The 81,123-nt window shown below is 38.0% G+C and carries 69 protein-coding genes and 1 pseudogene (1 of these 70 only partly in view); 42 read left to right on the top strand and 28 right to left on the bottom strand.

The genetic code is table 11. The features are described 5' to 3' along the window. Positions 1-375, bottom strand: a 375-nt coding sequence (locus PGN18_RS09050) for a hypothetical protein (RefSeq protein ID WP_335319125.1), incomplete at its 3' end; no start/stop codon positions are given. An 874-nt stretch (positions 376-1,249) separates the two neighbouring features. Here PGN18_RS09050 and PGN18_RS22390 point away from each other — a divergent pair. The 4 genes and pseudogenes from PGN18_RS22390 to PGN18_RS09020 all read left to right on the top strand — a co-directional run bounded on the left by PGN18_RS22390 (position 1,250) and on the right by PGN18_RS09020 (position 6,684). Continuing rightward, positions 1,250-2,132: pseudogene (locus PGN18_RS22390) on the top strand (IS982 family transposase). Positions 2,133-2,388: 256 nt separating this feature from the next. Beyond that, positions 2,389-2,541, top strand: coding sequence for a hypothetical protein (locus PGN18_RS09030; RefSeq protein ID WP_335319123.1), 153 nt, complete (start codon positions 2,389-2,391; stop codon positions 2,539-2,541). Between the two features lie 368 nt (positions 2,542-2,909). Then, on the top strand, positions 2,910-3,809 hold the full coding sequence (locus tag PGN18_RS09025; protein WP_335319122.1) for an AraC family transcriptional regulator: 900 nt from the start codon (positions 2,910-2,912) through the stop codon (positions 3,807-3,809). Between the two features lie 709 nt (positions 3,810-4,518). Next, the gene (locus PGN18_RS09020) at positions 4,519-6,684 is read left to right on the top strand and encodes a family 43 glycosylhydrolase (protein ID WP_335319121.1); all 2,166 of its coding nucleotides are present in this window, start codon (positions 4,519-4,521) and stop codon (positions 6,682-6,684) included. A 764-nt stretch (positions 6,685-7,448) separates the two neighbouring features. Here the strand turns inward: PGN18_RS09020 and PGN18_RS09015 are convergent. The 7 genes from PGN18_RS09015 to PGN18_RS08985 all read right to left on the bottom strand — a co-directional run bounded on the left by PGN18_RS09015 (position 7,449) and on the right by PGN18_RS08985 (position 17,795). Next, a complete protein-coding gene (locus tag PGN18_RS09015) occupies positions 7,449-8,402 on the bottom strand; it encodes a hypothetical protein (protein WP_335319120.1) in 954 nt (317 codons plus the stop codon). A 24-nt stretch (positions 8,403-8,426) separates the two neighbouring features. Next, on the bottom strand, positions 8,427-9,098 hold the full coding sequence (locus PGN18_RS09010) for a hypothetical protein (protein ID WP_335319119.1): 672 nt from the start codon (positions 9,096-9,098) through the stop codon (positions 8,427-8,429). A 1-nt stretch (position 9,099) separates the two neighbouring features. Continuing rightward, positions 9,100-10,569, bottom strand: a complete 1,470-nt coding sequence (locus tag PGN18_RS09005) for a RagB/SusD family nutrient uptake outer membrane protein (RefSeq protein ID WP_335319118.1) — start codon at positions 10,567-10,569, stop codon at positions 9,100-9,102. 11 nt (positions 10,570-10,580) lie between these two features. Further along, entirely contained in the window at positions 10,581-13,718 is a 3,138-nt protein-coding gene (locus tag PGN18_RS09000) for a SusC/RagA family TonB-linked outer membrane protein (protein WP_335319117.1), read from the bottom strand. A 253-nt stretch (positions 13,719-13,971) separates the two neighbouring features. After that, positions 13,972-16,374: a glycoside hydrolase family 127 protein gene (locus PGN18_RS08995; RefSeq protein WP_335319116.1), complete on the bottom strand. Its 2,403-nt coding sequence runs from the start codon at positions 16,372-16,374 to the stop codon at positions 13,972-13,974. Positions 16,375-17,117: 743 nt separating this feature from the next. Further along, complete coding sequence (locus PGN18_RS08990; RefSeq protein WP_335319115.1) at positions 17,118-17,522, bottom strand: integrase core domain-containing protein; 405 nt, start codon at positions 17,520-17,522, stop codon at positions 17,118-17,120. Positions 17,523-17,537: 15 nt separating this feature from the next. Further along, positions 17,538-17,795, bottom strand: a complete 258-nt coding sequence (locus PGN18_RS08985) for a hypothetical protein (RefSeq protein WP_335319114.1) — start codon at positions 17,793-17,795, stop codon at positions 17,538-17,540. 34 nt (positions 17,796-17,829) lie between these two features. On the opposite strand from PGN18_RS08985, the gene PGN18_RS08980 reads away from it, so the two are divergent. Next, a complete protein-coding gene (locus PGN18_RS08980) occupies positions 17,830-18,177 on the top strand; it encodes a DNA alkylation repair protein (protein WP_335319113.1) in 348 nt (115 codons plus the stop codon). A 114-nt stretch (positions 18,178-18,291) separates the two neighbouring features. Next, positions 18,292-20,289: a conjugal transfer protein MobC gene (gene mobC / locus PGN18_RS08975; protein ID WP_442955345.1), complete on the top strand. Its 1,998-nt coding sequence runs from the start codon at positions 18,292-18,294 to the stop codon at positions 20,287-20,289. A 114-nt stretch (positions 20,290-20,403) separates the two neighbouring features. Here mobC and PGN18_RS08970 read toward each other — a convergent pair whose 3' ends face one another. Further along, positions 20,404-20,694, bottom strand: a complete 291-nt coding sequence (locus PGN18_RS08970) for a winged helix-turn-helix transcriptional regulator (RefSeq protein ID WP_335319112.1) — start codon at positions 20,692-20,694, stop codon at positions 20,404-20,406. Between the two features lie 182 nt (positions 20,695-20,876). Here PGN18_RS08970 and PGN18_RS08965 point away from each other — a divergent pair, with 182 nt between their 5' ends. The 9 genes from PGN18_RS08965 (at position 20,877) to PGN18_RS08935 (ending at position 24,632) form a co-directional block, all read left to right on the top strand. Next, complete coding sequence (locus PGN18_RS08965; RefSeq protein WP_335319111.1) at positions 20,877-21,383, top strand: serine hydrolase domain-containing protein; 507 nt, start codon at positions 20,877-20,879, stop codon at positions 21,381-21,383. A gap of 12 nt (positions 21,384-21,395) precedes the next feature. Next, on the top strand, positions 21,396-21,593 hold the full coding sequence (locus PGN18_RS08960) for a hypothetical protein (RefSeq protein WP_335319110.1): 198 nt from the start codon (positions 21,396-21,398) through the stop codon (positions 21,591-21,593). Between the two features lie 9 nt (positions 21,594-21,602). Beyond that, complete coding sequence (locus tag PGN18_RS08955; protein ID WP_335319132.1) at positions 21,603-21,989, top strand: NAD(P)H-dependent oxidoreductase; 387 nt, start codon at positions 21,603-21,605, stop codon at positions 21,987-21,989. After that, positions 21,986-22,534 carry an MFS transporter gene (locus PGN18_RS08950; RefSeq protein WP_335319109.1) on the top strand — a complete coding sequence of 183 codons (549 nt, stop codon included), beginning with the start codon at positions 21,986-21,988 and terminating at the stop codon, positions 22,532-22,534. The genes PGN18_RS08955 and PGN18_RS08950 overlap by 4 nt, the downstream gene beginning before the upstream one ends. 142 nt (positions 22,535-22,676) lie before the next feature. Next, the gene (locus PGN18_RS08945; protein ID WP_335319108.1) at positions 22,677-23,021 is read left to right on the top strand and encodes a hypothetical protein; all 345 of its coding nucleotides are present in this window, start codon (positions 22,677-22,679) and stop codon (positions 23,019-23,021) included. Positions 23,022-23,251: 230 nt separating this feature from the next. Continuing rightward, positions 23,252-23,419 (top strand): hypothetical protein, encoded by a 168-nt coding sequence (locus PGN18_RS22385; RefSeq protein ID WP_442955344.1) that lies wholly within the window; start codon positions 23,252-23,254, stop codon positions 23,417-23,419. Between the two features lie 8 nt (positions 23,420-23,427). After that, positions 23,428-23,691, top strand: a complete 264-nt coding sequence (locus tag PGN18_RS22380; protein WP_442955348.1) for an RteC domain-containing protein — start codon at positions 23,428-23,430, stop codon at positions 23,689-23,691. A gap of 59 nt (positions 23,692-23,750) precedes the next feature. Beyond that, positions 23,751-23,930, top strand: a complete 180-nt coding sequence (locus PGN18_RS22375) for an RteC domain-containing protein (protein WP_442955343.1) — start codon at positions 23,751-23,753, stop codon at positions 23,928-23,930. 339 nt (positions 23,931-24,269) lie between these two features. Further along, positions 24,270-24,632 carry a hypothetical protein gene (locus tag PGN18_RS08935; protein ID WP_335319107.1) on the top strand — a complete coding sequence of 121 codons (363 nt, stop codon included), beginning with the start codon at positions 24,270-24,272 and terminating at the stop codon, positions 24,630-24,632. Between the two features lie 146 nt (positions 24,633-24,778). Here the strand turns inward: PGN18_RS08935 and PGN18_RS08930 are convergent, their stop codons facing one another. From PGN18_RS08930 to PGN18_RS08905, 6 genes are all read right to left on the bottom strand, one after another. Next, positions 24,779-25,426 carry a hypothetical protein gene (locus PGN18_RS08930; protein ID WP_335319106.1) on the bottom strand — a complete coding sequence of 216 codons (648 nt, stop codon included), beginning with the start codon at positions 25,424-25,426 and terminating at the stop codon, positions 24,779-24,781. A gap of 61 nt (positions 25,427-25,487) precedes the next feature. Continuing rightward, positions 25,488-26,066, bottom strand: a complete 579-nt coding sequence (locus PGN18_RS08925) for a helicase C-terminal domain-containing protein (protein ID WP_335319104.1) — start codon at positions 26,064-26,066, stop codon at positions 25,488-25,490. Between the two features lie 85 nt (positions 26,067-26,151). Continuing rightward, positions 26,152-28,854, bottom strand: coding sequence for a hypothetical protein (locus tag PGN18_RS08920; protein WP_335319103.1), 2,703 nt, complete (start codon positions 28,852-28,854; stop codon positions 26,152-26,154). A 35-nt stretch (positions 28,855-28,889) separates the two neighbouring features. Next, positions 28,890-30,182: an N-6 DNA methylase gene (locus PGN18_RS08915; RefSeq protein ID WP_335319102.1), complete on the bottom strand. Its 1,293-nt coding sequence runs from the start codon at positions 30,180-30,182 to the stop codon at positions 28,890-28,892. Then, the gene (locus tag PGN18_RS08910) at positions 30,169-30,606 is read right to left on the bottom strand and encodes a DUF1896 domain-containing protein (protein WP_335319101.1); all 438 of its coding nucleotides are present in this window, start codon (positions 30,604-30,606) and stop codon (positions 30,169-30,171) included. The genes PGN18_RS08915 and PGN18_RS08910 overlap by 14 nt, the downstream gene beginning before the upstream one ends. 400 nt (positions 30,607-31,006) lie before the next feature. Beyond that, complete coding sequence (locus tag PGN18_RS08905; protein WP_335319100.1) at positions 31,007-32,542, bottom strand: IS1182 family transposase; 1,536 nt, start codon at positions 32,540-32,542, stop codon at positions 31,007-31,009. 475 nt (positions 32,543-33,017) lie between these two features. On the opposite strand from PGN18_RS08905, the gene PGN18_RS08900 reads away from it, so the two are divergent. The 3 genes from PGN18_RS08900 to PGN18_RS08890 all read left to right on the top strand — a co-directional run bounded on the left by PGN18_RS08900 (position 33,018) and on the right by PGN18_RS08890 (position 41,001). After that, positions 33,018-34,304, top strand: coding sequence for a reverse transcriptase domain-containing protein (locus tag PGN18_RS08900; RefSeq protein WP_335319099.1), 1,287 nt, complete (start codon positions 33,018-33,020; stop codon positions 34,302-34,304). Between the two features lie 139 nt (positions 34,305-34,443). After that, positions 34,444-37,806 carry a helicase-related protein gene (locus tag PGN18_RS08895; protein ID WP_335319098.1) on the top strand — a complete coding sequence of 1,121 codons (3,363 nt, stop codon included), beginning with the start codon at positions 34,444-34,446 and terminating at the stop codon, positions 37,804-37,806. Further along, positions 37,807-41,001 (top strand): Eco57I restriction-modification methylase domain-containing protein, encoded by a 3,195-nt coding sequence (locus PGN18_RS08890; RefSeq protein ID WP_335319097.1) that lies wholly within the window; start codon positions 37,807-37,809, stop codon positions 40,999-41,001. A 28-nt stretch (positions 41,002-41,029) separates the two neighbouring features. Here the strand turns inward: PGN18_RS08890 and PGN18_RS08885 are convergent, their stop codons facing one another. After that, the gene (locus PGN18_RS08885) at positions 41,030-42,286 is read right to left on the bottom strand and encodes an Eco57I restriction-modification methylase domain-containing protein (protein ID WP_442955347.1); all 1,257 of its coding nucleotides are present in this window, start codon (positions 42,284-42,286) and stop codon (positions 41,030-41,032) included. Positions 42,287-42,356: 70 nt separating this feature from the next. Here PGN18_RS08885 and PGN18_RS08880 point away from each other — a divergent pair, with 70 nt between their 5' ends. The 6 genes from PGN18_RS08880 to PGN18_RS08855 all read left to right on the top strand — a co-directional run bounded on the left by PGN18_RS08880 (position 42,357) and on the right by PGN18_RS08855 (position 46,136). Then, a complete protein-coding gene (locus tag PGN18_RS08880; RefSeq protein ID WP_335319094.1) occupies positions 42,357-42,956 on the top strand; it encodes a master DNA invertase Mpi family serine-type recombinase in 600 nt (199 codons plus the stop codon). Positions 42,957-42,962: 6 nt separating this feature from the next. Beyond that, positions 42,963-43,721, top strand: coding sequence for a hypothetical protein (locus tag PGN18_RS08875; protein ID WP_335319093.1), 759 nt, complete (start codon positions 42,963-42,965; stop codon positions 43,719-43,721). A 103-nt stretch (positions 43,722-43,824) separates the two neighbouring features. Beyond that, positions 43,825-44,094, top strand: coding sequence for a helix-turn-helix domain-containing protein (locus tag PGN18_RS08870; RefSeq protein WP_335319092.1), 270 nt, complete (start codon positions 43,825-43,827; stop codon positions 44,092-44,094). Further along, a complete protein-coding gene (locus tag PGN18_RS08865) occupies positions 44,094-44,393 on the top strand; it encodes a hypothetical protein (protein WP_335319091.1) in 300 nt (99 codons plus the stop codon). Before PGN18_RS08870 ends, PGN18_RS08865 begins: the two co-directional genes overlap by 1 nt. 212 nt (positions 44,394-44,605) lie before the next feature. Beyond that, positions 44,606-45,160, top strand: coding sequence for a BfmA/BtgA family mobilization protein (locus PGN18_RS08860; RefSeq protein ID WP_335319090.1), 555 nt, complete (start codon positions 44,606-44,608; stop codon positions 45,158-45,160). Position 45,161: 1 nt separating this feature from the next. Further along, positions 45,162-46,136, top strand: a complete 975-nt coding sequence (locus PGN18_RS08855; protein ID WP_335319089.1) for a DUF5712 family protein — start codon at positions 45,162-45,164, stop codon at positions 46,134-46,136. A 1,069-nt stretch (positions 46,137-47,205) separates the two neighbouring features. Here PGN18_RS08855 and PGN18_RS08850 read toward each other — a convergent pair. After that, a complete protein-coding gene (locus tag PGN18_RS08850; protein WP_335319088.1) occupies positions 47,206-48,303 on the bottom strand; it encodes a hypothetical protein in 1,098 nt (365 codons plus the stop codon). 1 nt (position 48,304) lies between these two features. Then, the gene (locus PGN18_RS08845; RefSeq protein WP_335319087.1) at positions 48,305-49,120 is read right to left on the bottom strand and encodes a hypothetical protein; all 816 of its coding nucleotides are present in this window, start codon (positions 49,118-49,120) and stop codon (positions 48,305-48,307) included. 357 nt (positions 49,121-49,477) lie between these two features. On the opposite strand from PGN18_RS08845, the gene PGN18_RS22370 reads away from it, so the two are divergent. Next, on the top strand, positions 49,478-49,720 hold the full coding sequence (locus PGN18_RS22370) for a helix-turn-helix domain-containing protein (RefSeq protein ID WP_442955342.1): 243 nt from the start codon (positions 49,478-49,480) through the stop codon (positions 49,718-49,720). A gap of 108 nt (positions 49,721-49,828) precedes the next feature. On the opposite strand, the gene PGN18_RS08840 is transcribed toward PGN18_RS22370, so the two are convergent. From PGN18_RS08840 to PGN18_RS08825, 4 genes are all read right to left on the bottom strand, one after another. Next, complete coding sequence (locus tag PGN18_RS08840; RefSeq protein WP_335319086.1) at positions 49,829-50,026, bottom strand: hypothetical protein; 198 nt, start codon at positions 50,024-50,026, stop codon at positions 49,829-49,831. 857 nt (positions 50,027-50,883) lie between these two features. After that, on the bottom strand, positions 50,884-51,261 hold the full coding sequence (locus PGN18_RS08835; RefSeq protein WP_335319085.1) for a response regulator: 378 nt from the start codon (positions 51,259-51,261) through the stop codon (positions 50,884-50,886). After that, positions 51,258-52,511 (bottom strand): hypothetical protein, encoded by a 1,254-nt coding sequence (locus PGN18_RS08830; protein ID WP_335319084.1) that lies wholly within the window; start codon positions 52,509-52,511, stop codon positions 51,258-51,260. Before PGN18_RS08830 ends, PGN18_RS08835 begins: the two co-directional genes overlap by 4 nt. A 410-nt stretch (positions 52,512-52,921) precedes the next feature. Continuing rightward, positions 52,922-53,671, bottom strand: coding sequence for a hypothetical protein (locus tag PGN18_RS08825; protein WP_335319083.1), 750 nt, complete (start codon positions 53,669-53,671; stop codon positions 52,922-52,924). 887 nt (positions 53,672-54,558) lie between these two features. Here PGN18_RS08825 and PGN18_RS08820 point away from each other — a divergent pair. Both PGN18_RS08820 and PGN18_RS08815 read left to right on the top strand, forming a co-directional pair. Beyond that, positions 54,559-56,940, top strand: a complete 2,382-nt coding sequence (locus tag PGN18_RS08820; protein WP_335319082.1) for a TonB-dependent receptor domain-containing protein — start codon at positions 54,559-54,561, stop codon at positions 56,938-56,940. Between the two features lie 3 nt (positions 56,941-56,943). Continuing rightward, positions 56,944-58,083 (top strand): PepSY-associated TM helix domain-containing protein, encoded by a 1,140-nt coding sequence (locus PGN18_RS08815; RefSeq protein ID WP_335319081.1) that lies wholly within the window; start codon positions 56,944-56,946, stop codon positions 58,081-58,083. Between the two features lie 19 nt (positions 58,084-58,102). Here the strand turns inward: PGN18_RS08815 and PGN18_RS08810 are convergent, their stop codons facing one another. From PGN18_RS08810 to PGN18_RS08785, 6 genes are all read right to left on the bottom strand, one after another. Next, positions 58,103-59,332, bottom strand: coding sequence for an AMP-binding protein (locus tag PGN18_RS08810; RefSeq protein WP_335319080.1), 1,230 nt, complete (start codon positions 59,330-59,332; stop codon positions 58,103-58,105). Next, positions 59,275-60,192, bottom strand: coding sequence for a glycosyltransferase family 2 protein (locus PGN18_RS08805; protein ID WP_335319079.1), 918 nt, complete (start codon positions 60,190-60,192; stop codon positions 59,275-59,277). The genes PGN18_RS08810 and PGN18_RS08805 overlap by 58 nt, the downstream gene beginning before the upstream one ends. A 2-nt stretch (positions 60,193-60,194) precedes the next feature. Next, complete coding sequence (locus PGN18_RS08800) at positions 60,195-61,430, bottom strand: hypothetical protein (RefSeq protein ID WP_335319078.1); 1,236 nt, start codon at positions 61,428-61,430, stop codon at positions 60,195-60,197. After that, positions 61,431-62,261: a hypothetical protein gene (locus PGN18_RS08795; protein ID WP_335319077.1), complete on the bottom strand. Its 831-nt coding sequence runs from the start codon at positions 62,259-62,261 to the stop codon at positions 61,431-61,433. 680 nt (positions 62,262-62,941) lie between these two features. Continuing rightward, positions 62,942-63,688 carry a LytR/AlgR family response regulator transcription factor gene (locus PGN18_RS08790; protein ID WP_335319076.1) on the bottom strand — a complete coding sequence of 249 codons (747 nt, stop codon included), beginning with the start codon at positions 63,686-63,688 and terminating at the stop codon, positions 62,942-62,944. A 12-nt stretch (positions 63,689-63,700) separates the two neighbouring features. Further along, positions 63,701-65,626, bottom strand: a complete 1,926-nt coding sequence (locus PGN18_RS08785) for a tetratricopeptide repeat-containing sensor histidine kinase (protein ID WP_335319075.1) — start codon at positions 65,624-65,626, stop codon at positions 63,701-63,703. Between the two features lie 520 nt (positions 65,627-66,146). Between PGN18_RS08785 and PGN18_RS08780 the strand changes: the two genes are divergently transcribed. The 15 genes from PGN18_RS08780 to PGN18_RS08710 all read left to right on the top strand — a co-directional run. Then, positions 66,147-66,773: an RNA polymerase sigma factor gene (locus PGN18_RS08780; RefSeq protein WP_335319074.1), complete on the top strand. Its 627-nt coding sequence runs from the start codon at positions 66,147-66,149 to the stop codon at positions 66,771-66,773. Between the two features lie 73 nt (positions 66,774-66,846). Further along, positions 66,847-67,998, top strand: a complete 1,152-nt coding sequence (locus PGN18_RS08775; protein ID WP_335319073.1) for a FecR family protein — start codon at positions 66,847-66,849, stop codon at positions 67,996-67,998. A 102-nt stretch (positions 67,999-68,100) separates the two neighbouring features. Then, the gene (locus PGN18_RS08770) at positions 68,101-71,775 is read left to right on the top strand and encodes a SusC/RagA family TonB-linked outer membrane protein (protein ID WP_335319072.1); all 3,675 of its coding nucleotides are present in this window, start codon (positions 68,101-68,103) and stop codon (positions 71,773-71,775) included. 13 nt (positions 71,776-71,788) lie between these two features. Beyond that, positions 71,789-73,372, top strand: coding sequence for a RagB/SusD family nutrient uptake outer membrane protein (locus tag PGN18_RS08765; protein WP_335319071.1), 1,584 nt, complete (start codon positions 71,789-71,791; stop codon positions 73,370-73,372). A gap of 10 nt (positions 73,373-73,382) precedes the next feature. Beyond that, the gene (locus PGN18_RS08760) at positions 73,383-74,303 is read left to right on the top strand and encodes a hypothetical protein (protein WP_335319070.1); all 921 of its coding nucleotides are present in this window, start codon (positions 73,383-73,385) and stop codon (positions 74,301-74,303) included. A gap of 70 nt (positions 74,304-74,373) precedes the next feature. After that, positions 74,374-75,744 carry a TlpA family protein disulfide reductase gene (locus tag PGN18_RS08755; RefSeq protein ID WP_335319069.1) on the top strand — a complete coding sequence of 457 codons (1,371 nt, stop codon included), beginning with the start codon at positions 74,374-74,376 and terminating at the stop codon, positions 75,742-75,744. Beyond that, positions 75,741-76,847 (top strand): thioredoxin family protein, encoded by a 1,107-nt coding sequence (locus PGN18_RS08750; protein ID WP_335319068.1) that lies wholly within the window; start codon positions 75,741-75,743, stop codon positions 76,845-76,847. Before PGN18_RS08755 ends, PGN18_RS08750 begins: the two co-directional genes overlap by 4 nt. Before the next feature lie 65 nt (positions 76,848-76,912). Next, positions 76,913-77,821, top strand: coding sequence for a S1 family peptidase (locus PGN18_RS08745; RefSeq protein ID WP_335319067.1), 909 nt, complete (start codon positions 76,913-76,915; stop codon positions 77,819-77,821). Positions 77,822-77,958: 137 nt separating this feature from the next. Continuing rightward, a complete protein-coding gene (locus PGN18_RS08740; RefSeq protein WP_335319066.1) occupies positions 77,959-78,642 on the top strand; it encodes a GNAT family N-acetyltransferase in 684 nt (227 codons plus the stop codon). Between the two features lie 84 nt (positions 78,643-78,726). After that, positions 78,727-78,951: a CDGSH iron-sulfur domain-containing protein gene (locus tag PGN18_RS08735; RefSeq protein WP_293787416.1), complete on the top strand. Its 225-nt coding sequence runs from the start codon at positions 78,727-78,729 to the stop codon at positions 78,949-78,951. A 113-nt stretch (positions 78,952-79,064) separates the two neighbouring features. Beyond that, positions 79,065-79,259 carry a hypothetical protein gene (locus PGN18_RS08730; RefSeq protein ID WP_335319065.1) on the top strand — a complete coding sequence of 65 codons (195 nt, stop codon included), beginning with the start codon at positions 79,065-79,067 and terminating at the stop codon, positions 79,257-79,259. A gap of 108 nt (positions 79,260-79,367) precedes the next feature. Next, positions 79,368-79,766, top strand: a complete 399-nt coding sequence (locus tag PGN18_RS08725; protein WP_335319064.1) for a winged helix-turn-helix transcriptional regulator — start codon at positions 79,368-79,370, stop codon at positions 79,764-79,766. A gap of 94 nt (positions 79,767-79,860) precedes the next feature. Further along, positions 79,861-80,328, top strand: a complete 468-nt coding sequence (locus PGN18_RS08720; protein WP_335319063.1) for a hypothetical protein — start codon at positions 79,861-79,863, stop codon at positions 80,326-80,328. Between the two features lie 371 nt (positions 80,329-80,699). After that, positions 80,700-81,002, top strand: a complete 303-nt coding sequence (locus PGN18_RS08715; RefSeq protein WP_335319062.1) for an ArsR/SmtB family transcription factor — start codon at positions 80,700-80,702, stop codon at positions 81,000-81,002. A gap of 11 nt (positions 81,003-81,013) precedes the next feature. Then, positions 81,014-81,123: the start of an NADH:flavin oxidoreductase gene (locus PGN18_RS08710; protein WP_335319061.1), read on the top strand. The gene runs 991 nt beyond the window's last position; the window shows 110 of its 1,101 coding nt (coding positions 1-110); the start codon lies at positions 81,014-81,016; its stop codon lies off the right edge, out of view.

The following is an 81,123-nucleotide window of genomic DNA, read 5'->3' as shown; positions in this document are numbered from 1 at the left end:
AGCAGGCCAGCCCATAACATTCCTGAAATAACTGAATTCAGATTCAAAATAATTAAGCATTGGCTTGATAGCAGATGCTGTAACCAACTTATTTGCATTCGGACCCCATCTGAAACACCACCAATCTGAAGTTGTAGTACCTACTACATTTGCGCAATCTTCAAGCACTTTCGTTGGAGCTTGCAGTTGTGGATATTCTGATTTGAAATCATAACTGATCCCAGGGCTGTATGATGGCCAATTGTATGAAGTTTCCAAAATTTGCTTTTGTTCATTTAGTACCCCGGGAACATCTTTATTAATCTGGTTCTTGGAACACCCAAATAATAGGATAAGTGCACAAGCTTGAAGTGCGTTGACTTTACTGTTTTTCATAACATTGATATTTATTTTATAGGTTAAGTGATTAAATCTACATTAATCAAATTTTTAAAATACGCCAAATATTCACCGATTATAGTCAAATTATAACGACTTTAATCAGGAATCATGAGTTTAATCAACATGATTACGTCAGTATTCGATTGATATGATATGTCGAACTTTTAAAGTCCCATATTACTAATTCTGCCTATTGTAATACATCAGCATGGTAGAACATAGATAGTATGGCTAAACTTATAAAACACTTAGCTTAATCGATCATACCAAATCCATACGTATTAAATATTATGGACTATTACTTAATTATTCCCGAATCACTAAATAAATATCAGATTTTTACTGAGATTAAACTGCCTAGTATTTTAAAACGAATTATGTTTTAAGAAAGATGTATTCAAGATTTGTTATATGCCCGCAGAGTTAGAGCGTGATCTATTAAAAAAAAGCAATCGGCATATTCTCCAAGAGCGGTCGGTGAAATATAAAACATAAAAAACAATGATTCCATGTTCCCGATTAAAAAAGATGTGTCACGTTTTAAAATTAAGTCCTAAAGGGTTATTATAAATGGAAAACAGAACCAGGAGCCGGAGATTGCTTTTGAAAGAAGACATAAAAAGCAGATAACTTTGATTTATTTTTCGTCAAAACAACACTATGCAAACCACAGAATTAGGTTCGAAATAAATTCTTTAGGGTATGGAATATCACGAATCATCATTTCAAAATATATGAAATAGCTGGGTTAAGAAGTAAGTTGAAGTGAGTTCGGGGTGAATAAACGATAAAAAAAGAAGCAAAGAGTTTGTTTTTTTGTTTATAAATATCTGTAAATAAATTAATTAACAAAAAAAAATACAGCTCTATGCTCAAAGACAAAATTATAGAAATTTTCGTACAAGTTGATGATTTCTGCAAGGAAATAATGCCGGAAACTGAAAAACAGCTAATCGGTACCATACTCTGGGCAAACGCAACAGGAAAACCGGACTCTGCAACACTGAAATGATTACCCCCCCAATCATTGCCTTTTACTGTGGGCAGTTCAGCAATCTGAAGTCCTTCTACGTTCATTTTGCCCAACCACACTTGAAGGATATGTTTCCCGGACTGGTGTCCTATGACAGATTTGTCGAGCTTCAGCCAAGGTCCGCCCTACTGTTCATGTTATTGGTCAAGATGAATTGCTTGGGAAAATGGCCGGGGATTGAGCTTTATTGACTCCCCCACACCTCAAAGTATGCCATAAACCGCAGGATACATCAGCATAGGGCGTTTAAGGACATTGCAGAACGTGGACAATACTCTATTGGCTGGTTTTACCTGTTTAAATAGCACCTGATCATCAATGACAAAGGTGAGATATTATTGTTCAATTTCACAAAAGGAAATGTTGACGATCGGAATTGAAAGCATTTTGCTGAAATGAACAGGGATGTTTTAGGTAAGTTACTGGCGATAAGGGATATGTTTCCAAAGCGCTGCCCAAACCACTTTGGGGAAACGGAATTCAGATGATGGCAAAACCAAAGAAAAACATGAAGAACGTTAAACTAAGTCACCACGATAGGATCATGCTCCAGAAAAGAGCCATAATAGGATGCCTAAATGATGAACTTAAGAATATATGCAAGCTGCAGCATACATGGCACCGATCGGCAGGAAACTTCCTACACAATATTCTATGCGCGATAGTGGCATATTCCTTATTCCCTGAAAAACAATCACTCATTCAATTTGATAATTGAAGACAGTTATATCTAGCTGCTTAAACCGAACTCATGTTAGTTAAGCATGAAACTTAAAGTAACCAAGAACTTTAAGCACAATTATCTGGTAGAAAATGTGTTGAATCGGAATTTCACTATAGAGAAACCTTCTCAAGTTTGGGTTTCTGATGTCAACTATATTCAAACCAAAGGAAAATTTTATGCTTTACTACTGTTATTGATTTGTACGATCATAAAATAATTGGCTTGAATTTAAACAAAGTAATAAGTAACGATGAAACAAGTCTTACAGCTTGGAAAATGGCTGTCAGTAAACAGGAAAATAGCTGACAGATTAGTTTTCCACTCCAACCAAGGTGTTCAATATGCAAGTAAGAAATTTGTGAATACCAATGGATTTTATGGCGTTACAAGAAGTATGAGTTGAAGAGGAAATTGCTCCCATAATGCCGTAGCTTAAGGCTTTTTCAAATCAATAAAAAACAGAACTCATTTATGGAAACAAGCTGATTACAAAAAAACGGAACTGGAAATCTCTTATTACATTGAGATCTAGTATACTAAAAAAACATCATAGGCACTAAACTATAAGGCAAAAGAATAATTTAACAAGCAAAATAGAATCTATAAAAATGTAGCTTAACTTCTATTGGACTTTTTTTTGCATATCCGGTTCTTAAAAAAGAGCAAAATATTATCAAATAGTAGCAGGATTTAATCATATTTAACTGTATCTTTTTTTTGAGGTCTCAATGTCTTTATATTTATACTGTTAATTTGATATTCAAAAAATAAATGAAAATATTACCATTTACTATGGTTTTGCCGCAAGATAAGAGTATAATTTCTGAACATGTTCACATCCCTCATTTTTATCCATATCTTCACCGGCATGATGAGTGGCAGATAACATACATTGAACAAGGTGAAGGAACGCTTATTATTGACAATAGTATAAGAAGCTTTAACACAGGAGATATATTTGTTATCGGAGCTAAGTTACCTCATTTGTTTAAAAGTAATCCTGAATACTTTACTGATCAAGGAAAATCAGTTGTTGCATGTTCTATTTATTTCGATTTCAGAGGAATATTGGCGCCTTTTTTTGCTTTGCCTGAACTGATGTTGGCGAGCAACTACCTATCCAAGAATAAACATGGATTTAAAGTATCGGCTGGGTCAGCTAGTCAAATATCTTCCAAAATGTTTGACGTGCATAATTCATCTGGTCTCGATACTCTATTTACTTTCCTAAATCTGATTACAGGACTTCAAGAATTAGGAGGAGATATCGAGCAACTAGGCTCAGATTTACATTTTTCAAACGTTCCCAAAACTGAGAGCTCGCGATTAAATAGAATTTCAAGCTTTATTAAAGAAAATTACTATAAACAAATTACACTGGAAGATGTGGCTAAGGCTGCATTTATAACACCTAGGGCATTTTGCAGATACTTCAGAAAACACACTGGCCATACTTTCGTTTCCTTTTTAAATGAAGTTAGGATCACTAATGCTTGTAAAAGTCTCCTTTCAGACGACATCGATAATTGTCTATCTCGCGTGGCATACGCGGCAGGTTTTACCAGTGTTGCAAATTTTAATCGTGTGTTTAAGAATATTGTTGGTCAATCTCCAAAAGCATATATTGAGGCCTACAATGGAATAAGCAGCTCAATTTATACAATTGCTTAGAAAAAAGATCAAATCTTTTATTTAACCACTAAATGTGTTATCTATTAAATTAGTAAGGAGTTCGCTTAATTTAATTACCATTATAAGATGCAATAGAAATTGGTTTTATAAAACTGGAAAGCCATACAGTGAGTTTTTTAGAACTATCTTCTGGTTGCTGATTTGTATGATATTATCTATCTGGAAATAGCACTCCTAAGAAATTTTATGAAAAAATAATAGAGCATCATTTTGACTAAAATTTATATTCCCCACATAGGAGGCTGGAAGACAATATTTTAGACACTTCAATTCAGGCCATGTGGAAATTTCAAAATAACTCACAAGGCAGCGTAACCCATAATTGCTGCCCTTACTTAGGAAATACTCGAACTTCCCCAGAATATCCGAGATAACGTACGCTGCTTGGAATAAAGGAGATATGTATTTTTCTAAATGGTTAAGACCTGCGAGATGTTAGAAAATAAGTGAAATAACATGCTAAAGTTAATTTTACTAAAGTCTGGTAATTTGTTTCATCAATCCATGAAAAGGTTAATATAGTATTACTGTTAGCGAAAAATAGAAATGTATAAGAAGGATTGGGAATCTATATTTGTTCAAATTTTTGAAAATAATGTTGGATGGTACTAATGAACTTAATATTTATTCTCAATCTTTTATCCTGTTGCTAGTTGCTAAAAATTTCTTATTTTGAAAGCTAAACTCTATGAATAAAATATATTTATCATATTCGAAAATTTTGATATCATTGGTCTGTACGTGTGGTCTGTTCCAGACATGTGAAATGTCAGTGGCTCAGGGAGTCAAATCTATTGCGGCAACCAAAAAACTCAATCCACTATTGCCAGGATATTTTGCTGATCCCACTATTAAAAAATTTGGTAATACTTATTATATTTATTCGACCACAGATAATATCATGCTCGCTTCAGGTGCCCCTACCGTTTGGTACAGTACTGATTTTGAGAACTGGTATAATTACACAATGGATGTTCCATCATTTACGTCTATACCCCTGGTCAATTTTTGGGCACCTGATGTAGTTGAACGAAATGGGAAGTATTATCTATATTTTGGTAATTGTGAAATTGGGTGTAATATATATGGCTATGTATCTGACACTCCCGTTGGCCCATGGAAAAAGTTAAGTAATCTTGATAAACCAGTAATTACGCATAATTTCCCGAAAATTGGATTTCCCTCACTTGATGCGCAGTTTTACACTGACAATGACAATAAGATTTACGGCTACTGGGGAACTTGGGTGCATTATAATGGAGGCTATGCCGTTGGTGAGCTCAATTCTAAAACGATGAGTGACATGCAGTTGTCAAAAAATATTCCATTGATACAGACTCCTCAGCCTTTTGAAGCACCTTACATGATCAAGAAGGGTAAGAAATATATTTTGATGTATTCAGGTGGTTCTTGCCATGACGATACCTATAATGTTCGTTATAGTTATGCAGACACCCCCTATGGGCCCTTCACTCCTGGTAAGAACAATCCGATATTGAGTACCAACGGTGATAATACTGTTCACGGTCCTGGTCACCATTCCGTACTACAAGATGGTAATGATTATTATATAGTGTATCATAAGCATGATTATCCCATGACCCGGGGAGGTCTTTCCAGGCAGGTTTGCATTGACAAACTAGTTTTCGAAAATGACTCCACCTTAAAAAAGGTTGAACCCGAACATACCGGATTGATCAGTCTCAAAAAACAAGAACTTCCGGAGAATATTGCACTGAATATGGGAGTTACAGCATCATCGTTTTATTGTTTGAACAAATATGGTGGAAGCTATAACTATCAGCCTTCCTTTGCTACGGATGGAAACAATGCGACACTATGGAAAGCCGGCAGTAATATGTTCCCCCAAGATTTGACGATTGATCTGGGTAGAGAAAAAAGGGTAAAGCGTGTATTCACACAGTTTGAATTCCCAACATTCTATTATCAATACATATTGAAATATTCTATTGATGGAAGGAACTGGAGAGTATTTGCAGATAAGTCTGCTAACCGTACTCCAGGCAGCCCTATGATTGATGATAATGATGTGAAGGCCCGTTACGTTAAACTAATTGTTGTTGGAAGTGAAAAACAAGGTTTGTATGCAGCGGTATGGAATATGAAAATATTTGATTCACTTTTCGAAATCCCGCTGTCATTGCAAGGGAAAGTTTCCCTAAAAGTGCCTGCTGTTAATATTCGAAAGGGAATGATTTTAAATCTTGATATTGGAAAAACATCACCAAATAAGTCATTTACGACATTAAAAAATAAGGGTACACTTGGCGGCCTTTTTAAAGGTGTTGGAGATGTTCGTGTTCAGAACGACGAACTTGGTGTCAAGGCCATCAACTTTGTTAACGGATACATTATTTCTGATCGACCTGTTCCTCAGCAAATGGCTTGGAATGGTTCTTATTCGATCGCTACATGGGTTAAAAATCCAGTTATTGACAAATCAGGTGAATGCCTCATGTCATGGTGCAACAGAAAAATCTTCGGATTGGCAAATTCATATAATGCGATGTACTACAGCGATTCTGGGTATGGAGCAGCCGGACATCTGGACTATCATTTTGACATGAAATTTAATTTGTTGCCAAAGGCAAACGAATGGCATCATCTTGTGCTGACTTTTGACGGCATCGTGGAAAAAATCTTTGTGGATGGGAGACTTGATAATCAACAAAATATGACTTTAAGCTCAGCAATAGATAATGCACACTTTATAATCGGCTCTTCTGATGAAAAAGAAAATTATACCGGGCTTATAGCCTCACTTAAAATGTATGATTATGCGTTAAGCTACGCGGAAATCCTGAAGCAGTTTAGACAAACTGTCTTTAAATAGAGAGTTTTGTCGTTACTACGAGATTAATCGAGATATTCCATCTGAACAGATTTATCATAATAGTCCTTAAAATAATAATAATAATTAATATATCAATTCACTCTACGCAAAGCCGTTATTTTGTAAGTGTAACAGATACCATAGCGACTAAAGCTGTCCATAACAGATTGTAATGCTACAATAAAATTTTAATTATTTCAATTAACACAAGATGACCTTAAAGTTCAAAATCCTTTCCATTGTCCTTTTCAGGAAAACCAATCGAGATTAAATTTCCAAGCCATTAGGAACGGATAGGATGAGTATTTTTTTAATTTAACTAAGCGCCTTGTCGTTTTTTTCTGCCCTCGTAACCTAGTTAAGCCGAACGAGTGCTATACTAAAGGTAAGTAAAAACAGTCATATTTTCTTCCACCTATTATTCGTATTGGTGGACTTAGGTGGTACTAATTTAGATCATAGAACAGCAAGATAGTTTGATTTTGACTGGCCTGCTAAGAATTATCCACAACTCTCAGAATCCTAGCGATATTGCGGGATAACATAACATATTCTATTCCGACATAGCTGGTCTCTAAACATCCAGAAGTTCTGGTTAGATATCGCTGAAGATGAGTACCAACCTTCCTTTTAAGAAATAAAGGTAAACGAATCCTTTTCATAAAATTACCTAGGGAGGCATACATTAAAATGGTCAAGGTACCAAAGAAGAACCCAGAGCCGTTTTCAAGCGACCTGGGTTTTATCATTATTAATCTAACTAACTAAGGTTTTTTCGTAATTGAGGGGATTTGGATAGTAACCGTATAGCTGCCTGCTGATAAAGCCTTGAATCCGAAAAAAACTGGATTGGCATTTCTGTTTTCTACAGTAAATCTTGCGGGGATCCGGTAATAATTTCCTGTGCCGTTGGCGCCATCTTTAATCGGGAAGCCATTAGGAAGATCAATAAACTCCCATTCTAATGCAGATGATGTTCTAACAACCGGAAAATACGGGTTCATCTGCGAAAAGTTACCTCTATCCCCTCTGGTAATTACCTGTCCGGCAGAAGGATCAAAAGCTACACCATTTTTGTCCAAAAATATAAACCTGATCTTATTGGGTCCTTTATTGTCGTAAGTAACAGTTATAGGCAGGTTTATCCTGTCGCTAAAGCCTGTTTCCGAATTAGGATCGGAGGTGGTTATAAATGGTCCTGCATCAAGGGCAAAATATGCCTTTGGCAATAGCTGTATTCTACATGCATTTAAAATCTGGCGGGTACCTTTGATGTTGCTCACTTCTACATCAATCACATAATTACCTGTAGAAACAAATGCTGTTGCCTGTGAGAGTGATATTCTTCCCCCAATCTCGCTCACCTCCAGAGGTAAAGCCGGTTTAAGTACAATTTTTTTGTTTACTAAAGCAACGGTTGAATCGGCACTGGTAATCTGACCGAGGAACTGTTTAATTGTAAACTCTTTTGTCATTTCGGGTGCCGGCTGCCCGGTGTCTGCGTTTCTAACGGCAAGAAGTTTAACCTTTACCGGCCCGGTGGTTCCATCTAATTCAATTGAGTTTGAATTTGTTACATTTCCCTGGGTAGCAATTAAAGGGTTTGGACTGTAAAACATATAGTCGCTGATGAAACCCTTTTCTACCTTTTTGCAGCCGAAAAAAATGCCTGTCAAAGCCAGTGCTGCTATGGATGAAATTAATAATATTTTCTTCATGATTTTCCCTGTTATGATTCCGTGTTAGAATCTGATGAATGTATGATTATTGCTCAGCACATGCAGCATACCGCCAGATGATGGTTCTATATCGGTGGTCTGGCACTGGGCTTTAAGGTCTACGTTTGGATCATTGGGCTGGGCAGTTACATTAGGGGGATCCAGACCACCCCTAACTTTTACATAATAGAGATAATATATCGGTGCAGATGACCAGGATTCGGCTGGCTTGGGCTGCAAAATCCTTTGGATTGCTGTTTGCGTATTTGCTGCATTACTAACAATGGTAGCCTGTAAGGGTGTTGTCATTAACGTTACCCTTGACTTTACAATGTACATCCTTAGCGAATCTGCACTGATATCCTTATACATATCAGTCAGGGTGTAGTTATTGTTTTCGTTAATAAGTCTAACAGAATCTCTTTTTATTTTCAGGTAGCTGTTGATGGAATAGTTAGTGGGAGCAAAAAAAGTTGCTGCAGCATTCACTTCTGCCTTCATATTGTAATGATCAATCACCATAATCAGCGTGTCAAACAAGTGGTATTTGTGCTGCTTCAGGTAATCATATGTTGTTAGCGGGGTTTTAGCGATACTTAATCCACCATCTGTCAGGTATTCACTTTTCTTACAGCTTGTAAAATAGGCAAGCGCCAGACAGCATATTATGAAATAGAATATTTTATTTTTCATCATTTTACATCTTTGAGCTCCAGAATGGAGTTTGGGTTAACTTTTTGTTTATAACCATTAATGCCGGATCTATTGGCCAATAGTATTTGCCGGCATCGAAATCACTTTTGTTCATCTTATCATCTCCGAACTTAATAGTGCCTGTTTTTTTTCCGAGTCTAACCAAATCGTAAAAACGGTGTCCCTCCAGGAACAGTTCTCTTCCCCGCTCATTTATAACGGCTTCAAATAAGTTGGCATTATCCCCATTCCAGGCGCCTGCACCTGCTATGCCCCTTACTTCGTTGAGTATGGTCCTGGATTGATCAAACTGGTTTAATGCTGCAAGTGCTTCGGCCTTTAAAAGCTTTATATCGGCAAGCCTAAAAATGATGATGTTATTATGGGCTACCGGAATAATTACGTTTTGCCCGTTAACATAGGTGATATTCGAATACTTGATACAGATCGGATCTGTTGAATTGGTCAATGCAAAGGCTTTAGAATACCTTTTATCATTGAGATCATTGAAAAGATTCTTTAAAGTATTGGTATTGAGCGAAAAAACAGCATTTCCGGTATTAGTTGTTAAATAAGGGCTTTTTAAAGTATAATTTGCTATGTTACCTACATTTCCTTCATTTTCACCACTTTGGGCAATCTCGAAAATGCCCTCGGTAGATCTGCCTTTATATATGTCAAGGTAATTATCTCTGCTTACATACTCATAGAAGTTTTGGTCAATAATCTTATCGGTAGCCAGGTTACAATTTTGGTAATCGCCTTGCCAGGCATAAATATGAGCCAGAAGGGCATATGCAGAACCTTTATTTGCCCTTACGGCTCTATTTACAGGATTCGCATAATCCCAGCTCAACAGGCTTATTGCCGTGTTAACATCACTTAAGCACTGCGCCAAAACTTCAGCTGCCTTATTGCGCGGAATATCAACTGCATCTGCAATCGCTCCGGTTTGCGTAACCAGGGGAACATCTCCCCAGATTCTGGTCATGTAGAAATAATTGAATGCCCTTAAAAAATAGGCTTCGCCCAACAGGTTGTTTTTTGATGTAGCTGAAGAAAATTTATCATCTGGTATTGTGGGAATAAACTTAATACATCTATTAGCCTGGTCTATAGCACTGTAAAAGCTATCATATCTTCTCATTTGCATCATTGGATCTCCTGTTTCTGCCGTAGCAACAGCTATCGACCACTTGATTGTAGAAATATTGTCGAAACGGTAAGAATTCGCCGCAGAAAATTCATCGGTTGGCAGATCTCCGTAGGCATAAAATGCTAATCCGTTGGCCTTATTCAAAGTCTTTCTTAATAGTGCGTAACCTCCTGCTATACCCTTGTCTGCGTCATTTTCATTTTTCCAAAAGGTAATATCGGTAGAGGTGCTAATGGGTTTCTCATCAAGAAATTTCTTGCATGAAGTTGCCATGCATAATCCAATTGCAAAGTATATGTATATTGCTAATCTTTTCATTGTAGTAATGTTTAAAATGTTAAATCAATGCCAAAAGTGTACTTTTTTGGAATGGGATAGTCATTTCCGCCTGAATATCCATCTACGCCCACCGCTTCAGGATCGGGTACCGTGGATCTGGACCATACTTTTACATTGTCCATTACACCATAAAACCTAATCATGTTCATGCCTAGTTTTTTTGTGAGTTTTTGAGGCAAGGCATAGCCCAAACGGATATTTTTGATGCGTAAGAAACTCGCATCTTCTACATACATACTCTGACCAATGTGCCATTTGTCTACCGTATTGGTAATCAGTCCCGGGTATTTGGCAATATCTCCTGGTTTGGACCAGAAATCCGAAACATTAAAGTTTGATGCGGGTCCTGATCTTGGCCCCCAATAGAAGTATGGATTCGAAGTTCCTGCATCCTGAAACTTATCTGAGAGGTATCCATTACGCAGGCTGCGGCCAGAAATAAAAGTAACCAACACGTCAAGAGAAAAACCTTTATATGAAAATGAGTTGGTCATACCACCTGTGATATCCGGATTTGGATTTCCATATGTAACATAGTCATTATAATCGATGTTGTAGTCGCCATTCTGATCAGCCCTTGCCGGATCGCCTGCACTATATTGTGCACCCCCGAAATGCGTAATCCGTTTGCCTGTTTTCGGATCTACAGGAACATCTGCATCAGTTGAATAGATTCCTCTCACATCCCAAATCTTATAGGTAAACAATGGTTCACCAACACTTAAGGTTTGTTGTAGCCAAGGTTGTCCGAAAGTGAAATCTCTTCCCCCGTTTGGCAGTTTGGTAATATAATTATCATTATACGCGATGTTGAAATTAGTTGTCCACTGAAATTTTGACTTAGGCCCAAAATTTCTCGTGGTTAAAGTTAATTCTATACCTGAATTGCGCAGATCAACAAAATTGTTCGAGATCTGAGAATAACCAGTGGTAAGTGGTACAGCAACCTGAAATACCTTACTTTTAGAATCCCGTATATAGTAATCTGCTGTTAAGGTTATTCTGTCTTTTAATAAGCCCATGTCAATGCCTGCATTAAACTGCGGACTTCTTTCCCAGCTAATTGAACTTGCTGAAGCTGCTCCATAATAATCCGGGTACAATACCTGTGTACCGTTATAGGTAGTCTGAACCCCGCCTACACCATTTGCCAGTACTGATGTTGGATAACTTGCATCTCCTATTAGCGATTGGTATTGAGCATAATAAGCACCGGGGTCATTACCGGTTACGCCATAACTGGCTCTAAACTTTAAATAGGAAACAACATTCTTCACTGGCGAGAAAAAGCTTTCTTCAGATGCATTCCAGCCTGCTGATACTGAAGGGAATGAGCCCCAACGGCTATCTGCGCTATACCTTGAAGAGGCATCAGCGCGGTATACAGCCTGTAAAAGATATTTTCCCTTGTAATCATACACAAAACTTCCCATCCATGATAAACGAGAGCGTTCCTGGATATCGTTACTGACAAACAAATTTGGGCCTGCTGCAATTCCCGTAACAGTTTTTACTGCATCCGAATTTCCTATACTGGAACTATAGGTATTGTTGAGAACATTTTTCTCCATTCCCTGTAGCAGGACGATGTTGAAATTATGTCCACTCTTCAACGACTTATAATAGTTTAATGTATTCTCCAATTCCCAGCGGTTGGTTTGATAGATATATCCGTAAGCTTCATTCTGGCCGCTGGAACTTAAAAGATTTGGTTTAAAATAGCTTCTTGTATTGTTGTTTATATTATACGATATCGTGCTTTTTAAGTTTAAACCAGGTATAATGGTATATTGGGCCATTGTATTTCCGTTTAAACTCGTGGTTTTGTCATCGTCCCTTAGTTCATCATATCTGCCAGTATATAACGCCTGTTCGGCGGGGCCGATGCTCCAAAAAGATGATGGAAAACCCCAGGTAGTGAAAGGGTATTTGTTTTGGTCACCTTGGCCATGCTTGGCTTTGGTGAGGCCGACAAAGAGATTGGTTTGGATCAGCAATTTTTCGGTTGGAGATGCCTGTAAGAACAGGCTAGGGGTAACCCTGTTGATATCATAACCTTTCATTACTCCTTCCTCAAAATATCGGTTGAAAGAGAATCTATAGGAATATTTATCCGTTGCCGCCGCTATGCTTGCATCAATATTGCTGATATTTCCCGTTTGGAGAAATAACCCTTGCCAGTCTGTATTATTATTAAATGCAGTATTTAAACTATCAGTTAACATCATATTCAGATTTTTGAGCTGAGTATATGATGCATTACCTCCATAGAGTAAATCCATTTTCAGTCTTCGCTCTGCAGTACCGGTCTGCATGGGCTTTAGCGCCGGTTTGTTAGCAATACCGAAATAGCTTGATATTCTGATTTGTGGTGGGGCGCCAATAGCTGCACGCTTGGTTTTTACAATGATAACTCCGTTTGCCGCCCTGGCACCATAAACGGCTGAAGCAGATGCATCCTTAAGTACATCAACAGATTCGATGTCGTTAGGGTTGATTGCCTGTAAGGGACTGCTTCCATAGGCTGATCCTATATCATTGACATCATAAATCACCCCATCGATAACATATAAAGGTGAACTGCTCTGACCTAAGTTTACATTACTTGCTCCACGGATATTGACAATGTTATTTCCTCCAGGTTCGCCTGAAGTACTCAAAACCGTAAGGCCCGCAACCCTGCCCTGCAGCATGGCATCAAAGGTAGAGTAAGGCGTATTCTCAAAATCTTTTCCTTTTACAGAAGATATGGCGCCAGCTGTTTTTTTTCTCTGGATGTTCTGGTAACCTATGGCAACCACCTCATCTAAAGAGTTGTTGTCTTCCACAAGCTGAATATTGATGTTCGTTTGGCCAGCAACAGAAATTTCTTTCGATTTATAGCCAACAATGCTTACCGTCAATATTGAAGAGCCTTCTTTTAAGGTCAATGAGAAGTTTCCCTTGGTATCCGAAGAGGTACCGGTTGTTGTGCCCTTTTGTTTGATAGATGCCCCGGGTAAAGGCTGTTTTTTTCCATCGGTTACCGTCCCTGTAACTTTGGTTTGTGCGAAGCTGAGAAAGGGTATCATAAAGAATAGGATAATACCCAGAAACTTACTTCGCCTTAAAGTAAGATTTAATTTCATTGGTTTATTGGTTAGTTATAACGTTGTGGTAACGTTTATAAATTTACCCTTTAATGATTTGATTGTAATGAATATTTTACCCAATTCGAATCATTTTTTAACCAGTTTAAAGGAAAATAATCTTCTTGTGTTGTTATCTTATCATCCGATTTAAGCTTTTCTATTATTATTGAAACCAGATATTACCGAAAGTATTTCTAATAAAAAAACTCCCTAATCTATTGACGAATAGGGAGTTTGTGGTATTTTTTGATTATTCTACTGCCCACTCATGAACACCTGTTGACTGCTCTGCTGGAAGTTTTATTTCCATCCTTAAAGCAGAGGTACTTACCGGCTTAAATTTCATAACATTCCATTTATCCTTACTGATCTCATAAGGGGATACCAATTCTACAGGGAGCCATTGTTCGCCTTTTTTGTATAGAAGCCTGTAAGCGGCAGGAATTCTACAACCACCCCAAGGACCATCATCGTACCAGTATACTTTAGATTGACTAACAGTTTGCTCCGATTGAAAATCGTATTGAAGAAATTCATTGGTGTTTTTTGCAGGCCACCAGTGGAGGTAGGGAAAATTTGTATCTTTTGAGTCGGTAGGTTCATACTGATCTTTGATTGCGGAGAACATTCTCTTGTTTTTTAATGAGCTTGATACCTGACTTCTGCTTGCTATGGTCGGTGCAGGCTTTGGCATAGCTGCTGATTGCTCATAAGGTATCCATACCGTCATTTCACTTGGCCCCCTGTTTGCCCAGGCGTAATATGGAATGGCTTTAACATCTTGATCGGTAACCAAAAGGCTGTCGCTTTTTATTTGCCGTTTTGTGGTTTGACCTTTAATATCGATTACGCCTACGCCATCAAGAAGGTTTTGTTCGAAATGAGAAGAGGCAACCGCATTTTTACCGATCATAATATTTTGTACCAAACTGTCTTTATTGTCTGGGCCTTCAAGGCAGTAAACAACAGGTCCGCGTTGCAGTACAAACCTTGAAGCATCTTCTTTAACATTTTTGTTCGCAATCACTTTGTCGGTTTCGATGGGTAGATTTAAGAAAACTTTATCCCCTTTTTTCCATTTTCTTGTTAAGATAGCATACCCTTTTTCTGTAATGAACGAAGTGGCCACCCCATTGATTGAAATCTTTACGGGAGTTGTTTTTTTAACCATAAAAGAATAGAGACTTCCTGGTGATACCTCTTGAGATGCCCAACCCGGAATCCGGATTTTTACCGTGAAAGCAGCTGTTTTCTCCGGATTGATGTTGATAGTTACATCTCCTTTCCAGGGGTAGTCTGTGGCTTGAGCGATTTCTACATTCGTAATGTCAAGAGCAATTTTACTGGTGTTGCCCATAAATAAGTTAACATACAAGTCATTTTTATCCTGTGCATACACATAGCCTGGTAAAGAAGGTAAAAAGCGGGCCATATTACTGATGCAACATGCACAACTGATCCACGAGCTCCGCTGATGTTGAAACATGGATGCCAATGGGTTTGGATAAAAGAAACGATCGCCACTTAAAGAAACGCCCGATAATAATCCATTATACAAGGTTCTTTCCAGTACGTCAACATATTTGGAATCTCCGTGCAGCAAGAACATTCTTTCATTCCAGTAAACATTTCCAATGGCGGCACAGGTTTCTGCATAAGCAGACATATTTGGTAATTGGTAAGCTTCTCCGAAAGCCTCACCAGCGCCTGTAGCACCAATGCCACCTGTAATGTATAGTTTTTTATTTACTACGTCTCCCCATATATCGTCAATAGCAGAAAGGTATTTCGTATCTCCGGTAAGTGCGGCAATATCTGCCATTCCCGTATACATATAGGCTGCTCTCACGGCATGGCCAACAGCTGTATGCTGATCGGTAACCTTTTCATGCGCCTGATTATATTCATCTCCTTTCGGACCTCTCACATCCAGGAAGAATTTCGCAAGATCCAGGTATTTTTGATTACCGGTAACCCGGTACATTTTAGAAAGCCCGATCTCCACAATCTGGTGCCCCGGGTATTCTTCTATTTTTCCAGGACCGAAGGTATTTACCAATAGATTTGCATTTCTGATGGCAATATTTAGAAATGTCTTTTTGCCAGTTGCCTGATAATGGGCCACAGCTGCCTCATAAAGATGTCCGGAATTATAAAGTTCGTGGCTTAATATCTCTTCCTTTTCCCAGCGTTTAGCGCCGATCCATTCGTGTGGCTTTTTTGCATTTACCGTTCTGAAAGTAAATAAGTATCCATCCGGTTCCTGTGCATCGCCAATTATGCTAATAAGCGTATCTATATAAGCTTCAAGCTTTGGGTTTGCTTTATTCTGAATAGAATACGATGCGCCCTCAATAGCTTTATAAACATCTGTATCATCAAATGGAAATTCACTCATCTTATCCCCACTCATTTTTTTTCCAGCCCTTAAAAAGTTGTCCATCCTGCCATTTGCTTTACATTGCGCAATTACATAGGGGATAGTTACTTTTGCATTGATCTCCATTTTTGGCTGCCAAAAGTTATCTTCTACATGAACCTTTGTAAATGCCACGGGCTTGATCGGATAATCTTTTTTTTGTGCAAATGAATTGAATCCTAGCGAGATCAATAATGTACAAGATACAAGAAGCTGATTTATTTTATTCTTCATGCCTATTTGGTTATTTGTGAATTTCGTGTTCATTAATATAGACCTAACTATGGAAAATAGGATATAAACGGAATAGCAAAACTTTATGGTTATATTTTAAGCCTTACGAAGTTAGCGCATTTGAAGATAAAAGTATTAGTGTTTTTTTTGCAGATTGTAGCAAGATTTTACCTCAAACTGGGTGTGTAAGCAACATTTTACTGCTTTGATATACAAAGATTTGATCTCGAATTTTTGTCTCGATATGAGCTATTTTCTTTGCAAAATAACTTGGATTTTTTTGTTTATTTCAGGCCTTTTAGATTCACAGCATTTCATTTGTCAAACAATTTTGACATCTGTCGAATAGCAAAAAAAGGATTGAGTAAATAACTTTTAAATAAAATTAGTTTGTCTAAAAAGCAACTGTCAAGCAAAGTAATTTTGAATAAATTAAATAATTGGGACGAAAACATTGTATCGCCAGCCTGAAAAGCAAATCATTTTTTACAATGCCAACAGCATTCGGTACCTCATCGAAGATTTAAAATGCAAAACATTTTAATCTTGCTTGAAATATAAAGACTCACCAACTGGATGTATAAAAAGATGAGCAAATTAGACTTTATAGCATAATAGGATTTAATATATTATGCAAAATCGTAATCGAACCTATGATAACTCATAACTAAATTAACAGTAAGAATGAACAGCTGATGATGAGAGAAACTTTAAGTAAAATTGTGGGATTTACAGAGATCGTTTCACTTATATAGCTTAGAATCAAGCAAATAATTTTGCACCTTGATTCTTTCTTTCAAAGGATCATACATGTTACCAACTTCGTCCCATACAGGTGTTTTATCTGCCAGATCATTAACCACTTGCATGGGAGATTTTCCTTTTAAAGAGCTATGTGCCCTAAACCAGTTGTAGTGAAATTGCCATTGCGATAGCAGATTAGGCAAATCTGGGTCCTTAATATCAATAGTCGAATAAAATTCGTCTAAGTCGGTTCTTTGAGTCCTTTCTACTTTCCCGTTAAGGTGTGGAGAGCGCGACTTGATCGGCCGAAACTTAATGCCATACTCCATAAGCTTTTCTTGAAATGTATAGGCGAAAAACTCCTTACCTCTGTCCGTTTGAATGCGTTGTATAGGGAAAGGCATCTGTTCTATTACTGTTTAAAGGAATCTCAAAGTATTAGTTGCTGTTCGCCTGGTGAAGAGTTCAACAACTTTAAAATCAATTGCAGTATATTGATAAAGCTTGCCAGCTATCTTGCAAACATCCATTTGAACGCGGTCGCCAGGTATTGGCCTGTTGTACCGATCTAATCGTTTACGGTAATTTCGCCTAAGTTTTAAGTATTGCCTATTATTTCTGATCAGTAACTTATGGATAGTGGCGGTAGATAAGGTCCGGTCATATAAACGTTTCATTTAGTTGGCAATACTACGGTGGCCGAGCTTTCGGTTGTCTCTTAAATCGACCCAAAGCATTAAGATACTTTCTGATTGGACATCAAACGAAGATGAAAACATCAGAAGATTTACTACCGAAGCAACAAGACCACGTGGAGTATGGTGCGAACACATCGAAGAATTAAAGCAAAATCCCGATTTTGGACTGCCAATATTAGAAGCCCTAAAATCCGACAAATCAAAATATGTGCAAGATAGTGCAGGTAATTGGCTCAATGACGCAAGTAAAACCCGCCCCGATTTTGTAAAGGCACTTTGCAAGCGGTGGGAAAAAGAAAGTGAAACAAAGGAAACAATTTACATTTTAAAAAAAGCCTTGCGCACTATAAATAAGCCGTAAATATTATTAATTTGGTTAAGCCAAATGCTGCCACACAACGCCGCTGGCTGCCACTTTCTTATAGCCACTCCATAGAGCCTTTAAATTCACGCCCGAACATTAAAACTTAAAATAATGCAGGGAGAAGACGATTTAAGAGGGCTTGCCAAGATCATGGCATTTATGCGGGCAGTGAGTATTGTTTTGGTACTGATGCACCTTTATTGGTTTTGCTATGGTTTCTTTTTAGAACGTGGCTGGACGTTGGACGTAATCAACAAGATACTCGGAAATTTCGACCGGACAGCAGGTTTGTTTTCACATACCTTGTATACCAAAGCATTCGCTTTGGTTTTGTTAGCTTTGAGTTGCTTAGGGACGAAAGGCGTAAAGAATGAGAAGATAACCTGGTCTAAAATATACGTGGCTTTGGGCGTGGGTTTTGTGTTATTCTTTCTGAACACACCATTGTTGAAGCTATCCCCGGCAACAGGCACGTTTCTGTATATGCTGACTATCTCTTTAGGTTATATCGCTTTACTGATGGCAGGCGTATGGATGAGCCGCTTGCTCCATACCAACCTAATGGATGACGTTTTCAATAACGAAAACGAGAGCTTCCAACAGGAAACCAAACTGATGGAAAATGAATACTCCGTAAACTTACCCACCAAATTTTACTACAAGGGCAAATGGAATAACGGTTGGATAAATATCGTAAATCCTTTCAGGGCAACTATCGTGTTGGGTACTCCGGGTTCAGGTAAATCCTATGCCATTGTAAACAACTACATCAAGCAGCAGATAGAAAAAGGCTTTAGTATGTACATCTACGATTATAAGTTCGATGACCTTTCTACCATTGCCTACAATCATTTACTGAAGCACCGGGACAAGTATAAAATTCAGCCGAAATTCTATGTTATTAACTTTGACGACCCACGAAAAAGCCATCGTTGCAATCCACTCAATTCAGATTTTATGACGGACATTTCAGATGCTTACGAAGCGGCTTATACGATAATGTTAAACTTAAACCGAAGCTGGATACAAAAGCAAGGGGATTTCTTTGTGGAAAGCCCAATTATCTTACTTGCAGCTATCATTTGGTATCTGAAAATCTACGAGGACGGTAAGTATTGTACATTTCCACACGCTATTGAATTGCTGAATAAAAAGTATTCGGACGTGTTCACAATTTTAACTTCCTATCCTGATTTAGAAAATTATTTATCGCCCTTTATGGATGCTTGGCAAGGCGGTGCTCAAGATCAGCTTCAGGCACAAATAGCATCTGCCAAAATTCCCTTATCAAGAATGATAAGCCCGCAATTGTATTGGGTAATGACAGGAGATGATTTTTCCCTGGACATCAACAGCCCAAAAGAGCCCAAGATTTTATGCGTTGGCAATAACCCCGACCGTCAAAATATTTATTCTGCAGCATTGGGCTTGTACAATTCAAGGATTGTAAAGCTGATCAACAAGAAAGGACAATTAAAAAGTTCGGTTATTATTGATGAACTTCCTACTATTTACTTCAGAGGACTGGATAACCTCATTGCAACGGCGAGGAGTAATGAGGTGGCGGTTCGTTTGGGGTTTCAGGATTTTTCGCAATTAATACGGGATTATGGAGATAAGGAAGCAAAGGTTATTCAAAATACTGTTGGTAACATTTTCAGCGGTCAGGTAATAGGCGAAACTGCCAAAAGCCTTTCGGAACGTTTCGGAAAAGTATTGCAGAAACGCCAGAGCTTATCAATCAACAGGAATGATACTTCAACTTCTATATCGACACAGTTAGATAGTCTGGTACCAGCATCTAAAATTTCCACACTTACCCAAGGTATGTTTGTGGGTTCTATATCAGATAACTTTGATGAACGTATTGAACAAAAGATATTTCACGCCGAAATAGTCGTTGATAATGAAAAGGTCGCTTTGGAAACTAAAGGTTATCAAAAGATTCCGGAAATCCTGTCTTTTGTAGATGAACAGGGAGAGGATAAAATGAAGCAGGAAATTGATAGCAATTATAGACGTATAAAATCGGACATTCTGCATATTGTTGAAAGCGAAATAGAGCGTATCAAGAACGACCCGGATTTGCAGCATTTGATACAGAAATAATATGGAACTGAAAGCGCGTAAAATGAACCGAACCAAATTCCTTGACAGCCTGTGTGAAACACTGATAAAGAAAATTGGACGAGCAGGACGAAAAATGACGATTTACATTTAATATTATTTTGGCGTTTGTGTGTCCATCAATTTTCTATGTTTCCCGCCCCAGTCACTCAATTGTGACCAAATGGGTACTAATTCTTTAGCTATTTCAGTCAGCTCATAGTCCACCCTTGGCGGTACTTCCGGATAAACATTACGCTTCAGCAAGCCTTCCTTTTCAAGCTCTCTTAATTGTAGCGTAAGCATTCGTTCCGTAATGCCGTTAATCTGGTTACGGAGTTCACTAAAGCGTAACTTTCCATTTTCAAGTTTGCATAATATTAATAGTTTCCATCTACCTCCAATCATACAGACTGCATTAGGTTAGGTCACAACCACCGACTATGACCTTTTCGTTCTGCATATTAGTTGAATTTTCTTTTCTTTTTCCCATAACTGACAAATTTGTTCGTACCATACAAATAGGTGTATACTATGCAAACTTAGTGATTACTGAACAATTTTGTGTGTACAATTCAAATAATTTAAAGATGTACAAACAGATTTTTACTTTCATCGCCAGTCTGGTCATACTAAACAGTTCGGCACAAATCACTTTATTAGAAGAAAAATTAGACCACTTATCTAAACAGCTTATTGCTGACAAACAGTGTGGTGTCGGATTGAGTTCCACAACTGCCGATTACGCCAAATTCCTGCAAATGCTTTTAAATAAAGGGATTTACAATGGAAAGAAGTTATTAAGTGCAAAAACCATAGAATTGATGACCACGAACCAGCTTTCAAAAAGCGTCATCACGCAGGGAGACCCCGATTTTCGCTATGGTCTCGGTTTTTGGCTGGTAACAGAAAAAAACAAATTTATCCATTCTGCCAGTGTGGGAGCATTTTTTTGGGGCGGTGCATTCAACACGCATTATTGGGCGGCAGACCCAAAGGAAGATATCATCGGTCTGGTTTTTACACAGGAATATTTGCCGGCTTCCTATTGGGATTTGGGTACACTGTACAAGAACGTAATTTATTCTTCTTTCTAAAATCCCAATTTAATGAAGCACATATTTATTATTAATGGTGGGCAAATCTATGCACAGTCCAAAGGTAATTTCAATAAAGTGATAGCTCAACAATCTTACTTGTTTTTCAAAGAGCAAATGGAAACCATAGTCCAAACAACGGACATTAACGAGCCATATAACATCGACATTGAAATTCAAAAATTCATTGAAGCAGATTTTATTATCTAACATACTCCGATTTGGTGGATGCAACTTCCTCACGGACTGAAAAAATACTTGGATGAAGTATTGAATGCAGGCAGGAACAAAGGGATATGGACCGGGGATGGACGTTCTTCCGCAAATCCTAAAATCAAATACGGAACAGGAGGACTTCTGAATGGCAAACGATACATCGTTACGACAACTTGGAATGCTCCTGCAACGGCATTTACATTGCCTGACGAGTTTTTTAATCAGACTGCTGTAGATGACGGCATCCTTTACGGTTTTCATAGGATGAATGCTTTTATCGGGTTGGAACATATTGACAGTTTCCATTTCCACGACATTGTGAAAAATGGAGATTTTGACAGGGACATACAATCATATAGAGAATTTTTAAAACGGAATTTTAAGCAATGAAAAAGTACGCATACATAGGAGCATTGGGGTTTTTGGCGGTCATTACGACAGAGTTTGGTATCATCGGTATTTTGCCGCAGGTAGCAAAGCATTATCATATCAGCATTAACAAAGCAGGATATTTATTGGGTGCTTTTGCATTGATGATCGCTCTTACCGGACCATTTATGACTTTACTGGCATCGGGCTTCGACCGCAGGAAAGCGATGTTGACGGCTATCTTTATTTTTCTCATTACAGGCGTTGTATCTTCATTTTCGCCGCCCTTTTGGTTGTTGATGTGCGTTAGCATATTGCCAGCGTTTTTACAGCCTGTTTACATTGCAACGGCTTTATCAGTAGCAGTCTCGCAAGGCAATAAACAGAACGAGAACGAATTGATGAGCATCGTATTCAGTGGCGTTGCCATTGCAATGGTTACGACCGTTCCGTTCGCCACCTATATAGCCAGCCTTTTTCCTAGGAATATTCGTTTGTGGTACAGGCAACCATCAGTGTTGTGGCATTGCTGGCTATTTACTCTGTGTTGCCACCAATGCCTGTAAAAGAGAAAAAGTCCTACGGAAGCCAGTTGAAAATACTGACCAAACCAACGTTCATTGTTAGTACGGCAATGAATTTCTTTATGATTGCAGCTTGGTTTTCCACCTATAGTTATTTGCTGATTATCTGAATAAAGCCAAAGATATGAACAGCACAATGGTCAGTTATATGTTGTTTGTATTTGGCATTATCGGTGTGCTTGCCAGCTGGACAGCAGGTAAAATGCTGAATAAAAACATCACCTATACAGCAGCTTTTTTTCTTTCGGGGACTATAATAGTGCCTATACTCCTGCACTTTTCGGGAGGCAATACCATTGCAACTATTATCGTAATCGCCTTATGGGGCTTTCTGTATTCGCCAAGCTTTCTGAATGCCTCTACCTATATGATTTCTTCCGCACCCGAAGCAATGGAGTTTGCCAATAGTCTGGCTACCTCATTTGGTAATTTGGGTGTAACTGTGGGACGACCGTGGGCGGTTGGATAATCGTTACAAAAGGTGTACAATATACGCCGTGGTTAACACTGACTTTTGGTCTTTTAGCCTTTTCGATGATACTGTTAAGAAAATTTATCGAAAGAAAAAAGTCCATTACTAAAGGCTGACAAATTACAAGCTAAGACATCAATTATCGAAATCAAAAAAATGTATAAAGCCTAAATTTAACGGTTTAGGCTTTTTTATTAGCCAAACGTAAAGACTTTCAAAATAACCGAATGGATAAATTTTACAATGAAACATATCTTAAACTCAAAACTGCAATCGAAGAACTGGAGATTGAAACTGACAGCCTTGTAAAAAGAATTGAAGCGGTTATTCAGCTTATCATTCAAAGCATTTCGGATTTAAAGGAGTTTGTACTGAAAACGACTTTAAGAATGTAGAAGAGGAAATCCATTTTTTCAAATACCAAAAACCTGTTATTGTTTCAAAGCTCATCTACTATAATGCCGTCTATAAAATAGAAACGAGAAAGCCTTACGGAGCCAAACGTATCAGGAAATATTTTACCAAAGAACTCAAAAAGCTAAAAAGGTTCTTTGATAACAACCTTGATTTTTACAAATATTACCGTAGCAATAACTCTTTCCTCGATGAGAAATTTTTTGTGCGGGGAAAACACGATATAACGTTAAGGCTACGGAAAATTTGTTAAAATGGGCAGCAAACAAGACAGTAATGGCTGAACTCATTTATGAGCTGTATTCCTAAGATGTGTTTAACAATGGGAGTCCAGATATAAAATTGATTGCAAAAACCTTTGAAGATGCTTTTACTATTGACTTAGGGGATTTTTACCACACTTTCATTGAATTGAAGGCACGTAAGATGAATAGAACCAAATTCCTTGATAGCCTCTGTGAAGCACTGATAAAGAGCATGGACGAAATATAAAAGTTGCAAACCATTATAAGCAGATAAACAGCACATTATTCCGATAATCTGAATAGAACTGGATTGTATAGGAACCGCCTATATTATATTAGAGAAATTTAGAGCTAACTGAAATCTGAATTAAATTGATAGTAATGACTATCAAATAAAAATTTTAATCTTCAAATCATTCCATCTATTTATCGGATCAGCCTTGGTCTCTTTTATTAAATGACTAATAACGCCAATTATAATAAGACGCGAAGTCAATATATTTGGAACATTTATTGTGATAAATAATGTGGAATTTAAGCTTTTGTGGCATCTTTTTTGAAAACTAGTGATAAACATTTAAAAGATATGAACATCAAATCAGTTTTATTATCAGCCACTGTATGTGCTTTTTTAGGAGCATGCACTATGCAGAAAAATACTTCAGACCAAAGTATGAATGCCTGCAATACTTCCGCAGCAATTACAAAAACACTAACAGACCAGAAGGGAACAATTGTTAAAGACGAAAAAAGCGGCCGTTATGCGCTAAGGGTAGTAACTCCCGGAACTATTGACGAAGTTTCAATGTACCTGATCTGCAATCCAGACTCATCGTTGACGAAAGAAGGCAACATGGCAACGTTATCAGGTAATGTAAGAGCTTCTAAGCAAATGTCTAATATGGGCGGCTTGACCTATTACGATTTCGAGGTTACAAAGGGACAATAGGTAGATAGTAACTTTTAATAAAATAGCCTGATGCCATTTAGTTTTAGCATTAGGCTATTTGTAAAGGAAAAGTTGGTAATTGCCATAACTTTTAAAAGTCCAATAATGTAGCGATTTGAATTTTATTCCAAACTCTTGATACACATTTATAGACGGAAATTATTTCTAACTGATATATTTTGTGAATTTTTTGCTATATCTTCAACTGTTTCGTTTTTTTCTTGCTGTTGATTTTTCGGTGTAATGGATAGCTGTATTTTCCTTTCAACAGCAGCTAGTTCCGTTTTAAGTTCGCTTAACATGCTTTCCTTAGTCCAGGCTCCGTTAACCACATCCTGAAGAATAGGCAGGCCTTTACGTATTTCAGCAATCTTCTTTTGTTCCTGTTCGATATAGCCCGGTAATTTCTCCAATGCGTTAAGGAAATTCATAGCCGCCATCTTCTCTTCTTTGGCGATAATACCGTTATTGTAGGTGTATTTGATGTTTCCTTCTCCCTGTACCAAAAAACGGTTTATCCGAATATTCACACCCGCTTTTTCAGACACCTCGGTTTTAACCAACAAGGAAAATCCGTACAGGCTCCCAATTTCCTCATACTGACCTCCGGTGCGGGCTTTGTCCGCAAGCTGGTTGAGCTTTTTACCGATTTGTTTTACATCGGCATTAGGCGGTAAGCCCTCCAACTGCACAGGGTTGGCAACAGTGCCGTCTGGATGTTTTTGTATGCGACCTTGTAAATTATCCCAATCGAGGCTCAACCGGTTCAGACGGGACCCGGCACTTTCGAGCATTTCCGTACAGTCTTGCAACTTGTATTTGGCACTGAACTTGGAACGGTTGAACGCCTGCTTTTCACTTTCTAGTCCGGTAATCTGTTTCTCCCAGCTTGGCTTTATCCAACAGGTCGGTGTTTCCCGACAGGATAGCCACATATTCCGAAAAGTTCATTCCCGATTTTTCATCCATACTGCCTTCATCAATGGTGCGCTTGCCAAGGTTATTAGTTTTTAATTGATCTATAAATAGCTGCTTATTGTATAGCAGGTTAAATTTATAGCTATCCAGTGATTTTTCTACGGCGTAAATAATGACGTCCACTTTATTATTGGCAAAGAACTTGGCAATCTCATTGCCTTTGCGGATAGCCCGACCGTCCCTTTGGGCAAGGTCGCTCGGTCGCCAAGGCGTATCTAAGTGATGAACAGCCACAGCTCTTTTCTGTGCGTTCACTCCTGTACCGAGCATACTTGTTGAGCCAAACAGCACACGAATTTTCCCCTCATTCATCCCTATGCTCAATTCCTTACGCCCCTTATCATTTTTGGCTTCCTGTATAAAGCGGACTTCGTGCGCAGGGATGCCGTGATCTTCCACGAGCTTGCGTTTGATTTCGAAGTACACATTCCATTCGCCCGGCTTATAAGTTCCCAAATCGGAGAAAACGAACTGTGTTCCTTTCTGTGCATTGTACTCTTTGTAATATTTTGCAATGTTCGTTGCGCAATGTGAAGCTTTGTTATCGGGGATGGTCTTCGTACCTGCCGCTTACCATACGCATATCGAGGGACATTTTACGGGCATAGTCGGTAGCAATGAGCATCTTTGCCTTTTCTTCGCTTTGAGATAAGGGAGGTCTGCCCAATAATTCTGCATTCCCTGTTTTGGCAAAGTCCATCAGGTTTTTAATAAATACTTCCTGGTCAGGCGTAGGCGGTATCTTATACAATACCTCGTTCTTAACAGGACGGTCAATGCCTATATCTTTTGCCGTTCGGTAGTCCGTTATTTCAGAATAGAATTGAGCCAGTTCCGGCACTTTAATGAAGTAGCGGAAACGCTCTTTTGCCACAATATTGTTAGCCACTGAAAATTCATAATCGGTGATTTTCCTTGCGTAGATAGCTGCCCAGGCATCGAATGAATTGATACCTTGTTTTTCCATCGCTCTTGGTCGTAGGTATTTAAACAGCAGGTACAGCTCCGTTAAGGAATTGCTGATGGTGGTTCCCGAAAGAAAGGTGGCTCCCATATCCGCATTAATGCGCTCTTGTACGGTACGGATAGCAAACAGCAGGTTCATTGCCTTTTGGCTACCGTCCACGTTCCCCAATCCGGCAACCCGCGAGTGCCTTGTATTGAACATCAGGTTTTTGAATTGGTGGCTTTCATCAACAAACAAATGGTCTATGCCCATCATCTTGAAGTCCACCACATCATCCTTGCGGTTCTCAATGTCGTATTGCAGGGTTTTGAGTTTTACTTCAAGGTTCTCTTTATGCTTGATTACTCCGGCGAGCATTCCCCTGGTCACTTCTTTGCCTTGCGACTGCAGGGCATCAAGGTTACGCTCCACGCTCTCCAGTTCGAGTTCAAGAATTTCTGTTTGTATTTCGGGCGACTGCGGGATCATCCCGAATTGGTCGTGCGTGAGTATCACGCAATCCCATTCGTTGTTTTTAATATCGCCGAAAATGCGCAGGCGTTTTTGCGGCGTAAAATCTTCTTTGCCCGGAAAAAGAATTTTGGCGTGTGGGTAAGCGGTGCGGTAGGCTTCAGCAATTTCGTGAACGTTGCTCTTCAGCCCGATAATCATTGGCTTGTGCGCCAGTCCCAACCGCTTCATTTCCTGTGCGGCGGTACACATCACCAACGTTTTTCCTGCGCCTACTTCGTGGTCGCAGATAGCACCGTTATTCAGCTTTATCATCCAAACGGTGTCCTTTTGGCTAGAATACAGGTCTTGAATACCTAATGCCTTACGGTCAAGTCCCGGAAAGTCCTGATGCGTTCCGTTGTAATTTGGGCGCACGAAGCAGTTAAAGGTATCATTATATTGATCGGTTAGCCTTGTTTTAAACTCATCGTTTTGGGCATGAAGCCACTCACTAAAGGCGGTTCGAATTTCGTCAATCTTGGTATTAGCCATTTGTATAGCTTCCATATCACGCACCCTTACTTCCTGGTCGCCAGCCATTATTTTTTTGGTAATGTCGGGCGTGGTGTTGACGAGCGCGTGTTTGAGCAAGGCAATCCCGTCAAATGTCCGGCTTTCGGATTTGACGGCATATTTCTCCCATATATTCATATTGCCCTGATGACACTTTACGGAAAAGTCATCGGAGCTTTCGGAGTAATGTATTAATACGTCCGCATCGAATAAATGGGAAGCAAAGCAGACATAAATACCAGTGGGTATCCAACGTTCGCCGAGGTTGAAGTCCAGTTCTTCAAACTCGATACGTCTTGGTCGGGCTTCATCCAATACGGTAAGGCTTGCTTTAGCCTGGGCATCATCGGGATTGTTTTCGATGTAAGTTCTTACGCCCTCTGCTTTCTCCACGACGTTGCCTGCAATCCAGCGTTCGGATATTTCATATTCCTTTTGCAGAGGATTGTAGTAAATACGACCGTGTAAGGCTTCTATTAGAGCATCATCGGTCATACTGGTGAGTTCGGACATATAACCCAAATCCACACCACCGTATCTGTTTAGTGATGCCGCTAACGCTTCATCAGAATTGTTTGCTTTTATCGTTACGGTAGAGAAACTTACAGGGTGGCTGAAGTTATCCGCCTTGCGCACCACGCCGCCGACCACACGTTCCAGATAGGGGATTTCCTTACCGGAACTATCCGTTTTAATGAGCTTAATGTTATCGGCGCTATTGAGATTGCCGTATCTTTTGACAAAGGCATCATAAAGGCGGTTCAGCGTTTCCCTTTCTTCTTTGTGCTCGGTTTGAAGTTCTGTTTCTTTAATGTAAAGCTGTTGGTAAATATCCCGCACTTCAACATATGCTTCGGCTCTTGTCCGCTGTGCGGCAGACAATTTAAGCGGGTGGAATGTAGCCATACCATTAGTATCTAAATCTAAATCCTGCAAATGACCGACCCAACCTTTATGAACCACAAGGCAATCGTTTCGATGGAACGATTGCAGTTTGCCCTCATACGGAGCTGATTCGGGAATGGTATCGTAAACGGGTGGCCCGTCAGCCTGGCCATTCCCGTTTATACCTGAAAAAAGATCGCCGACGGCTTCTTGTTTTTGGCCATTCGGTGTCGTACTTTCCTTAGCAAACTTATTGGTAACGGGCGGTGAATAAGGCAGCTGCATCGCACTGAACAGGTCGGTTTGGAGACCTATCGCACGGCTGCTTTTATTGGTGCTTTGCCTTTTGGTTTGGGTAGCTCTTTTCGGTGGAGCAAGAACCGCCACGGGTTCTTCTATATTTTCAAACAGGTCGAAAATGCTTAATTGTTTTCCTGCGGGCTATTTCCATTGATTACCGGAGCGGATAAAGGCTGTCTTTCCCGCCCAATGCTTAAGGATTCGATAACCGGAGGTATAACCTTTGGTTCAACCGGAATTTGTAACAGAGGCTCAGCGTTCCGCTCGCCCCTATACAGCCCCAAATTCAGGTGCTTTCCAAAATCATCGGAAAGCATTTGTCGCAGGTCTTTGGCAATTCCGCTGGCGCCATCTCTATGCGTATAGATGAGCGCAGGTTGCCCATACGGGTCGGTGTCTAATCTACTCCCGGTATGCACAATCCTTGTGCTGTCCCGAAACAAGGCATTGCCAGGCGTATTGTATTCGGTTGGACTACTTTGGCAAAACAGATCTTCCCTTTCGGTCAGGCCTTGTTTTGCGGTGTTCCTTTGAAGGACAATCAAATCACTGCCCACTTCAGTACCTGCATATTCTGTAAACAGGTTATTAGGCAGGCGGATAGCCGCTACCAAGTTGTTATCCTTCATCAAAGCCCCGCGTATGGGTTCGTTCTTCGGGCTGTTCAATATGCCTTGCGAAATGATATAGGCTAAAATGCCGCCCTCACGAAGCGTATCAGCACCTTCCAGAAAGAAATAATTATGGATGCTTCGGGCATCCTGAACTTTTACCGTGTCTTTGCTTCTGGAATAAGAAAGGTCGAATACAGAAGTATCGCCGAACGGGATGTTGCTGGCGATTACATCATAGCTGTTTTGCTCCCTCTCGGGTATTTCTTCAAAGCCACTTACACGGATACCAGCTTCGGGATAAAGCTGTTTTAGGATTTTGCCTGTGAGCAAATCCTTTTCATAAGCGGTAACGCTTGCTTTTTGATTTTCTGAAAAGGATTCTATAAACGAACCAATACCTGCGGAGGGTTCGAGGAATTTCTGAATGTTCAGACCGCTTTCACGCAGAGTTGCGGAAATCGCATCTATGACTTGGGGTGGTGTGTAAAAAGCCGTCAACACGGAACTCTTCATACTATCAACGTATCTGCGGTATTGTTTATCATCCCCAGAATTTTCTTTGAGAAGCTGATGGAGTTCCTGCGTGATTGGGAAAAGATCGTGTTCCGTCTTTCTCCAATTATTGACATCTATTTCATTCTCTACGGGGTTTAGAATGAATTTAAGACCGCCAAATCCGCTGTATTGCATCATGAGCAGTCTTTCGCCTACGGTAGCTCTTCGGTTCTCCTTTTCAAGTGTAAAAACAATTCGCAGGGCATCAATGTTCTGTTGGAGATGCCTAAGTTTACTGAAGCCCATTTTCCTCTATCCATATTGCGATGGTTCCGGTCAGTTCGGTATAGAGGAGGTCAAACTCTGTGTCATATGGGAAATCATCGGTTAGCTCATAGTTGGAGAAAACAGGCTCACAGACAGGAAACATTTTCAGGGCGAATGGTCGCAGTTCCTCGTCTGCCATAATAGTATCAAACTCATTGCACACGACTCCAAAAACCGTATCGAATTTGGAGAAATGCAAGCCCTCAAACAGAATGTAATCGGCTATCTCATTACATTGCTCTACGGCGTTTCCTGAACGGAACGCGGCCTCGTAGGCGTTTGCCGCCCACGAAGTACGCTGCTCGATGAATTTTTGGTCGTTTGCCTTTTCGGGGAAGCTGCTGTTTAATAATTCTTGCAGTCGTAATCTGAAATACGATAGGTCTTTTTGCTGTGTATCCATACTATAATTATGTTTAGAATTTTACTTAAATTCTAAAATTATAACAGTAGGTAAGTCTTTTAATAATGTGGTTGGGTTTGGCTTTAAGAGGTAGGATTTGGCGTAAAGAATAATATAAACATAAAGGAAATTAATTCTTGTTTTCTATATATCATGCTTTGAGTAAGAATGAAATACGTATAGCATTTATTTTGGAGGTAAGGGTATTAAAACTAACAAACTGTAATTAATACTTTCAAAGGCTTGATCGAGAGGCTGTATCATTGAAGAAATGATCAGCCTCTTTTTTTATACTCTATTTTCCTGACTATTTAGTTTGTGAGAGACTTAGGTTTCTTTCCTAAGTTTACAAATGATTTCTAAGACTGTTTTTTTGATAAACAGACTGTTGCGGACTTTTTTAAGCTGCCTTTTTCCTTAAGTTCTGTGCGATTGCCAATAACCCCCATTCTATTTCTACTTTTGCCTTACCACGTAGCATGAATCTTCGGAACCCATGGTTCTGCTTGATATTTGCGAAGACTGGTTCCACATCAAAGCACCGCTTTTTCCGATGCCTTATCCCTTCTTCGGTATTCAACAACTCGTGGGCACGCTGTTTTTGCCTTCTCAAGCTCACGTTCACCTCAATGACCCGGTTGCCTTTCGACTTATGACATGCCCCGTTTAGCGGGCAGTTTTTGCAGTTTTCAGCCTGGTATCTTCTATAGGTTTGTGTAAAGCCCGTACTGGTTTTATTTATTGTATCACCTATATAATGCATTTGCTGTCCCATCGGGCAGATATAGGCATCTTGCTGGTCATCATAGAACAACTTCTCTGCCGCAAAAGGGAACTTGTTGCCATAGTTAGCATTCTGCCCTTTATCAAAGCTGTTGTATTTCACATATCCTGTCATCTGTTTTGCTTCCAGCAAACTATAGTTTTCTTCCGATCCATATCCTGCATCTGCTGTCAATACTTTTGGTACGCTACCAAAACTGCTCTGGTGCTGTTCCAGATGGCTTTTTAGAGTAGTCGTATCGGTCGGGTTGTGGTGGATCGTATAATTGACGATAAACTGGTTGGAGCTGGAGATCTGCACGTTATACCCAGGTTTAAGCTGCCCGTTCAACATGTGGTCTTCCTTCATCCTCATGAAGGTGGCATCGGTATCGGTTTTACTGTAGCTGTTTCTTGTCTCCAGAATAGCTTCCTGCTGCTCGTACTTTTCAATGTTTGCGGGGAAGTTCTTGTTGATGTAGCGAAGTTTGGCTTTTACTTTCTTATCCACCTGATCATTATCTGCCAGCACTTTGTTTAGTTTCTCAACCGTCGCCTTCACGCTTTCTTTATTGATATGGGTTGCAGTAGGTGGGTCTGGCATCAGGTCTTCATCTGCTGCAATATGCTGGGCATAGTTCCAGATCTCTTCCAGCTGATTTTTCATCTTTTCCTTGTTGGTCTGAATCGATTTCTTCCAGACAAAGGTATATTTATTGGCATTGGCCTCGATCTTGGTCCCATCGGTATAGACCTGGTCGATGCTCAGCAGGCCTTCTTCGGCCAGAAGTTTTACAACCTCTTCAAATACACTTCTAAGGGCATGTTTAAGACGTACCCCACGAAAGCGGTTGATCGTATTGTGGTCGGGTTTGCTCATCGCACTCAGCCACATGAACGGGATCCTTTCCCGACAGGCCTCGGCCAGCTTGCGGCTGGAATAGATGTTGGTTACATATCCATATACCAATACCTTTAAAAGCAGTAGTGGGTGATAGTTGGAACCTCCGCGCACATGATAGGCTTTCAGTAGCGGTTCAATATTGATCGCGTTGATCACATCATTGACAACCCTAACGGTATGGTCCGCTGGTATCAACTCGTCAAAACTGGGAGGAAGTGCCATCAGCTGGTTCTGCTGATAGGGTCTAAAAATAGGTTTTCTTGCCGCCATAACTGCTTCTGTTATGACTTAAATATATGAAAATCAGTTGATTAAAACAGATAAAACGTAAACAAATATTAAGATAAAATGCTAATAGCTAGCCCTATATCAAATTGTGCTAAATGAAAAAGAGGCTGATACCATGATTTATGATACAGCCTCTTCTACCTTTCGTTCTGCTGTTCATTTTTAGATTACCATATGTTCTGGGGGATTAAGGTTTTATATGATGGGATTTGTTGGGTATTTTTCAGCGTTTAAAGTCTATCTCGAAGGGTGTTGAAAAGCGACTCACCAAATCATTCACCTTTTTGTCTATATTTTTAAGTTGCAATTGCTATAAAATTAAATATAACTTTTTTTTAAAAAATCTCATCAAATATTAGGAAGTGAGTCGAACGTATACTAATATTTTTCTACAGCACACAACCATACTACATATCTTATTTTTAATTCTTATTTTCGCTAAGTCCAAAATTTTTCCATGTCTCTCAATTTACTCTCTCAACTAGCATCAAAAGGAAATCTATTACATGCATGGAATCTTTTAAAAAAGGACAATGAAGACTCTCGCGGTCTATCTGGTATAACTATATTACAATTTGCCGAAAATCTAGACGCAAATTTAGAAAAAATATCCGCAGACCTTTCTAACGGAACATTCAAATTCCAGCCTACTAGAGCAGCAATTATAAAAAAAGATAATGGAAAGTTTAGACCTCTCCAAATTCCCGAGATAAGTGATAGGGTTGTTTTGAAATCATTATCAGCTATTTTAGAGACAAATTTCGAACAAGTTTTAAATGAAAGTCAAGGAATAAGTTTTGCTTATCAGCGGGGATTAGGTATTAGAGAGGCTGTATTAGCTATGAAGGCAATCTATCGCCAGTCTGGTAAGGTCATACTTAAAGCAGACATAATTAATTTCTTCGAAGAAGTAAAAAAAGATTCATTATTGCACGATTTGATTTATCCTAATTTACCAGACAAATCACTAAATCCTTTAATCGCTGCTTCCTTGTCGCAAAAAGTTGGTGGTTTAAATAAATTGAGCAAAGCGCATCGGAAATTATTCAAGAATGCAGGTAAGGGCATTCCTCAAGGCAATCCACTTTCACCTATCCTTTCTAACCTTTATCTCTCAACTTTTGATTTACACATGAAAGAAAAGGGGTATCCAATGATTAGGTATGCAGACGATTTTGTGGTTGTTTTTAAATCAGAAGAGGAGGCAAGAACTGGATATGAGGAAATTAAAAACTTCCTGACTGAAAATTATGCACTAAATATCCACCCGTTAGAAACCAACAATGGAAAAACAGTGATCATCTATCCAGAACAAGCAGATTTTGGTTTTCTTTCAATCAAGTTCGATGGTGAACATGTATACCCTAGTAGAGAAACCTTAGGTTTTTTAAAAGGTAAATTAAAGCAGACCATAAACGCTATTGAAATTGGTGTTACACCACTTAGTGAAATTGAAAAAGTAATTGAAAAATGGATTGCCATTTATTCTTATACCGATGTTGAGAGATACTTTGAAGAAATCGACATGTATGTCAACTCAAAGCTTGAAAGACATTTTCGAAGCAGTCGTTACAAAATTAAGAAATGCCGCAAGCTTGCATATAGGGTCAGAGTTAGGCAACATGACAAGAGTACACACAGCTTTTGGCGAAATACTAAATTAAAGGATATTTTACCGGCATTTATAAAGAAAATCCGATCCGTACGGAAGCAAGTTTCTGTCGGAAAGCAGAGAAAAGGTTAATATAATGGTTCATTTGCTATAGTCCTCTCCCAACAATCAAAACGATATATATTAGCTTACGGTCGAAACGTAATTAACTAATATAATTGAATAGAGAAAGTGATAAGGTTATTTATATTTGATGCTTAAACACCAATTGATGTCGACAAAGTTTTTTACAAACCAAGATAATAACAGCCTTCTACAAAAATTTGAGGGAGTTTTTACTAACATTGAGAGCATAAGACACTTTGATGCTTTGGTAGGTTACTTTAGAACGTCTGGCTATTTCAAAGTACGTGCCTTTTTAGACAGAATTCCAAAAATTAGAATTCTTGTGGGCATTAATGTCGATCAATTAATAAAAAAGCATCATGACCGAGGACAATACTATATTGAAAACCAGGAAGAAACAAAGGCTGATTTTATAAATGAAACAATAAAAAATATTCAGGAAGCTAATTACGATCAAACAACTGAAGAAGGAATAATACAGTTTATAAAAGATCTGACCGATAACAAAATTGAATTACGAGCACATCCCTCAAAAAAAATTCATGCAAAAGTATATATATTTCGGCCTGAAAATTTCAACCAGCATGCTCCGTGTGAAGTCATTACAGGGTCTTCAAATTTAACGGATTCTGGGCTTGGAGCAAATCCGGAATCAAATTACGAATTCAACGTTAGCTTAAGAGACTATGATGATGTAAAATTCGCGACCGATGAGTTTGAAAAATTATGGGAGCAATCAGTACCTATTCTTCATGCGGAGGTTGAAAAAATTAAAAATGGCACCTATTTGCGTGATAACTTTACGCCTTTCGAATTATACATTAAGATGTTGATTGAATATTTCGGTAAGAGGGTGGATTATGATCCTTATAATATTGATTTATTGTTGCCTGACAAGTTTATGAGACTTAAGTATCAATCTGATGCAGCAAATCAGGGATATGCCATTATGATGAAGCACAATGGCTTTATTTTAGCTGATGTAGTCGGCCTTGGTAAGACTATAATTGCTTGCATGGTAATTAAGAAGTTTATATATGAAAATGGTACCCATACCAAAATTTTAATTGTTTTACCACCTGCATTGGAAGCTAATTGGAAGAAAACCACGGAAGAGTTTCAAATTAGGAGCCATTTTGAATTTGTAACTTTGGGTAGCCTCCAAAAAGTTTTAAATGAAAGTGATTATTCATATTCAAATCCCGAGCAATATGATTTAATAGTTGTTGATGAATCACATAAGTTTAGAAATGATTATACGGGAATGTACATCGCTCTTCAAGATATATGTAAAATTTCAAGGACTCGACCATCTGAAAATGGCGATACTCGTAAAAAGGTAATACTAATTTCTGCTACCCCACTAAATAATAGGCCACAGGATATAGAAAATCAGTTATATCTATTTCAAGATAGGCGAAACAGTACTTTAGAAAGCATTAAAAATCTTCAGGAATATTTTAAACCCATAAATGAACAGTACAAAAAACTATCTTCAGAAAAGAAACTAAACATTCCCAAGCTCAAAGCCTTATTTCATAAACTCAGGGACGATGTCGTTGAACCTTTAGTAATAAGGAGAACAAGAACTGATATTGAAAACAACCCTGATTATATAGAGGATCTAAAAAATCAAGGCATAATTTTTCCTCAGGTTGGAGATCCTATCCCTTTATTTTATGAACTTGATGATGAGCTGGGCATGTTATTCTACGAAACTGTTTCTCAAATAACAGGTCTCGACGAACACGGTAATAAAATAGATGGATTAGGGTATTATCGATATAGAGCCATAGAACACCTTATCAATGAAGACGATATTAAAGTCTACGGTAACGTGAAATCTATTTCCGGAAGACTTTCCGTAATAATGAGGACCCTCCTAGTGAAAAGATTGGAAAGTAGTTTTTATGCTTTTAAGCAATCCATAAAAAGATTACAAAAAGCTGTTGACAATATGATTGATATGTTTGAAGAAGATAGGGTATTTATTGCTCCAGACTTAGATATAAATAAATTATTTGAGGAAGAGTTCACATTTGATCAGATTGAGGCTAGAATAAATGAAAAAGGGGGTAATAACAAAGAGTTTAAAAGAGATGCTTTCAATAAAGACTTTTTTGGGTTGCTGCTTGACGATAAAGCTAAAATCGACAATTTGGTAGAACGTTGGAAAAAGGTAAAAACAGATCCTAAATTGATTCAGTTTGCGGAAAAAATTAAATCTACTTTCTTTTCTAAGAATCAAAACCCTAGCGGAAAATTGGTGATTTTCACTGAAAGTAAAGAGACTGCACTCGAACTGAGCGCTAAATTATCAGAGTCAACCAGCCATAGGATATTGGCTGTAAGCGCTGAAAATAGAAAAAGTGTTGAAAATACCTTATTAGAAAACTTCGATGCAAACTTAGATGAAGAGAAATGGAAAAATGATTTTGATATAATTATAACAACCGAAGTTCTAGCGGAGGGTGTCAATTTGCATAGAAGTAATGTTATTGTTAACTACGATGTGCCATGGAATGCTACAAGGCTTATGCAAAGAATTGGTCGCGTCAATCGCATTGGAAGTAGAGCTGATAAAATTTATGTTTACAATTTTTATCCCTCGAGCCACGGCGATGCGAAGATAAATTTAGTCAACAATGCATTAAGGAAACTTCAATCTTTTCACACAGCGTTTGGTGAAGACACCAGAATATTTTCTCTATTGGAGGAAATGAACGAAGATAATAATGGCCTTTTCGGGAACAAAATCCAAAAGGAAGAAAGCGAGATATTGATTTATTTAAATGAACTTCGGGATTTTAAGAAGAAGAATATAAGGTATTTTAATGAAATTAATCAGATTCCGAACAAGGCTCGTTGTGGAAGAAAAGCTAAGCAAAACAATGAACTGAATTTTATTGATTCGGAAGCTAACGAAATTAATTATCCATTAGAAAATACTTCAGTTGCATACTTAAAAAGCGATAATCATCCAGGCATATTTTGTCTAATTACACCTGATTTAACCGCAATTGAATTAAACTTTCTTCAGGCGGTAAATATTTATAAAGCTAATATTAAAGAATCGGCAGTAAATCTTCATAATCTTCACCATCAACAAGCAATTGCTGGTCTTGAATACTTTAAGTCCGAAAAGAATCAGAGTAATATTCATACTATAACTAAACAAAGTTTAAGTATCGCTGAAAACAAAGCAATAAACAATATAAATGCAATACTGAAATCTACTCCAACGGAGCAGAAGAAAAAGGCACTACAGAGACTTGTAGAGCTAATCAAAAAAGGAACGTTTTCAAGCAAAGGAATGCCGAAATCTATTAACGACTTTTTCTTGAATAACAATAGATTATTGAAAGACCCATTAAAATTGATTGATCATCTCTTCATTGACGTCTTAGACAGATACGATCTTAGTATAAAAGCTGATGCAAATAGAGAAGGAAATGTTTCATTGGGAATAATAAACCCGCAAATAGTTTTAACTCAAAGTTTTATATAGATGCCTGCAAACCATTTACAGATTAAAAAAGCACTACAGTATCCTTACGACAGAATACTTTTCGCAAAAGAGGTTTTGAGCCCCGTTTTCGGTTCTGGTTTGAATTTATTTAAAGACCTGATTCCAAGCGGAGAAAATCTCAGTTTGTCTGAATCAAAAGTTATTGATAAAGTAAATATGTATGGTACCATTAAACTTGAGGATGATACTGAAATAACTTGCTATGAAATAAAGTTACAATCCTCTGTTCGTATTGAAAGAAGCAAGGTTGTTATTCAAAAATACGTTAGAAAACTTCTGACATCTGGGCAAGCTGCATTGGTGAATTTTATCACACCAAATGATAATACTTTATGGCGTCTGACACTCGTGGCAAAAGATAGTATCATATCTGACGATGGTATAGTGGAAAGATTAACGCACGCAAAACGATATACTTATCTTGTAGGTCCAGCCGAAAATTGCACAACAGTCGCAGAACGCCTTGAGGCATTAAGCATAGAAAAGCAGATTGATTTTACTTCCTTAGTAAATGCATTTTCTGTAGAAAAATTAAATAAGGCATTCTACAATGACATTAGTGAGCAGTTTTATAAACTTATCGGTGCAACGATTGGTAAAGGTAAAACCATTAAAACCTATGAAAGAGTTTTACAGCTTCCTAGTGTAAGTAGCGATACCAGTAAGCCTTATCAAGAGTTTGCTGTTCGTTTAATAGGAAGAACAGTATTTTGCTGGTTCCTAAAGGTGAAAAAATCTGATGCTGGCATATCATTATTGCCAGAACACTTACTTTCGAGTAAAGCTGTCAGGCAAAATCCCAGTTATTATCATAATATCTTGGAAAAGTTATTTTTCCAAACCCTTAATACACCAACATGTGAAAGAATTACTGATTTGCCAAATGGTTGTGAATACATTCCTTTTTTGAATGGTGGATTATTTGAAGCTCAATACGACGATTATTATAAACTTAATGCAGCTACAGGGTATTCATCGTATATTAATAACCTTATAATACCTGATCAATGGTTTGTCGACTTTTTTGAGAAACTAGAACAATATAATTTTACGATTGATGAGAATTCTATCTTAGACGTTGAAGTGAGTGTAGATCCAGAGATGCTAGGGAGTATTTTTGAGAATTTACTTGCAGAGATTGATCCTGACAGTGGAGAAACAGCTAGAAAAGCAACTGGTAGTTTTTACACGCCTAGAGAAATAGTAGATTACATGGCGACCGAGAGTCTTCTGTTTTACTTAGTGGCTAAGACTGAAATACAAAGAGAGCGGTTAGAACCGATATTTGATATCGAAGGGGAAATGAATCTTTTAGAGGAAGAGCAAGAAAATGTATTAATAGCATTAGATGAACTCAAAATATTAGATCCAGCTTGCGGCTCTGGAGCGTTTCCAATGGGTATTCTGCAGAAAATGGTATTTGGGTTGCATAAACTTGATAGCAATGCAGACTGGTGGATACAGCGCCAAATAAACAAAACAAATGATTTCAAGCAGAAAGATAGAGTTAAACAAAAGCTGACAAACAATCCTGATTATGCTAGAAAAATCGGCATAATCCAAAATAGCTTATATGGTGTTGACATTCAGCCAATTGCTGCTGAAATTTCTAAATTAAGATGTTTTTTGACTTTGATTGTAGATGAACATATAGATGAGAATAAACCGAACAGAGGCATTGAACCACTCCCAAATCTCGAATTTAAATTTGTTACTGCTGATACTTTAGTAAAGCTGCCTGATGAAACAACACAGGTCCCTATGTACAATTCGAAAAAGAAAAAAAATCCTCTTGAATTACTTAGCGAAATACAACAGGTCAGGTTCGACTATTTACAAAGTGTGGGAGATGAAAAACAAATTTTAAAGGAGAGATTTCATGAAATTCAAAAAGAAATATTCGATCAACAGGGGCTATTCGGTTCTGTCGAAAATAATAGGGCGTTTAAAATAGCCAATTGGAAACCATTCAGCCACGAGAAAACAGATTGGTTTGATCCCGAGTGGATGTTTGGGATTGAGAAATTTGATATTATAATTGGTAACCCTCCTTATATAAACATAGCTAACCTTCAACCGACTGAGTATAGGAATTACCTGAAATCAGTTTTTAAATGCTCAAAAAACAAAGTAGATACGTACGCATTTTTTATTGAAAGAGCGTTTGACCTAGTAAAGAAAAGGGGAACGTTGTGCTATATAATTCCTCAAACTTGGAAAGCAACTGACAGCTTCTCTAAACTGAGGGATTTAATTTTTAGCGCCGGCAAACTTGAAAAGATTGTTGACCTTAAAATGGGTATTTTTGCTGCCATTGTTAAACCAATGATTATTCTATTAAATTGCGAGCCTTATCAGAGCTATAATATTGGTGTATATGACGAGCTATTTCATGAGGTGATGAAATTGAATGTTAATGATATAATTTATGACCCTCTTAAGCAAATAAATACTCATATAAAGAGTTCACAGGCATATCTTTTTAGAAAGATAGAGTTGGGCACCAACCCATTAAGCGATATTATCAAATTTAGTCGAGGCGTTAAAACAAGTGATGACAGCCGATTTTTATCTGCTACAAGCTCTTCGAATGATCACAAAAAGATATTTCGAGGAAGAAATATAAAGGCATATGAACTCAACTGGAACAATGAATATGTTTGGTACCGCCCTGATTTAATGAAAGAGAAAGTTGGCTCCGTTTCTTATACAAAAGATTTCTTTGAAGTTCCTGAAAAGATTGTCACTCAAAGAATAAACAGTTCGATGCAATTATTATGTGCCTATGATAACCAACAGAATTACTTTTTAGACACAACTAATGTATCTCGGTTTGATGACTGGGACAAACAGACCCCACTGAAATACTTGTGCGCATTGCTAAATTCGAAAGTTATTAACTTTTGGTACTCAAATAAGTATTTGATGCCTACTATTGGTATTTACGAATTGCACTCTGTTCCTATAAAGAAAGCTGACATAAATACCCAAAATCATATTATTAGACTAGTTGACGAAATACTTTCATTTAAACAGACAGGAGAAAGTGATAAGGTTTTACTTAATGAAGAAAAAATAAATGCAATAGTTTATCATCTATATGAATTGAGTTATGAGGATGCTTTAATAATAGATCCCCAATTAGATATAAACAAGTATGAGCTACCATTATGATTACACTTTGAGGTTCATTTTGCTTTGATTAATTTTGTATAATTGGTTTAGCTCCTTCAATTTTACAAATCTCATCTTCAGAAAGATTGTAAATTTTATATACAAGTAAGTTGATCTTTTGCATTATTTCTTCGATATCTTTGGCGAAATTCATTTTTTTATACTTAATTATCAAGTTAACACATTCGATGATTTCTTCTGGATTTGAAGAAACTTTAATAGGGAGAATTTTACAATTCGCAATTAAGATTTTCTGGAATACAGACTTTTCTTTATCGAGGAACTTTTCTGTATGATAAAATGCTATTAGTTTTGAATTCAATAGCGCAACGATATATTTAAGCATATCATTATCATCCGTTTTTGAGATTAGTGAGAAACCAATCTGGGTAAAGAAATTAGGAACATCAGAATAGGCTGCTATGATATTTAGATTTTTATTACCTAATATTTGTCTAACGATAATTTTAGGATTGTCAAAATACTTCCTATCCCTCGGGGCACCTAACCATGGACCATATCTTAAGTATTCCTTTGTAACATCAGAAACTACAAATCTATGAATATTTTTTCCAGCTATTAATGGCACATATTCTTCGGAAAGTTTTTCCAAAGAATGGAAACCCTTTTTATTCATCAGTTCTTTGGAATGTCCCTTATAGCTATCATATGGAGTAATTCCCAAAGAAAAATCGACAAGTGAACTCAATTTAGCGCTTCCTTCCTCAATTTTTGATAAGAGGTTATTTGCACCATTTTCTGAAAAAATATTAAATCTTAGATGAGGATCTTTTAACCAATCTTCCTTATTGAAACTACTAAACTTAATATTGCCAAAGTGTAGTTTTTCATTCCTTCCAAAGAACTTACCTAATATCATGGGGTCAATAAATGTCTTAGACAATATTAATATTATTGTTTCAACTGTTGCAGCTTCAAATGTAGAATCTGGCAACTTGATTATCTTCCTTACATCTTCAATAATGAAGCTTCTAGTTTTAAAATAAGATTCGTTAATCAGCATTGAGTTCGGGTTTATATATACAAGTGACCCGCTAATATTTAACAGTGATTTACCCTTTTCGATAAAAATTGAATAAAGATTAATTCGGTTCTCGGCAGTTTGATAATTTTTGAAATAATATTTAACCTTATCCTTTGCTAACTTCTTGATATCTACATAAGGCGGATTACCTATTACTATGTCAAATCCTTTTACCCCAAACATCCACTCGGGATCAAACCAATCTGTTTTCTCGTGGCTGAATGGTTTCCAATTGGCTATTTTAAACGCCCCATTATTTTATTCAATAAAATATCGAATTTATCTTGCCTGAAATTAAAACAATTAGCTAATGAATTATGGATATATTAGGGTAAGTAGTGAAAAACAGACTCTAGCAAATCAAAAATTTGAGATCACCAAATATTCTGAGGAAAAAAGAATAACCATTGATCTCTGGATTGAAGAAGTAATAAGTTCAACAAAAAAACTAGATGAAAGAAAATTCGGGAAGCTTTTGAAAAAAATGAAGAAAGGTGATCAGCTTATAGTAACGGAGCTATCAAGACTTGGTCGCAATTTGATGCAGATCATGAAAATACTTCATGACTGCATGGAAAAAGACATTTTAGTATATACCATAAAGGAAAGATATGAGTTAGGTAATAATATAAACTCGAAAGTCTTAGCGTTTGCATTTGGCCTGTCGGCGGAAATTGAAAGAAACCTGATATCTCAAAGAACTAAAGAAGCTTTAGCAAGAATAAGATCTGAAGGAAAAACGCTTGGAAGGCCAATAGGTAGTAAATCATCGTACTCGAAATTATCGGAAAAAGCAGAAAAAGTTCGAAGCCTAATAGATGAAGGGAAATCCTATTCGGCTATTGGTCGAATTTTAGGAGTTCATAGGCTGACTGTATCATCTTTTGCAAAGAATAAATTGTTAAATTAGATAGTTATGAAAAAAAGCTACTTCAGCCCCCGTAAACCATTTTCATTTTCTCCACATGCATATGATCTTGGTACTTTCATGGGGTTATGGCATAGCCATGATGATAACCATTTCCTATTAAAAATTTACAGAATAGACGAAAAGGAGTATGCCGATTATTATAGCTATCACCTGAATTATGCCCAGGAAAACAACTTAGCCAGCGAAAAGGATTTCTTTCGTCACGTCTGGCAGATCGTTCAAACAAGGATCAAACATTTCGAGATGCAGGATCCTTTTTCAAGCAACCACGGCATGCACAGGCAGAACCTTGCCAAGCTCCAACAGTTCCAAAAATACTTGAAGAACTTAGACCAATGGAATGCCAGACCATCTAAGATCGTTATCGCAGAAAAGGATGAACTTATCCAGAACCAAAAACAAGAAATCGAAAAACTAAATGCTGAATTGGTCGAATTGAATCAATTTGAAGTTTCACTTAAGATCCTGATTGATGATGGACATCTGCCAACTTTCATAGATGTTATTCAACAATTGCGTGATATACAACTGCCATCTGGCAGGAAACTTATAAAGAGCGACCACAAAATTCCGTATGCTAAGATGATCTCCAAATATTTCTCACACGGTGGTAAGGATATTCCCATAGAAACCGCTCGAAACTACTTTGTTGACAAAAAAGGAGATGTAACCATCAAAGGTACTTCGATACAACCAGAGCATCGCCTTTTCAAAGTTATACCAATAGAACCTGGCAAAAAATAGCAAGCAGTTCATCCACTGTATATGACCAGACCAACTCTCTGGTCATTGTTTCAACCATCTTCCACTACAAATTTGCTTCCGTAAACTTAAAAACGGAGGCATTATGCAGATCGAAATCTTAACGAGAGAAGAGCTCCACAGGTTCAAGTCCGAACTTATAGCGGAGATCAAACAGACCATCAAAACAAATGAAACGGTAACCAGCAAGCAATTCCTCCGCAGTTCGGAGGTAAGGAAGCTGTTGAAGATTTCCTCTGGCACGTTGCAGAACCTGCGCATCAAAGGAATACTTCCCTATGAAAAGATCGGTGGCATATTCTACTATGCACATGCGGACATCGAACAGTTGTTGGGCGAAATCGGAAATTCGTAATGGGAACGGCAGAACAACTGGCCAGTTTCCTGAAACTCGCCAGCGGGAACAGGCGTTTCCGTCAATCGCACCTCAGCCTTTATTCGGCCATACTCATGTACCACGACAAGGCATTGCGCCAAAACCCGTTTCGGGTTTCAAGGCGGGAACTGATGAAACATTCGGCCATCCGTTCCTATGCAACCTACCACAAATGCATGGGCGAGCTGATCGCAAACGGCCTCATCCAATACGAACCGTCGTACCATCCAAACTTTGCCAGCCATATTACCTTGTTGGAAAATAATAGCGAACCATGACGGGTAGGCACATTGCAGAAAAGTCCTTTTCCTTCTTTGGGAAAAGGAGCAAGCGGAAGTTGGGCAGAGCCCTACTTTGCTTGCCGTGTGCTACGCAAACGGGTTTAAAAGAACCCTCCAGGGGTTCTTTGCCTTTATTAAATGACCATGAGGCTTGAAAAAGGGATTCCATTAGGAGTCCAAAATAACAGGATATAAAGCTAAACAGATATATGGATATGCAGGAAAGTTTGAGAACGGTAAAATACTCGGTGCAGGATGATGCCAAATTTGAAAAGATAGCACTAAAACTTGGGAAGTCGAAACGGCAGGTATTCTCTCAGATGATTGATTATTTTTACCGTAGCAAAAAGGATCCGCTCGATTTTAATGATGAGCTTTTAAAAAACACAATACTGAAGGGACAAAAGGAATATATAGGATTTATCAAAACACAGGAAAAAGAGCTGCTCATCCCAATAAAAAGAGATGCGGTAAGAATGATCGAAACCCTTAAAAAGATCGTGGATTGTTTTAATAGCCTGGTACTGAAACATAATGATGAGGTTATTGGAAACCAGTTGGCACAGGCGAAAAACCTGTCAGCCCTGAGCATGTCAGTGGAAAAAATAGAGATTAAAATGGAAACCAAGCAGATATTGAAGGAAAGGTTTCTTTTTCTACTGAACAGTTACATCAAAGAAAGGGATTCTTTTAACATGATGACCTCTTCAAAGGAAAAAGAAGAACTCGCGAAACTGACACGTAAACAGATAGAACTTCTTTGAAATGTTTATCAATATCACAGATAGTACAACGGCAAACAATAAGGGCAGCAGCGGAGAGCTTGTTAATTATCTTGAGAAGGAAAACAGGCTCTTTAACAAGAACAAACCGGAAAACTGGTTTAACCATACCTCAGCCAACATAGAACCTTATGAGGTGAGGCGCTCTATAGACAACAATATTGCAAAACTCTGCAAGACTGATGCAAAGTTTTTTTTGATCAACATTAGCCCAAGCCAAAAGGAACTGAAACACCTTACGGATGTGTTTGGGGCATCTGGGGTAAAAGACCAGATGAAGTTTTTTGCCGAAAAGGTAATGGACGAATATGCCAAAAACTTCAAACGGGATGGGATTAACTCGGCAAAAGACCTTTTATGGTTTGGAAAAATAGAAAACAACCGCTATTACACTTATAAGGACAAAGAAGTTGTTAGTGGTGATAAAAAACGTGGGGAGATCAAAGGCGGCAACCAAATGCACATACAGATAATTGTTAGCCGTAAAGATATAAATAACAGGCTAAAGCTTAGCCCGATGAATACTTCCAGGGGAAAAAACACAGAACACTCGAAGAAATTGGGCCAGTTTAACCGTCTAGGGTTTAAGCAGTCAGGTGAAACGCTCTTCGATCAACTGTTTGGCTTTGACAGGAAGTTAAATGAAACACTTGCCTTTGCCAATATCCAACAAAACGGAAATATTGCGCAGAGAGAGCAGCTGGATCTATTGGAATTTGGGAATGCACAAAACAACAATGCCAATTCGTTTACTAACAGACTGGCAGGGGATGTATCGTTAGGACTATTCAACAGCACAAATGATTTGCTACAGACAGTGGGAAAAACGGTTTCGGGTTTTATAGAAATCATGATGGAACCCGTTTATCCCTCTTCTCTCGGGCCAGGTTCAGTTGACCAGGCTGAAAAGAAGAGAAAGAAAAAACGCAAAGGGCAAAATCAGGGAATTAGTAGGTAACCGGACTACTATGGACAATAGATTTCCCCCCGCGCATCTGCGGCCTGCAAAAACTCTTGACACTTAGCCCGCAGCTGGTTTTTGCTTTTGCATTTACGGAAAAAACTTGAGGAACACAGCAGCCCTACATCTTCGAATTGGGATGATGTGATATTTCAATATCACGTCAGTGGTCATCTGCCCTATTCATAATTTTAAAAGCTCCCAATTTTAATATACGTAATCGTGAAGCTTAACTTTTTCTCTACGGTTTGTATTCCATCTGTTCTAACATTAAATCCGCCATTGCATACCTTGTAATTAGGCCCATGAGTACATAGCTGTCTCACTCTACGGTTCTGCAAAAAACCTCTTTTTTTTTAATCGTGGTCTATATAGTTATTTGTACCACATTATAGCTGAGCTTTCATTTATAACTAGGCACATCATTACTGAATGTACCCTCATATTTTCGCCATTACCTGATCTGGAGGCAGCTTAATATCAAGATTGTTCTCCTTTTCTGACACGAAGCCCGCCATTGCATGCCTAGGTATTAGGCTCGTGAGTACATAGCTGTCTCACCCTACGGTTTTGCAAAAAACCTCTTTTTTATTCTATTGTCAACTATAAGCGTTCTTCTGCACTATCATAGTTGAACTTTCCTCTATAACTGACCGCGCGATAATAGATTTATCCCGATATTTCTACAATTATCCCTTTCGATCTGGAGACCGTTTGCCATCAAAATCATTGATCATTTCTGACATGAGAGTCGCCTTTGCAATGCCCGTCTTTGGGCTCGTGAGCACTTGGAGTCCCACCCTACGGTTATGCCAAAAACCTCTTTTTTTATATTATCATTCATAGGAATTTTGTTCCATTATCATAGCTGAACTTCTTTATAACTTACCGCAGATCAATAAATGTACCCTGATATTTCGGAAATTGTTGTCTTCAATCTTAAGATAGCTTACCGACAATATTATCCTCTATTTTTACATGAGCCGCGCCTTTGCAATGCCTGTCTTTGGGCTTGTGAGTACATAATTGTCCCACCTTACGGTTATGCAAACAACCTCTCTATTATCTATTCGGTGATGACCTGTATGCCTGCCAATGCTGCCTTATAGCTGATCTTTTCCTTAAGGCTGTAATAGCTCCAATTGTGCAGCAAATAATGGTCTTCCTTTGCTAGTTCCTCTTTTTCTTCCTGGTTGAGGAGCAGGAGCGTTGCAGCGCCGTGCTTAATGCAGAAATCGATCAGCATTCGGCTATAAACATGAAGCTTCTGCTCAACATAGCGTTTTTCCATGTGCCTATAATCTTCCACGCTTTTCATTTTCCTTTTTTTGCCGTGACCGCCCCTGTTGAATGGCACTGCCCTTTTAACCCTGTTTACTGCGGCCTGTATAGCCAGCCTGCGGTGGAGGAACTCTTCCCTATTCCCGATTACACGCTCATGTTGCCCGATCTTTACTGTTACCGGATGTTCGATGGAAAGAGAGGCTTCAGCAATGACCGCAGGGTCAAGGGAATGATGTTCTTTTTCTATCGGTACGGATGCGAGCAGAAATATTTTCCCTTTGTTAAGTTGTATATGGCTTGCACGGAGTTTTAATGTGCCATTGATCATCCGTTCGAAAATTTTCTTTTTGCCCGACCTGTCCTTTCCAAGGTAGGTCTTAAACGGGATCTGGAAAAGCTTAAAGGTGAAATCACGGTTGTCGGCCGTCCTCGACAAACGGCAGATTATTTCTGCGCCAAAGGGCAGCGGTATGTTACGCTGGTAATTGCGCAGGGATTTTTCACCTTTCCAGTAGGCCTCCTTTTCCTGGTTAAAATAGGCAATCAGCGTGTTATTGAGGTTGCTCAGTATGTTTGTGGGTATCTGCCCTTTGAAATGATCGGAAAGCAAACGGTAGGTGGTATTCTGCCGGGAGGATTTCAGTATCCCGTTTTCCTCTTTTTTAGAATCTGCGATCTTGAGTTTTATTTCTTCGGTAAGATAAAAAAAGTCCTTTACCCGTTCCTGTATGAACTGATGGCTCATGATCATATTGGCCGCGCGGTAACAGATCGACTGCCAGCCGTACAGCTGTCCTATTGTCTGCTTTACCATCTCCTTATCATTTGAATCAATCCGAAGCTGTATCTTACGGGTAATGATCATCTTATCCTTTTCCATGTCACCTCCTCCTATTTTTTTTGATCCTGAGGGAAGCGGCGGCGAACGCCCGCTGTATATATCCCTGATCAAGATTTAATGCTTCGGCGATCTCACTGAAGCTGTACTGTAACTCATAACGCATAGTAAGGATTTTGGATTCTTCCTCGCTGACTTCACCCTCGAAACTGAACCTATTGGTCTTTCCCAGTTCACTGAATTTCTCTGCATCGTTTACAATTGCTTTCAGGCATTCCAGTGTACGCTCTACCTTCTTTGCGACCTGATAATCGGAAATACCGCCGATATGCCAGGCCATGCGCGGGTAATCAAATGAATATTTGATGCACAGCCGGATAAAAAGCTGTTGATCATGGCTGAGGTTCGGTAGAACGGCTTCTATCCTCTCCCACTGCTTTTTTTCTTCATCCCTTAGCTCAAGGTAATAGACGGCATCAGTTCCCAAATCATCATCCGGATTGTAACCACCGATAAAATCCTGATAATTTTCGATTGCATCCAGTCTCAGCATGCTGTGCTGGAAACTGTTGGCATTCGTTTTATAATATGCCCTGCAACCGTCACCAGTTACTTTCCTCAAGAAGGTTTCGATGTGCTCGGGACAGGCAATATTTTTCCGGCATAACCAGAGCCTGAGGAAGGCTTCGCTTACGATGCAGTCCGCACTGATATCATCCTTGATGTACTTAAAGCCATAGAGGTATACCGACGGGTATAACCGATTATAAAAGAATTCAAATCCTTTTTCATCACCCTCCTTAAACTTGGTGAAATATTTTTTCTGATCTACTGTGCCTAAAACCCTAGTTGATTGCATATTGATTCTTATCTAATTTTTGTTAAATAAGCCTCAACCGGAAGGTACTAGATAAAAATAGGGCTGGTAACTCACTCAGTCTAATGTAACTTGGCTCTGACAAAGCCACCCTTCTTTTCAGAAGGGCTCCCACAAAAGACATAAGCGAGCACCAACCCTATAGCAAATATAGGGCTTTGGTTGCTCAACTTACGCTCGCGGGATTAAACTGTCAGATTTAGTTACGAGGCTTGTTAGCAATTCCTTTGCTGATAATAGAACTGCGATCTTATTTTAGTTCATTTATTTTTTCATATAACTAAGGTAAGAGAAAAAATATTTAATAGCAAATTTGCTATTAAATATTTTACTTTATAAATGTCTATTTGCTACGTGAAGTATTTAAAGGACGACGAGTTTATAAAAAAATTTGGAAAAAGATTGAAAGAGGTAAGAGAGAGTAAAGGCTTGTCACAAGAGAAACTAGCTTTACTTAGTGAAGTTTCTCAGAGCCAAATTGCAAGAACCGAACTTGGTCAGATAAATACCAGTATAAGCCATTTATCTATTTACGCAAGATGTTTGAAGGTGGACGCAAGAGATTTACTCGACTTTTCTTAAATTTAGAGTTCCTATTTATTTTGTAGGCATTATAGAGTTGGAAGGCCATTAAATAAAAAAGCCTGGCGTAACTACAAGGCCTTAAATGGCTTAAAATTTTGTCAAATACTATCGATTGATTGCAGCAACAATTTCTTTTGGCGTTTCTTCTACTGAAATCTGACTGTTATCACCACCAGTTTTAAAATTAACTCGTGTTAATTCATATTGGGTAGACCACTGAAAAAAAGTGATACTTTCAACATTTACATATATTGGGTAACCTTCACCATTAACCCTTCTAGTTAATTTAATAATTTTAGTCATACTTATTTTTTTGTGTAAAGATATAAAACAAAACCAAGCAAGGGAACTAAACCTATTAAAATCAAACAGTTACTTCATCAGCCACTATCAACATTAGATTTTGATGCGAAAACCTTTGATTTATTGGGGATTTCATTACAGCCTATCAAACTCTCACAAAGCTGCAATTGCCAAATAATGATATTTACACAAATAAAGGATACTACCTTAATTTTTATTACACTTTTTTAAACTCATTAAAAAAATTCTAAATCCTTTATATTATTGAAGCCATATTTTGTATATTCTCTCTGTAAGAAAACGTTTAGGTTGCCCAAGCTGTTTATAATCGTTAACTATTTATCTATATCGAATATTCGTCTGAGTTTAGAAGAAACTCGCTTATATCCCTTGGCAAGTTGGAGGCAATTCTGTTAAATCCTGCTTCTCAAATCCAAAGGTTACTCAAGCCCTGATAAATTACTTACGAAAATAATTTTAATTGGTCGCAATACGGTAAGTATGAAGCTGAAAACACCAATATAACCATTGGAATATTAATAAATATTTTTAACTGCATAGATACAGATTTGACTGAATTTTCAATGATGAATACGTTTAATGAGTAATTTTCTCCAAATTCAACTATTCCTAATATGAAAAAACATTAAAACTTTCTTTCTATCTATTTGAAAGGTTTTAATCTTTAGTCATTATAGACTAAAATTTCAAGATGTTTTAGCCCGATGATTTGGGGACATCATCATAAATATTTCTTCGTCACTTCTGCAAAAAATCCCAGAACGGACTCAAAGAAAATGAAAGTTCAAGGTCAAAAGTTAATAAGCAATCGTGGCAATGCTCTAGTTTTAAGAAGACTACACCAATAACTTGGAAAGATTATCTTTAATATCAATTGGGTCAATAGGTTTCATGAGAATAGGTAGATCAGGCAAATTTCTTTTCTTTAAGTTTTCCTTGATATTACTGTTACCCGTTAAAATCAAGATTTTTGGCGGATTATTTTGAATTAATATCTCTTCAATTAGATCAAATCCATCTTTATCACTGTTTGACGACAGAGAGATGTCAATTATTACTAAGTTAAATTCAGAAATATTTGAAATTGGTGTGTAATCCTGAGAAGAATTAAACTGATGATATTCAAGCATATCATTAAAAAAAATTTTATTTGCAACTTCAAATTGGATTTTTACCTGATGATACTGATTCTCGAAAATTGCTATCTTTTTCAATTTAGTGGTAATTTAAGTTTAAAAGTAAAGTAATTGTTCTCAACTACAATTTTGCTATCTGCACCAATAGAGTCAATATACAATTTTAAATGCGCGAATCCATGTGATTTTCTTTTAGAAATCTCGATTCTCAGATTTTTATTATAATTATCCGCATCTCTCCTTAACTGATCTAGATTAACTTTGGATAAGTTTATGCTGTTGGTAAAAGCTATTTCAAGTTCCTTATCAATAACACTAAAATCGAGATTATGTTCTTTTGCTCCATATTTGGATAAATTACTCATTATATTATTCAAAATCAGATATAACGTATCCACGTCTAGTCTACACATTTTGTTCATCAAGTCGACAACATAAAAATCTGAGAAACTAATATCCTGATTAGAATATTTTTCTGTCCAGATCCTTCTGATAGTATTGATTACATTATAAACTGGAATTTCATGGATATTGTTGGACTCAAATGGATTCTTAGATTTTTCCAAAATGAAATCTGATCTTGTAATAATATTATGAATTTCAAGCAATGCCTGTTTTCTCTGCTTATCAAAGGTATCCTTTAGATAACTTTTTATATCTGTCTCTTCAGTCTCGAAATACATTTCAGATATCCTCAAGACGCTTTTTATAGGTGAAAGACAATTCTTAACAAAGTGCATCACCTCATTCGCTTTTAATATATATTCTTTATTTTCCTGCAATGAATGCAAGTTTTTTCGCCTTTGGGCAATAATTTGATGTTGGGTTTCAAACACTCTTGCCAGATGCTTGAAAAAAGGAAAAAGCATTAACCTTGATAAATATGTAAGCCGTATTAAATGAGACACGACTCTTATGTTAAATGGTAACACAAAAATATAGTCCCTATTATTACCTCGAACCTTAAGCAGTACATTATTATTATATACAATATTATCAATGGTAATAGTTTTATTAAAAATAATGTCTTCATTTTCTAATGATTCAATGACATCTTCTTTCGATTTAAATTCAAATCTCTGTATAAATCGATCACTATTTACTAGTAATAGTTCTTTCCGCTTTTGAACCAGACATAGTATGGTTTCAATATTCAGTCTCCGAGTAAATGCACTTGTCGAGAAAATTGTAATGATGGAATTGTATATCTTACTAGATTCTTTCTTACCGATGTTTTGGGCATAAAAAGTGTCAATGATTGAAAACAAGGTCTCATTTAGCCGCTTGATACCATCACGAATTCTTAAGGTAAAATCGACTACAAGCATCGGGAAGATTGGGAATAGCAAAATGAAAAGCCTGTCCGAATGCCAGCCAAGAAAGATTATACACGAGGTTAACACAATATACAAAGAATATCTCTTTTTGTTATGGGAATGATTTGGACTATTTAAAACTGGAATCAACAATAAGAAATAATTCAAGATAAGCGTAATATCCTTTTGATAAAGCACAAGTGAAATTATGCAGTAATCAAGAAGAAGCCTTAAGTCAGGATGTGACTTTCTTTTAGTTAAAGTAAATATCAAATAATAGAGGCTCAAAAAAAATATATACCCAACTTTCAAAAAATAATTACTCTGAGTAATGTAAATAATTACCAAGCTATAAACCACAATGAGTGACCTGAAAATATAGGATATTAAACCCCTTAATTTTTCATCTAAGATTGAAAACATTATTCATTAATTTTAATAAAATCAATTAGCTTTTTCGCCAAAAAGTTAACCAAAATAGTGATGTAGATAATTTTCGATAGAATAATTAGAATTAAGGCGAAACCATTTTGAGCTTCTACCTTCATCGTATTATCTGATAAATCAAAGAAAAGGGTAAGCACATTTAGAAGATGATTTAACATTTGGTTCTCAGAGAAGCGAGTATAGTTGACCTTAAAAAGTTCAAGCGATTCAAAGTATGCAGGTATTAATAGCAGAACAGTCGCGATATAAAACACAAGTAGCAAAATAAAAAGTCTCTTAATTGACAAGGAACTCCAGAGAGCAACGAGTTTGCAATAGTTCTTGAAATTTTTATTTGCCTTATAAAAGCTTATGCGTAATTTCTGTAAAACGCACTCACATTCGCTGGCCTCATCCGGATATCCATTGATCAATAAGGTCTTTTTGAAGAATTTCAAGATATTAATCTGGTCTATAATTAATATATCAGCTAGCTTAGAAGATATGCGCTGTACATCTATATTATCATAACCAGAGTCTTTCTCCTCAACAGCCTCTATGTATAGTTTAACATATTTTTTAAAATCCAAATAGATAGAATCATGGCCACTATAGTTGACTAGTTTTTTTAATGAGATAATATTATTAAGGCACTGAAATTTGTCATCCGCGGTAGAGAGTAAATTATACCTACCTGTTTCCACAGCTATCGAGGAGTTAATATAAAGAATTTGTTGAGAGGTCATTAACTTATTTGTGTGCTAAATGTCGCTTGTTGAAAAATCAAAACTAACATTTTTATCCGAGAAATATTTCACAAGATTATAAAGCCTTGCAATGATTTATTATCTAATAAACTTGAAAACAAATACATGTCATTCGAAATGTCAATCTTGTATTACTCTGGCTCAGTTGCTTCTTCTAAATCTACCCTGACTAATAACCGCATCTACATCTCCCCAAAAAGCTCTTCAAGAAGCTTGTCGAAACCGTTGGATTTATCTTAATGATATTGTTTAATACAAAACTTTGAGAATAGGTTGCGCTTATGCAAATGTTAAACTTGAATTTTTAAGCAAAAAAACAAGTTGCCAAAAATCTTAATGTTTATTTCTAAAATTTGTATATTTACAATGTAAGATTCAGAGCTAAAGTGCATTAGAAAATGGTGAGTAATTCGGTGCGTAGAATATCGAAAACCATTTAAGAGATTGAAGAGCAACAGGTTGCAATAACTAGGTTATTCCCCTACGGGCTACAAAAGGGATTTACTCCCAAAACAGACAAAGGCTGCTCCAAAGAGTAGCCTTTTTTATTTGTTAAACCTAAGTATCATTCATAATTTTGACATTTAATAAGTCCGCGGTTTTTTCGTTTAAAAATTACCCGCTTAATATCTCACCCTTTTGTCATTTCGAATAACAGCATTATAGGCTAAAACCAAAATAACTTAATATCAATCGATTTAAGCGAGCAGAATTGGTATTTGCCATTCCCCTATTTTCTTCATCGAACCGCAATAGGTTTGTTAGCATAACCATGCATATTAAATTGAAATATTATTTCTCTAAACTTATTTAGACTTATTTTAATTAAATATATTTGCGCCTTAATTTTTATATCCCTTAAACTAATGATAAATTATTTACGTATCATTCTGGTAATTTCTATTCTATTCAATTGTTTAACAGCAAGCGCTCAACATACCGGAAGCATTACTGGTAAAATCCTTTTGGTAAACGGCACACCCTATGCCTCCGCATCTGTTACCATAACCGAACTTGAAAAGGCTACGCTCACAGATGAAACTGGCACTTACCATTTCAATCGGGTTAACCCGGGTAGTTATCATTTAAAAATCCAGGTTTTGGGCGCACCTGAATACCTGATAGAAGTTGCCGTAATTGCAGGGCAAACCGCAACCGGCAATTTTCAACTACCAAAAGAAAACGTTCAAGCTTTGCAGGAAGTGACCATTGCTTCCAGCATCAATAAATTTTCAAAACGTGAAAGCCGCTATGTGGCGCGCTTACCACTTAAAAACCTGGAGAATCCGCAGGTATACAATTCGGTATCAAAGGAATTGATGCAGGAGCAAGCTGTAATAGATTTGGGTAGCATCTCCAAAAACGTACCAGGAGCTGGCATCCCTTTGATCCTGAACCAGGGAAGGGTTACTTTCCGCTCCCGTGGTTTTGAAACAGAGCCGAATGCCCGAAACGGTGTGGCCGGACCGGCTTTTTCATTCATTGACCCTATAAATCTGGAAAGGATTGAAGCCATCAAAGGGCCATCTACAACCTTGTTCGGCACTAATATTTCCAGCAGTTACGGCGGTCTTTATAATAGAGTCACTAAAAAGCCCTATAATGATTTTGGTGGTGAAGTAGCTTATACCGCAGGAAGCTGGAACCTTAATCGTTTAACACTTGATTTAAATACCCCCGTTAATGCGGATAAAACGGCTTTATTCCGCTTGAATGCCGCGACCACCCATCAAAAAAGTTTTCAGGATATTGGTTTCACTAATAATATGGCGATAGCCCCTAGTTTTTCCTATCAGATTACAGATAAGTTATCGCTGTTGATGGACGTTGAATTTGGACAGGAAAAAGGTACATCTGTTGTGCGTTTCAATCCTTTTATCACACCTAATACCAATCAATCGGTAACGGATATCGGCTTTCCCTATAATAAAACCTTCCTGAGCAACGATCTTACTTACTCGACACAGATGCTGAACATTTTTGCACAGGTAAATTATAAAATATCAGGTAGCTGGACATCTCAAACCATTATTTCAAGAAACCGCTCTACCATTGATGGTTACATCACCGCGTTGAACGGAAGATCTGCAACAACCGTGCGCCCGCAGATCATTGTTGGAAATACCAATTTTATTGCAACCAATATACAGCAGAACTTTATAGGTGATTTTAAAATAGGCAAATTCCGGAACCGTATGGTTGCCGGTATAGATTTTTATAATAATTATAACGATTTTGATCGCGTTACGGTTAATTACAACCAGGATGTAAACTTTATAAACCCACAGCCTGCCTACCGAATCAGCCGTTTCAAAGTGGATTCGCTAACCAGCAGAGGCACTTTACGTAAAGAATACAACCGCGATAATACTTATGGTGCCTATGTATCAGACGTATTTAACGTTACCGACCAATTGCTGGCCATGGCGAGCATCAGGGTAAATACATTTGACTATAAGGGGGTTTATAATATTGTAACCGGGCAAATCACAGGAGGATTAGGTTCAAGCGGCACATCCGCAGGCCCCTATAAACAAACGGCTGTTTCACAAAAGCTAGGATTGGTTTATGAAATCAGTAAAGACCACCTGTCGTTATTCGGTAATTATATGAGCGGATTTTTTAATCGAAATGGTCAATCACTTGATGGTACCTCATTCAAGCCAGAACATGCCAATCAGCTCGAATTTGGTTTGAAGGGCAACTTATTCCATAACCGTTTATCAGGAACGATAAGTTACTATAATATAAAAGTTGAAAATGTGTTGCGTTTAGATCCACGGGATATCAATTATTCAATCCAGGATGGTGCACAATTAAGCCGTGGCGTTGAGGTGGATATCATTGCAAATCCTTTCAGCGGTTTGAATATTATAGCAGGCTACGCCTATAATTATAGCTTATTTACCAATGCTGATGCAACAGTGAACAATTTGCGCCCGGCCTTATCAGGACCGGATAAAATGGCTAACCTTTGGGTGAGTTATCGCTTACCAGAGGGCAGCCTGCGTGGATTAGGCATTGGCTTTGGGGGTAATTATGGAAGTAAATCATACCAAACCAATACACAGAGTACCAAGATTACCATACCGGCTTACACAATGCTGGATGCTGCCTTATTTTATGACCAGCCCAGATACCGCGTAAATTTTAAGGTAAATAATTTAACGAATGAAAAAGCCTGGTCGGTAAGGTTAACGCCACAAGCTCCGGCGCAATTTATTGGCAGCATCGCGCTTAAGTTTTAATTTATGGCAAATAACCGGTTTAAAGGCATTACGGGCTGGCTGCATTTGTGGTTGGGTTTAATAGCCGGCCTTATTTTAATGGTGGTCGCCGTGTCGGGGTGCCTGCTTTCTTTTGAGGATGAACTGGAACTGGTGTTTTTTAAAGATCGCCATTTTGTACGTCCCGCACAGGTGCGCCTAAGTACAGACAGTTTATTCAATATTGCCAACAGCATTTACCCCGGCAAAAAAGTATCTAAATTGATTTTAGAAGCTGAACCTGAACTAAGCGCAGAGGCGCGTGTTGGTAAAGGGCCTGAAATGAAAGTTATTTATATCAACCCTTATAACGGAGCAATCTTGTACAAGGGACTTTTTCAGAAACAGTTTTTTAGAACTGTTAGGAACCTACATCGTTATTTATTACTGAATCAAACAGGAAAAGCCGTTACAGGCATCTCGTGCTGCATTTGTTTATTTCTTACCATTAGCGGAATTATCATCTGGTGGCCAGCGAACAAAAAGGCAGTCAATCAACGCTTTAAAATTAAGTGGAAAGCTAAAAGCAAGCGGCTTAATTGGGATCTGCATGCGGTAACCGGGTTTTATCTGTCGTTTTTCCTTATTCTGATCACCCTTACAGGCCTGGCGATGAGTTATGATTGGGTAGAAAACCTGATTTATAAACTGGCAGATGGTAAAGTGCAGAAGGAACTTTTGCCCAAAAATCTGGCGAGGTCAAAAAAAGCCGATCCAGGCGTCCTGCAGAAGATGGAGGACAGTATGAATAAGTTATATCCTAATCCGGGTAGACTAAACTTCAACATTCCACCAAAAGGCGGCCAGGCGATCATGGGTCAAAAGGAAAGTGAACAGTTACCTCCCGGATGTACAAATGCAGCTTATTTTGATAGCAAAACAGGACAGCTCATCAAGCAACAGCCCTTTGCTACTGTAAGCTTTGGTACGAAGATCAAGAAATATGTTTTGCCCATCCATGCTGGAAGTATCTATGGTTTGGGTACAAAAATCCTGGCTTTTGTGGTTTCCTTGTTTACGGCTAGCCTGCCGATAACCGGTTTTCTGATCTGGCTTGGTAAACGCAAAAAGAAAAAAAAGCCCCGGGCTGTTAAATGTTCTTCAAAAATATTGGCAACAGCATAGCTACGATTTACAATCATTTTCAATTCCGATAATCAATAATCACTGGCGTTTTACCGGTAACGGCATTAGTGTAAAGATTTAAATCATGCCCAACTAAAACCTCTACATGTTTCAGGTTGTAGCCAAACACCTGGTATATTTCCTGAAGCTTTAATTCGATGTAGGCTACTTTATCGTCATTAGGTATATCAGCGATCAACAAGAACCTAATGGCGTTATAGCCATCTCGAGATGCGATCTGTATCTGAAAGCGTTCAACACCCGCAAAAACAGTATTAAAATCATCAAGCTCATAGTTGCACTCGTTAAACATAAAAGAATTTGAAGATCTCCCTTTTAATTCGAGATAATGTTGTCCATCAACTTCTACCCATTTGCCGATATCAGCAGTATTATACCTAAAAATTGGAAAACGTTTCCTGAATAAATTACTGACAAGGAGGATGCCATAGCCATTTGAATCAGTACTGCCTGGTTCCACTATCAGCCCATCGATCACGTTGAACAAGAATGGCGATCGGCTATAATCGCACCACGCCCATATGCCCGTTTCTGCTGAACCATATAATGAATAGATCTGCCGGGTTCCGAAAATATCTTCAAAAAGTTTGATATATGATGGCGGCAAAAACTCACCACCAAACAAAAGATTGGTGATGGATAAACGAAGCTGATGTTTTTTAAGGTACTGCGCAAAAAGGAATAATTTTGATGGTGTACCCAATAATAAATCGGGCTTAAAATTTAGGGCCATCTGGTAAGCATCTTTGTAAGGTAGGCTGGCACTGGCTATTAAAGTAGTTGCATTGCACCGCTCAAGCAGATCGTCCATAATTGCAGCGGTACGGTACATATCCATGTAACCAAACATATTGAGTGCAATGGTTTTTGGAGTAAATACTTTAGCTTGTTGTAATACGGAAGCAAGGGCTGCACGTTGTTCGAAATTTTCTGCAATATCAACTGGAAAAACCAACGGTTTTTGGGTTGATCCACCAGAACGCACCAGATAAACACCTTGTTCTTGGCTATGCAGATCAAAATGATTATTTAGCAGCGTGATCAATTCCTTTTTACCTATTATGGGTGCATTTTGATAATCTTCATGATCAAGATAATAAGACCTGAAAAGGTCAGATTGTTTAACAATCTGGTAGTATTGATTAAGGATGGGATTGGCCATTAAAATATTTATTTTTTGATAAGCAGATAGCCGATGTATTTGGGCAAATAGCTTCGATAATGCCATAAAAAACTGATTTTTTGGCGATTGGAGGGTAAATTTTGTAATGCATGTTTACACCAGCGCTCACCAATCATGCCCATCAACAGCCGATCGTGTTTGTCTTTACTATTGATATACCTTGAAATTACTGGTGGCAATTCAATCTGTTTGAAATGGCTGTATTTTTTCCGGGAAAGGCTTCCGGGCACCTCATTAACATAAAGATAAGCCCCGGTTTGCAAGGCTATTTTGCCGGGCACCTCCTTCAATATGCCTTTAAGTACCTGATACCAAAAATCAATACCTTCATTTAACCGCAAATCGGCCTCATATCGGTTAGCGGCAATCCATTTACTTCGTGTAATTACATTACTGCCAACCCCCATAATAAAATGTGAATCGCCAACTGCCCTTAAAGGCTTTTTAATCAGATATAAATCCGATTCAAGCGGTTTCAGGTATTTTTTTAAGGGTTCGAGATCCGGATATACTTCTTTTCCTGGCATAAAAGCGATATCAAGTACCATAAGATCCAGCTGATGCGTTTCAAACGCTTTAGCGGCTACTTCCAGCAAATTCAGATGATATTCGTCATCAGCATCCAAAAAACTGATTAATTCGCAACTGGTAGCAGCAAAACCGATATTACGCGCATTGCCCGGCCCCTTATTTTCGGTGAGTTCAATAACTTGTATCCTGCAATTGCCAAAAGCTGAAATATGATCACGTAAAAAATCGTAGACGATAGAAAGACTATTATCTGTGCTCATATCATCAACAATGATCAACTCATCCGGCAATTTGCTTTGCCGGATGAGTGAATTTAATGTTTGCGTAATATAACCTTCCTTATTGAATAATGGAATAATAATAGCATGCGTCATACCTAGGATGCCGACATCATTGCAGGAAAAATAACTCCTCTACCCTGATGAACATTAACCACGCTTTCCGCTGAACCACGAAACAAACCAGGACCAAATGAACAGTCGTTATAACACAACAACATCCCAACTAAATTGATCTCGCTTTTTTCTGTACCGCTGCCGTATTTAAACCAGCGTTGGGGTACATACTGCTGCACCATGTATTCTGTCCATTGTTGATCAACAATATCCGTCCAAACAGCGGCCTGGCAATCACTTTTCACATACATGTCAATACCACGGCCACCACTATTGCGTTTTAACACCCAATTTAAGGGCGAGTTGCTTATCTCGTTCCGTTTTTCTGATCGATGTAGTGCATAGGTGGGGATTAAAAACGACCTTAAGAAAAGATATTCTTCTTCTAAAAGATAATTGTTCATGATCTCTTCATTATAGAGCACAGCAAGGATCCGTTTATCATGAACCAATATCAATGTACGTACATCGTTAAAGTAGTTGCCTTTACTAATAACCAGTTTTAATACTTCAGGATCAAAATTACGCAGTTCTTCGCGATCCATTTCCATTATAAACTGATCAACGGGTTTACCATCCAACATAATGGAGCCATTTTGGCATTTCAACTGGGCTGGGTTCGCAGAAATATAATTTAACCCCCGTTTACTGAACTCATTCAACAGGTAAAATACTTCAGTACCTTTTTCTTTCTCATGCACCAGCACAATAGGCTCATTATGGTTAAAACGTTTAAAAATGGCGTGAATAAAATCGCGCTGATGAGGAACAGCCTCTAATGCGGGTAGACGGCTATCTTCAGTAATTACATTTAGGTAATAACTTATCATCCACCCATTAATCGGATATCTGGCCCCTATTTCACAGATTTTGATACTGCCATCTTCTGCCTGTAAAAAATCAGGACGGTACATGCCCACTTCGTAAGATTGGGCACTTGCCATGCTCAAAATATGGTTTAAACAAGTATCAAAATTATAAATGGCACGTATCCTTTCATCTGTAAAATAAGCATTTACAACATTGGTTAGTGCCTTGTTCAGCACCTGGCATAGTTTTTCCATTCTTACAATTTCGCTACGGTTTACAGCAACAGGAACCGGCGAGAATGAATCAGCACCATTGCAGGGTATTTCGCCCAGGTGTTTCCTCAATAAATCATTTAGTGTTTCTCTGCTACAGACAGTTTGGCTTTCTATAAGATTTCCCGTCATCATTTATGCAATTTCTTCTTCGGCCAGTACAGGCTCTAAACTAGCGCTAATGGTTTCCATCACGGCGGCCTTTTTACTTAAATAATCTGCAACAATCTCGCTTAAATCATAATCAGCCAAATTTATATCCATCGCTTTAACGTAATAATTGATGGCGTTAACCGCATAAAAGAAATGGTTTTTTTCGGTAGGTCCACAGTGTACCGTTATCCAGGCCAGTGTATGTTTCAAGGTATCTTTATCAAAACCAAAATCATCTTCCAGCCAACGTGTAAACTTCGGTAAGATAAACTCCACCTCTCCATGGGTATAAATTTCGTGCACTAGGGTAGTCAACAAACCGATCAATAAATCTTTGTTACGCAATGAGTTCTGGTCTTTCCAATATTTAAAGGCACGTGCACTTGGATCAAGGTATTGCCTTAACAACCATCCATCATCACCACAGGTATTTGTAGCCATGGTATAGAACAGGTCAGAGTGCAACACTTTGCCAACAACGGCCAGATCCTCATCAACAATCCTGTTCAGACTGGCTACAGATCTGAAAAGTTGCGCTTCATCCGCCACAGGTAAGTTTTTATGAATCAGCATGGTCATTCGGTTGCTCAATCCTGCAACTGTAACTGCACTGTTATTGGTTTGGCTCCAGCTATGAAAAAAAGGTTTAAGATGATCCCGATCATGCAGCACTGCAGTAAGTTTCACGAAACTGTCTTCGATTGTTTTAAAGTGTTCAGCCTGTTTAGGGAAATAGGCTAAAAGTTGGTGCTTCAATGGAGACTCCTCCATTCCTTCGAGCACAGGAATGATAATTGACAATAAATTTCTCATGATTATTTGGTTAAAGGTTTATTAAAATTATGAAGGATACAGATTAAAATATTAATGCTGAACAAACGATATCCTGTTATTGCATACCTTCGATGATAGGGCATGACATTAATAATGATAAAATTAATTAACTGGTATTTAGCGATATGCAGCTAAAGCAGAATAATAGGGATAACTGATAGAGGAGCGTTTTTCATTTTGATGAGCGATTTGAGGGTTATAAGATGGATTTAATTATACATATATAAGTACTTTTACTTAATAAAAAAAATACATATTAAATATATTTAAAAATTACACAAATAAAAATTTTAAAATACATTAATTGTATTATTAAAAATACATTATGAAATAATTACATCATTATAACTCTTTACTAGACATTTTGGAAGGATAGGATTTGTTTATAAGTTAGACTACTTCACATACAGATACTACAAGTTTAACAGCGTATAGAAATTTAAACTTTAACGGGTAAATTGTTGGTTACTAAGATCTTTAAACTGAGAAAAAATAAGAAAGGGCTTATATTAACCAGTATCCGCAGTATTTCGTAGGCGAGATATACCTTGCAGTTTGATGCGTAGTACTATCGTGATGAGTGCGCAGTGAGTATGTGATAAGCCATTTAAGTGTGCTATACGTTTTGCTTAAAATTTATTTTTTTTGCCTAGGTGAGCTTAAGCGATATTCTCCAGATACTTTAATACCTCTTCTTTCTTTCTACTGGAAACCTGAATTTTCTCTCCGTTTTCCATCTGAAGATAACCTTCTCTGAAATATTTTTTAACGTAAGCGAAATTAACTAGGTAGGATTGATGACATCTTAGAAAACCAAAGGGAGATAGCAGCCCTTCATAATCTTTCAATCCTTTTGATACCAGTATGTCGTTTGATCCGTTGATCACAAAAGTGGTATAGCCTTTATCGCCTTTGCAAAACATAATATTTTCTATAGCAACTACCTCAATATATTCGAGTGTTTTAAGTGCAATGCGCTTATTGGCTGATAAGCCTTGGGAAAGATAATGTTCTTTGGCAATGCTTAATTGTTGCTGGTCAAATACATCCTGTTTACGGTGATGAAAACATTTATTAATTGCAGAAGTTAGCGATTCTTCATCAACCGGTTTAAGCAGGTAACCAAAAGCACCAAGATTTAGTGCCTGTATTGCATATTGATCATAGGCGGTTAAAAAAATGACCTGGAAATCCGCTACTCCAATCTGTTCAAAAAGTTTAAAGCTATCACCGTCCTTTAGTCTGATATCAGCAAGAATAATTTCAGGTTTTAAAACAGGTATTTCTGAGGCAGCGGTTGCGATTTCAGCAGCAGAGCCCACCACCTGCACATAATCGATCCAGCTTACAATCTGTAGAATATGTTGCAGGATACGCGGTTCGTCTTCCAGTATATAAAGTTTCATATTAGATGTAAATTAATCGTTGATAATTGGAATATTGATTTTTACCAGCACACCAATTTCACCAGTATCTTTTTTGTCGTTAAGCGTAAAACTGGCATTTTGGCTATAACGGCAAAAAATTGCTTCAAACCGCTCGGCCAGGATGGTTTGTGCCAAAGATTGTTTTTGCTGATTGCCAGATGCCTTATTGCCCAAACCACAGCCATTGTCATCTATCGTTATTTCGAGTTGATTGGCCTGTTGTTCAAATGAAATTTTAAGAAGCCCTTCGTAAGGGATGTTCCTGAATCCATGTTCTATCGAGTTTTCAACGAAAGGCTGGATAAGCATGGGCGGAATAAGTATGGCCTGTGCATCAATCTCTTCAGAAACCGAGATTCGATAGGTGAAAGTATCGGCATAACGCATTTGCTGTAATAAGAGATAATTATTTAACGAAGCTATTTCTTCATCAATAGAGATAAAATCCTTCCTGTTTTGTTCAAGGATTGATCTTAGTAAACCAGAAAAGGATTTTAAATACCTGACAGATTCAGACGTATTGCCCGATGAAATCAGACCTTGCAAATTGGAAATGGCATTAAATATAAAATGTGGATTAAGTTGTACCTGAAGAAGTTTTTGTTCCATAATCAGACGCTGATTATCGGCTGCTAGAAGCTTGTTCTTATCCTTTAATCGAAGTTGGTGATAACTGATAATAAACAGCGACACAGCAGCCAGGGAGATGACCAATACCATGAACAGTAACCAGCGCTGTTGATTGATCAATTTTTCATTTAGTTTATTGCGGCTGTTAAGCTCGTCGATACTTCGGTCTTTCTTTTCTACTTCGTATTTTTCGTGCAGTTCAGCTATTTTTGCTGCCTCTATAGCTTTATTATTCCTGATTTCAGTTTTATAAAGGGAATCGGAAGCTGCCAGCGCCGATTTGTAATCGCCTTTAAACTTATATGCATCAATCAGACCCATATAGGGAGTAGTTTTGCGCTTCCCAGAAGGATCTCTTTTTTCCATTTCCATCCCAGCACGGTAATAAAAAATAGCCGAATCTGGCTGATTATTTTGTATAAATGCAGTAGCCAGATTATTGTACGCAATATCATTCAGGTTATCCGTTTTTTTCAGGAAACCAAAATATATGCGACTATAGTCAAGTGCCTTTCCAGTTTTCCTCTGTTTACTGTAAATCTGCGCCTGATTATCGTAGGTGCGGGCCAATGCGAGGCTATCTTTGATGTTTACAGCTAGTATGCGCGCCTGATTGTTATAATATAACATTTTGTTTAAATCGCCAAGCCTCGAAGCCAGTAAAAACGAGATATCAAAATACCGTTGTTTAATAACGGGATGATTTTTATAAGGATGGGCAGCAAAATACTTCGCTGCGTATTCCAATGATTTCTGTTCGTTATTGTTTTGATAATAGGCTTGTGCGATTAAGTCATAATAACGGTAGGTTAAACAGCTTTTCTGCGTTTCAGCGGCTTTTAAACCCGATAGTATCCGGTTCATAAGCTGAGCTTCCACCATTGATCCGTTGGCTATGGTAAACAAAATAATTGTATTTTCTTTTAACAATTCAATATCATCATTTTTACGGTATCCTTTCATGCGTTGATAAGCAGCAAGCGCGCTATCCTTTTTCTTTGCAAGGGAAAATTTTCTTGCCCTAAAATAATGGTAAAAAGGATTTTTTTCTTTTTCCGGCATTAAAGATTGTATACTATCTTGTTTATTGATGACTGGCTTTAGCTTTTTAGATCCTGCGAGTGTGTCTAATGAAACAATAAATGAGATCATATCAGCTGTAGATTTCCTTTGAACCGATACCGATTTACCATTATCAATTCTCTCTGGCTTTTGCTTGCACGAAACCAGGCAGAACATGGAAAGCATAAAAACAGGCACAAATTGGCATCGTAAAAAAAGATTCATGTTGCTTGATAAATAGTTGAGTATTTCTCCTAGAATTAAAGCTTAAATATATTAATCGGAAGCTTAGCTAAAAAACCTATATCGATATTCGGGAACTTTGAGGTTATATCCGTTGGTAAAAGTTAATTATTCGATAAGGCTAAAAGCTGAAGATCAGGCTATAGCTGAAAGGAAAATTGTTACTCTTAAATCTACACCATCACCATTTCTTTAAGGAAAATAAAAGCTAATGATAAATGCCCTAACCAAATTTCAGGCAAAATAATTCAAATATGGAATGGAATTTACAAATTATCGGCAGATGAGCCGCAAATACTGAGCATTTTTGCTTTTCAAAAAGCGGCCAAATGCTAGCTTAAGAAACTATCATTTTAGTAATGCCTTGTTAATTCCTTTTTTAATCAACTTATCAAAGAAGACACACAAGAAGTCAAAAAGATTAAGAGATCTTAATGATTTTTCAGAAATTTAACGATTAAGAAGTGACTTTATTCGAAAAAATATTGCCGCGAGTCAGTTTTTGTATAAATTAGTAAAACTAAATGACTATGGCGAAGTGAAGTCTATACCCATTACTGCCGAAAAGGAATTATTAACTAGATTAAAGTGCGGCGATAAGATCGCCTTTAAACAGTTATATGAGATCTATTCGGGTAGACTTGTCAGTAAATTGATTTATCTGTTAAAATCTGAAGAATTAGCTCAAGATATCCTACAAGATGTATTTCTAAAGATCTGGATCAATCGCGAAATGATCGATTCTGAACTCAGTTTTGGTGCATTCCTTTATAAGATTGCGACAAACCTATCAAAAAATGCGATCCGAAAAAATGTTTATGACCAGCTTATGCGCCATGAGATAGGCCAGGAAGAAGTTTACCATCCCATGGAAGATGATGAAGATGCTGAACAGGCCAAGGTCATTTTAGATCAGGCTATGGATCAGCTCACTGAAAGGCAGCGGGAAGTTTACACCTTACATAAACTAGAAGGGCTTAGTTATCAGGAAATCAGTGAAAAACTGAATATCAGCCTTTCTGCTATTAATCATCACATTCAAAAAGCCAACAAACACTTAAAAGCAATACTAAAATCAAGGTCATTTGAGCTTTTTATTCTTCTGCTGCCCAGCATACTAAAAAAATAATTTAACAAGAGGTGCTATTTTTTATTTTTCATGTGTATTCTATTTAAAAGGGATAATTTTTCCCTAGTTTACCATGAGCGAACCAAACAGAATTAAGTTCTTATTTGATCAGTACCTAAACAATGTCATCACAAAAGATGAATTGACCGAGCTTAACCAGCATCTTCAGAATAATCAAGATGAGGTACAGTTTGATGAGGTAGTTAATGGATATTTTGATTCAACATCTCACTCGGTTCATCCAAAATCTAAAGCTATCGGCGATTTAGTCTGGAATGAAATCGCTCAGGAAATAGAAAAGGTTCAGCCTAAACAGCGGAAATTGTTTTCTTCTTTACAATATGCTGCAGCCGCAGCAGCTATCCTGATTATTTTATTCACCTCCATTTTCGTTTACAAATCCATTTATCCTAAAGATGCTGTTCAAAAAGATATTGCACATGACATCCTTCCTGGTACTCATCGGGCAACGCTACAGGCGGCTAATGGAAAAATATATCAGTTAGAAGGCAGTAAACAGGAAATTATTGCTGATAAAAACGCGATCCGCTATAAAGATGGAGCATTGCTTGAAAAGGAAGAGCAAATTCAAGATTTTACTTTAAGTACACCAAAAGGCGGGCAATACCGACTTACTTTAGCAGATGGCACCAAAGTATGGTTGAACGCGGCCTCGTCTATATCTTATCCAAGTGCATTTTCAGGAAAAGAAAGAAGGGTTATGGTTATAGGTGAGGCTTATTTCGAAGTGGCCCATAATGCTCAAAAACCTTTTATTGTAAAGACCCAAACGCAGGAAATAAAAGTTTTGGGAACAGCCTTTAATGTTAATTCCTATGAAAATGAAGGGGTAACGGTAACCACGCTTGTTCATGGCCGGGTGCAACTCAATGGCCCTAACATATCAAAACCGGCATATTTAAGTCCTGGAGAACAAGCTGTATTAAACCGGAATGCTTTTCAAATTTCGCCTGTAGATGTAAGCGCAAATACAGCATGGAAAGATGGAGAATTTATTTTTACGGCTACACCGCTTACGGCAGTGCTTCGCCAGATTGAGCGTTGGTATAATCTGGACATCGATTACAGTGGTATACCTGAGGATATCCAAATCCACGCCTCCATTCAACGCGACAAACCGTTATCTACAGTACTTTCAGCGCTTGAAAAAATTACCAATTTAAAATTTGATATTGAAGGAAGGAGGGTAAAACTGATGAAATAATTTTACCAGTCGGCAAAAGTGGTGAGGACAAAACTAACCTATACCATCGCCTCATATCTACCAAACCAATCAACAACCAATAACCAACAAACTAATCACAATATGAACGATTTCCTTTTTTTTAAGGAGTATAGCGGGCGTATGTCCGGTCATAAAATCAATGGCGAAGCTGCTGAAACGAATTCACTATTATCTTTCCGATGGATTATCATTTTGTTTTTTTTAATTGCGCTGTCATTTTCGAATCGGTTGTATGCACAAACCGTAACGCTTGATCTCAAGAACGCCACAATCATCAGGGCTACAACAGAAATAAGAAAGCAAACCAGGTATGATTTTACCTATAACGACCTCATCCTTAAAAAAGCAAAACCGGTTACCATAAAACTCGTTAAAGAACCACTCAATAGTGCACTAAAAAAGCTTTTTACAGGTCAGGATCTCGATTATGAAATCAAAGACCGGATTATCATTATCACTGAAAAGAAAGCGGGCATAACTAAAGAAGCTACTAATAGTGTTCTGGATGGTCCGGTAAATGGAAGTGTTACCAATGAATATGGTAAACCGATGGATGGTGTTACCGTAAGGGTGAAGGGCACCAGGTTTTCTACCCAAACCGACAAAAGCGGTCATTTTACTGTTCCTGCTCAATATGCAAACAGCATGCTTGAAATTAATCATTTAGGTTACTATCATTTGGAAATTCCAGCCCAACGGGCACGTGTGGTTTCACTTAAAATATCTGCATCCGAACTAAAAGACATTTTGGTAAACACGGGGTATGAGCAAATTGATAGCCGTCAGCTAACCAGTGCCGTGGAAAGCAAAAAAATGGAAGAGCTTCTTACACCCGGTGTAAATACCATTGATAAATTACTGGAAGGCAGAATACCTGGACTGGTTTTTATGCAAAACTCAGGGCAGGTTGGGGCAGCACCTAAACTAAGAATCCGTGGAACATCTACTATTTTAGGTAACCGTGAGCCACTATGGGTACTGGATGGCATTGTGCTTCAGGATCCTGTAAATGTCAATCCACAATCCATTAATGATTTAGATTTTGTAAACCTGTTAGGTAACGCCATTGCAGGACTAAACCCTGAAGACATTGATCAGATTGATGTACTTAAAGATGCTTCTGCTACCGCTTTATATGGGGCCAAGGCAGGAAATGGTGTAATTGTTATTACGACTAAAAAAGGCAGGCCTGGTAAACCAACCATTTCTTATTCAACTAATGTCACTTTCAACAGGCGTCCACGCTATTCAGACCGAAACATGAACATGATGAATTCTGAAGAACGCATGGATGTTTCGCAGGAAATGGTAGAAAGAAGGATGCAATACAACAATGTAACCCAGTTTTCTGGCTATGAAGATGCGCTTCAGCAATATTATAAAGGAACCATCAGTTATGATGAATTTAAACGCCGGAAAGATTACTATGCCGGCGTAAATACAGATTGGTTAGGTTTGATTACTCAGGATTCTTACTCTCAAAGCCACACCCTAACGCTTTCAGGCGGTTCTAATCGTATAAAATTCTATTCTTCTTTGGGTTATTTGAACGAAAACGGAACCATTAAAGGCGAATACAATAAACGGTATTCTTCAGTTGTCAACGTAACTGCCGATTATGATAATTTCCTGGCGCAGGTAAGTTTTGCAGGGAACTACTCTTCCAGGAATTATTCTCCAGCTGATTTGGGTATCATGAACTATGCCTATAACACCAGCAGAACTTTGCCTGCTTATAATCCTGACGGGAGTTATTTTTACTATCCGGTTACCACAACAACTGGTCAGCTCTTTAATTACAACATCCTCAAGGATAAAGAATATAGCGCTGATCATACCGATCTCATTTCAAGCAATTTAAAGGCATTATTAAGGTTAAAAATCACTCCGAAGTTTAATATGGAAGGAACCTTTGCCTATGCCATTAGTAATAATGATCAGCAAATTTATTATACAAAAGATTCTTATTACATCGCCAAACTACACGAGGACTATAGTTTAAGGAATGATAAGGCGCCAGTTGGAGGTGAATGGACAAAAAAAGAGGTTCGTAACAACAACTATACGGGCCGCTTGCAGGCCAACTATGCCACAACCTTCGGCGCAGAAAACAGGCACTCTCTTACCATTTCAGGAGGTACGGAAATCAAATCAAATGAGTATAATGGCTTTGACATTACAAGAAGAGGATATTTCCCGGAAATGGGCGGCTACTTTGACATTGTACCTACTACTTACTCGGGCTATTATAGCCAATGGATGTCTACCAAGGCTGCTTTAGGATCATTCAACCGTCAGCTTACTAACGAATTTGCATGGTATGGTACAACCGGGTATTCTTACCGTGATAAATATATCTTCAATTTTCATATTCGCGGTGAACAATCTAACCTTTTTGGAACGCGTTCAAATAATAAATTGTTACCTATTTACGCTTTTTCTGGTAGGTGGAATATGAGAGAAGATGTAGCCAGAAATGCATCATGGATAAGTGATTTAGCCCTAAAAGCGTCGTGGGGATGGCAGGGCAATATGCTTCCAGGCCAGACACCGTATATGATTATCAGACAAAATGCTTCAACTGATCCGTATTACAATTCTACGTCTGCAAACATTTCCAATTTCCCAAATCCGGATCTAAGATGGGAACGTACCTCATCATCCAATATCGCCTTAGATTTTGCCTTGTTTGGCAATAAAGTAACCGGATCTGTAGGTTATTTCTATAAAAGAACTCAGGATGCATTTCTGAATAAAACAGTATCAGAAATTAATGGTGTGCAAACTTACGTCATTAATAGCGGAACCATAGAAAACAAGGGGATAGAAGTGGCCTTAAGCGTTACAGCCATTAACAATGTGGGTATGAATCAGTCTAAACGCGGTTTTGTTTGGCGGTTTGATCCGCAATTGGGACAGGTGCTGAATAAAATTATTAACCAGGCTATCAATAATAGAAACAATGTTCTTATTGACAATATCAATTATTCCAATTACCTGAGCGGTAATGTTCAGCTGGCAGGCAAACCAATTAATACCTTTTATTCTTACAAATTCAAAAGTTTAAGTCCTGTTGATGGTTCCCCAATTTTTTATGGTTTAGAGAGTGAAAATTCTGAAGAGTATCAAAAACGATATTTAAATATGGACAGGCAAGATGTTTACATGGAAATCATGAGTGAATCCGGCCGTCGCGAACCTTATATTCAGGGTGGTTTATCAAACTACTTCGGATACAGGAATTTTGGCTTATCATTTAACCTCACCTATTCTTTAGGAAACAAAATCCGATTGATGAAAATCGCTTCAGGTTATGCAACTACCAGCGCCTATCCGCAGCAAAATTTACGTAAGGAATTTGTGTACCGGTGGCGCAGACCGGGTGATGAAACTTACACCAACATCCCAGGTCTTCAGGTATCTACGAATGTTATTAATCCATGGTGGTCAAACTATCCTGTAAGTAGCCTTCAACTGGGTGGCAGTGCTTATGAGATGTACGATAATTCCGATGTGAGATTGGTAAGTGGAGATTACCTAAAGCTACAATCGGCATCTTTCCGGTACAATTTTTCAGAATCTTTAATGCGTAAGCTCAAACTGAGTTCGGCCTATGTTGCCCTCACCGGCACCAACTTATTCACGCTTAGCAGTAAAATGTTAAAAGGGCAAGATCCAACTCAATCAGGCGCTACACCAAACATCAATCTATCCGTCAGACCTACCTATACCGCAAGTCTTAATGTTTCATTTTAAAAGAAAACCAGCTATGAAATATCTTTTAACCCTGTTAACCTGCCTAATACTCCTGAGCTCGTGCAGCAAGTTTTTGGAAGAATATTCAACAGATCAAAAATACCTGGAAACCACCGATGACCTGAATAAGGTAATGATTGGTGAGGCTTTCATGAATAATGTATACAGTTTATCTTTCTATAATCCAGCAACCATGGGCAATATTACTTCAGAGACCGATTTCTCTGCGCCATGGCTCCATGTGATGGATGATGATAGCGAGACATTTGTACTCGGAACTGCTGACAGAGACCAGTCTACTCCACTTTACATGCTTTCTGGCTTTCACAACTGGGGGCAGAACCCGGCAATTAATATTTTAGGATTTGCCTGGACCGATGTGATGTGGAAAAAAGTTTATAAACGTATTGGTGCCGTTAATGCATTAATTTATCAGGCTTCGGAAATTGCGGCAAAAAACCCAACCGATGTAAATCTGCAGCGTTTACGTGGGGAAGCCTATTTTCTTCGTGCTTATTACTATTTCTTACTGCAAAATATCTACGGATCTCCTTACCGTAAGGCAACTGCTTCAACAGATGAAGGTATACCACTAAAGATTTCGGAAAAAGTTGAAGATATCTATTTTAAAAGAACCGATAACGAAACCATCTATAAACAGATTGAAGCAGATCTTAATCAAGCTTCAGATTTGCTTCAAGGCTACAACCCTGCAAGTAAAATCAGGGTAGGTATTGCGGCTGTTAAATGTTTACAAAGCCGGGTATATCTGTTTACAGAACAATATGATAAGGTATTGCAAGTAACTAACGGGTATGACAATATGGGTTACAGTATCACTGATTTAAAGCGTTATGTAGCAAAGAGTAACTTTACCTACCGCAGTTCTACAGAAACCATATTCACCATGGGTACAAATTCAATTCCTGCCGTTTTTCCTAATGATTCTTTAGCCTCTTATTCACCTGTGAATCGTCTGGCATCTAGCTTTAAAGCTTCTGATAATCTGATACAAAGCTTTAGCGCTAACGATCTGCGCTTGAACGCCTGCTTCATGCTATCAGCAAAAAGCAAAGCATATCTTCCAGCTAAATGGCGTACCTGGTCAACTTACAATGATCCTGAGCAAATATCTTGTATCTTTTCCTTCCGTTTACCGGAAATGTTGCTCAACCGTGCAGAAGCGCAGGCCATGCTCGGTGCTGATGGTGAAGCATGGAGCGAAATTCAAAAACTGCAGACCATGCGCTTTAACAATAATGGAGGTAGCCCGCAACCTGCATCTAACCAGGCATTGGTTAATTTTATCCGGGAGGAACGTAGGCGGGAATTTTGCTTTGAGGGCCATCGCTGGTTCGATTTGAGGCGGTACGAAGTAAATTCAAAGTATCCGCTTGGGTCAGGTTTTGCGATTAAACACCCTACTTATGATTATGATGCGCAAACGAATACTTACACCCGTGCAGGCAATTATGTTTTAAATTCAATTGCCCAGGATGCCGCAAGCTGGCAAGTACCGATTCCAAATTACGCTATAGAATTTAACAGGGGATCATTAACCAATCCCATTCGCAGTGTCCGTAATATTCAACCTTAACTTGATCAATATGAAAAATATTTTATTTGTGACGGCAGTATGCTGTACGCTTATGATGCTTTCCTGCAGAAAAGAACCATTCACCGAGCTACCGGATTATGATAAAAACTGGTTGGCGATGGAAGATAACCCCAATGATCCAGCTATTCATGCAAATTTCCAGTTTTATAAAGAAACAGGTATACCTGTATTTGTTAATGATACTATTGGCTCGCAACAGCGTATGGATGTTTTTGGTAAAAGTTATACCTACTACGAAGTTTTATCACTGAGCTATTCGCTGGGTGGCATACAAAGCGGGCCACCTCCTGTAGTGCAATCATTTACTTATTGCAATAAAGCAGATGTGCCAAATGCGCTAACATTTTTAAGAAATGATATCATACCTGTGATAAAAGGCAACATCCATGTGCCAAGTATACTTTTGGTTGAAAACATGAGTACCAATGCTTTCGGAACCTATGCTTATAAAGGATTTAACACCGTCGTAATTGCACAGGTTTCAAAAATCTCCACCATGAGCGCTGCAACCAAGGCTGATTATAAAGCCGCGATATTAAGGTCAATGCTTACCAATTCAGTATTGGATAATAAATATGCGGGTATTCTGGATAAGTTCTATGCAGTATCACGGAAGTTGGTAACCACCCGAGACGCGTATGGACTAGCTACTTATTTCTTAAATGCCACCAATGTTACCGGCTTACCGTCCGGAACTCCGATCACTTTACAGGCCATCGGCTTTCTTGGACCAGATGCCAGGATCTCGACCTCCTCGCCCATATCTACCTGGCTGGATGTGAGTATGTATATCGAAGCCGCTATGGTAAATACAGATACTCAGTTCAAACAAAAATACGCTGCCAATCCTAATATCCTCCTTAAGTATGGCTATATCCGCCAGATTTTAAACGATGTAGGGATAAAATAACTAATCAAAAAACAAATAACCGTTGGCTGGTACTTTAATCTTGCCAACTTATAAACAAGTACAAACTAAAATGAAAAAAACACTAATTTTTTCTGCGATGTTGGCAATCTCTGCATCGTCGTGGGCACAAACGGCTGTCATCAAAGGAAAATTTCACAAGCTTTTACCAAATGGCAGGGAAACACAGGAAGTTTTCTTCTCAAAGCCCCAGGATGGTGAGATTGAGGTTATCCTCCCTATGGTGAAAAGTAGGCAAGACCAAGTCTTTCGTGGAGAAGTAAAAAAGGAAGATCTGAATACCATCCGTTATGTAGGGGTATTTGATGAGCAATATGCGGTTTATCTGAAAGCTGGCGAGGAACTGAATGTAGACGCTGGTGACGGACAAATTGTTTATTCGGGCAGTGTGAACAAAGAAAACCAGGTATTTGCTGATTGGTATAAAATGATTAAGCCATTAAGAAATTATGGTTATACCAAAGATGGTTACAGGCTACCCTCTGCCGGTTATCTTAAAATTATCGACTCGTTGAAAGTACCGGTTGAGGAGTTCATTAAAAATATCAATACCGGAAACTCAGCCTTCGATAAGCAGGCCAAATATTTTTTAACTTATAGTTATAAATATGATGTAGTTATTCCTACCGCTTCCGGTTTAAACATTGGAAAGAAAGATGAATATCCGGAAAGCCTGGTAAAATTTTATAATAATGAAAAATGGACCGATTCGAATATCTGGAGCTTGCCTATGGGTTATCATTATATGCTTTATTTCGCCTTTGTGAAACATATCATCTACAATTCTAAACAAGGAATGGCTGCAGATTTTCTTATCCCCGAAATTTCTAATAAAGAGCTGAAAGCTAAATTTATTGTGGCACAGGCAGAAAGAGGTGCAAATATGAACTTTGTTAACTACCTCGAACGTAATGAGCAGTATATGCAAACCAATCAACAGCGCGACAAAATGAAAGCCATGTTGAAAAGAGCCCGTATGCAACAACCTGGTGGGGATTGGATTGACTTTTCTTATCCTGACGCGAGCGGCAAAATGCACAAATTGTCAGAAAACCTAGGCAAAGTGGTTTTGATCGACGTTTGGGCTACCTGGTGTGCACCCTGCCTGAAGGAACAACCTGCGCTTGAAGAGCTCGAAAAATCTTTCGAAGGTAAAGATGTTGTGTTTATTAGCCTTTCCATTGATACAGATAAAGCCAAATGGCAAAAAATGGTGGAGGAGAAGAAATTATCGGGTTTACACTTATTCACTAACAACAAAGGATCGGTTGTTAACGACTATGAAGTAACAGAAATCCCTAGATTTATTTTATTTGATCAGAATGGAAAAACGGTAAACATCGATGCTCCCCGCCCTACTGACGCTAAATTGAAAACCCTTATTGAATCTACGCTAAAAGGAGAAAAATCAACAACAAAATGAGAAAGTTAATTATTTTGACCATCGTTTGCCTAAGCGCATTAGGCTGGAAATCTACATCTGCTCAGGGAATAAATTTCGAAACGACCAGTCTTGCTGTAGCCATGGGAAAGGCAGGAAATCCGGCTGAACCAAAATTGATTTTAGTAGACTGCTATACTACCTGGTGTATTCCATGCTTGGAAATGTCTCAACAAGAATTTCCCAAAAAAGTAGCTGGCGACTATTTTAATCCTAAATTTGTGTCTATCAAGTTCGACATGGAAAAGGGTGAAGGATTGGAAATTGGCAAGAAATATAAAGTAACGGCATATCCAACCTTCCTGATTTTGAACGCTCAGGGTCAGGAAATCAACCGGGTGGTAGGTAAGGCCACCGCTGAAGAATTTATAGAAAAGGTAAAAAGTGCATTAGATCCTAAAAACTCCTTAGCGGGTTTAAAAGCCGCTTATGAAGAAAGCAAAAACATGCAAACAGGATTTCCTTACGCGTTGGCACTTTATCAAAGTTCGAAAGATCCTTCTCCGGTCCTTGAAGAACTTTTCGACAATGCACAGGATTTTGAACGGTTCAGTAAAGATTATCTTGAGTTGGCTTTTGGCATCACCAAGTTTGGTAGTCCTTTCTTCAGAAAGCTGATGTTAGAGAAATCTAATATAGATGCATACTGGGGCACGGAAGTAACGAACAGGATCATATTCGATAAAATACGAAAAGATATGTACCAAATTGCCAGTGAAACCGGTGCCAAATACAATATTTACTATACCCCTAAAGAGGTGGAAGACATTGCCTACACCGTAGCATTGCTGAAGTTACGTCAAGACAAACCTGAATCACATATGTGCCGAATTGCGCTTTATGTAGCTAATCAGGATTTGGATGGCTTAATTGCCTACTATAAACGCAACATCGCGCTCATTCCAAACACGGATGTATTCAAAGGGATTTTGGATGGCATTTTAATGAAGAAAATGGATAAAGCCAATAATGCGCAAAAAATTGCAATCAAAGAATATTTCAGTGGCGTAGCAAAGATTTATGAAAAAGAGGCTAAAGATTATCAGTATAAAGCTGAACGCGTGATGAACACAGCTGGTAAATAGGCTAACAAAAAATTGCTTTACCTGTCCGGCCAATATTGAGTTGGCCGGACTTATTAAAATATCCGATGAATCTATTTAGAATAAAAAAAGAAACGCAATTGATTGTATTGCTGTTTGGCCTATTCCTCATAGCACACTCTGCAACTGCACAGGATTTTACCAACGACCAAAAGATTTTAGCTGATTACCAAAAAAGTGTAGATTCTTTATTAAAAAAAACAAAATCTGTAACCGCAGCCGCTGCCTTGGAGGTATTGAAAACACCTTCTATCAAGATAGAAGCTAATTTAGCAAAAGATACAAAAAAGGAATTAAGTCCGAATGCATTGTACGAATTGGCCAAAAAATCTACCCTGATTGTTGGCTGCTCCTATCTTTGTCCAAAGTGTTCAAATACACACTTGAGCGAATCAACAGGTTATGTAATTGATAACAAAGGAATTGTGGTAACCAACTATCACGTAGTGAATACTTATGCAGATATGCATGATGGCTTTAAACCTGTTGCATTTACGGTACGCTTGGCAAGTGGTCATGTTTATGCAATTAAATCCATATTATCGGCATCCAAAGAAAATGATTTGGCCATTTTACAACTGGAAACCAATGGCGATATGTTGCCTGCTCTTCCGCTAGCAAAATCTGCAAATGTTGGCGACCAGGTTTTTGTACTCGGACACCCAAAGGGAATGCATTATTTTTTCAGCCAGGGTAACGTAACAAATAAATACATGGAAGAAGCTGGACCGGATGATGCCCATTTTTTTAGGGAAATGATGGCTATTTCTGCAGATTATGCAACTGGATCAAGCGGTGGCCCGGTATTGGATGTTTATGGACGTGTAGTGGGAACGGTTTCTAACACAAAAATGTACACGCATAGTGAAATGAATCCCAGTGTACAGATGGTGGTAAAAAATACGGTACCTGTGGAATCACTATGGAAACTGGTTCGATCAGGATCAAATCAATAAATTTAGCTTAATATTAACAGCACGCTCAGATGCCCGCGATTAAAAACCGCGGGTATTTTTTTGATCTTAAAAAAATGGGGCCTGCCAATCCGCTGAAATTTACCCCAGTCTGATTAAGCATTTAATATCTTTGCCGGATGGAACACGTATTGGACAATCCCATTTATTATGCCCTAACATCAGGGCATAGCTATATCTCAAAAGGAACTGATGAGGTAAAATATTATGTTGACGATATTACAGCTTTTGCCGGTTTGAAGGATAATTCGCAGGAGAACCTAAATACCCTCCATCAAATCAGTCCGGCAGAAAGTCTTTTCGTATTTTTTTCCAAAACACCAGTAGAAATACCTAAAAAATGGAAACTGTTGACTCAGATTGACATGTTTCAATTCATTTTCCGTGGCAAAGAAATTCCCACACCAGATGCAAGTGAGATAACAGAACTGGATTTAAAACATGTTGATGAAATGATCGATCTGGTAGAGCTGACCAAACCAGGACCATTTCTTTCCAGAACCATTGAACTAAGTAATTACACTGGCATATTTGTAGAAGGTAAGCTGGCTGCCATGGCTGGCCACCGGTTTTTCCCGCGCCCCTTTCGTGAAGTGAGTGCCGTTTGTACACACCCTGATCATTTAGGCAAAGGTTATGCTTTTAAGATTTTACAAGAGCAGATTAAAAGAATATTACTCCGTTTGGAAATACCTTTTCTACACGTTAAAAATGATAATGAAGGCGCTATTAAACTTTACCAGAAACTGGGTTTTGAAATCAGAACAGATATGATTGCCTATGTGATCAAAAAACATGCATAGGCCAACAAGAGAATGTTTCTAAATAGATAACTGCTGAAAAATTAACATTTTTATGCTTTAGTTTTGTTCCAAACTAATACATACATGTCAAAAACAAAACTTACCATCAACAATAATGGCTCTGTTAAAATAGAGGGTGATTTCGAAATAGTAGATAGAAACGGTAATGCTTATGGCTTACAAGGCAGAGAAGTCGTTTCGATCTGTCGTTGTGGTTTATCTAAAAACAAACCATTTTGCGATGGTGCTCATAAAGGCCATTTTGAGCATGATGCCATTGCATTCGACCTTCCACCAAAAAAGGTTTAATAAACAGCATTAAAAAGCATCAATCTTCCAGGGTTGGTGCTTTTTTATTTTAGGCACCTTTTACCGGAACCTTTTGATGCAATTTGGTGTTAAATGAATAAATAATTTACATCATGGCAAAAGAGAAGAAAAAAAGCAAAAAGAAAAAGGATAAAAAGAAAGGCAAAAAAAAGAATAAATTAGGCGTTAAAAACTCGTTAGTAAACAACATTAATGCGCGAAAGAAAAAAGGCAAATCTAGATCTAAGAAAAAGTCAAAAATCAGCAAAAAAGCCTATAAAAAAATGAAAAAAGGCTGGAAGAAATAATTATCGAAGTTTAGTGCTATTATTTCCTGAAATTACCCAAAACTATCCAAGTGATACTTATATCCAGAAAGATATCACTATCATCATGAAAGCCTGTATCTTTGCGCCATGGAAACAAAAAAGCAACATCGTAATAAAGAAACCTGTACAGCAAGTTTAAATGCGGTAAAAGACGCCTTATACGTATTAAATGGGAAATGGAAGTTTCCATTAATTATTGCTTTGCAAGATGGCCCTAAGCGATTTAATGAGATCCAAAAATCGCTTGGGGAAATTACGCCCAAAATATTATCAAAAGAACTTAAGGACCTGGAATTAAATGAGTTTCTGGTACGAAAGGTATTTTCTACCACTCCTGTTACCGTAACTTACGAACTTACCCCCTATAGCGAATCGCTTGATCGGGTAATTAATGAATTAAGAGAATGGGGACTAAAACATCGCGAACGCTTGGTTAAGAATAGAAAAACCGAATCGTCCGCAGCAGAAATGACGGTTTTAACATAGAATGCCAAAGCCAATTCTCTATATTATCCATTCACCTAAAAAGCAAAAAACCGATAATGATAAAATTCGGCTATCTTTGTAGAAAATAAAATCCATGGCGGTATTACATAGAAAAGAAGAAAAAATTCAGGCAGTGCTGGGTAGGTTGCCTAAAAAATATACGGACGAACAATTTGTAGAAATGTTTATCAGACTTTATTCTAAAGATTGGGGCAAAATTAAATCAGCTTACATTAAACAATCTCAGGATAAAGAACCAGGAACCATTATCAATATGCCTAAACCAGAGGTATATTTAAGACAAGTACTGGCAAACTACCTGCAACAAAATGATACTTCCAGCGCAGTTGATACTAAAAAAGAAACTGTTGCTCAGGAACCTGCAACTGAAGTAAAAGCAAAAACTCCAGCTAAGAAGAAAGCAGAAACAACTGAAGTGTTTACAGCAGAAGTTAAAAAAGCTAAAATCCCTGCAAAGAAAAAAAATGAGGCAACAGAAGGAGCTCCGGTAGCTGAAAAGAAAACAAAAGCGGCAGCAAAAAAGCCTGCAGCAAAAAAATAAAAAATATTTTACACCATATACAATAAATCACTTTTTTAGTTGTTTATATATATGAGAGCGTTAATTTAGATGACGGGGATAGGTCGGTATGATTTATCCCCGTTCTTTTTTGGTATTTTGCCGATTAAAAATCTAAAAACAAATCCTGACGATACGTCATTCCCAACTTGATTGGGAATCGTAAGCTTTTATATGGTTGCTATGTTTCATTAAGATTCCCGCCTGCGCGGGAATGATGAACTTTCTTAATGTAATTACTAATTTTCAAAGAACTTCCACAATTCACTTTACCATCCCATAAGTTTTACATCCAATTGTAAACTTTATTCATTTAATTGGTATATCGGGAAAAGTCGATATACATTTGCGTCATGGATCAAGTAGAAATATTTAAAGCCCTTTCCAACAAAACACGTTTACAGATTTTAACCTGGCTAAAAGAGCCTGAGTTACATTTTCCGGAACAGCCAAATGCCGATTTTGACAATGTGGGTGTTTGCGTCGGGCAGATCCAGATGAAGAGTGGCTTATCACAAAGTACCATTTCCGAATACCTATCTATTTTACAGCGTGCTGATTTAATCAGCTCCACACGCCTGGGCCAGTGGACTTATTACAAACGCAACAAAGAAGGCTTAAAAAAATTAAGCAATATCATTAACACCGAATTATAATTTAGAAACATATGAATACAGATAGTTTATTTAGGCCATTTAGCCTTAAAACATTAAACATCAAAAATAGGATTGTAATGGCGCCTATGACTAGGTCTTTCTCTCCAGATGGGGTGCCAAC

The organism is Pedobacter terrae, from assembly GCF_036946585.1.
Lineage (GTDB): Bacteria > Bacteroidota > Bacteroidia > Sphingobacteriales > Sphingobacteriaceae > Pedobacter > Pedobacter terrae_C.
Note: the sequence above shows the minus strand (reverse complement) of the source record. Positions and strands in the feature narration are given on the sequence as shown.

Coding starts and splice junctions, on each gene's coding strand:
- PGN18_RS09030 (WP_335319123.1), top strand. CDS start 2,389: ATGAAACAAGTCTTACAGCTTGGAAAATGGCTGTCAGTAAACAGGAAA.
- PGN18_RS09025 (WP_335319122.1), top strand. CDS start 2,910: ATGAAAATATTACCATTTACTATGGTTTTGCCGCAAGATAAGAGTATA.
- PGN18_RS09020 (WP_335319121.1), top strand. CDS start 4,519: ATGAATAAAATATATTTATCATATTCGAAAATTTTGATATCATTGGTC.
- PGN18_RS09015 (WP_335319120.1), bottom strand. CDS start 8,402: ATGAAGAAAATATTATTAATTTCATCCATAGCAGCACTGGCTTTGACA.
- PGN18_RS09010 (WP_335319119.1), bottom strand. CDS start 9,098: ATGATGAAAAATAAAATATTCTATTTCATAATATGCTGTCTGGCGCTT.
- PGN18_RS09005 (WP_335319118.1), bottom strand. CDS start 10,569: ATGAAAAGATTAGCAATATACATATACTTTGCAATTGGATTATGCATG.
- PGN18_RS09000 (WP_335319117.1), bottom strand. CDS start 13,718: ATGAAATTAAATCTTACTTTAAGGCGAAGTAAGTTTCTGGGTATTATC.
- PGN18_RS08995 (WP_335319116.1), bottom strand. CDS start 16,374: ATGAAGAATAAAATAAATCAGCTTCTTGTATCTTGTACATTATTGATC.
- PGN18_RS08990 (WP_335319115.1), bottom strand. CDS start 17,522: ATGCCTTTCCCTATACAACGCATTCAAACGGACAGAGGTAAGGAGTTT.
- PGN18_RS08985 (WP_335319114.1), bottom strand. CDS start 17,795: ATGAAACGTTTATATGACCGGACCTTATCTACCGCCACTATCCATAAG.
- mobC (WP_442955345.1), top strand. CDS start 18,292: ATGCAGGGAGAAGACGATTTAAGAGGGCTTGCCAAGATCATGGCATTT.
- PGN18_RS08970 (WP_335319112.1), bottom strand. CDS start 20,694: ATGATTGGAGGTAGATGGAAACTATTAATATTATGCAAACTTGAAAAT.
- PGN18_RS08965 (WP_335319111.1), top strand. CDS start 20,877: ATGTACAAACAGATTTTTACTTTCATCGCCAGTCTGGTCATACTAAAC.
- PGN18_RS08960 (WP_335319110.1), top strand. CDS start 21,396: ATGAAGCACATATTTATTATTAATGGTGGGCAAATCTATGCACAGTCC.
- PGN18_RS08950 (WP_335319109.1), top strand. CDS start 21,986: ATGAAAAAGTACGCATACATAGGAGCATTGGGGTTTTTGGCGGTCATT.
- PGN18_RS08945 (WP_335319108.1), top strand. CDS start 22,677: ATGAACAGCACAATGGTCAGTTATATGTTGTTTGTATTTGGCATTATC.
- PGN18_RS22385 (WP_442955344.1), top strand. CDS start 23,252: ATGGATAAATTTTACAATGAAACATATCTTAAACTCAAAACTGCAATC.
- PGN18_RS08935 (WP_335319107.1), top strand. CDS start 24,270: ATGAACATCAAATCAGTTTTATTATCAGCCACTGTATGTGCTTTTTTA.
- PGN18_RS08930 (WP_335319106.1), bottom strand. CDS start 25,426: ATGCTCGAAAGTGCCGGGTCCCGTCTGAACCGGTTGAGCCTCGATTGG.
- PGN18_RS08915 (WP_335319102.1), bottom strand. CDS start 30,182: ATGGGCTTCAGTAAACTTAGGCATCTCCAACAGAACATTGATGCCCTG.
- PGN18_RS08910 (WP_335319101.1), bottom strand. CDS start 30,606: ATGGATACACAGCAAAAAGACCTATCGTATTTCAGATTACGACTGCAA.
- PGN18_RS08905 (WP_335319100.1), bottom strand. CDS start 32,542: ATGGCGGCAAGAAAACCTATTTTTAGACCCTATCAGCAGAACCAGCTG.
- PGN18_RS08900 (WP_335319099.1), top strand. CDS start 33,018: ATGTCTCTCAATTTACTCTCTCAACTAGCATCAAAAGGAAATCTATTA.
- PGN18_RS08895 (WP_335319098.1), top strand. CDS start 34,444: ATGTCGACAAAGTTTTTTACAAACCAAGATAATAACAGCCTTCTACAA.
- PGN18_RS08890 (WP_335319097.1), top strand. CDS start 37,807: ATGCCTGCAAACCATTTACAGATTAAAAAAGCACTACAGTATCCTTAC.
- PGN18_RS08880 (WP_335319094.1), top strand. CDS start 42,357: ATGAATTATGGATATATTAGGGTAAGTAGTGAAAAACAGACTCTAGCA.
- PGN18_RS08875 (WP_335319093.1), top strand. CDS start 42,963: ATGAAAAAAAGCTACTTCAGCCCCCGTAAACCATTTTCATTTTCTCCA.
- PGN18_RS08870 (WP_335319092.1), top strand. CDS start 43,825: ATGCAGATCGAAATCTTAACGAGAGAAGAGCTCCACAGGTTCAAGTCC.
- PGN18_RS08865 (WP_335319091.1), top strand. CDS start 44,094: ATGGGAACGGCAGAACAACTGGCCAGTTTCCTGAAACTCGCCAGCGGG.
- PGN18_RS08860 (WP_335319090.1), top strand. CDS start 44,606: ATGGATATGCAGGAAAGTTTGAGAACGGTAAAATACTCGGTGCAGGAT.
- PGN18_RS08855 (WP_335319089.1), top strand. CDS start 45,162: ATGTTTATCAATATCACAGATAGTACAACGGCAAACAATAAGGGCAGC.
- PGN18_RS08850 (WP_335319088.1), bottom strand. CDS start 48,303: ATGGAAAAGGATAAGATGATCATTACCCGTAAGATACAGCTTCGGATT.
- PGN18_RS08845 (WP_335319087.1), bottom strand. CDS start 49,120: ATGCAATCAACTAGGGTTTTAGGCACAGTAGATCAGAAAAAATATTTC.
- PGN18_RS22370 (WP_442955342.1), top strand. CDS start 49,478: ATGTCTATTTGCTACGTGAAGTATTTAAAGGACGACGAGTTTATAAAA.
- PGN18_RS08840 (WP_335319086.1), bottom strand. CDS start 50,026: ATGACTAAAATTATTAAATTAACTAGAAGGGTTAATGGTGAAGGTTAC.
- PGN18_RS08830 (WP_335319084.1), bottom strand. CDS start 52,511: ATGCTTGTAGTCGATTTTACCTTAAGAATTCGTGATGGTATCAAGCGG.
- PGN18_RS08825 (WP_335319083.1), bottom strand. CDS start 53,671: ATGACCTCTCAACAAATTCTTTATATTAACTCCTCGATAGCTGTGGAA.
- PGN18_RS08820 (WP_335319082.1), top strand. CDS start 54,559: ATGATAAATTATTTACGTATCATTCTGGTAATTTCTATTCTATTCAAT.
- PGN18_RS08815 (WP_335319081.1), top strand. CDS start 56,944: ATGGCAAATAACCGGTTTAAAGGCATTACGGGCTGGCTGCATTTGTGG.
- PGN18_RS08810 (WP_335319080.1), bottom strand. CDS start 59,332: ATGGCATTATCGAAGCTATTTGCCCAAATACATCGGCTATCTGCTTAT.
- PGN18_RS08805 (WP_335319079.1), bottom strand. CDS start 60,192: ATGACGCATGCTATTATTATTCCATTATTCAATAAGGAAGGTTATATT.
- PGN18_RS08800 (WP_335319078.1), bottom strand. CDS start 61,430: ATGATGACGGGAAATCTTATAGAAAGCCAAACTGTCTGTAGCAGAGAA.
- PGN18_RS08795 (WP_335319077.1), bottom strand. CDS start 62,261: ATGAGAAATTTATTGTCAATTATCATTCCTGTGCTCGAAGGAATGGAG.
- PGN18_RS08790 (WP_335319076.1), bottom strand. CDS start 63,688: ATGAAACTTTATATACTGGAAGACGAACCGCGTATCCTGCAACATATT.
- PGN18_RS08785 (WP_335319075.1), bottom strand. CDS start 65,626: ATGAATCTTTTTTTACGATGCCAATTTGTGCCTGTTTTTATGCTTTCC.
- PGN18_RS08775 (WP_335319073.1), top strand. CDS start 66,847: ATGAGCGAACCAAACAGAATTAAGTTCTTATTTGATCAGTACCTAAAC.
- PGN18_RS08770 (WP_335319072.1), top strand. CDS start 68,101: ATGAACGATTTCCTTTTTTTTAAGGAGTATAGCGGGCGTATGTCCGGT.
- PGN18_RS08765 (WP_335319071.1), top strand. CDS start 71,789: ATGAAATATCTTTTAACCCTGTTAACCTGCCTAATACTCCTGAGCTCG.
- PGN18_RS08760 (WP_335319070.1), top strand. CDS start 73,383: ATGAAAAATATTTTATTTGTGACGGCAGTATGCTGTACGCTTATGATG.
- PGN18_RS08755 (WP_335319069.1), top strand. CDS start 74,374: ATGAAAAAAACACTAATTTTTTCTGCGATGTTGGCAATCTCTGCATCG.
- PGN18_RS08750 (WP_335319068.1), top strand. CDS start 75,741: ATGAGAAAGTTAATTATTTTGACCATCGTTTGCCTAAGCGCATTAGGC.
- PGN18_RS08745 (WP_335319067.1), top strand. CDS start 76,913: ATGAATCTATTTAGAATAAAAAAAGAAACGCAATTGATTGTATTGCTG.
- PGN18_RS08740 (WP_335319066.1), top strand. CDS start 77,959: ATGGAACACGTATTGGACAATCCCATTTATTATGCCCTAACATCAGGG.
- PGN18_RS08735 (WP_293787416.1), top strand. CDS start 78,727: ATGTCAAAAACAAAACTTACCATCAACAATAATGGCTCTGTTAAAATA.
- PGN18_RS08730 (WP_335319065.1), top strand. CDS start 79,065: ATGGCAAAAGAGAAGAAAAAAAGCAAAAAGAAAAAGGATAAAAAGAAA.
- PGN18_RS08725 (WP_335319064.1), top strand. CDS start 79,368: ATGGAAACAAAAAAGCAACATCGTAATAAAGAAACCTGTACAGCAAGT.
- PGN18_RS08720 (WP_335319063.1), top strand. CDS start 79,861: ATGGCGGTATTACATAGAAAAGAAGAAAAAATTCAGGCAGTGCTGGGT.
- PGN18_RS08715 (WP_335319062.1), top strand. CDS start 80,700: ATGGATCAAGTAGAAATATTTAAAGCCCTTTCCAACAAAACACGTTTA.